At 71.4% G+C, this 84,954-nt stretch carries 72 protein-coding genes, 1 tRNA gene and 2 pseudogenes; 27 read left to right on the forward strand and 48 right to left on the reverse strand.

All coding sequences use genetic code 11. The annotated features are described in order from the left end of the window. Positions 1-326 precede the first annotated feature (326 nt). The 4 genes from R8Z57_RS16830 to R8Z57_RS16845 form a co-directional block, all read right to left on the reverse strand. Positions 327-1,067 carry a glucose 1-dehydrogenase gene (locus tag R8Z57_RS16830; RefSeq protein WP_318354940.1) on the reverse strand — a complete coding sequence of 247 codons (741 nt, stop codon included), beginning with the start codon at positions 1,065-1,067 and terminating at the stop codon, positions 327-329. Positions 1,068-1,173: 106 nt separating this feature from the next. Then, positions 1,174-2,226: an NADPH:quinone oxidoreductase family protein gene (locus R8Z57_RS16835; RefSeq protein ID WP_318354941.1), complete on the reverse strand. Its 1,053-nt coding sequence runs from the start codon at positions 2,224-2,226 to the stop codon at positions 1,174-1,176. Next, positions 2,213-2,803 carry a TetR/AcrR family transcriptional regulator gene (locus R8Z57_RS16840; RefSeq protein ID WP_318354942.1) on the reverse strand — a complete coding sequence of 197 codons (591 nt, stop codon included), beginning with the start codon at positions 2,801-2,803 and terminating at the stop codon, positions 2,213-2,215. The genes R8Z57_RS16835 and R8Z57_RS16840 overlap by 14 nt, the downstream gene beginning before the upstream one ends. A 36-nt stretch (positions 2,804-2,839) precedes the next feature. Beyond that, entirely contained in the window at positions 2,840-3,592 is a 753-nt protein-coding gene (locus R8Z57_RS16845; RefSeq protein ID WP_318354943.1) for an SDR family oxidoreductase, read from the reverse strand. Between the two features lie 320 nt (positions 3,593-3,912). Between R8Z57_RS16845 and R8Z57_RS16850 the strand changes: the two genes are divergently transcribed. From R8Z57_RS16850 to R8Z57_RS16860, 3 genes are all read left to right on the forward strand, one after another. Then, positions 3,913-5,151 carry an acyl-CoA dehydrogenase family protein gene (locus R8Z57_RS16850; RefSeq protein ID WP_318354944.1) on the forward strand — a complete coding sequence of 413 codons (1,239 nt, stop codon included), beginning with the start codon at positions 3,913-3,915 and terminating at the stop codon, positions 5,149-5,151. A gap of 86 nt (positions 5,152-5,237) precedes the next feature. Continuing rightward, positions 5,238-6,389: an AI-2E family transporter gene (locus tag R8Z57_RS16855; RefSeq protein WP_318354945.1), complete on the forward strand. Its 1,152-nt coding sequence runs from the start codon at positions 5,238-5,240 to the stop codon at positions 6,387-6,389. 97 nt (positions 6,390-6,486) lie between these two features. Next, positions 6,487-7,533 carry an ATP-dependent DNA ligase gene (locus R8Z57_RS16860; protein ID WP_318354946.1) on the forward strand — a complete coding sequence of 349 codons (1,047 nt, stop codon included), beginning with the start codon at positions 6,487-6,489 and terminating at the stop codon, positions 7,531-7,533. 34 nt (positions 7,534-7,567) lie between these two features. Here R8Z57_RS16860 and R8Z57_RS16865 read toward each other — a convergent pair whose 3' ends face one another. The 5 genes from R8Z57_RS16865 to R8Z57_RS16885 form a co-directional block, all read right to left on the reverse strand. Further along, complete coding sequence (locus tag R8Z57_RS16865; protein ID WP_318355008.1) at positions 7,568-10,336, reverse strand: BTAD domain-containing putative transcriptional regulator; 2,769 nt, start codon at positions 10,334-10,336, stop codon at positions 7,568-7,570. Positions 10,337-10,341: 5 nt separating this feature from the next. Next, positions 10,342-13,113 carry a BTAD domain-containing putative transcriptional regulator gene (locus R8Z57_RS16870; RefSeq protein ID WP_318354947.1) on the reverse strand — a complete coding sequence of 924 codons (2,772 nt, stop codon included), beginning with the start codon at positions 13,111-13,113 and terminating at the stop codon, positions 10,342-10,344. 112 nt (positions 13,114-13,225) lie between these two features. Next, positions 13,226-13,591 (reverse strand): hypothetical protein, encoded by a 366-nt coding sequence (locus R8Z57_RS16875; RefSeq protein WP_318354948.1) that lies wholly within the window; start codon positions 13,589-13,591, stop codon positions 13,226-13,228. A gap of 138 nt (positions 13,592-13,729) precedes the next feature. Next, positions 13,730-15,337, reverse strand: a complete 1,608-nt coding sequence (locus R8Z57_RS16880; RefSeq protein WP_318354949.1) for a S1C family serine protease — start codon at positions 15,335-15,337, stop codon at positions 13,730-13,732. Positions 15,338-15,672: 335 nt separating this feature from the next. Then, the gene (locus R8Z57_RS16885) at positions 15,673-16,242 is read right to left on the reverse strand and encodes a hypothetical protein (RefSeq protein ID WP_318354950.1); all 570 of its coding nucleotides are present in this window, start codon (positions 16,240-16,242) and stop codon (positions 15,673-15,675) included. 399 nt (positions 16,243-16,641) lie between these two features. Between R8Z57_RS16885 and R8Z57_RS16890 the strand changes: the two genes are divergently transcribed. Then, the gene (locus R8Z57_RS16890) at positions 16,642-17,805 is read left to right on the forward strand and encodes a serine hydrolase (protein WP_318354951.1); all 1,164 of its coding nucleotides are present in this window, start codon (positions 16,642-16,644) and stop codon (positions 17,803-17,805) included. Positions 17,806-17,863: 58 nt separating this feature from the next. Here the strand turns inward: R8Z57_RS16890 and R8Z57_RS16895 are convergent, their stop codons facing one another. From R8Z57_RS16895 to R8Z57_RS16930, 8 genes and pseudogenes are all read right to left on the reverse strand, one after another. Then, positions 17,864-18,337, reverse strand: a complete 474-nt coding sequence (locus R8Z57_RS16895) for a nitroreductase family deazaflavin-dependent oxidoreductase (protein WP_318354952.1) — start codon at positions 18,335-18,337, stop codon at positions 17,864-17,866. Further along, positions 18,330-19,373, reverse strand: coding sequence for a non-homologous end-joining DNA ligase (gene ligD, locus R8Z57_RS16900; RefSeq protein ID WP_318354953.1), 1,044 nt, complete (start codon positions 19,371-19,373; stop codon positions 18,330-18,332). The genes R8Z57_RS16895 and ligD overlap by 8 nt, the downstream gene beginning before the upstream one ends. Before the next feature lie 178 nt (positions 19,374-19,551). Then, positions 19,552-20,148, reverse strand: a complete 597-nt coding sequence (locus tag R8Z57_RS16905) for a dihydrofolate reductase family protein (protein ID WP_318354954.1) — start codon at positions 20,146-20,148, stop codon at positions 19,552-19,554. A gap of 3 nt (positions 20,149-20,151) precedes the next feature. Beyond that, complete coding sequence (locus tag R8Z57_RS16910; RefSeq protein ID WP_318354955.1) at positions 20,152-20,628, reverse strand: SRPBCC family protein; 477 nt, start codon at positions 20,626-20,628, stop codon at positions 20,152-20,154. A 269-nt stretch (positions 20,629-20,897) separates the two neighbouring features. Then, positions 20,898-21,218 (reverse strand): annotated as a pseudogene (locus tag R8Z57_RS16915) (ArsR/SmtB family transcription factor); the annotation flags it as partial. Between the two features lie 473 nt (positions 21,219-21,691). Then, positions 21,692-22,930, reverse strand: coding sequence for an SseB family protein (locus R8Z57_RS16920; RefSeq protein WP_318354956.1), 1,239 nt, complete (start codon positions 22,928-22,930; stop codon positions 21,692-21,694). Between the two features lie 201 nt (positions 22,931-23,131). Then, on the reverse strand, positions 23,132-25,624 hold the full coding sequence (locus tag R8Z57_RS16925) for an ATP-dependent helicase (protein WP_318354957.1): 2,493 nt from the start codon (positions 25,622-25,624) through the stop codon (positions 23,132-23,134). Between the two features lie 100 nt (positions 25,625-25,724). Next, positions 25,725-27,137: an Ig-like domain-containing protein gene (locus R8Z57_RS16930; RefSeq protein WP_318354958.1), complete on the reverse strand. Its 1,413-nt coding sequence runs from the start codon at positions 27,135-27,137 to the stop codon at positions 25,725-25,727. Positions 27,138-27,493: 356 nt separating this feature from the next. Between R8Z57_RS16930 and R8Z57_RS16935 the strand changes: the two genes are divergently transcribed. Beyond that, a complete protein-coding gene (locus tag R8Z57_RS16935) occupies positions 27,494-27,688 on the forward strand; it encodes a hypothetical protein (protein WP_318354959.1) in 195 nt (64 codons plus the stop codon). A 1,275-nt stretch (positions 27,689-28,963) separates the two neighbouring features. On the opposite strand, the gene R8Z57_RS16940 is transcribed toward R8Z57_RS16935, so the two are convergent. From R8Z57_RS16940 to R8Z57_RS16995, 12 genes are all read right to left on the reverse strand, one after another. Next, the gene (locus R8Z57_RS16940; RefSeq protein WP_318354960.1) at positions 28,964-29,452 is read right to left on the reverse strand and encodes a glutathione peroxidase; all 489 of its coding nucleotides are present in this window, start codon (positions 29,450-29,452) and stop codon (positions 28,964-28,966) included. Next, positions 29,449-30,042 (reverse strand): MarR family transcriptional regulator, encoded by a 594-nt coding sequence (locus tag R8Z57_RS16945; protein WP_318354961.1) that lies wholly within the window; start codon positions 30,040-30,042, stop codon positions 29,449-29,451. Before R8Z57_RS16945 ends, R8Z57_RS16940 begins: the two co-directional genes overlap by 4 nt. 84 nt (positions 30,043-30,126) lie before the next feature. Then, positions 30,127-31,008: a MurR/RpiR family transcriptional regulator gene (locus tag R8Z57_RS16950; protein ID WP_318354962.1), complete on the reverse strand. Its 882-nt coding sequence runs from the start codon at positions 31,006-31,008 to the stop codon at positions 30,127-30,129. Next, the gene (murQ, locus tag R8Z57_RS16955; RefSeq protein WP_318354963.1) at positions 31,008-31,940 is read right to left on the reverse strand and encodes an N-acetylmuramic acid 6-phosphate etherase; all 933 of its coding nucleotides are present in this window, start codon (positions 31,938-31,940) and stop codon (positions 31,008-31,010) included. Before murQ ends, R8Z57_RS16950 begins: the two co-directional genes overlap by 1 nt. After that, entirely contained in the window at positions 31,933-32,865 is a 933-nt protein-coding gene (locus tag R8Z57_RS16960; RefSeq protein WP_318354964.1) for an N-acetylglucosamine kinase, read from the reverse strand. Before R8Z57_RS16960 ends, murQ begins: the two co-directional genes overlap by 8 nt. Next, positions 32,862-34,082 (reverse strand): anhydro-N-acetylmuramic acid kinase, encoded by a 1,221-nt coding sequence (locus R8Z57_RS16965; protein WP_318354965.1) that lies wholly within the window; start codon positions 34,080-34,082, stop codon positions 32,862-32,864. The genes R8Z57_RS16960 and R8Z57_RS16965 overlap by 4 nt, the downstream gene beginning before the upstream one ends. Beyond that, entirely contained in the window at positions 34,079-35,494 is a 1,416-nt protein-coding gene (locus R8Z57_RS16970; protein WP_318354966.1) for a glycoside hydrolase family 3 N-terminal domain-containing protein, read from the reverse strand. The genes R8Z57_RS16965 and R8Z57_RS16970 overlap by 4 nt, the downstream gene beginning before the upstream one ends. 1 nt (position 35,495) lies before the next feature. After that, a complete protein-coding gene (locus R8Z57_RS16975; protein WP_318354967.1) occupies positions 35,496-36,323 on the reverse strand; it encodes a carbohydrate ABC transporter permease in 828 nt (275 codons plus the stop codon). Next, positions 36,320-37,294, reverse strand: a complete 975-nt coding sequence (locus R8Z57_RS16980) for a sugar ABC transporter permease (RefSeq protein ID WP_318354968.1) — start codon at positions 37,292-37,294, stop codon at positions 36,320-36,322. Before R8Z57_RS16980 ends, R8Z57_RS16975 begins: the two co-directional genes overlap by 4 nt. Positions 37,295-37,303: 9 nt before the next feature. Further along, positions 37,304-38,596: a sugar ABC transporter substrate-binding protein gene (locus R8Z57_RS16985; protein ID WP_318354969.1), complete on the reverse strand. Its 1,293-nt coding sequence runs from the start codon at positions 38,594-38,596 to the stop codon at positions 37,304-37,306. 206 nt (positions 38,597-38,802) lie between these two features. Continuing rightward, complete coding sequence (locus R8Z57_RS16990) at positions 38,803-41,877, reverse strand: hypothetical protein (RefSeq protein WP_318354970.1); 3,075 nt, start codon at positions 41,875-41,877, stop codon at positions 38,803-38,805. Between the two features lie 98 nt (positions 41,878-41,975). Continuing rightward, positions 41,976-42,722: an EAL domain-containing protein gene (locus R8Z57_RS16995; RefSeq protein WP_318354971.1), complete on the reverse strand. Its 747-nt coding sequence runs from the start codon at positions 42,720-42,722 to the stop codon at positions 41,976-41,978. Positions 42,723-42,905: 183 nt separating this feature from the next. Between R8Z57_RS16995 and R8Z57_RS17000 the strand changes: the two genes are divergently transcribed. Continuing rightward, a complete protein-coding gene (locus tag R8Z57_RS17000) occupies positions 42,906-43,250 on the forward strand; it encodes a hypothetical protein (RefSeq protein WP_318354972.1) in 345 nt (114 codons plus the stop codon). Between the two features lie 7 nt (positions 43,251-43,257). On the opposite strand, the gene R8Z57_RS17005 is transcribed toward R8Z57_RS17000, so the two are convergent. Next, positions 43,258-43,698: a helix-turn-helix domain-containing protein gene (locus R8Z57_RS17005; protein ID WP_318354973.1), complete on the reverse strand. Its 441-nt coding sequence runs from the start codon at positions 43,696-43,698 to the stop codon at positions 43,258-43,260. 230 nt (positions 43,699-43,928) lie between these two features. Here R8Z57_RS17005 and R8Z57_RS17010 point away from each other — a divergent pair, with 230 nt between their 5' ends. Continuing rightward, positions 43,929-45,275 carry a sensor domain-containing diguanylate cyclase gene (locus tag R8Z57_RS17010; protein WP_318354974.1) on the forward strand — a complete coding sequence of 449 codons (1,347 nt, stop codon included), beginning with the start codon at positions 43,929-43,931 and terminating at the stop codon, positions 45,273-45,275. Positions 45,276-45,436: 161 nt separating this feature from the next. Here the strand turns inward: R8Z57_RS17010 and R8Z57_RS17015 are convergent, their stop codons facing one another. Both R8Z57_RS17015 and R8Z57_RS17020 read right to left on the reverse strand, forming a co-directional pair. Beyond that, a complete protein-coding gene (locus tag R8Z57_RS17015) occupies positions 45,437-46,231 on the reverse strand; it encodes an ABC transporter permease (protein WP_318354975.1) in 795 nt (264 codons plus the stop codon). Then, positions 46,228-47,295, reverse strand: coding sequence for an ATP-binding cassette domain-containing protein (locus tag R8Z57_RS17020; RefSeq protein ID WP_318354976.1), 1,068 nt, complete (start codon positions 47,293-47,295; stop codon positions 46,228-46,230). The genes R8Z57_RS17015 and R8Z57_RS17020 overlap by 4 nt, the downstream gene beginning before the upstream one ends. Before the next feature lie 61 nt (positions 47,296-47,356). Between R8Z57_RS17020 and R8Z57_RS17025 the strand changes: the two genes are divergently transcribed. The 4 genes from R8Z57_RS17025 (at position 47,357) to R8Z57_RS17045 (ending at position 51,106) form a co-directional block, all read left to right on the forward strand. Beyond that, entirely contained in the window at positions 47,357-48,373 is a 1,017-nt protein-coding gene (locus R8Z57_RS17025) for a helix-turn-helix transcriptional regulator (RefSeq protein WP_318354977.1), read from the forward strand. 52 nt (positions 48,374-48,425) lie between these two features. After that, positions 48,426-48,920 carry a heme-degrading domain-containing protein gene (locus R8Z57_RS17030; RefSeq protein WP_318354978.1) on the forward strand — a complete coding sequence of 165 codons (495 nt, stop codon included), beginning with the start codon at positions 48,426-48,428 and terminating at the stop codon, positions 48,918-48,920. Positions 48,921-49,066: 146 nt separating this feature from the next. After that, positions 49,067-50,005 (forward strand): SDR family oxidoreductase, encoded by a 939-nt coding sequence (locus R8Z57_RS17035; RefSeq protein ID WP_318354979.1) that lies wholly within the window; start codon positions 49,067-49,069, stop codon positions 50,003-50,005. Between the two features lie 255 nt (positions 50,006-50,260). Continuing rightward, positions 50,261-51,106, forward strand: coding sequence for a helix-turn-helix transcriptional regulator (locus R8Z57_RS17045; protein ID WP_318354980.1), 846 nt, complete (start codon positions 50,261-50,263; stop codon positions 51,104-51,106). Positions 51,107-51,145: 39 nt separating this feature from the next. Here the strand turns inward: R8Z57_RS17045 and R8Z57_RS17050 are convergent. Then, positions 51,146-51,992: pseudogene (locus tag R8Z57_RS17050) on the reverse strand (aldo/keto reductase). Positions 51,993-52,166: 174 nt separating this feature from the next. Here R8Z57_RS17050 and R8Z57_RS17055 point away from each other — a divergent pair. Next, a complete protein-coding gene (locus R8Z57_RS17055) occupies positions 52,167-52,538 on the forward strand; it encodes a nuclear transport factor 2 family protein (protein ID WP_318354981.1) in 372 nt (123 codons plus the stop codon). A 37-nt stretch (positions 52,539-52,575) separates the two neighbouring features. Here the strand turns inward: R8Z57_RS17055 and R8Z57_RS17060 are convergent, their stop codons facing one another. Continuing rightward, positions 52,576-53,043: a hypothetical protein gene (locus tag R8Z57_RS17060; protein WP_318354982.1), complete on the reverse strand. Its 468-nt coding sequence runs from the start codon at positions 53,041-53,043 to the stop codon at positions 52,576-52,578. 207 nt (positions 53,044-53,250) lie between these two features. Between R8Z57_RS17060 and R8Z57_RS17065 the strand changes: the two genes are divergently transcribed. From R8Z57_RS17065 to R8Z57_RS17075, 3 genes are all read left to right on the forward strand, one after another. Next, positions 53,251-54,255 (forward strand): class I SAM-dependent methyltransferase, encoded by a 1,005-nt coding sequence (locus tag R8Z57_RS17065; RefSeq protein ID WP_318354983.1) that lies wholly within the window; start codon positions 53,251-53,253, stop codon positions 54,253-54,255. A 200-nt stretch (positions 54,256-54,455) separates the two neighbouring features. Continuing rightward, positions 54,456-55,235, forward strand: a complete 780-nt coding sequence (locus tag R8Z57_RS17070; protein ID WP_318354984.1) for a class I SAM-dependent methyltransferase — start codon at positions 54,456-54,458, stop codon at positions 55,233-55,235. Positions 55,236-55,329: 94 nt separating this feature from the next. Then, on the forward strand, positions 55,330-55,485 hold the full coding sequence (locus R8Z57_RS17075) for a hypothetical protein (RefSeq protein WP_318354985.1): 156 nt from the start codon (positions 55,330-55,332) through the stop codon (positions 55,483-55,485). A gap of 35 nt (positions 55,486-55,520) precedes the next feature. Here R8Z57_RS17075 and R8Z57_RS17080 read toward each other — a convergent pair whose 3' ends face one another. Further along, entirely contained in the window at positions 55,521-56,510 is a 990-nt protein-coding gene (locus tag R8Z57_RS17080; protein WP_318354986.1) for an NADP-dependent oxidoreductase, read from the reverse strand. Between the two features lie 202 nt (positions 56,511-56,712). After that, the gene (locus R8Z57_RS17085) at positions 56,713-57,090 is read right to left on the reverse strand and encodes a PH domain-containing protein (protein ID WP_318354987.1); all 378 of its coding nucleotides are present in this window, start codon (positions 57,088-57,090) and stop codon (positions 56,713-56,715) included. 124 nt (positions 57,091-57,214) lie between these two features. Between R8Z57_RS17085 and R8Z57_RS17090 the strand changes: the two genes are divergently transcribed. Beyond that, entirely contained in the window at positions 57,215-58,093 is an 879-nt protein-coding gene (locus tag R8Z57_RS17090) for a helix-turn-helix domain-containing protein (RefSeq protein WP_318354988.1), read from the forward strand. 23 nt (positions 58,094-58,116) lie between these two features. On the opposite strand, the gene R8Z57_RS17095 is transcribed toward R8Z57_RS17090, so the two are convergent. After that, complete coding sequence (locus R8Z57_RS17095; RefSeq protein WP_318354989.1) at positions 58,117-61,494, reverse strand: DEAD/DEAH box helicase; 3,378 nt, start codon at positions 61,492-61,494, stop codon at positions 58,117-58,119. A 193-nt stretch (positions 61,495-61,687) separates the two neighbouring features. Between R8Z57_RS17095 and R8Z57_RS17100 the strand changes: the two genes are divergently transcribed. The 6 genes from R8Z57_RS17100 (at position 61,688) to R8Z57_RS17120 (ending at position 64,022) form a co-directional block, all read left to right on the forward strand. Further along, the gene (locus tag R8Z57_RS17100; RefSeq protein ID WP_318354990.1) at positions 61,688-62,095 is read left to right on the forward strand and encodes a DUF4383 domain-containing protein; all 408 of its coding nucleotides are present in this window, start codon (positions 61,688-61,690) and stop codon (positions 62,093-62,095) included. Then, positions 62,092-62,628, forward strand: coding sequence for a hypothetical protein (locus R8Z57_RS17105; protein ID WP_318354991.1), 537 nt, complete (start codon positions 62,092-62,094; stop codon positions 62,626-62,628). Before R8Z57_RS17100 ends, R8Z57_RS17105 begins: the two co-directional genes overlap by 4 nt. A gap of 116 nt (positions 62,629-62,744) precedes the next feature. Beyond that, a tRNA-Met gene (locus R8Z57_RS17110) sits at positions 62,745-62,820 on the forward strand. Positions 62,821-63,044: 224 nt separating this feature from the next. Then, a complete protein-coding gene (locus R8Z57_RS17115; protein WP_318354992.1) occupies positions 63,045-63,593 on the forward strand; it encodes a DUF6578 domain-containing protein in 549 nt (182 codons plus the stop codon). Between the two features lie 31 nt (positions 63,594-63,624). Further along, positions 63,625-63,906 (forward strand): DUF4440 domain-containing protein, encoded by a 282-nt coding sequence (locus R8Z57_RS17455; protein WP_378722678.1) that lies wholly within the window; start codon positions 63,625-63,627, stop codon positions 63,904-63,906. Further along, entirely contained in the window at positions 63,867-64,022 is a 156-nt protein-coding gene (locus R8Z57_RS17120) for a hypothetical protein (RefSeq protein ID WP_318354993.1), read from the forward strand. The genes R8Z57_RS17455 and R8Z57_RS17120 overlap by 40 nt, the downstream gene beginning before the upstream one ends. 199 nt (positions 64,023-64,221) lie before the next feature. Here the strand turns inward: R8Z57_RS17120 and R8Z57_RS17125 are convergent, their stop codons facing one another. The 6 genes from R8Z57_RS17125 to R8Z57_RS17150 all read right to left on the reverse strand — a co-directional run bounded on the left by R8Z57_RS17125 (position 64,222) and on the right by R8Z57_RS17150 (position 71,408). Then, complete coding sequence (locus tag R8Z57_RS17125) at positions 64,222-65,193, reverse strand: IS481 family transposase (RefSeq protein WP_318354994.1); 972 nt, start codon at positions 65,191-65,193, stop codon at positions 64,222-64,224. A 133-nt stretch (positions 65,194-65,326) separates the two neighbouring features. Further along, complete coding sequence (locus tag R8Z57_RS17130; protein ID WP_318354995.1) at positions 65,327-66,178, reverse strand: CPBP family intramembrane glutamic endopeptidase; 852 nt, start codon at positions 66,176-66,178, stop codon at positions 65,327-65,329. 29 nt (positions 66,179-66,207) lie between these two features. Continuing rightward, on the reverse strand, positions 66,208-67,659 hold the full coding sequence (locus R8Z57_RS17135; protein ID WP_318354996.1) for an MFS transporter: 1,452 nt from the start codon (positions 67,657-67,659) through the stop codon (positions 66,208-66,210). Next, the gene (locus R8Z57_RS17140) at positions 67,652-70,168 is read right to left on the reverse strand and encodes an ABC transporter permease (protein WP_318354997.1); all 2,517 of its coding nucleotides are present in this window, start codon (positions 70,166-70,168) and stop codon (positions 67,652-67,654) included. The genes R8Z57_RS17135 and R8Z57_RS17140 overlap by 8 nt, the downstream gene beginning before the upstream one ends. Then, complete coding sequence (locus tag R8Z57_RS17145; RefSeq protein ID WP_318354998.1) at positions 70,165-70,917, reverse strand: ABC transporter ATP-binding protein; 753 nt, start codon at positions 70,915-70,917, stop codon at positions 70,165-70,167. The genes R8Z57_RS17140 and R8Z57_RS17145 overlap by 4 nt, the downstream gene beginning before the upstream one ends. Before the next feature lie 20 nt (positions 70,918-70,937). After that, positions 70,938-71,408: a GNAT family N-acetyltransferase gene (locus R8Z57_RS17150; RefSeq protein WP_318354999.1), complete on the reverse strand. Its 471-nt coding sequence runs from the start codon at positions 71,406-71,408 to the stop codon at positions 70,938-70,940. Between the two features lie 96 nt (positions 71,409-71,504). Here R8Z57_RS17150 and R8Z57_RS17155 point away from each other — a divergent pair, with 96 nt between their 5' ends. After that, positions 71,505-72,158 (forward strand): TetR/AcrR family transcriptional regulator, encoded by a 654-nt coding sequence (locus R8Z57_RS17155; RefSeq protein ID WP_318355000.1) that lies wholly within the window; start codon positions 71,505-71,507, stop codon positions 72,156-72,158. Between the two features lie 195 nt (positions 72,159-72,353). Here R8Z57_RS17155 and R8Z57_RS17160 read toward each other — a convergent pair whose 3' ends face one another. The 5 genes from R8Z57_RS17160 to R8Z57_RS17180 form a co-directional block, all read right to left on the reverse strand. Next, positions 72,354-72,659, reverse strand: coding sequence for an NIPSNAP family protein (locus tag R8Z57_RS17160; RefSeq protein ID WP_318355001.1), 306 nt, complete (start codon positions 72,657-72,659; stop codon positions 72,354-72,356). Between the two features lie 272 nt (positions 72,660-72,931). Beyond that, complete coding sequence (locus R8Z57_RS17165; protein ID WP_318355002.1) at positions 72,932-74,512, reverse strand: hypothetical protein; 1,581 nt, start codon at positions 74,510-74,512, stop codon at positions 72,932-72,934. A 107-nt stretch (positions 74,513-74,619) separates the two neighbouring features. Continuing rightward, positions 74,620-76,662, reverse strand: a complete 2,043-nt coding sequence (locus R8Z57_RS17170; RefSeq protein ID WP_318355003.1) for a VWA domain-containing protein — start codon at positions 76,660-76,662, stop codon at positions 74,620-74,622. A gap of 145 nt (positions 76,663-76,807) precedes the next feature. Next, positions 76,808-78,196: an AAA family ATPase gene (locus R8Z57_RS17175; protein ID WP_318355004.1), complete on the reverse strand. Its 1,389-nt coding sequence runs from the start codon at positions 78,194-78,196 to the stop codon at positions 76,808-76,810. Between the two features lie 52 nt (positions 78,197-78,248). Then, the gene (locus R8Z57_RS17180) at positions 78,249-79,457 is read right to left on the reverse strand and encodes an ROK family protein (RefSeq protein WP_318355005.1); all 1,209 of its coding nucleotides are present in this window, start codon (positions 79,455-79,457) and stop codon (positions 78,249-78,251) included. Positions 79,458-79,575: 118 nt separating this feature from the next. On the opposite strand from R8Z57_RS17180, the gene R8Z57_RS17185 reads away from it, so the two are divergent. The 4 genes from R8Z57_RS17185 (at position 79,576) to R8Z57_RS17200 (ending at position 84,465) form a co-directional block, all read left to right on the forward strand. Continuing rightward, entirely contained in the window at positions 79,576-80,844 is a 1,269-nt protein-coding gene (locus R8Z57_RS17185; RefSeq protein WP_318355006.1) for an ABC transporter substrate-binding protein, read from the forward strand. A 23-nt stretch (positions 80,845-80,867) separates the two neighbouring features. Continuing rightward, positions 80,868-81,800 (forward strand): carbohydrate ABC transporter permease, encoded by a 933-nt coding sequence (locus R8Z57_RS17190; RefSeq protein WP_378723815.1) that lies wholly within the window; start codon positions 80,868-80,870, stop codon positions 81,798-81,800. Positions 81,801-81,895: 95 nt separating this feature from the next. Further along, entirely contained in the window at positions 81,896-82,717 is an 822-nt protein-coding gene (locus tag R8Z57_RS17195; RefSeq protein WP_318355010.1) for a carbohydrate ABC transporter permease, read from the forward strand. 26 nt (positions 82,718-82,743) lie between these two features. Further along, a complete protein-coding gene (locus R8Z57_RS17200) occupies positions 82,744-84,465 on the forward strand; it encodes a glycoside hydrolase family 13 protein (protein WP_378723812.1) in 1,722 nt (573 codons plus the stop codon). Positions 84,466-84,954 lie beyond the last annotated feature (489 nt).

Consider the following 84,954-nt stretch of genomic DNA (forward strand, 5'->3'; position numbering starts at 1 on the left):
TCCCACCGAGCTCGCGCAAATCTCCGACGTTGCGGCGACGCACACGTGCGCGCCACCAGGTCGGAGATCTCCACCACGTCGGAGCCCGCGTGGTGCATTCCGCCGAGCTCGCGCAGATCTCCGACGTTGCGGCGACGCACGCGCGCGCGCCACGAGATCGGAGATCTCCACTACGTCGGAGCCCGCGTGGTGCCTTCCGCCGAGCTCGCGCAGATCTCCGACGTTGTGGTGAGACGGAGCCCTGCCCAGAGCGCCGAACCAAGCCGCGGCCCCCGGGTCGCGGAGGGAGCCGTACGACGAGCCACCGCGGCGCGAGGCCGCCCGGGCTACTTGTGGGGAATGCCGGCGATCATGCCGCCGTCGACGACGAACTCGGCGCCGCTCGTGAACGCCGAGGCGTCGGAGGCGAGGAAGACGATCGTGCCCGCGAGGTCCGAGGGCTCGCCGGGGCGGCCGAGCGGGATGTCGAGGTGCGCGGGGTCGATGCGGGTCGTCATCTGAGTGCGGATGAAGCCCGGGTGCACCGAGTTCACCCGGATCCCGGACGGCCCGAGCTCCACCGCGAGCGACTGCGAGAGTCCGCGCACGCCGAACTTCGCTGCCGTGTAGCCGTGCAGGCCCGGGCTGCCGCGCATGCCCTCGACCGACGAGATGTTGATGATCGACCCGCTCCGCTGCGCCTTCATCACGGGCACGACCGCTCGGCAGCCGAAGAAGACGCCTGTGAGGTTCACGGCGATCACGGCGTTCCACTTCTCGGTGGTGAGGTGCTCGATGGGTGCGGCATTCGCGATGCCCGCGTTGTTCACGAGCACGTCGAGCGAGCCGAAGGCGTCGACGGATGTCTGGACCGCGGCATCCCATCGCCCCTCGTCCGTGACGTCGAGGTGCACGAATCGCGCGCCCTCGCCGAGGCCTGCGGCGAGCGCCGCGCCGTCGGCGTCGAGGATGTCGGCGATCACCACGCGCGCGCCCGCGGCGTGGAGCGCCCGCACGTACGCCTCGCCGATGCCGCGCGCGCCGCCCGTGACGAGGCACACACGTCCGCCCAGGTCGAACCCGCTCACGCGCTCACCACCCTCGAGCCCGTCGAGAGCGCATGCTCTCGCCGAGCGCACACGCGCTGCGCGCGTCGATCGTGTCGCCTCGGCGAGAGCCGTCGACGGGCAGCCCTCACGAGGCCACCTCGATGACGACGCGACCCACGGTCGAGCCGGACGCCAGCGCCTCCAGCGCCTCGGGCGCGCGCTCGAAGGGCACCGCGTGGTCGACGACCGGCCTCACCGCCCCCTCGTCGGCCAGACGGGTGAGCTCGGTACGCGCGACGTCGATGAGATCGGGCCGAGCCCCCGGGTAGAGACCCCAGTGCAGCCCCAGCACGGAGTAGTTCTTCACCAGCACGTGCCCGGCGGGCAGCGCCTGGATCGCGCCCCCGGCGAAGCCGACCACGACGATCCGCCCCTCGAACGCGATGCACTTCGTCGAGGCCTCGAACGCCGCACCGCCGACCGGGTCGAACACGACGTCCGCGCCGTGACCGCTCGTTGCGGCCTTCACCCCGGCCACGAGGTCGTCGACGCCCCGCACCAGCACCACGTCGGCACCGGCCTCGCGCGCCACGGCCGCCTTCGCGTCCGAGCCGACGACGCCGATCACGCGGGCGCCGGCGGCGATGCCGAGCTGCACGGCTGCGAGGCCGACCCCACCGGCGGCGGCGTGCACGAGCAGCCACTCCCCCGGCTGCAGAGCGGCCCGCCGGTGGAGTCCGAACCACGCCGTCTGGTACGCGACCGTGAGGCCCGCGGCCTGGGCATCGGTCAGCGACCCCGGGGCGGCCCACACATCGGATGCCGGAAGCACCGCGTACTCGGCCAGCACTCCGATCTTCGACCCGACCACGCGCTCGCCCACCGCGATGCCCGAGGCACCCGGCCCCAGTGCCGCGACGACACCGACGAGCTCGATGCCCGGAGAGAACGGCAGCTCGGGCTTGACCTGGTACTGACCGCGGCACAGCAGCACATCGGGGAAGTTCGCCGCGACGGCTCGCACCCGGACGAGCACCTCGCCCGGGCCGGGCACCGGCACCGGCACCACGTCGAGCGACAGCGCCTCGGCGGGCTCGCCGAGCGTCGTCACCCGCCACGCGCGCATCGACTCGGGCAGGGGCAGGGCGGCATCGGTCATGGCGACGTCGGCGTCGACGGTCGCGTCAGGGTGCGGCATCCGTTCTCCTCAAGCTGGTCAGGAACAGGTCGGTCAGCTGCTCGGCGACGAGCGTCTTGTCTTCGGGCCCCTCGGGCGAGTACCAGTGCGACAGGTAGTGCACGTCGCTGAAGAAGTGCGCGACGAGCATCGCGACGGGGATGTCGGTGCGGTAGATCCCCTCGGCCTGCCCCCGCGAGACGAGCTCGGCGAACTCGTCGTGGTACGCCCGGCGGCGGCGGGTGACCTCCTGCTGGCGCGGAGCCGAGAGCATGTTGAGGCTGCGGAAGAACACCGCCCCCTCCTCCATCGAGTCGATCGAGGTCTCGAGCACGTCGACGCACACCGCTCGCAGCACCTCGTCGGTCGTGCCGCCGCGCGCGATGATCTCGTCGAGATGCGCCTTCTGCAGGTTGAGCAGCCGCTCGTAGATGCCGAAGAGCAGATCGTCCTTCGACTCGAAGTAGTGGTACATCGCGCCTTTGGTGACGCCGGCGGCCTCGACGATCTGCTGCACGCTCGTGTTGGCGTACCCCTGGCGGGCGAACAGCTCGACGGCGGCGCGGGTGACGTCGTCGGCGACGTGGGAATCCTTCATGCCTTCATCCTTCACCCGAACCGCTCGCGACTCGCGTCATGTCAGGGGACGGATGCCGGAGCCGCCGTCGATCGGCAGCGTCTGGCCCGTGATCCACGCGGCGTCGTCCGAGAGCAGAAAGGCCACTGGGCCCGCCACGTCGGCCACCTCGCCGAGACGCCCGAGCGGATACGCGGCGGATGCCTCGGCCTCATGCCCCTCGTAGAGAGCGCGCGCGAACGCGGTCTTCACGACAGCGGGCGCGACGGCATTGACTCGGATCGCCGGCGCCAGCTCGAACGCGAGCTGCGCGGTGAGGTTGATGAGCGCGGCCTTGGAGATGCCGTAGAACGCGATGCCGGGGCTCGCGCCGAGACCGGCGACCGAGGCGATGTTGACGACCGAGCGCGAGAGGCCCGCGCCGAGCGCCGCGCGCGTCCAGTCGAGCGTCGCGACGACGTTGACTTCGAGGATCTTGCGCGCCGCCTCGGCCTCGATGTCGACGATCGGCCCGTACACCGGGTTGATGCCGGTGTTGTTGACGAGGTGGTCGAGCCGGCCATGACGCTCGGCGATGTGCGCGAAGACCGCCGCGCGGTGGCCGGGGTCGTCGGCGCGGCCGGCGACGGCGGTCGCGGCGTCGCCGAGCTCGGCCACGGCCGCGTCGAGGGAGTCCTGCTTGCGGCCCGTGAGCACGACCGAGGCGCCCTCGTCGACGAGGCGCCGCGCGATCGCGAAGCCGATGCCCCGACTCGAGCCGGTGACGAGCGACACGGTGCCCTCGAAGCGGCGGGCGGGGTCGTGGGTCATGGCGCCTCCTTGCGACATACCGGCTGGTCGGTTTTGCCCACCGTAGCAGATGACCGCAGGCGTTTCGTCTCGCTCCGCTCGCTCAACGACCGGGGACCGGGGTTCACCGCGGGGGCGTGCAGCGACACGGCGCAGTCATTTCGTCTCGCTCTCTCCCTCAACGACCGGGGCCGATGCACGCGGCGACCGGGGGACACCCCGGTCGTTGAGCGAGGGAGCGCAGTCACCGAGACGAAACGCGAATGGGACTGAGTACTATGGTGCGTGGCATTGAGTCCCACACCCGCCACCACCGCTTCACCCGCACCAGGAGTCCGATCGTGACCGACTTCCAGCCCCGTCCCGGCCAGAGCGTCGCGGGCTACGACGTGACCTCCCGCCGCGGCACCGACTACTACGCCGTGTTCGCCGACATCCCGGAGGCCGATCGCGAGGCGTGGGAGCGCGCGCAGGCGTACATCGACGAGGTGGGCACGCGCATGCTCGACGCGTGGGACACCGGCGCGTACCCGCTCGACATCGCGATGCGCGCGGGCGAGCTCGACCTCTTCAACGATGGCATCGTCCACCCCGGCCTCACCCGCTTCTCGCCGCTGGCGGCCGGGCTCGTCAACATGGAGATCTCGCGCGGTGACGGCTCCCTGGGCACGGTGCTCGCGGTCCAGGGCGGCCTGGCCCTGCGCACCCTGGCGCTGTTCGGCAGCGACGAGCAGCAGGCCCGCTGGCTGGTGCCGGTCGCACGCGGCGAGGTCGCGGCATCCTTCGCCCTCACCGAACCCGACCACGGCTCGGACTCGGTGTCTCTCGAGACCGTCGCCCGCTGGGACGCCGACGCCGGCGACTGGGTCATCGACGGCGCCAAGAAGTGGATCGGCAACGGCGCGTCGGGCGGCATCACGTTCGTGTGGGCGCGCATCGATGCTCCCGAAGACGAGCACCACGGCGCCGTGCGCTGCTTCCTCGTCGAGCAGGACACCCCCGGCTACACCGGCACCGTGATCGCCGGGAAGGCGTCGCTCCGCGGCATCCACCAGGCGCACATCGCGCTCGACGGGGTGCGGGTGCCCGCCGACGCGGTGCTTCCGGGAACGAAGACCTTCAAGGATGCCTCGACCGTCCTGTACTCGACCCGCTCCGGCGTCGCGTGGTCGGCGCTCGGTCACGCCACCGCCTGCTACGAGGCGGCGCTGGCGTACGCGCAGCAGCGGGTGCAGTTCGGCAAGCCGCTCGCGCGGTTCCAGATGGTGCAGGAGCGTCTCGCGCAGATGCTCGAGGAGCTCACCGCCATGCAGCTCTACTGCCGCTGGATGGCCGACCTCGAGGAGCGCGGCGAGCTCCGCCCCACGCAGGCCTCGCTCGCGAAGTACCACAACACGCGCGCCGCGCGCCGCATCGCGTCGGTCGCGCGCGACCTGCTCGGCGGCAACGGCATTCTCCTCGAGTACGGCGTCATGCAGCACATGGCCGACATCGAGGCGATCCACACCTACGAGGGCACCGAGAGCATCCAGGCGCTCCTCATCGGCCGCGACATCACCGGCATGAGCGCCTTCGCCTGACCATCCCCGCTTGCACGGCCGTTGCACGCGATCGCGGGGCCTGGCAAGTCCCTTCGCGAGCGCGGTGGAGCCCCTAGCCTCGAGCCATGGGACTGTTCCGGAATGACCCGCAGCGCGTCGTCCTCGAGTCGCACGACGTCGATCCGAGGGCGACTCGTCCCCCGTGGAGCCTCTGGGCCGACGGGTTCGGCAAGCTCGGCATCCGCTCGGTCCAGATCATCGTGGTCGGCATCGTGGTCGCCGCCATCATCTTCGGCCTGCAGTTCCTCACGCTCGTCACCATCCCCCTGACGATCGCGCTCATCCTCGCGTGCGCCTTCGCGCCGGTCATGGGATGGATGCGGCGTCGCGGGGTGCCCGCCGTGCTCGCGACCGTGCTGACGCTGCTGGCCATCGTGCTGCTGCTCAGCGGCGTCGGCTGGCTGATTGTCTGGGCCGTCCGCAATCAGTGGGACGAGCTCTACGACCAGGCGGTGGACGGCATCCAGACCGTGATCGCGTGGGTGCAGACGCTGCCGTTCGCGCCCACGCAGGAGCAGCTCGACGGCTGGGTCGACGGCATCCTCGATTTCGTCACCAGCGCGCAGTTCGGGTCCGGCGCGCTCGCGGGCGTGAGCGCGATCGCGAACTTCGTGACGGGCTTCGTGCTGATGGTGACGATCCTCTTCTTCTTCCTCAAGGACGGCCCGCAGATGTGGGAGTTCGTGCTGCGCCCCTTCCGCGGCGAGAGCTACCTGCGGGCGCGCCGCATCGGCGACAAGACGGTCGGCGTGCTCGGCTCGTACGTGCGCGGCACGGCGACCGTCGCGCTCGTCGACGCCGTCGGCATCCTCATCGGCCTGCTGATCCTCGGCGTGCCGCTGGCCATCCCGCTCTCGGTGCTCGTGTTCCTGCTGGCCTTCATCCCGATCGTGGGCGCCACGGTCGCCGGCATCATCGCGGCGCTGGTGGCGCTGGTCGCCAACGGCTGGGTCAATGCGCTGTTCGTCGTCGGCGTGGTCGTGCTGGTGAACCAGCTCGAGGGCAACTTCCTCCAGCCCGTGCTCATGGGACGCTCGATGAAGCTGCACGCCTTCGTGATCCTGGTCGCGCTGACCATCGGCACCGTGCTGGGCGGCATCGTCGGCGCGGTGCTCGCGGTGCCGATCGCCGCCGCCGCGTGGGGCGCGATCCAGGTGTGGGACGGCGCCGACCGGCCCGCGCGGTGGGCCCGCCCGAAGCGCGCAGTCGCCCACTGAGACGAGCGGGGAGCGGATGCCGCCACCCGGCGACGCCGGTGATCGCACGGGCGGGCGGGACTGTCGGGTGTCGGCGAGGACCGGCAGGATGGACCGCATGCCGTACGAGATCCCCGCGCCGATGCTCGCGAAGTCCGTGCCCGACGTGCCCGATCCGGCGAAGGTGCCGGGCGGCCTGACCTTCGAGCCGAAGTGGGACGGCTTCCGGGCGCTCATCTCGTGGGACGGCGAGAACGTCGAGATCGGCTCGCGCGGCGCCAAGCCGCTGACCCGCTACTTTCCCGAGCTCGTCGAGGCGTTCGCGCGGCTGATCCCCGAGCCGTGCCTGCTCGACGGCGAGATCGTGGTGCCGGTCGAGCGCGACGGGCGGCGGCGGCTCGACTGGGAATCGCTGTCGCAGCGCATCCACCCCGCCGCATCGCGCGTCAACATGCTCGCCGAGCAGACCCCGGCCATGTTCATCGCCTTCGACCTGCTCGCCGTCGGCGACCGCGACCTGCAGCACGAGCCGTTCGCGACGCGCCGCGCAGCGCTCGTCGAGCTGCTGCGCGACGTTCCCGACCCGGTGCACGTGACGCGCACGACCGACGACCCCGAGCTCGGCCGGCGCTGGCTCGCCGAGTTCGAGGGCGCCGGGCTCGACGGCGTCGTGGCCAAGCCGCTCGATCAGCCGTACGCACCGGGCAAGCGCACGATGTTCAAGATCAAGCACGCGCGCACCGCCGACGTCGTGGCGCTGGGCTACCGCATCCACAAGTCGGGCCAGGGCGTCGGCTCGCTGCTCGTCGGGCTGTACGGCGAAGACGGCACGCTGTACCCGGTCGGCGGCGTCGCGGCCTGGAGCAACGCCCGCCGCCTCGAGCTGATCGACGAGCTCGCACCGCTGGTGCAGCGCGACGCCGAGGGCGAGGCGCTGCGGGGCGCGGGCGAACCGTCGCGGTTCCAGTCGGGTCGCGCCGACTCGTCGTTCGTGAAGCTGCGGCCCGAGCGCGTACTCGAGGTGCGCTACGACCAGCTCGAGGGCTGGCGCTTCCGGCACACGGTGCAGTTCGAGCGCTGGCGCCCCGACCGCGACCCCCGCTCGTGCACGTACGAGCAGCTCGAGGTCGTCGCCGCCTACGATCTGGCCGACGTGCTGGTCTGAGCCCGCCGCGTCGCGGGGCGCCGACGCGGCGACCCTAGGCCAGCTGGGCGACGGCCCATCGCAGGTCGCGGTCACGGCCGCGGAGGAGGGCGGCATCCCATTCCTTCGGGCCGAGCTCGTCGGCGGCGCGGTCCCGGTACGGTGCGGCGTACGAGCCGTCCGATGCGACCGGGTGGAACCCGTAGCGAGGGCCGAGCGTGTCGACGGCGCCGAACAGCTCCGCGGCGCGGCGGTGCTCCCCGACCTCGACGAGGGCGATCGCGTAGGCGCTGACGGCGGCGACCGTGCTCGTGCCGTCCTCTCGCTCGGCCGACCGCAGCGCGCCGGTGCGCAGCATCCCCATCGCATCCCGTGGCCGGCCCACCTGCGTCAGCACCTTTCCGGTGATGTAGCAGGTCGACGCGAGCGCCCACGTGTGCCCGAGCTCGGTGGCGAGCCGATAGGCCTGCTCGAGCGAGTCGAGCGCCTGGGCGGGCCGGCCCATCACCCGCAGCGCGTCGCCCCGGATGTACAGGTGGTCGACGACGGCCCACACCCGGTCGTCGCCGAGGCGCTCGCGGTGCCGCTGCGCGGCGGCGAGCTGCGCCTCGGCGAGCTCGAGCGCCTCGCCGTGAGCGGCCACCGTCGCCTGCATCGTGCAGGCGATCATCGGCAGCGACGGGTCGTCGGCCTCTTCGGCGATGGTCGAGAAGCGCTCCATCGTGCGAAGGGCAGCCAGCACATCGCCCGACACCGACTGCATGAACGACGCGGCGTACAACGCCGTGGCCTCGGCGTCCGGCGCCGGCGCTCCGGGGAGGGCGAGCACCCGCTCGATGGTCGCGATGGCCTCCTGCCCGCTGCCGCGCTCGTACCAGTGCCAGGCGAGAGCGGCCACCAGGCGCACCGCGGTCGCCCGGTCGCCCCACGCGATGAGACGCAGGCAGGCGTCGTCGAGGTCCGCGCGATTGGCGGTCAGCGCGGCGCGTGCGCGGCGGTTCTCGGGCGTGCGCAGCAGCGGCGCCCGGCGCTCCGCGTCGTCGGTCATCCACGCGGCGTGCCGCCGGCGCCACGCCTCGGGGTCGTCGAGCGGATGCCGCGCCCTCATGTGCCGCTTGACGGTGTCGAGCACGCGGAACCGGCGTTCTCCCGGCGTCGGCGCGACCGCCGCGACCAGGGACTTGCGCGCCAGCGCGGCGGCGACCTCCCGCGGATCGGCGTCGCCGGCGTCGCACACCCCCGCCACCGCCTCGAGAGTGAACGAACCGGAGAACTCCGACAGCTGCGCGAGGAGCGCGCGCTCGGAGGCCGACGTCGTGCGCACGCTCCACGCGATCGCCTCGTCGATGGAGTCGTGACGGCCGCCGCGTGCGCCGGGCCCCCGCCTACCGTCCGGCGCCCCTCCGTCCGGCGCCCCGTCGTCGTGCGGCGATGCCGCGAGCGAGGAGGCGAGCTCCTCGAGGCTCAGCACGTCGAGCCGCGACGCGGCCAGCTCGATCGCGAGCGGCAGGCCGTCCAGCTGGACGCACAGGCGCTCGGCCGCGCCGAGCTCGGCCTCGCTCCATTCGCGGATGCCGCTGGACTCCCCCGCGCGCTGCAGGAACAGGGCGACGGCGTCACCGGCGCCGGGCCCGATGAGCGGGTCGACGGCGATGACGCGCTCTCCCGGCATGCGCATCGACTCGCGGCTGGTCACGAGCACGCTGAGGCCGGCGCAGCGCTCGAGCAGCCGTGCGCACAGCGACGCCGTCGACCCGAGCACATGCTCGGCGTTGTCGAGGATCATCAGCGTCCGGCGCCCGCCCACCGCGTCGGCGATCGCGTCGATGCCGTGGGCCGACGCGCCGACGGCGTCGGCGACGGCGCCCACGACGCGGTCGGGCGACGAGACGACCGCCAGGTCGATGAGCCGCTGCCGCTCGTCCTCATCGGCCCGCGCCCGGCGTGCGACCTCGATGGCCAGGCGCGTCTTGCCCACGCCGGCCGGGCCCGTCAGTGTCACCAGGCGCGACTCGGCGCGACCGCGCCGGATGGTCTCGAGCTCGGTCTCGCGCCCGACGAAGCGTGTGAGGGGCACCGGGATGCCGGCGCGGTCGACGGGCCGGTCCAGCACGTCGGGCTCGGCCTCGTCCTGGCGCGCGATCGCCAGGCGCAGCGCGTCGAGCGCCGCCGAGCGTCCCGCGCCCGCGTCGCGCAGCGCGGAGGCCCGCTGGTCGATCGTGGCGAGCGCATCGGCCGTGCGCCCGCTCCGGTCGAGGGCGCGGGCGTAGAGGGCACCGACCTCCTCGTCGTCGAGGTGGTGCGACAGCGGCGCGATGACAGCAGCGGCGGCTGCGGCATCCCCCGCCTCCAGGCGCAGCGTCGCGAGCTCGAGGAGGGCCGTTCGCCGGAGTGCCGACAGTTCGTCGGCCGCCGGCGGCGCGAACGGGAACTCGCCGAACCCGCTCAGGGGCGCCCCGCGCCACAGCCGTTCGGCGTCGTCGAGCTCGTCCGCTCGCGACGGGCCGCCCTCGCCCGCGACGAGCGCACGGTAGCGCACGACGTCGACCGCGTCGTGGGGCAGGTCGAGCCGGTACCCGGCCCGGCCGCCCATGAGAACGTCGCCCCAGCCGCGCGAGCGCAGGCGCGAGATGTGCGCCCGCAGACTGCTGACGACGGCGGCGGTGGGCTCGGCCCACAGCGCGTCCACGAGCTCGTCGGCAGTGAACACGCGCCCGGGCTCGAGCGCGAGGCGCGCGAGGATCGCCTGCGGGATCGCGCCGCGCACGGCTTCGGGGGCACCCTCGCCCGACACCTCGAAGGCGCCGAACAGCGCCACCCGCATCGCTGTCACGCGGTCGCCTCGACGGGCTGCGGCGCGGTCTGCGGCAGACGGTCGATGAGCGCCGACACCTCGTCCCAGCCGAGTCGGCGGCCGTTGCGGTACTCGTGCTCGAACTCGCCCGGAGTCAGGCCCTGGCCGACCGCCTCGCGCAGCCGACGCGCGTCGTCGCCCTCGGCGGCGGCGATGTCGTAGTCGTAGCGCTTGCCGAGCTCGTCGACGGCGCCCATGAGGCGGGCACCCACCTCGTGCCGCTCGACGAACGCGCACGCGCCGGCGGCGACGTGCACGACGGCGAGGGCGCCGGCGGCATCCTCGTTCGCGCGGGCGCCTGCGATCGCGCTGCGCGCGACGGCGATCGCCTCGCGCGCACGACGGGCATCGACGAGCGCCTTCGCCATGATGTACTGCGACGACGTGATCATCCAGGTGTAGCCGACCGACGACGCGATGCGATGCGATTCCGTCAGGGCCGCCAGGGCGTCGTCGGGCCGCCCTTGCGCGCGGCGCAGCTGCCCGAGCGACATGTACACCTCGGCGCGCGCCCACGCCTGCGCGTCGGGCAGCAGGTCCAGCGCCTGCGCCATGAGCTGCTCGCCGAGGTCGGCCTCGCCGAACATCGAGCGGCCGAACGCCTCGCGCGACAGCGCGACGGCGGTCACGGAGGCATCCGACCGGCGCTCGCCCTCGGCACGCGCCTGCGCGATCGCGACGAAGCCGGCCATCGCGTCGCCGGTCTGGTAGGCGAGATTCGCGAGCTCGGTGTAGGCGAGGCCGTCGCTGTCGGTCGGCTCGCCCGGCAGCGCCAGCGCCCGCTCGAGGCGCGCGCGGCCTTCGCGCAGCAGCCCCCGCAGGAACCAGTAGTGCGCCTGCCAGCCCGCGAGCCGCACCGCCGCTTCGCGGTCGCCGGCCTCGATGGCGCCCTCGTACGCGACGTTGAGGTCGGCGCGGAAGCCGTCGAGCACGGCCATGGTGTCGCGGGCCTCGAAGGTGCGGAGGGTGGGGCCCAGCCGGCTGGCGAGGTCGGCGAACCACCAGCGGTGCCGCAGGCGCCACGCCGCGGCGCGGGCGGGATCGTCGCGGTCGGCCAGGAACTCGCGCGTCGACTCGAGCACGCGGAACCGCCGTCGTCCCGTACCGCTGCGGTCGACCGCGACGAGCGACCGCCCCACGAGCTGCATCAGCAGCTCGGACGCGCGGCCGCTCTCGATGCCGCTGGTACCGGCCGCCGCCCCGACGGTGAAGGTTCCGGCGAAGCGGGCCACGTCGGTCAGCAGCGCCCGCTGGGCCTCGCCGAGCTCGTCGAAGGTCCAGCCGATCGCGGCGCGGACGCTGTCGTGGCGCCCTGTTCCGGTGTCACGGCCGCCGATGCCCTCGCGCACCTGCTCCACGTCGAGCACGTCCAGCCGCGCTGCGGCGAGCTCGAGGGCGAGCGGGATGCCGGCGAGCTGCGCGCACAGCTCGCGCGCCTCGGTGAGCTCCTCGTCGTGGAACGCACGGCCGCCGCGCGCGTCTGCCGCGCGCTCGCTGAACAGGCGCCACGCGTCCTCGGCGTCGTCGTCGACGAGCGGGCGCAGCACGACGACGTGCTCTTCGGCCAGGCGCAGCGACTCACGGCTGGTCACGACGATCCGCAGCTGGCCGGTCTGCCCGAGCAGTGCGTCGACGGCCGCGGCGAGCGCCCCGATGACGTGGTCGGCGTTGTCGAGCACGAGCAGCACGCGCCCGCGGCCGAGCCGGCGCACGATGCCGTCGATCGACAGCTCGCGTGCCCGCACGACGCTCGCGATCGTCGCGACGACGTCGTCGGGGTTGCGGATGTCGGCCAGGTCGACCATGTACTGGTCGTCGTCGAGCGCGGTCGTCGCCTCGCGGGCGAGCTCGACGGCGATCCTCGTCTTGCCGACGCCCGCGGGGCCCACGATCGTGACGAGCCGGTGCTCGCGCCGCGCTTCGCGCAGCGCGCGCAGGTCGTTCTCGCGACCGATGAACCGGGTCAGCGGAATGGCGATGCCGACGCGGCTGACGGTGCCGCCCGCGCCGATCGGCGCGACCACCGCCGGGTCCAGGCGCACGATCGAGGCGCGCAGCGCGTCCACCCGCGCCGAGGCGTCGAGCCCCTGCTCGCTCAGCCGCTCGCGGAAGGCGTCGAGCACGGCGAGCGCGTCGGTGAAGCGGGCCGAGCGCGCGAGCGCCAGCGCGAGCAGGCGTGCGGGGCGTTCGTGCAGCGGGTGGCGCTCGACGGTGCCCGACAGCACAGCCGTCGCGAGGCTGTCGTCGCCGAGCTCGATCGCCGCCTCGGCCAGGTCTTCGTCGAGCAGCCGACGGTCCTCGAGATGCTCGGCGCGCAGGCGGGCGACGAAGGGGTACCCGTCCAGGTCGGCGAGCGGCTCCTGCGCGGCGAGGCCCGCCAGTTCCACGAGCCGGGCGAGGTGCGCCTCGGCGGCGGTGACCTCGGCGGCGCGCGTGAGCTCGTCGCGGAACCGCGTCAGGTCGACGCGCTCCCGCGGCACGTCGATGAGGTAGCCGCCGCGCGCCCCGACGATCGCGGCGCCGAGGCCCGCTGCCCGCAGGCGGGAGAGGTGCGCGCGCAGCGTCGAGACGACGTTCTCGGGCGGGTCGGTCCAGACGTCCGCGATGAGCGTCTCGGACGGCACCAGCTCGCGCGGCGTGGCCGCCAGTCGTGCCAGCAGCGCGCGCGGCAGGTCGCCGCGCACCGGCACGGTCGCGCCGTCGATGTGCAGTCCGAACGCCCCGAGCAGTTCGATGTCGATCCCCATGCGCGTCGGTCTCCTCCGGCTCGTGTCTGTCAGCAGGCTAGGCGCGCTGCGGCCCACGCCGCCGGGCGCGGGCCACGGTGCAATCCTGGTGCAATCCTGTGCTCGGGCGCCATCACGACGCGACGCGGGCCGTCAGGTCGACGATCCAGCGCCCGGTGGTCGCCGCGTGCGCGCAGCGCAGGCGCACGTCGGCCCCGATGCGGTCGATCGACAGCACCGACAGCTGCGGGTGGTCGAGGATCCGTGCCAGCAGCCCCGCGGTCACGCGGGGCGTCGCGGGGCCCTCCATCGCGAAGGCGGCGTCGAGGTGCCGTTCGCGGCAGCCGAGCTCGGGCCAGCGGGGCACGTCGCGCACGCGGGCGGGGCCGACGCCGGCGGCGTGGCCCACGACGTCGAGCACGCGCAGCAGCCGCCGCCGGTCGCGCTCGGCCGGAGTGACCGTCTCCACCAGGACGGTCGCGAAGTCAGAAGTTCCCATGAGGTCAAGGTACGCAGCGGCGCCCGTGCATGCGGGCCGCCGGCGGCGTGCAACGCGCGTGCAATCCCGGCGACGACGGAGAGCGGATGCCGCGGCACACCCTGGTGCCGCGGCATCCGCTTCCTGTCGAACGCGGTGTCAGAACGCCGCCTGGAAGCTCCCCAGCGCACGGTCGATCGCGGTGATGTCGTCGTCGCTGAGCGCGGTGACCGACAGCACGATCAGGTACTCGCCGTCGTTGGAGTACGCCGCCAGCATGAGGTAGGACGCACCCGTCTCGCCGCAGCCGGTCCAGTACTGGAAGACGCCCGCGTGCAGGTCGTCGCTGTACTCGTCGATCGCCTCGGTGGTGCAGCCGGACTGCGTCAGGTAGTCGGCCGTCATCTGCAGCCACTCCTCGGGCTGGATGGTCGCGGTCGCCGCGGGCGCCGCCATCACCGACACCCCGGGCACCGACCATCCGCTGGCGAACGCGTCGATGTCGGTCGAGGCGTCGATGCGGGCCCACTCGCCGCCGCGCGGGTCGGTGTAGACGCTGGTGTCGAGGCTCGACCACGCTTCGGGCACGTCCACGGTCACGCTGCCGGTGTCGTCGACGACCGACACGAAGTCCGCCGCGGCGCCGGCGTTGCCCCCCGAGCCGCCCGAGCCGCCCGAGCCGCCCGAGCCGCCCGAGCTCGCGCCCGCTTCGCTCGCGACCGAGACGCCCTCGACGGGCTCGCCGTTGAACTGGCCGGTGTAGTAGATGCCGTCGGCCGGGCGGTACAGCTCGACGCCGAGCGTGGCGTCCTGTCCGTGCGTGCGGAGCACGTCGCAGTAGTCGGCCATGGTGCCGTCGGTGCCGACGCTCACGCCCTCCATCTTGGTGATGAGGTCGCCCGGCTCCACGCCCGCGGTGTCGGCCGCCGACCCCGAGGCGACCGAGTTGACCCAGATGCCCAGGCCCTCGCCCTCCTCTGTCATGAGGCCCGTGCCGTTGATGCCGAGGCTCAGCACGCTCTCGCCCTCGGCGAGCTGGTCGAGCACCTGCTGCACCTCGTCGCGGTGGATGGCGAGGTTCTGGTCGTGCAGGTCGTTGCCGGCGTAGTTGACGCCGATGAGCTTGCCCTCGGCGTCGACGAGCGGTCCGCCCGAGTTGCCGCCGCGGATGCGCGCGTCGTGCTCGATGACGTGGTCGAGCGATGCCCACGGGGTGTCGACCGACGTGTCGGCCTTCGAGACGATGCCGCGGGTCATGGTGAACTCCGGGTCGCCCAGCGGGAAGCCGGCCGCGTACACGTCGGTCGCCGTCGTGATGTCGCCCTTGTGCCAGTCGAAGTACGGGTAGTCGTCCTCCTGCAGCTGGATGACCGCGAGGTCGAGGCACTCCGACGAGCCCAGCACCTTGGCGTTGAGCGTCTCGGACGTGTCGCCGCCGCGCCACACCTTGAGGGTGCCCGCGCCGACGACGACGTGGTTGTTGGTGACGGCGAGGCCGTCGTCGCTGATGAGGAAGCCCGAGCCGCGGCCGGCCGCCTCGTAGCCGCCCATCTCGGGCGAGACGAAGGTGCCGACGGCCTCGATCTGGATCGTGGCGGACTGGATGTCGTCGAAGCCGACACCCCCTCCGGAGGCGGGGCCGGTGACCTCCCCGGCGTCGACGGTGAAGGACATGCAGCCGGTCAGCGCGAGTGCCGACGTGGCCGTGAGGGCGGCGCCGGCGAGAGCCAGGCGTCCGCGGCGTGAGCGGTGTGTGGTCGTGTTCATGGTTGAGCAAGCTATTGACGTGCAACCGCCCGCCGAGGGGTCGATGGCGGCGTGCAACCGGCGTGCAATCGAGAGGGACGGATGCCGCGTCCCGGCGCTTCGGCCGCGCGGCGCGCGCTGCGGCTCGCCCGGGCCCGGCGCTTCGTCCGCGCGGCGCTGCGGCTCGCACGGGCCCGGCGTCGCGGGCAGGGCGCCCGGGCCCGGTGCCCGAGTGCCCGGGCCCGGCGCCCGGGTGCCCGGCGCTGCGCACCTCGCCCGGGGGCCGGCGCCGGCGCGGCACGACGAAGAGCGGGCCGCGATCGCACAGATCGCGGCCCGCTCCCGGGTACGGCGGGTCAGCTCGCCGCGACCACCTCGGCGACGACGTCGCCGTACATCCTCATCGCGTCGGTGAGATCGTCCGCCTCGGCGACGCATTCGCTCGACATCGTCTCGCAGCTCGCCGCGACGAACGCGTCACCGGCGGACGCCGCCTCGGTCGCCGCTGTGCGCAGCTGCTCGCCGAGATCCCCCGCCGGCACGTCGGCGTCGATGCGCGCCGGCGCTTCCTGCGCGAGCGCGACGCCCTCCATCGCGATGCCGATGCAGTTCTCGTCGCCCATCGCGACCACGGCGCTGCTGCAGAAGTTGTCATACCACCGGTCCTGCCAGGCGAGGACGGCTTCGGACTCGGCGACCAGGACCGATTCCTCCTCACCGGCGGGCTGCGTGCCCGCGGCGCCTCCCTCTCCCGCGTCCGCGGACGGTTCGGCCGCCGTCGCGGGCTCGCCGGCGGGCTGCGCTGCCGGCGCGCAGGCGCTCAGCGCGAACGCGCCGGCGAGGACGGCGGCGGCCAGCCCGAGGGCGAACGGCGATCGCGGGCCGGTGAGGCGGGGAAGGGGAACGGCGGTGCCGTGAGTCGACATGGGTGCTCCGATGCTCTGGGGCCGGGCGATCCGGCTACCCAGCGAAGCTACGGAAGGGCTTCTCGGCGGCGCGGCCGTCACCGCCGCGTGCAACCGTCGTGCAATCGACCCGCTCGCCGGGCGCCGACTGTCGACCTCGTTGCCCGGTTGCGCGCGTTTCGTCTCCCGCGCTGACGCTCGGTCGCTCAACGACCGGAGCAAGCTCCTGGATCGGCGCGCCCGGCGCGCCGGCTGTCGAACCCGGGCCCGGCGCGTTTCGTCCCTCGTCGGCGCTCGGTTGCTCGACAACCGGATCGACGCTCCGTGGACGTCTCGCGGTTGACGGGCCGTCGCGCTGACCTCTGGTCGGCGGTGGCACGCGGGTGTACCGTGCCGCCAGAGACACACCCGGAGGCGCCCATGCCTCGCCTCTCCCACGACCCCGCATCCCGACGCGCGGGCACTCGGACGAGGCTCGCCTGCGCCCTTTTCGCGTGCCTCCTCCTCGGCACGGCGTGCACGCCCTCGTCGCCGGTTCCGCGCGACGAGACCCCGGCGCCGCCCAACGCCCAGGTGCTGCGCGATGAGATCGACACCGTCTTCGATGCGGTATGGGGCGAGGAGTCGATCCGCGCGATCATCGTGCAGCAGCACGGCGAGCCCGTGTTCACCCAGTACTGGGAGTCGACCCCCGACGACGCGTGGGACGTACGGGGCGTGGCGCGGGCGGTGACCTCGACGCTGGTGGGCATCGCCATCGACCGAGGCCTCATCCCCGGAGTCGACGCGACCCTCCGCGAGCTGCTGCCGACACGTGTCGCACAGCTCCCCCGCGCGGTCGGCGCCGTCGATCTCAAATCCGTCCTGACAAACACGGCAGGGTTCGCCCAGTCCATCGGGGAGCGACGATTGCGCAGCGCTCCGGACTGGATCGGCGCCGTGCTCGTGGATCGTGCCGCCCGCGGACCCGCCGACGGCAGCTTCCTGTCGTCCGAGGCGGGCGCGCATCTGCTCGCCGCCGTGCTGGCCGAGGCGACCGGCACGTCGCCGCTGCGCTTCGCGCAGGAGGTGCTGTTCGACCCGCTCGGCATCCCGTGCGCGCCGCTGTGGGAGGAGCGCCTCAGCCCCGCCGACGACCCCGGCGCGGTCCTCGCCGCCTTCGACGCGGCCGGGGTGGCGTGGCTGGCCGACCCGCAGGGCGTCAACCTCGGATACTCGCACCTGCGCCTGCGCCCGACCGATCTGGTGCGGCTCGGTCAGCTCTTCCTCGACGAGGGCGCCTGGGACGGCGAGCAGGTCGTATCGCCGACGTGGGCGGTCGAGGCGACCTCGCCCCTCGTCATCACGCGCGCGTACGGCGAGACCGGCTACGGCTACCAATGGTGGATCGACCGCGAGCACGGCGTGTTCTTCGCCCAGGGCGAGGGCGGCACCGCGCTGGTGGTCCATCCGGCGAAAGACGCCGTCGCGGTCATCGCGTCCGAGGTCGCGGCCGACGACGACTATCCGACCCGCGGCCTGGCCTCCTCGACGGCGGTCGGACTCGCGGTCGCGCTCCTCGCCGATCTGCCCGCCGGTCATTGAGATGACGGATGCCGCGGCCAGCGGCATCCGTCATCTCCTCCGCGGCGCGGGGGACGGACTAGGCACCCTCGATGGGCGGAGTGAACTCGACGAGCGGGATGTGCGCCTCGCCACCGGCGGCGTAGTCCATGGCGGCGCTCAGGTGCTGATACGCCTCGGGGTGTGCGGCGGCGTAGTCACGCAGGCGTCGGGCCGACTCCTCCGCGTCGAGCAGGCGCACCCTCGCCGGCACCCGCCGCGCGCGACCCGTGCTGAGGTAGGCGACGCCGTTCGCCCGGAGGTTGCGGTACCACTGGGCACGTGTGCCGAATCCCGAGGCCACGCGCACCACGTTGCGGCCGCGCTCGACGACCTCGACCACCACGTAGCGCGGTTCGTGCGACACCCGCCCGAGGTGCTCGATCATGACGAGACGCTCGCCGAAGAGCCACCCGAGGCCGACGCGGTACAGCGGGATCGGCAGCCGCATGAGCCAGCGCGTCTCGAGCAGCCGCGCGGCGAGCCGGTCGAGCGGTCGCGTGGGCTCAGGCATCGTCCTTGGGCCAGTTCGCCTCGTTCTTGCGGCTGGGCTGCACGCGGGGCGGCTCTCCGGGCATCTTCGGGAAGTCCGGCGGGAAGGGCAGCTCGCCGAGACCGTCGTCGAGGTCACGCTGCCACCACTCCAGGAGCGTGTCGATGCGGCCGGGCTTATCGAGAAGCCCCGCCCACGGGTCGCCGACGCGAGCGAGACGCTCCGGCACGGTCCGTACCGTGAAGGCCAGCGGGTCGACGCCTGCCTCGAGCTCGTCCCACGTGAGGGGCGTCGACACGGTCGCGGCCGGGAGGGCCCGAGGACTGTATGCGCCGGCCATCGTCCGGTCGCGGTTGGCCTGATTGAAGTCGATGAAGATCCGCTCGCCGCGCTCCTCCTTCCACCAGTTCATCGTCACCTTGTCGGGCAGGCGCCGCTCGAGCTCCCGCCCCGCCGCGATGACGGCATGCCGCACGTCGAGGAACTCCCACTCCGGCTCGATCGGGCAGAACACGTGGATCCCCCGGTTGCCGCTGGTCTTGAGGAACGCGGTCAGCCCCGCCTCGGCCAGCACGTCGCGCATCGCGGGGGCGACGGCTGCGGCATCCGCGAAATCCGTCCCCGGCTGCGGGTCGAGGTCGATCCGGAGCTCCACCGGGTTGTCGGTGTTCGCTGTCAGCGACGCCCACGGATGGAACACGATCGTGTTCATCTGCGCGGCCCACACCGCCGCGGCGATCTCGGTGAGGATGATCTGCGGGTGCCGGCGCCCGCTGTTGTACGTCACGGTCTGGGCTTCGACGAAGGCCGGCGCCCCCTTCGGGGGGTTCTTGGAGTAGAACCGCTCCCCTTCGACGCCGTCGGGGAACCGCTCGAGCGACACGGGCCGGTCGCCGTTGGCGGCGAGGAACGGCTCGCGCACCGCGATGAGGTATTCGGCGAGCTCGCGCTTCGTGATGCCGGCCTCGGGCCAGATCACGCGGTCGGGATTGGAGATGCCCACCTCGCGGTCGCCGTCGGGGCCGGGCACGGTGAGGGTGATCCGCGGGGACGCCATGGTCCGACGCTATCGGCCGGCCGCGACATCCGTCACCCGTTCCCTCGGAGCCCCGGCGCCTGGCGTCCGGCGCCTGGCATCTGCACAACTCCACGCTTTCGGCTGCCGCAGAGCCCGAAAGCCCGCGCGGCCCGGTTTCGGGAATCGGATCCGTGGAGTTCTGCGGAGCCGCCGGCCGTCACTTCTCGACGGGGAACACCATGTGCGTCACGCGAGTGCTCGGGATGATCGCCGTGGGATCGCCGAGCCGCACCGCGGCCGGGTCGACGTCGGCGAAGTAGCGGTGGCCGGTGCCGAGCACGACCGGCACGAGGTCGACGGCGACCTCGTCGACGAGACCCGCAGCGAGCGCCTGCCCGGCGATGGTCCCGGCGGCGAGCGCCACCGTCCGGTCGCCGGCGATCTCCTGCGCCCGGGCGACGGCGGCCTCGATCCCGTCGGTGACGAAGTGGGCGTTCCCGGTGCGGGCGTGGGCCCAGTCCGTCGGCGCCTCGTGCGTCAGCACGACGAACGGCACGCCGAGCGGATGCTCCCCCGACCACCCGTCGGTGATGTCGAACAGCAGGCGGCCGACCACGAGGCATCCGATCTGCCCCACCCATTCGCGCCAGTAGCCGGCACTCGCGGGAGTCAGGTGAAACGACGCCGGCTCGCTCGCGGTGACCACCTCGACGTCGCCGGCCTCGTACCAGTCGAAGAGGCGGCCAGGATCGTTGTTGTCGTGCGCGACGAAGCCGTCGAGCGACATCGACGCGGAGGCGACGACCTTGCCCATGGCTCAGCGCTCCCCCGCCAGCATGCGGTCGAGCTTCTCGTAGCCCTCGCGGATGCCGCGCTCCATGCCCTCGGCCTGCATGCTCTCGAGCACCTCGACCGTCGGGAACACACTGTGGTCGACCAGCCGCGAGCGCCCGCCGTCGAGCGCCTCGAAGCGGATGATGTCGACGCTCACCTGGTCGGGCCAGCCCTCGTACTCGAAGGTCTGGATGATCAGCTCGTTCTCGCGGATCGTGTGGAACACGCCGCGAAAGGCGTACTCGCCGTCGCCGTCGCGCTGCACGAAGCGGTAGCCGCCGCCGGTGCGGAAGTCCCAGTGCGTCACCTCGGTGCGCTCGTCGCCGGGCCCGATCCACCGCGCGAACAGCTCGGGATCGGCGTGCGCGCGGAACAGCGCCGCCACCGGCGCCTCGAACTCGCGCGTGATGTCGGCGTACGACGTGCCGGGAACGGCTTCGATGACCAGTGGGTTGCTCATGACTCCTTCTCCTTCGTGCCGGTTCTGCGAGGGGTACGTGGGGTGGTTCCGGATGCCGCGACCCCCGCGCTGCGCGAGCCCCGGGCGGCGGGGGCCGGGGTGTCTGCAGGCGCTGCGGCAGACGGGGTTGCGGGAGTGGGCGCGAGGGCAGCGGGCGTCGCGGCCGTCGGGGCAGCGGGCGTGGCGGCCGTCGGGACGGCGGGCGTGGCGGCGGTCGGGGCCGCGGGCGTCGCGGCCGTCGGGACGGCGGGCGTTGCGGCGGTCGGGGCTGCGGTGGTTGCGGCCAGCACCGCGTCGAGGCGGCGGTACGCCCGCTCGGCGTCGAGCCGGTAGCGGTCGATCCACGCCGTCAGCTGCTCCAGCACCGCAGCGTCGAGGTGCACCGGGCGCCGTTGCGCGTCGCGCGACCGGGTGACAAGGCCGGCCTCCTCGAGCACGCGGATGTGGCGCGACACCGCCTGCATGGTGATGGCGAACGGCCCGGCGAGCTCACCGACGGTCGCCGGGCCACGGCTGAGCCGCGCGACGATCGCGCGGCGCACCGGGTCGCCGAGTGCCACGAATGCCCGGTCCAGCCTCTCATCGTTCATACTCAACAGTTCCCTTTATCAACGCATGTGTTGAATATGCTACGCCCGCTCGTCTCCCTGTCAACCCTCGTCCGTTCCTGCACAGGCCAACCGGACCTCTTCAGGAGCCGCAGCACAGTTCCGTTCCTGTGGAACCCCCGTTCACCTGCGGAAGGCCCATACCCCGGACGGATGCCGCAACCCACCGCCGCCCGCACCCCACGCACCCCGCCGCACCACCCGACGGCGCCTGCACAGGTAAACCGGGCTCCCGCAGGAGCCCGAACGGCCTCAGCCTCCTGCTGAAGCCCTGTTCGCCTGCAGAAGACGCCCGCACCGCACCAGATGCCGCAACCCGCAGCGGGCACGACCGGATGCCGCGACCCACCGCAGCAGGGAGCGGGATGCCGCGACCCGCAGCAGGCATGACCGGATGCCGCACCGCACCGGATGCCGCAGCCACGCGCCCCGCAGCGCCCAAGGCCGACGGAGCTTTACTCGGCGAGCGCGAGCAGCGGGGCGAGGTCGTCGCGGCTCAGCCGGATCCAGGGCCCGGCAGGATCCACCACGATGCCGGTGAGCCCCTCGTCGGTGCGCAGTGCCCGTGCGAGCTGTGCACCCGTGATCGGCGCGGCGGAGTCGCGGCGGCCCATGACGGCGACCTCCAGCGGGTGCGAGTAGATCTCGAGGTAACGCGACCCATCCGGCGTACGGCCCTCGGCCAGGCCCTTGGCGCCGCCTTCCGCGGTGCCGACGGCCACCCACAGCGGGGCGTGCGTGAGGGCCTGCGCGACGTCGGCGGCCGTGGCGTCGGTGCGCTCCGCGGTGAGCAGCGTCTTGATCGTGAGCTGCGGATCGGCCTGCGCGACGGCCCGCTCCAGCAGCTCGGTCGGCAGCACCGCCCGCGAGGGCGCCGATGCGGGGTCGATGATGATGCCGTCGTACGAGCTGGCGAAGACGTGGCGCAGCACCGTCAGCACGGGCTGCCCCATCGCGGAGGTCTCGGCGTCGCCGTCGGCCTTGAGGCTCGCCTGCAGCGCCGCGCCGCTGGAGTACACGAGCGCGAAGGTGCGCTCCTTCACGTTCGCGACCGCGAGCGGCAGGCCCTTGCCCTCGGCGAGCAGCGTGCGCGCGTCGCCCTTGACCCGCAGGAACACGTGCCCCTGCATCAGCTGCCGCGCGACGTCGAGCAGCGCCTGCGACGGCGGCGCGTCGCCGACGCGTCCGAGCGCCGCGTGCAGCAGCGCGTTGTCGCGGAGCCCTGGCACCGTCTCGGTCTGCGCGGGCGCGGTCCGCATCCACTCGCGCGCACCCAGCCGCGGCTGCGCCTGCGGCGGCGCGGCCGTGCCGGCAGCACTCTGCGGACCGGCGGTCGCCGGCTTCGGCGCCTTGGGCGACACCCCGAGCCCGCCGAAGGACGACATCGAGATGGAGACGGATGCCGCGGCCTCCGTCTCCGCCTGCGCCGCTGTCGTGCCGGCCGGCGCTGCCTCCGACGCCGCGTGGGCCGCGGCATCCGCATCGCTCGACGATTCGGATGCCGCCGGCGCCGCACCGTCGGCAGGCACCGGCGCGTCGGCCGCTGCCTGCGCGCCGGTCACGGCAGGTGCGGTCTCGCCCGTCTCTGCGGCTGCCGTCGCACGGTGCTCCGCGTCACCGGCGGGTTCACCGGCGACGGACGCCTCCGGCGTCGGCTCGGCGGGCTTCTTCGGGCGGCGCGAGAACAAGGCCATTGGTCGAGCCTAACCCGCGACCGCCGTCCGGTCTGCGGGCCGTCCTGCGACGGTTGCGGAAACGCACGGGTCTGCCCGTGACCTGTTGCCGCAGCCCACGGCCCGGACGTCGAGCGAGCGACGAAGGCCGTCGTCGAGCGGGCTTGCGCGTCGGAACGCCGGGACGAAACGGACCGGCCCCGACGAACGCCGGCGGAACCGTCAGAGCTTGTCGATCGGGGCGATCTTGATCAACAGCTTCTTCGGCCCGGCGGTGTCGAAGCGGACGTGCGCGACGCGCTTCGCACCCTCGCCGGTGATGGCGTCGACCCGCCCCTCGCCGAAGTCGTCGTGGCGGATGCGGTCGCCCGGAGCGAGCTCCATGTCGCCGTTGTCGCGCACCTTCGCGGGGATCTTGTTCGCGAATCGCTCGAGGTTGCCCGACGGCTCGCGACGCGGGAGCGGCACGAGGTCGTCGCCGTAGCGCCGCCCGCCGCCCGAGCCGCCGAAGCCCGACCCCGAGCCGCGACGTGCGTTGAGCGCGCGGGACTGCGTACCGCCGCGCGAGTTGACGTCGCCGGGCGACTGACGCCAGTGCAGCAGCTCGACGGGGATCTCCTGCAGGAACCGGCTCGGCATCGCGACCGTCACTTCGCCGAACTGCGCGCGGGTCATCGCGAGCGACAGGTACAGCCGCTGGCGGGCGCGCGTGATGCCGACGTAGAAGAGGCGGCGCTCCTCCTGCGGGCCGCCCGGCTCCCCCGCCGAGATCCGGTGCGGGATGAGGTCCTCCTCGACGCCGGTGACGAACACGGCGTCGTACTCGAGGCCCTTGGCCGTGTGCATGGTCATGAGCGACACCGAGCCCGAGGCGTCCTCGAGGTCGTCGGCATCCGAGACGAGGGCCACCTCGGTGAGGAAGTCCAGCAGCGTGCCCTCGGGGTTGTTGCGCGCGAACTCGCGGGCCACGGCGACGAGCTCGTCGAGGTTCTCGATACGGGCTTCGTCCTGCGGGTCTTTGCTGGCGCGCAGCGCGTCGTAGTAGCCGCTCTTGTTGAGCAGCACCTGCAGCCCGTCGGCGACGGCAGTCGGGGGCGCGAGCTCGCCCGACGCGGGAAGCATGATCTCGGATGCCTCGGCCAGCACCGCGTCGAGATGCGCGACGGCCGCCTGGATCTTGGGGCCGACGCCCAGCGCCGACGAGTTGGCCAGCGCATCGCGGAACGTGATGCCCTCGTCGGCGGCGTAGCGCGAGATGGTCTCGATCGTGACGTCGCCGATGCCGCGCCGGGGCTTGTTGATGATGCGCCGCATCGCCATCTCGTCGGCCGGGTTGGCGACCGCGACGAGGTAGGCCAGTGCGTCCTTGATCTCGGCGCGCTCGTAGAACTTCGTGCCGCCCATGATCTTGTAGGGCAGGGCCGAGCGGATGAAGATCTCTTCCAGCGCACGCGACTGCGAGTTGGTGCGGTAGAACACGGCGATCTGCGAGTAGTCGATGCCCGCCCGACGGAGCGTCTCGATCTCGTCGGCGACGAACTGCGCCTCGTCGTGCTGCGAGTAGCCGGTGAAGCCGATGATCTTCTCGCCCTCGCCGACGTCGGTCCACAGCCGCTTGTCTTTGCGGTCGAAGTTGTGGCTGATGACGGCGTTGGCGGCCGAGAGGATGTTCTGCGTCGAGCGGTAGTTCTGCTCGAGCAGCACGACCTTCGCGCCCGGGTAGTCCTTCTCGAACTCGCTGATGTTGCGGATGTCGGCGCCGCGGAACGCGTAGATCGACTGGTCGGAGTCGCCGACGACGGTGAGCGACGCCCCGTCTTCGGCGGCCGGCTCGGGCTCGAAGATCATCATGCCGCCCGAGCCGGCGAGAGGCGCAGCATCCGATCCGGGCGGCCTCGTCAGCTCGTGGATCAGCGCGTACTGGGCGTGGTTGGTGTCCTGGTACTCGTCGACGAGCACGTGACGGAACCGGCGCCGGTACACGTCGGCGACCTGCGGGAACGCGCGGAAGAGGAACACCGTCTGGGCGATGAGGTCGTCGAAGTCGAACGCGTTCGCCCGCTGCAGCTCGCGCTGGTACGCGGCGAACAGCTCGACGAAGACCCGCTCGGCGGGATCGCTCATGTTGGCCGTGCGGGCGTAGGACTCGGCATCCGCCAGCTCGTTCTTCAGGCGCGAGATCTTGCCCTGCGTCGCCGCGGGGGTGAGCCCGAACGCGTCGGCCTCGTGCTCTTTGACGAGGCGCTTGATGAGCGCGCGGGAGTCGCCGGAGTCGTAGATCGTGAAGGACTTGGTGAAGCCGAACTGCTCGGCCTCGCGCCGCAGGATGCGCACGCACGCGGAGTGGAAGGTCGAGATCCACATGCCCCTCGCGGAGTCGCCGATCAGGTGCTCGACGCGCTCACGCATCTCGCCGGCCGCTTTGTTGGTGAAGGTGATGGCGAGGATCTGGCTGGGCCAGGCCTCGCGGCCGCGCAGCAGGCTGGCGATGCGACGGGTGAGCACGCTGGTCTTGCCCGAGCCGGCGCCGGCGACGATGAGGAGCGCCTGGCCGCGGTAGGTGACGGCTTCGCGCTGCTGGGGGTTGAGCCCCTCGAGGAGGTCTTCGTCGGGGCGCGCGCTGCTCTGTGGACCCGTGCTCTGGGGGCCGAAGCTGCCGTCGAGGATGATCGGACGGGATGCCGCGCCCGGCGCGGTGGGAATGGCGTCGGTCATGTCTCACCAAGTCTAGGTCGCCCCGCCGACACCGCGCCGGTCGCCGTGAGCGGCGACGGCGCCCCTCCCGCGTGGAAGGGGCGCCGCCGCAGACTCGGGGTCAGCGGAGCGTGAAGATCACCGTGGTGGCGTTGCCGGCGACGTCGTACACCACGAGGGTGTTCTCGCCCTGGACGGCGCCGAAGGTGCCCGGCTTCACGAAGTTGACGTCCGACCAGACGTTGTCGGTGAGGTCCTTGACCTTGCCGTTCAGCTCGACGCGGTCGATCTTGCCGGCATCCTGCAGCTTGAAGCTTATGAGGTCGTAGGCGTCGCCCTTGGCGAGCGTGAAGGCGCGGCCGTTCTTGATGGTGGCCTTCGGCGCGGTCGCGTCGATCGTGACATCGAACGTGCTGGTGCGCGAGATGTTGCCCGCGAGGTCCTGCGCGTTGTACTTCACCGTGTAGGCGCCGTCGGGCAGGTTCACCGTGGCGGTGTGGGTGGCGGACGTGGCGCCGCCGGCAGCGGTCTGCGTGCTCTTGACGAGCTTGCCGCCCTTGTAGATGTTGGCGACGATGCGCTGCAGGCCGCCGTCGTCGGTCGCGTCGATCTGCAGCGCGAGCGCCGGCACGGGGGCGGTCGGGACGGGCGAGACGACCGCGACCTCGGGGCGCGTGGTGTCGGGCAGCTTCTCCAGCGTCACCAGGAACGCGGCGTCGAAGAAGTACAGCGGCACGTCGGTCGACGAGACCCAGTACGCGCCGTCGCGCTCGGTGACCGTCATCGGGATGTCCGGGTAGCTGATCGGCGCGCTGCCGGTCGCGGCCGTGACCGAAGCCACGCGGTAGCCCTCGGGGGCGGTGAGACGCATGCCGAGGTCGCCCGGCAGGTGGCGGACGACGCGGTAGTCGCTCGTCTGGGCCTCGTAGCCGCCGGCCAGGCCCGCGTACTCGCTGCCGCTGAACCACTCGCCGCCCGAGGCGAACTCGATGGCCGGAACACCGCTCACCGGCGTGCCGTCGGCGAGCGAGACCTTCGCGACGACGCCCAGCGCCGTCATGCCGATGAGGCGCTCCTCGCCGTCCTCGTCGATGACGACGTCCGCCGTGCCCTGCGCCCCGAAGTACTCGGTGGTGGGGAGGCGCACGATGTCGGCCGCGCTCTGCGCGCCGGTCGCGTCGAAGAACACCTCGTTGGCCGGGTAGTTCGGGTGGCCGAGGTACAGCGTGGCCGGGCCCACGGGAACGTCGGTGAAGCGGTAGAGGCCGTCGGCGTCGGCACTCTTGTAGTGCCGCGTGCCGTTGACGTCGACCAGCTGCGCCGCCAGCGACGTGTTCAGTCGGTCGGCGTCGCCGTTCGCCGTGGTCTTCGAGGGGTCGAAGAGCCCGTCGGCGTAGCGGTCGTCGAAGCGCGTGACGGTCAGGGTGCCGGTCGCGGCGTCCGCAGTCTCTTCGGCCATCGCCGGCAGCGGCGCGGCCACGAGAACGGCTGCGGCTCCCGCCGCGGCCAGGGCGTAACGTCGTCCATTTCGCATGAGTGTCCCCAGGGTTCGAAGGTGTCGGGCGGGGCCGGATGAATGCCCCTGGATCGAATCTAGGAACCGCCCCGGCCGGGCCTCGGCGAAGTCGGCCGATGTTCACCCGACCGTCTCCCGGCGGTCACCGCGCGCGGTCGAGGCGCGCAGCGAAGGCACTGCGCCGGCACCGATGGACCCGCGCAGTGACCGGCCACCGATCGGCGGAAGTCGGACATCCGGCGAAGATCGGCCGGAAGACGCCGCGGACGTCCGACTCCTGCCGGATCTCCGACGTTCGCTCACGCCGGAGACGCTGCGCCGGCACATGCGCGCCGGCACCGGCGCGGTGCCCGGCCGCCGGCGCCCGGCCGCCGGTGCCCCGGCCGACCGGACCCAGCGGGCTCAGAGCAGGCGTCGCGCCGACGCCCAGGCGGTCAGCCGCGATCGCCGCGTACCTGCTGCTGGCCGCCGCCGCCATCGCCCTCGTCGGCGGCCTGGTCGGCATCGCCCGCCGCGTGCAGCGCAGCGCAGAGCGCCGGCGCGCGGCATCCGTCCCCTCCCCCCTCTGACCCCCTCGCGTCCGGCAGGTGAACCGGGCTTACGCAGGAGGGCCGGGCGCAATCCGGTCTTGCGCACGCCCCGTTCTCCTGCGGAACAGCCGTGCGCTCAGGCACGCCGGACCCCCAGAGGCATGCAGAGCCCCGAAGCGGCGCACACCGCCGCCGCGCGGCATCCGTCCCCTCCCCCCTCTGACCCCCTCGCGTCCGGCAGGTGAACCGGGCTTGCGCAGGAGGGCCGGGCGCAATCCGGTCCTGCGCACGCCCCGTTCTCCTGCGGAACAGCCGTGCGCTCAGGCACGCCGGACCCCCAGAGGCATGCAGAGCCCCGAAGCGGCGCACACCGCCGCCGCGCGGCATCCGTCCCCTCCCCCCTCTGACCCCCACGCGTCCGGCAGGTGAACCGGGCTTGCGCAGGAGCGCAGGACGCAATCCGGTCCTCCGCAGGCCCCGTTGTCCTGAGCAACCCCGGTCCGCTCCGGCAGGCCGGACCCCAGAGGCATGCGGAGCCCCGGAGCCGCGCACCGCGCCGCCGCGCGGCATCCGCCCCCCCAAGCCCTTGGCCGGCACGACTTCAACAGGTCAACCGGGCTTACGCAGGAGGGCCGCACGCACCCCGGTCCTGAACAAGCCCCGTTCTCCTGCAGAACACCGGTGCGTTCACGTAAGCCGGACGCCACAGGCACGCGAAGCCCCGACGCGGCGCACAGCGCCACCGCGCGGCATCCGTCCCCACACGCCCCTGGCCGGCAGGCCTTCAACAGGTCAACCGGGCTCACGCAGGAGGGCCGCACGCACCCCGGTCCTGAACAAGCCCCGTTCTCCTGCAGAACACCGGTGCGTTCACGTAAGCCGGACGCCACAGGCACGCGAAGCCCCGACGCGGCGCACAGCGCCACCGCGCGGCATCCGTCCCCACACGCCCCTGGCCGGCAGGCCTTCAACAGGTCAACCGGGCTAACGCAGGACGGCCGCACGCACCCCGGTCCTGAACAAGCCCGGTTCTCCTGCAGAACCCCGGTGCGCTTAGTACGCCGGCCCTCACCCGCACGACTTCAACAGGTCAATCGGGCTTACACAGGAGAGCCGGACGCACCCCGGTCCTGAACAAGCCCGGTTCTCCTGCAGAACACCGGTGCGCTTAGTACGCCGGCCCTCACCCGCACGACTTCAACAGGTCAATCGGGCTTACACAGGAGAGCCGGACGCACCCCGGTTCTGAACAAGCCCCGTTCTCCTGCAGAACCCGGGTGCGAACCCCGCAGCGAGCCCGACCCCGGCCCCGCGTCAGCCCTCGGGGAGCCAGGCCTCGATGGCGTCGACGACCTCGGGGGCGTCGGGCTTCGTCTGCGGCGAGAACCGCTTCACCTCGCCCGAGGGGCTCACGAGGAACTTCTCGAAGTTCCACGAGATGCGGCCCTTGTTGCCGTCGACGTCGGGGGTGCCGGTGAGCTCCTTGTACAGCGGGTGGGCGCTGCGGCCGTTCACGCGCACCTTCTCCGACATCGGGAACGTCACGCCCCACGTCGTCGAGCAGTACTCCTCGACCGCCGCCTCGCTCGACAGCTCCTGCAGGAACTGGTTGCTCGGAAAGCCGACGACCGTGAACCCGCGGTCGGCGTACGCCTTCTGCAGCGCCTCGAGCTGCTCGTACTGCGGCGAGAGCCCGCAGCGCGACGCGACGTTGACGACGAGCGCGAGCTTGCCGTCGACGAGCTCGCCGAACGTGGTCTCCTCGCCGCGGATGGTGGTCACGGGGATCTGTTCGAGGGTCATGCGTTGTCCTTCCTGGGGGAATCGGAGACGGATGCCGCGGCCGCCGTCCGCGCCTTTCCGCGCGCCTGCGGGCGCGGCGGCCGGGGTGCGGTGACAGCACGCCCGTCGTCGCGGGCGTAGGGGTGCGTGCGTCCTGCGGTCGTGGCCGCGCGCGCGTCGTACCCGAGCATCGAGCGGCGGAGCGAGCGCAGCGTCGCCACGACCGACTCGGCGTCGGCGGGGGTCACCTGCATCGCCTCGGCCACGCACCCCTCGATGTGGCCGAGCTCCCCGCGCACGGCGAGTGCGCGCTCGGTCGCCGTGACGCGCACCGAGCGGCGGTCGGAGGTGCGGTGCTCGCGCTCGAGGTATCCGAGGCGCTCAAGGCGGCCGACGAGCCCCGAGACGCTGCTCGCGTCGAGGCAGAGGCTCTCGGCGAGTTCGCCGGGCGAGACCTCGCCGCGCTCCCATACGACGGCGAGCACCATGAGCTGCTGGTAGGTGAGTCCCCACGGTTCGAGCAGCTCGCGGTAGAGCTGCAGCGTCGTTTGCATCGAGGTGTAGAGCGCGAAGCAGACCGACGACTCCAGCGTGGCGGCGGGTTCGCTCATGCCGACAGCTTCGCACACCAACATTTGGGATACAAGGTATCCGATGAGACGAACCGGAGCTGGGCCGGCGACCGGCGACGCGTTTCAGCCGGCGACGGCGGCGTCGTGGTCGGGGCGGCGGGACTGCACGGCGTCGTAGGTGCGACGCAGGCTCTCGGTCATGACGGGGAAGTCGTCGCGCAGCACGAGCACGAAGAGCATGTCGATGAGGGCGAGCTGGGCGATCCGGCTCGCCATCGCGCCGCTGCGGAAGCGGCTCTCGCGCACGCTCGTGCGCAGCACGACATCGCAGACGTCGTCGAGCGACGACTCGGCGGCGTTCGTGATGCCGATGGTCAGGGCGCCCGTGCGCCGGGCGACCGTCAGGAAGTCGAGGGTCTCGCGGGTCTCACCCCGGAACGACACCCCGATCGCGACCGACGCGTCGTCGAGCAGCGCGGCCTGCGCGAGCGCAAGGTGGATGTCGACCGAGACGGCGGCGGGCTTGCCGATGCGGCCGAGCTTCTGGAAGAGGTCCTGGGCGCTGAGCGACGACGCGCCCGCACCGTACAGCTCGATGCGACGGGCCGAGCGGATCGCCGCGACCGCCTGGGCGACGGCATCCGTATCCAGCATCTGCGCCGTGTTCTGGATCGCCTGCACCTCTTGGAAGGCGATCTTCGCGACGGTGTCGGCGATCGAGTCCTCGGGGCCGATCTCGCCCTCGGCGATGTCGAAGCTGACGCGCTGGGCTTGATCGCGGCTGAGCGCGCTGATGACGTCGAGCCGGAACTCGCGGTAGCCCGGGTACCCGAGGCTCTGGCAGAACCGCGCCACCGTCGACTGCGACGCCCCGCTGACGTCGGCCAGCCGCATGATCGTCGCGGTGCGGACGAGATCCGGATCGTCGAGCACGGCGTCGGCGACCCGGCGCTCCGAGGCGCTCAGCCGGTCGCGCGACTGGCGCACACGGAGCAGGACGTCCATCACGCCGCCCCCGACGTGCGATCGAGCGCGTCGCGCAGGCGGCCGTCGGCATCCGAGAGCGCGCGAGTCGCTGCATCCGCCGTCAATCCCCTCATGCACATCAGTATTGCGGGCTTCACCTCCCACTCCGTATCGGCGAGCGCCCGGCGCGCCAGCGGGGGGTCGACGTCGGCCACGCCCATCACGGTGCGCACGGCCCGCGCGCGCAGCTTCTCGTTGGTCGCGCGCACGTCGACCATGTGATTGCCGTAGGTCTTCCCGATCCGCACCATCGCCAGTGTCGAGATGGTGTTGAGCACGATCTTCTGCGCCGTGCCGGCCTTGAGCCGCGTCGAGCCGGCGACGAGCTCGGGCCCGACGATCACCTCGACCCCGACGTCGGCCGCGGCCGACAGCGCCGAGTCGGGGTTGCAGCTGACTCCGACGGTGGCGGCGCCGCGGTCTCGTGCCTCGGCGATCGCGCCCAGCACGTACGGCGTGCGTCCCGAGGCCGTGAGCCCGACCACGCAGTCGTCGGGCCCGATGCCCGCGCGCGCGATGTCGGCGCGGCCCTGGCCGGCGTCGTCCTCGGCGTTCTCGACCGCCGAGCGGATCGCGGTCTCGCCGCCGGCGATGATGCCGACGACCCGCTCGGCCGGCTCGCCGAACGTGGGCGGGATCTCGCTGGCGTCGAGGATGCCGAGCCGCCCCGGCGTGCCCGCCCCGATGTACACCAGGCGCCCGCCGCGCTGCATGCGCTCGGCGGCGAGGTCGACGGCGTCGGCGAGCGCGCCGGATGCGGCCCGCAGTGCGTCGGTGACCTGCCGGTTGTGGTCGACCATCGCGGCCACCAGGTCGTCGGTCGCCATCAGGTCGAGATCGCGGAAGTCGGGGTCGACCGCCTCGGTCGTGAGCTCGGCCAGCTGATGGCGCAGATCGTCGAGGTCAACCATTGCGGACCACGCTCCCCTCGTAGGCGCTCCCGGGCGTCCGGGCGATGTACTCGGCGCCCGCGAGCGCGTCGCCGCGGGGCTCGACCACGGAGAGACCGCGTTCGCGCAGCCGCTCGCGCAGCACGTCGCCGAACACGGCCGAGCGGGCGATGCCGCCGGCGAGGCAGAACGGCGCCATGCCCGCGCTGCCGCCGTCGGCGTCGGCCGGCGACCCGGCCGCGACGCAGGCCCGCACGACGGCGTCGACCGCGCGGTCGACGATGTCACGGGCGACGGGATCTCCGGATGCCGCCGCCTCGAGCACGTGCGGAGCGAAGCGCGCGAGCTGCCGGGCGGGTGCCGCCGTGTCGGCGACCCAGCGCGGCAGGGTGCTGAGCGGCGAATGGAGCTCCAGGGCGGCGGAGGCGAGCGCCGTCGCCGGACCCCGGCCGTCGTGCGCCGCGAGCACCGCCCGGAGCCCCTCCTGGCCGATCGCGCGGCCGCTGCCCTCGTCTCCGAGCCACGGACCCCAGCCGTCGACCTGCGACAGCGTGCCGGCCCCGTCGAGCGTCAGCAGCACCGTGCCGGTGCCGACGATGACGATCGTTCCCGCCGTGCCCTCGAAGGCGCCCGCGTGCGCCGTCACCGCGTCCGTGGTGACGGCGACCGGCGCCTCGACGTGCGCGGCGACCAGCTGCGCGAGCGAGCGCGCCGCGGCCGGGGCGGCCTCGGCGCCTGCCGCGCCCACGCCCATCGACGAGATCGACGAGCGCAGCTCGAGGGGCAGCTCGCTCAGCGTCGCGACGATCGCGGCGAAGGCCCGCGCATCGCCGTCGTTGTCGGCGAGGCCGGGCACCCCGGCGCCGTGCGCGGAGAACTCGGCTCCTTCGGCGGTGGCGCGGATGCGGCATCCGGTCTTTCCCAGGTCTACGGCGACGATGCTCACGATCGGTCCTCTCGGGTGCGCACGCGCAGGCGCGACGTGTGGGTCGGCGGGGGCGTGACGGTGGGGACGGGGGCGACGGACAGATCCCATTGACCGGCGACGGCGGCGCGGCCGGCCGGGGTGCCGGGCAGCTCCAGCGGGACGCGCGCCGCCGACAGGTACGCCAGCGTGGCGAACATCACCGCTTCGCGCGCGTCGGCCGGGATGCCCCACGCGTCGCTGAGGTCGACGGGGAGTCCGAGGCGCTCGCGCAGCCGCGCCAGCAGCACCGGGTTGCGCGCGCCGCCGCCCGACACGATGACGCGTGCGGCGCCCGGGGCGGCCGCGGCGAGCGCGTCCGCCACCGTCGACGCGGTCAGCTCGACGAGCGTCGCGCACACGTCGTCGAGCGACGGCACCGCCCCTGACGCAGCCTCGGCCGCGCCGCGGGCCTCGAGGGAGCCGAGCGCGTCGTCGACGGTGGCGAGGGTGAACGTCTCGCGGCCGGTGGTCTTGGGGGGTGCGAGCAAGAAGTACCGGTGCGCGCGCAGGCGCGCCAGCAGGTGCTCGTCGACGCGGCCGGACGCGGCGTGATGCCCGTCGCGGTCGAAGGTCTCGGCGCCGGCGGTCTCGCGGGCGACGTAGGCGTCGAGGAGGGCGTTGGCGGGGCCGGTGTCGAAGCCGGTCACGTCACCGTGCGGATGCACGACCTGCAGGTTCGCGATGCCGCCGAGATTCAGCGAGGCGACCGGCGCACCGGCGTCGGCCGCCACGGCCGCAAGCCAGCGGGCGTCGAACGCGGCGATGAGCGGTGCTCCCTGGCCTCCCCCCGCGACGTCGGCGACGCGCACGTTGAACAGCACCGGGCAGCCGGTGGCGCGCGCGATCCACGCCGGCTCGCCGACCTGCAGCGTGCCCCACACGGTGGCGCCGTCGACCCCGTGGAAGACCGTCTGCCCGTGCGCGCAGACGAGGTCGGGCCGAGCGTCGTCGCCGGCGAACCGCACCGCCGCGCGCGCGAACGCCTGCCCCACCGTCGTCTCGAGCCGGCACCACCCGGCGGGGTCGAGAGCCTCGCCGGCGACCGCCCGCATCACGAGGTCGCGCTCGGCCGGCAGCCACGGCTCGGTGCCCGTCGCGAGGATCTCGACCTCGAGCCCGTCGGCCGCGGCGATGTCGACGAGTGCCGCGTCGATGCCGTCGGCGCTCGTGCCGGACTGCAGCGCGAGGATCCTCATCGCCCGGCCTCCGCCCACGCTCGCACGATAGCGGCCGAGAACCGCGAGTCGGCGCCGAGCTGCACCACCGCGGCGTCGAAGCCGCCGGGGAGGGCGCCGACGTTGACGACGACGGACTCCCCCGCCGCCCGCACCTCGTCGATCACACCGCGCTGTGTCGTGCTCGGACGATCGGCCACGACGGCGGTCACGTCACCGCCGGGCGAGGCGAGCTCGCGCAGCGCGTCGGCGACCGGCACCGCACGGGTCGCGGCGGCCATCGTGGCACCGGCCCGCGCGTCGACGACGCGTCCGATGCGGGCGAGTGCCGCGACGGATTCGGTTGCGGATGCCTCGGCCAGCGCCGCCGCGATGGCCGCCGCGTCGCCGGGGTCGACGTCGACCCGGGCCCCCGCCGCAGCGTGGTCGGCGACCGCGTCGCGCTCGGCGGCGAGCCGTGCGGACAGGGCGCCCACACGGCGGTGCGCGTCACGCAGGCGGTCGAGCGGCAGCAGACCGTCGGCCACGGCAGCCTCGATCGCCGCCACCACCTGGGCGTACTGCTGCGCCGCGTCGATGCCGGCGAGCTCCGGGTTGCCGAGGCACACCAGGTCGGCTCCCGCGGCCAGAGCGCGCGCGGCGCCGCGTCCGATGCCGTAGGTGTCGGCGATCGCGGCCATGTCGACGGCATCCGTCACCACCACGCCGTCGAAGCCGGCGACGCGCAGCCGCGCGAGGGCGGCGGGATTGACGGTGACCGGCTCGTCGCCCCATTCGGGCACGACGATGTGCGCCGTCATGACGGCCGGCACCCCGGCCGCGATCGCCGCCTGGAACGGCAGCGCGTGCCGCTCGGCGGTGGCCTCGGGGATCGTCGGCAGCCCGCGATGCGAGTCGACGTCGGTGTCGCCGTGCCCCGGCCAGTGCTTGACGCACGCCGCGACGCTTCGGCGGGAACGGAAGCCGCGCACCGACGCGGCGACGCGATCCGCGACCATGCGGGGGTCGGCGCCGAACGAGCGCGCGCCGATCACCGGGTTCTGCGGGTTGTCGTTGACGTCGGCGCTCGGGGCGAGCACGAGGTCGATGCCCGCCCGCCGCACCCGCTCCGCGAGCACCGCGCCGACGCGCTCCGACACGTCGGCCGGCACCAGCCCGAGCTGCGCGGGCGACGGCAGCGTCGAGCCGTCACGGCCCTCGAGGCGCGTCACGACGCCGCCCTCCTCGTCGGCCGCGACGAGCGTCGCGGGCCGCGCCGCGCGGATCGCCGCCGCGAGGCGGGCGGTGCCGTCGGGGTCGGCGGCATCGACGTTGCCGGCGAACAGGCACACTCCCCCGAGGCCGCGGTCGAGTTCGGCACGCACCCACTCGGGCAGCTCCGTGCCCGCGAATCCGGGCAGCAGAACGCCCGGCACCAGCTCATCGGGGCGCATGTCAGCCCTTCACCGCCCCGGCGACGAGCCCGCTCGACAGGCGCCGCTGCACGATGATGAAGAACACCATGACGGGGATGGTGATGATCGTCGACGCGGCCATGACCGCACCCCAGTCGTTGGAGTGCACGCCGAAGAACTGCCGCAGGCCGATCGAGACGGTGTAGTTCTCGGTCGCGCCGCCCAGCAGCGTCATCGCGAAGATGAACTCGTTCCACGCGGTGATGAAGGCGAACACGCTCGTCGCGACGAGCCCGGGCGCCACCAGCGGCAGCAGCACCGAGCGGAACATGCGCCACCACGAGGCGCCGTCGATGTACGCGGCCTCCTCGAGCTCGACGGGGACGGCGGCGACGAAGCCGCGCAGCATCCAGATGCCGAAGGGCAGGGCGAGTGCGGTGTAGACCACCATGAGTCCCATCAGCGTGCCGAGCAGCTGCAGGTCGCGCACCTGGACGAACAGCGGGATCACCAGCGCCTCGAGCGGCACCATCTGCACCACGAGGATCATCATGACCAGCTGCGTGCGCAGCCGGAACCGGAACCGCGCCACCGCGACCGAGGCGAGGAGCCCCAGGAACCCGGCCGCCACCACCACGACGAGGGCGACGATCAGCGAGTTGCGCAGGTACGTGGCGAAGCCGCCGTCCGTCAGCACGTAGACGAAGTGATCGAGAGTGAAGTTGCGCGGCACGAGCTGCGCACCGCCGGAGGGGTTCTCGTCGACGGCGCTCACGAGCATCCAGTACGTCGGGAAGAGCGTGAAGACGAGCAGCAGGAAGACGAGGACGCCCTTGAGGATCCGTCGTCCGAGTGAGGGCCGGGTCACAGCTGGTCCTCCTTGAGCAGCCGTCGCACGTACACGACGGTGATGGCCAGCAGCAGCAGGGTGAGCAGCACCGCGATCGCCGAGCCGAAGCCGTACCGGTTCTGGCCGAACGACTCGACGTACGACCACACCCCGAGGTTGAGCACCTCGCGGTTCGATCCGGCGCCGCCGGGCATGAGGTAGACCTGCGCGAACACCTTGAAGTCCCAGATCGTCGACAGGATGATGACGACCGCGAACACCTGGTTCAGTTGCGGGAACGTGATGCTCCAGAAGCGGCGCCACGCGCCGGCACCGTCGAGGGATGCCGCCTCCAGCGACTCCTTCGGCACGCCGAGGAGGCCCGCGAGCACCGTGACGGCCACGAACGGGAAGCCGTGGTGGATGACGTTCAGCAGCACGATCGCGTAGAACGACCAGCGGTTGGTGAACCAGTTGACGGGCTCGTCCATGAGACCCATCGCCATGAGCACCTGGTTGAAGATGCCGCGGTCGGCGTCGAAGATCCAGATCCACACGTACGTGCCGGTGACGGCGGGCATCGCCCAGGCCGCCATGATGGCGCTCGCCACGACCGTGCGCCAGAAGGTTCCGAGCGACTGCAGCAGCAGCGCGACGAGGGTGCCGAAGGCGACCGTGCCGAACACCGCGAGGGCGGCGAAGCCGACCGTGTTGGGCAGCACCACCGTCCACAGCGTGGGGCTCGTCAGCACTTCGACGTAGTTGGCGCCGCCGATGAAGTTCGGCTCGCCGGAGACGATCTCGCGCAGGCCGTAGTCCTGCAGCGAGAACAGCACCACGCGGATGAGGGGCCACAGCAGCAGGCCCGCCAGCACGATCAGTGCCGGGGCGAGCAGCATCCAGGGCCGGAGGCGATCGATGGGCCGGCGGCGGGATCCGCCCGCGACCGCCGCGCCGGCGGCGGAGGAGCTGCGCTCCTCCGCCACCTGCGCCTGGGGCATGAAGGTCATGCGTCCGTCTTACTGGCCGTTGAGGGTCGCGGTCATCTCGGCGGCGGCATCCTTCGCCGCCGTCTCGACGTCCTTCTGACCCGACAGGATGGCCTGCATCATGGCGCTGGTCGTCTTCTTGGCCTGCACCGCGCCGAACGTCGGCGTCACCGGCACCGAGGCTCCGCCGTCGACCATCTGCGTCGCGAACGGCACGACCAGCGGGTCGGCGCTCTCGATCGACTGCTCGAGCAGCGACGTCTGGCCGGGGAAGTACCCGCTCTGCTCGCCCCACTTCTCGGCGAACTCACCCGTGGTCATCATCTTGACGAACTCGAACGCGAGGTCCTTGTCGTCGGCGGTCTCGAAGACGCTGAGGTGCGAGCCGCCCAGCACCGACGGGGCGATGCCGCCGTCCTCGCCCGGGATCGGGACGGCTGCGAACTTGCCTTCCATCTCCGGGTTCTTCTCGACGATGGCCGACGGCGTCCACGAGCCCATGACGCCCATGCCGATGGTGCCCGCCGCGAAGCCGTCGAGCACATCGGTCTCGCGCCACGTGGTGGCACCGGCCGACGACAGGTTGTCCTCGGTCGCGAGCCCGGTCCAGAACTCGAGCCCGGCGATCGACTCGTCGGAGTCGAGCTGGCTGGTCCACTCGCCGCCGTCCTCGGTGGCGACCTCGCCGCCGGCGCCCCACACCCACGGGTACACCGTGAACTCGGCGTCGCCCGGCACCGCGATGGCCGTCATGTCGGGGTGCGCAGCCTTGATCGCGAGGGCCGCGTCGCGCAGCTCCTCCCAGTTCGTCGGAGCATCGAGCCCGAGCTCCTCGAACAGGTCGGTGCGGTACACCAGCGACCGCACGCCGGCGTACCACGGCATGCCGTACATCTCGCCGTCGTACGTGCCCGACTCGACCAGGCCCTCGACGAGGTCGCCGTCGAGCCCCTCCTCCGAGACGTAGTCGCCGATGGGCGCGAGCGCGCCCGCGTCGGCGAACTCCGGCGTCCAGGTGGTGCCGGTCTCGGCGACGTCCGGCGTCGTGCCGCCCGCGATTGACGTCACGAAGCGGTCGTGGGCGTCGGCCCACTGCACGAACTCGACGTTGAGCGTCGCCCCGGTCTCCTCCTCGAACGCGGTGGCCACCTCGTCGAAGAACGGCTCGGCGTCGGGGTTGGTCCCCTCCATGATCCAGACATCGAGCGTCTTGCCTTCGCCCGAGGCCGAATCGTCTCCTTCTCCACCGCCGCCGCCGCTGCAGGCGGTGATGCCGAGTACTGCCACACCCAACACGGCGATGGGCAAGATGCGCTTCCTCATGTGAACTCCCTTGTGCGTCGGCCCTTCGGCCTCGACAAGCTTATGGAAGAAACATCCAGATGTCACGATGGGTTCGGAACTTTCTCCCAAACGTTATGAACGGATGCCGCGGCACGGCCGATCCTCGATGCGCCGAGCCCTGCCGGTTCATGCGTCCGCGCCCGGTCTGGCCGCCGGGCCTCAGGCCCGGAGCGCGAGAACCCGGCTCAGACCTCCGTGCCCGCCGAAGCCTCCGCGCGCGCCGCTGTGTCCGTCGACGCCCCGTCGCGCCGCCCCCACGGCAGCGCGAGCAGCACGCCGACCACGAGCAGCACGGCCCCGAACGCGGCGGCGGCCCAGGGCGTGGCATCCGGGATCTCGAGGTACGTCGTGATGCCGAGGATCCTCGAGAGGCCCCACGGCAAGAGGCCCATCTCGTCGTTCCAGAGGGTGAGGGCCGCTTCGAGGCCCGCGATCCCCACTGCGACCGCGGGAATCGTGAGCCCCGCACCCACGGCGGCGAGCACGAAGCCCGTCGCGCGTCGCGCGCGCACCTGCGCCGCCAGCGCCCAGCCGGCCGCGACGAAGACCCAGACGAACAGTGCGAAGGCGACCGAGATGTACACCGTGCGCAGCACCGGGTCGGTCCAGAACGCGAACCAGTAGCCGCCGGGGCCGGTGAACGACAGGGCGAAGAGGGTGAGGATGCAGCGGAGCATGACGACCCCGCCCACGGCGGCGATCACGGGCCACGGCGACCGCTTCCAGAGGAACAGCCGCAGCACCAGGGCGAACACCGCCCACGCGCCGATGATGACGGCGAGATGCGTCCACGACAGGAACGACGTCTGCACCGCGCGGGTGGCCACGAGCAGCGCCACCGGCACGATGAGCAGCAGCCACCGGTCGAGCTCGAGCATGCCGAGCGTCGACTCGCGTGCGCGCCACGGGCGCGTCGACGCGATCCACGTGGCACGCGCCGCGGCGGCGCCGGGCTTGGCGACCAGACGGGTGCGGGCGGCCAGCATGCCGATCACGACCCACGCCGCCGCGAGCACGAGGAGTCCGCGCGCGAGCCACGCCATCGTCAGGTCGCGCTCGGCCCGCTCGACGCCGAGCTGCGCGGCGGTGAGGTTGAACGCCGGATAGTCGAGGTCGCCCTCGTACCGTTCCAGGTGCGTCGCGGCGAGGTCTTCGTAGACGGCGCGGTCGGCGTCCCACGCGGCGTACGCGTCGGGCGACAGGGTGTCGTGCCACTCCCCCTGGTGCAGGATCATCGCCCGGTACGCGGCGAGCAGGCGCAGTGTGTCGAGCTCGTACTCCAGCGTGCCCACGAACGCGTCGCGCATGCCGGCGGAGTGCCAGGTCGCGGCATCCGTCTCCGTCACGAGCTCGCGCATCTTCTCGACCGCCGCGACCGCGTCCTCACCGCCGGCGATCGCCGCGTCGACGCCGTCCGAGGAGCTGTCGCGCACGATCGCGTAGAGCACGTCGAGCACGGCGGAGTCGCCGGTGAGGATGTCCCACTCGAAGATCCACATCATGGGCGGCGGCTCGAGGCCGATCGCGAACACCCGCTGGTCGGCGAACTGCTCGATGTACATGCCCTGCGCGATAGCCTCGCGCGACAGCGTCATCGCCTCGGCGATCGCCGTGACGGTCTCGGGGTCGTCCGAGAACCACTCCCGCGCCCAGCCGGCGGTGATCGCGGCGACGTCGGCGTCGGGGTCCTGCGCGAGGGCGGCGGCGACCTGCGTGTTCAGCTCGTACAGCTGCCAGAAGCCGCTCTTGAGGTAGAGCGACATGGGTCCCGCGCGCCAGGGCCCGCCGTCCTGCGTCCACACCCACACGCCCTCGATACGGTCGTTCGCGGCGAGCAGCTGCTGCAGCGCGCCCTGGTACTGCGGGCCGAGGTCGTTGGGGAAGGCGCCGAAGTTCTCGAACTCGCGCCGGCTCTGGAACTCCACGATGCGCCGCTGCTCGCCCTGCTCGAGCGTGTGGTTCAGCGGCAGCCACGTGTAGAAGTCGCCGAGCGTGTACTTCGTCGACACGATGAGCGCCGGCGAGTCGATGCCGTCGAGCACCGCTTCGTACGACGCGTCGTTGGTGTGCATGTCGCCGACGGCGCCGACGCCCACGCTCCAGGTGCGGAAGATGACCTCGCGATCGGATGCCTCGGCCTGCCCCGTGAACGCCCCGAGCATCGTCCGCACCGCGTCGACCGTGGTCACCTCGAGAGCCGAGTAGTAGTCCCAGCCGCCGACGTCGTACACGGGACCGGCCTCGCCGATGCGGATGAGGACGCCGTCGAGCGCGGGAACGGCCTCGTAGAGCTCGTCGAGGCCGGCGGTGTAGACGTCCCAGAACTCGGGATTCTCGGTGTCGAGCGAGCCGAAGCGGTCGGTGAGGTAGCGCTCCAGCGGCCCGGTGAGCGCGAGCATGTCGGTGCGCAGGAACACCTGCACGCCGAGCTCGTCGGCGCGCTCCCAGAACGGGGCGAAGGCCTCCCGCAGTGCGAGCGCCTTGTCGCGGTGGTCGTCGCCCTCGGGGTAGACCGCCGTCCCGCCGTCGACGCCGTCGAAGGTGACGAACTCCACGAACCCGGGCCACGCGACGGCGTTCACGCCGTTCGCGAGCGACTGCCGGAGGAACCCGTCGAAGTCCTCGTAGGCCGCGGCGAGCGCCGCCTCGTCGATGTACGGCGGGTCGGGCTGCACGACGGCGGCGAACGCCTTGGACGCGTGGGAGTAGTCGTCGCCGACCTCCCACTCCACCGGGTCGGGGATGACGCCGACGGCCCCGAGGTCGCTCATGCGCAGCGGCAGCCGCGACGGCTCGTGCGCCCCGAGCAGGTCGGTGACCGGCAGCGCCGCGCGCACGTGGTTCGCGAGGTCGTAGATCGCGCGGGTGGCGCCGGCCTCCGAGAGCGCCGAGATGCGCAGCGCGGTCGCGTCGCCCTCGAGCGTGTAGCCGTCCGCCGTCTCGGGGCGGAGCGTCGGAAGCAGGGTCACCGTGAGCGAGGCTTCGCCGGAGCGGGCGGATGCCGAGGCCACCGCGTCCGTCAGCGCCTCGACCGCGACCGTCAGCCGCTCGGTGTCGGGCACGTCGAGACGCGTGAAGTCCGGCGGCGCGACGGGGTCGGCGACCGAGGCCGCGACGGCTTCCGCCGGGCGCATCTGCTCGGCCGGCTCGGTGCGGATGCCGAGGGCGTCGCCCACCGCGACGGCCACGCCGAGCCCGAGCGCGAGGAGCACCACGACGGTGACCACGGCGAGGATGCCTCGCCGTGTCGCCCTCGTCATGCGACAACGGTACTCGGTGCCGGAGGCCGCTCCCGCCGCGGGTGCCTCAGAAGCACGGGGTGGCGGCATCCGTTCCCCAACCGTGACCTTCGCCGCGCCTACGGGAACGCGATCTCGGAGTCCGGCTCGCGGATGAGGAAGCCCTGCGCGTGGTCGCAGCCCAGCCGGACGGCGATGTCGAGGTGGGTGAGCGTCTCGATGCCCTCCGCCACCACGCGCAGGCCGTGCGCGTGCGCCGTGGCGACCTCTTCACGCAGGGACGCCTGCGCCTCGGCCTGGGTCGCCCGCACCAGCGACCCGGGGATCTTCACCTCGTCGAGCGGCAGCTGCCGGAGCCGGTCGGGCGGCAGGGAGGCCGTGCCGTATCCGGCGAGCGAGATCTCGACGCCCCGGTCGCGCAGCATCTGCAGGCGGGGCAGCAGCGCGGAGTCGGCGGAAGGCTGCGGGTCGGAGGTCAGCTCGAGGATGAGCGATCCCGGACGAAGCGCGCGGCGGGGGACCTCCGTCGCGACGTGCTGGGCGAAGGAGTCGTCGTCGAACTGCAGCGGCGAGACATTGACCGCCACGGCCCAGTCCCGTCCGCTCTTCCGCCACTCCTCGAGTGTGTCGAGACCGTCGTCGAGCATGCGGCGCCCGAGCGCGTGGATCACGCCGGTGCGTTCTGCGACGTCGATCATCCGCTGCGGGTCGATCTCGCCGAGGTGGGGATGCCGCCACCGGCAGAGCGCCTCCGCGGCGACGACCGAGCCGGTCTCGAGCGAGACCTGCGGCTGATAGACGGCGAAGATCTCGGTGGTGCGGACGGCGGAGGCCAGGTCGTCGGCGAGGTCTTCGGTGGAGCGCACCCGACAAGTCGACCGGTTCTGCGGCGCCATCGCAAGCCGAGGCCGGGCGCGCGACGATCGGCTACAGTGCACCTCCTCGGCCTCGAAGGGGGGAGGCCGCCGCACGGCCGAGCGGGCGCTCTTCGAGCGACATCCACCGGGTCCATATACTCTTCTCGTCGCCGATATAGCAGGAGGATCGCGATGGCGTTTCGCAATCTGGAGACGTTGGAGTCTTGGCTCGCCGAGTATCGCGCACTGGAGAAGCCGCTCGCCCGCGCCGCCCGCGTGATGGTGCAGGACGGCGACGGCGGCGCGAACACCGGACTGGTGGTCTTCAACCTCGATCACGCGCCGACGGGCGTGTTCATCCAGCCGGCGCCGGACGACTCCTCGCGATGGGTCGCCACGATGGAGCCGCGCGAGGAGAATCTCGTCCTCGACCCGGCCGGACTGCTGGAGCTCTCCGCCGAGCTGGCGGCCGTGGCGCACCTGTGCGCGTTCCTGGAGTCGAAGTCAGGAGCGTACGAGGGCGACGACGTCGCCTGAGCCGCAGCTAGTGGCGCGCGCCGATCGTGGCCTTGGTGAGCGCTTCGAGCAGCGCGGCCGAATCCCCCACCCGCGTCTGATCGGCCTCGCCGACGGCGATGTCGAAGTCGTCGTCGAACCGGTTGAGCGCCGACCAGGGGTCTGCGGCGATGTCGATCGTCGCCGTGATGCGGTTCACCCGCCGGTCGGTGGGATCCACGTCGCGGCGCACGAGGGAGCGCTCGACCAGCCGGTCGATCAGCGTCGTCACCCCGGCCGCCGTGATCCCGAGGTACTCGCGCAGCGCCGTCGGGCGCGTTCCGGGATTGCCGACGATGAACAGCAGCGCCCGCGCGTCGGTGTCGCTGATGCCGAGGGTCGCGCGCGCGGCCACCAGCGCCGCGTTGCGCGCGTCGAGGTACTGGCGCAGCGCTTGCCCGAGTGTCAGCGCCGGTGTGTCGTTCGCCATGCCGACATTCTTCCTCAGGTCGGACGGAAGCTGTACAACTCAGCTTCGAGATATTTAGAAAACTTATTTAAGAATTCAAACTATACGGTAGAGTGGACCCGCCCGCCGACGTGACGTCGCCTGCCGTCTCGCCACCCACTGCCGTGCAGAAGCCAGGAGACCCTCGTGATGAACAGCGAAGCGCTAGTCGGATGCCGCGCCCTGGCGATTCTCCCCGATACGAGCACCCCGTGCTAGGCCTCGCGACGTGCGGGCTGCTCATGGTCGATCGCGCGTCCACGATCCTCGACGCGAACGCGCAGCTGCTGGAGTGGCTCAACTGCGAGCGCGATGAGGTCGTCGGCAGGCAGCTCGAAACGCTCCTGACCCTGCGGATGCCGCTCACCGACGCCGACGGGCAGCGCCCCACCGATGCCACCCTGCACGGCATGTCGGGGGTCGTCCGCCCCGTGGTGGTGGGCTCGCTCGGTACGACCGAGTGCGGCGCAGAACGTATCGCGGTCTACGACGTGTCGACCCGGTCGGCGTTCAACCTCGGATTCCGCGGTGCCGAGGCCAAGACCGAGCGCGGCCGGCAGCGGCTGCAGATCCTGCTCAACGCCGCCGTCGGCTTCGGCAACGTGCGCACCGAGCTGGACGCGGCCGAGCTGCTGGTCGACGTCGCCCAGCGGGCGTTCGCCGCGAGCGCCGTCAGCGTGCACATCAGCGGATCGGACGGACTCTTCCACGCTGCGGGCGTGAATCCGCTCGCCGCCCACTGGCCGGCCGGCCTGCGGGCAGCGGGAACCGTCACCCTCACCGGCGGCAAGGTGCTGATCGTGCGCTCGCCCGAGGAGGCCGACACGTACGTCCCCGGTGCCGGCATGAGCGACATCTACCGCGCCGGCGGCGTGCACGCGGCGATCGCCTCGCCGATGCGCTCCCACGGCGATGCGGTCGGCTCGATGATCTGCTTCTTCGACCACCCGCGCGAGTTCGACGAAGAGGCCGTGCCTCTTGCCGAAGCGCTCTCGAACCAGGCCGCGCAGGCGATCGCGCGGATCCGGCTCGAAGACACGCTCCGTCGCGCCGCCATGCACGACGAGGTCACGGGCCTGCCGAACCGGCGGCTCATCGAGGAGGACGTGACGCGCACGCTGCTGCAGGGCTACTCGGCGCTGACCGTGATCTTCATCGACCTCGACGGCTTCAAGGCGGTCAACGACCTCCTCGGCCACGCCGCCGGCGACGCCCTCCTGCGCGAGATCGGACAGCGCCTGCGCGGCGTGATCCGCGAGTCGGACGTGCTCGGCCGATTCGGCGGCGACGAGTTCATCGCGGTCGCCACGGTCGACAACGTGGCCGATGCTGAGGCTCTCGCCGACCGCATCCGCGCCTCCATCGCAGAGCCGTACGCCGAGCTGCCGCCCGTGCTGTCGATCACCGCGAGCGTCGGCGTGGTGACCGTCGGCAACGACGGCGCCCCCGTCATGGACCAGCTCATCCGCGCCGCCGACCACGCGATGTACGAGGCGAAGATGGCCGGCGGCGACCGCGTCGCCGTCGCCCCCGTCGAGTCGGCTCCGATCTTCCAGTAGGGGCCCGGGTTCTGCGGCAGCCGGGGGCGTTTCGTCTCGGTCGCTGGCGCTCCCTCGCTCAACGACCGGGTCGGGTTTCCGGTCGTTGAGCGAGCGAGGAACGAGCGAGACGAAACGCCCCGGACCCGGCGCAGGCGCCGAGTCCGGGCATCCGTCCGCCGTCAGCTGCTCTTGCGCATCGCGCGGATGCCGACCGCGAGGCCGATCAGCGCCAGCACGATAGCGGCGATCCAGCCCCACAGCACCTCGATCGCGCCGAGGTCGCCGGCGAACAGCGCGCGCTCGGCCTGCACCACCCAGTTCACCGGGTTCACGGTCGCGACGGCGCGCATCCACGCGGGGCCTTCGTCGAGCGGCAGCAGCATGCCCGAGAGGATCAGCAGCGGGAAGATCAGGGTCTGCTGCACGCCCCAGAAGAGCCACTCGCGGTCCTTGGTCTTGAGCGCCAGCGTGTACGACAGCGACCCCAAGCCGATCCCGAACACCGCCAGCAGCGCGAGCCCGATCACGAGCCCCGGCACGTTGATCGTGAAGCCGAACGGCCACGCGATGAGCACGATGACGAGCGCCTGCACCACGATCGGCGCGATCTCCTTGAGCGCCCGGCCGACGAGCAGCGACGATCGCGCGAGCGGCGCGACGAGCGTCCGCTCGTGCGAGCCCGTCATCATCTCGTACTGCAGGTTCGATCCGGTGGCGCCGGTGCCGAACAGCACGATCATCACGAGCACGCCCGGGACGAACCACTGCAGCGTCTCCCCCACCGGCGCCCCCGAGGTTCCAACCAGCAGCGGCGCGAACAGCCCGAGGAACACGAGCGGCTGCACGAGGCTGAAGATCAGCGTGAACGGGTCGCGCACGACGGGCTTCAGCTCGCGCGTCAGTACGTTCCACGTGTCGCGCGCGGGGTTCGCCCGCACCGCGGTGTCGGGCCGGGTCTCGATCTGCGTGGTCATCGCTTCGCTCCTGTCGCCTGGACCGCCGGTTCGGCGGTGACGGATGCCTCGGCCGAGGCATCCGTCTTCTTCTCTTCGTCATCGGGCTCGCCCTCGCCCTCGCCCGCCTCGCGCAGCGTGCGTCCGGTCAGCGCCAGGAACACGTCGTCGAGGGTGGGCGGCACGCCCGTCGCCGTGCCGACGGTCAGCCCGGCCGCGTCCAGCGCGCGGACCGCCGCCGGCAGCAGGGCGTCGCCCTCCGGCACGGTGAGGACGACGGATGCCTCGTCCCGGCGCACCTCGCGATCGGTGAGTCGCTGCACCACGGCGACGGCGGCTGCGGCATCCGCCTGCGAAGCGAAGCCGAAGGTGAGCACGTCGCCCGCGAGCTCCGCCTTGAGCCGGGTCGCCGTGTCGTCGGCGATGACCCGGCCGCGGTCCATGACCATCACGCGCTCGGCGTAGCGGTCGGCCTCCTCGAGGTAGTGCGTGGTGAGGAAGACCGTCGTGCCGTGCTGCTGCCGCAGCTCGAGGATGTGCTGCCACAGGTTCGCCCGGCTCTGCGGATCCAGTCCGGTCGACGGCTCGTCGAGGAAGATGAGCGGCGGCGCGTGCATGAGTCCGAGCGCGATATCCAGCCGGCGCTTCTGGCCGCCCGACAGCTGCTGCACCGACCGGTTCGCGAAGCCGGCGAGGTCGAGCGACGCGATGAGCTCGTCGGCACGGGTGCGCGCCGCGGCCTTCGACATGCCGTAGAACGCCCCCTGGCTCAGCAGCTCGTCGCGGGCGCGCTGCGAGAAGCTGCCGCTCGTGAGCTGGCCGACGTAGCCGATGCGGGCGCGGACGTCCGCCGGGCGACGCAGGATGTCGAAGCCGACGACGCGGGCCGTGCCCGAGGTCGGCGGGATGAGGGTGGTGAGCATGCGCAGGCTCGTGGACTTGCCCGCGCCGTTGGGCCCCAGGAACGCGACGAGCTCGCCGCGCGTGACCTGGAACGTGAGATCGGTGACCGCCTCGACGGTCTTTCCCTTGACGGTGAAGCGCTTGGTCAGACCCTGCGCCTCGATGATCGGTTCGTTCGCCATGACGACAGGCTAGGAACGGATGCGGACAGATACTGTCCGCTTTCTGCGGCAATCTTGACTCATGTCCGACACCACGACTCGCGCCCTCTCGCTGCTGAACCTGCTGCAGACGCATCGGCATTGGCCCGGCTCCGAGCTGGCCGGACGCCTCGGCGTGACCGAGCGCACGGTCCGCCGCGACGTCGAGCGCCTGCGCGAGCTCGGGTATCGCATCGAGTCGACGCCGGGCGCCGCGGGCGGATACCGGCTCGAGGCCGGCAGCGCCGTACCGCCGCTGCTCCTCACCGACGAGGAGGCGGTGGCGATGGCGATCGGGCTGCGGGTGGCGGCATCCCAGCGTCTCGTCAGCGGTCCGGAGACGACGATCACGGCGCTCGCGAAGCTCGAGCAGGTGCTGCCCGCTCCGCTGCGCCGCCGGGTGGTCGCGCTCGCCGAGAGCGTCCAGCCGGCGGGCCTCAATGCCGGCGCCGCCGTCTCGGGCGAGGTGCTGGGCGAGCTCGCGCTGGCGTGCCGCGACCACGAGCGCGTGCGCTTCACCTACACCGCCGCCTCGGGCGAGGTCACGAGGCGTCGCGTCGAGCCGCACGCGCTCGCGCCGGCCGATCGGCACTGGTATCTGCTGTGCTGGGACCTCGAGAAGGACGATTGGCGCACCTTCCGCGTCGACCGGCTGGATGCGGTGGAGCACACGAGAGTGCTGTTCGAGCCGAAGCCCCTCACTGCGGAGCAGATCGAGGAGTTCATCTTCGTCGCGCGGTCGTGGGTGCGCCAGGCGGTCGAGGCCGACGCCGTGATGGACCTGCCCCTCGATCGGATGCGTGAGCTCTTCGGCCAGTGGGGACAGGGAGCCTCGGACGAGGGCGACGGCCGGACGCGGTGGCCGGTCGGCGGTGCGGACTTCCGCGAGACGATGTACGGCTTGTCGTGGATCCCGGCCGGGGTGGAGTACACGACCGACCTGGCTGCGCCCGCGCGGGACGAGCTGCGTGAGACCCTCCAGCGGATGCTGCGGGCGCTGGACGCCCCGCCGCCCGCCGTGCCCCCGCAGCGGCTGCGTGAGCGCGCCCCCGGTCGTTGAGCGAGGGAGCGCGGGCTGCGGCATCCGTCGCTCTCCGCGCTAGCGTGATCCCATGCCCGACGACATCGCCGCCCAGCTCGCCCGCGTCGAAGCCGACGAGGCGGAGGTGGTGCTCACCAGATTCGATGTGACGGATGCCTGGGCCCTCGGCCGGCGCATGCGCAAGGCCGCCGCGGCCCGGGGCCTGCCGATCGTCATCGGCATCACGCTCGGCGAGGCGCGGGTGTTCCACACCGCGCTGCCCGGGTCGAGCGCCGACAACGACGGCTGGCTCGAGCGGAAGACGCGCGTCGCGCGCCGGTACGGGCGCTCGTCCTTCGGCGTCGGCCTGTCGTTCCGGGCGGCCGGCAAGGACTTCGACACCGACGGCCGCCTCGACCCGGCGCAGTACGCCGCGCACGGCGGCGTCTTCCCCCTCACGATCGCGGGCGTCGGCATGGTCGGCACCGTCGGCGTCTCCGGCCTACCACAGGCCGACGACCACGCGTTCGTCGTCGAGCACCTGCGCGCGTGGCGCGACGAGGCCCAGCGCTCCGACGGCTCCTGACCGGCGGCAGCGCCTCCCGTCGCCGAGGCACCGCCGCGCCACGGCTCGGCCGCAGCCACGGATCCCCGGTCCCTGGATGACCGCGCCCTGAATCCGCGACGCGCCGCGCCGCAGCATGGAAGCACCGACCACGACAGGAGCCTCCCATGCCGAAGCCTCTCGACATCACCGTCCCCGACCTCACCGGCACGCTCGCCCTCGTCACCGGCGCGAGCGACGGCGTCGGCCTCGAGATCGCCGCGCGTCTCGCCCGCGCGGGCGCCGACATCGTCATGCCCGTCCGCGATCACGCGAAGGGCGAGGCCGCCGCAGCGCAGATCCGGGAGCGCACCCCGGCCGCCGGCATCCGTCTCCTCTCCCTCGACCTCGCGTCGCTCGACTCGGTCGCGACCCTCGCGTCGGAGCTGCGGGCCGACGGCCGCCCCATCGACCTGCTCATCGCGAACGCCGGCGTCATGAACCCGCCCACCCGCCGGCTCAGCGCTGACGGATTCGAACTTCAGCTCGCCACCAACCACCTCGGCCATTTCGCACTCGTCGCGCACCTGCTCCCCCTGCTCATCGAGGCGCGGGCGCACGTCGTCAGCCAGGTGAGCATCGCCGCCGACCGGGGCGCGGTGAACTGGGACGACCCGAACTGGGAGCGCGGCTACGACCCGATGAAGGCGTACAGCTCGTCGAAGATCGCCTTCGGCCTCTTCGCGAGCGAGCTGCAGCGGAGATCGGATGCCGCAGGCTGGGGCATCCGCAGCGCCCTGTCGCATCCGGGCATCACGCCGACGAACCTGCTCTCGGCCCAGCCGGGTATGGGCCGGCCCGACGACACGACGGCGGTGAAGGTGATCCGCGCGCTCTCGCGGCGCGGCGTCCTGGTCGGCACTCCGTCATCGGCGGCACTCCCGGCGGTGTACGCGGCGACGAGCCCGGACGCGCGCGGCGGTCACCTCTATGGGCCGAAGGGCTTCCGCCATCTGGGCGGACGGCCGGCGGAGCAGCCGGTGTACTCGCGGCTGCAGAGCGCGTCCGACGGCCGGCGCGTGTGGGAGCTCTCCGAGCAGCTCACCGGTGTGCGGGTCACGGCGTGACCGAGTCACCGAGTGCGCGAAGCGCCCGGACCCTAGTGCTGCACTTTCCTGCGAACGCTGCAGCGGTGGCGAAGCGACCGAAGCTCGCGGACGGGGGGGATCGCCGCTCCCTGGTTGAGGGATGACGGATGCCGCAGACTCGGGTGATGGACCGAGCACAGCTGGCCGACTTCCTGCGTCGTCGCCGCGAGGCGCTGCAACCCGAAGACGTCGGGCTGCGCCGCGGGTCGCGGCGCCGGACCGNAGACTCGGGTGATGGACCGAGCACAGCTGGCCGACTTCCTGCGTCGTCGCCGCGAGGCGCTGCAACCCGAAGACGTCGGGCTGCGCCGCGGGTCGCGGCGCCGGACCGCGGGCCTGCGTCGCGAGGAGGTCGCCGTGCTCTGCGACATGTCGACCGACTACTACAGCCGCCTCGAGCAGGCCCGTGGCCCGCAGCCGTCGGAGCAGATGCTCGCCGCGATGGCGCGGGGCCTGCGGCTGACGCTCGACGAGCGCGACCACCTGTTCCGGCTCGCGGGCCACACCGCACCGGTGCGCGCCCTGCGGAGCGAGCACGTCTCGCCCGGTCTCATGCGCATCCTCGACCGCCTCGCCGACACCCCCGCGCAGGTGATGACCGAGCTCGGCGAGACGCTGGCGCAGACGCCCGCCGCCCGTGCGCTCTTCGGCGACGAGACGCGCTTCGAGGGGCCGATGCGCAGCGTCGGCTACCGCTGGTTCGTCGACCCGTCGGCGCGGAACGTGTACCCGGCCGACGATCACCCGATGCACTCCCGCGCGTTCGCGGCCGACATCCGCACCGCCTATGCGAAGTTCGGCGCCCGCTCGCGCGCCGGCACGATGGTGGAAGCGCTGCTGCGGGAAAGTCCCGAGTTCGCGGAGCTGTGGGCCGAGCACGAGGTGCGGTCGACGCATGCGCGCGAGAAGCGGCTGCAGCACCCCGAGGTGGGCGTGATGGATGTGGAGTGCCAGTTCCTCATCGATCCCGAACAGGGGCAGACCCTCCTCGTGCTCACCGCGACGCCCGGCACCGTCAGCTACGAGCGGCTGCAGCTGCTCTCGGTGATCGGCACGCAGGAGATCGCCGCCGGCCGCTGACGCTGCGTACCGCCCGCGACGCCGACCCGCCCCAGCGGCTCAGTCGTCGAAGATGCCCACCGACTCCGACAGCCGGGTGACCTCGTCGGCGGAGAGCTCGAGGTCGGCCGCCCGAGCCGAGTCGGTGATGGATGCCGCGCGCCGCGCGCCGCGCGCCCGGAATCGGAATGACGTGCGGGCCCAGGGCCAGCTCCCACGCGAGCACCGCCTGCTGCGGGCTGACGCCGTGCGCCTCGCCGACCTCGCGGAACGCCGAGAACCGGTCTGCGACCTGGCGCGCTCCGCCGCCGGTGCCGCCGAGCGGGCTCCACGGCAGGAACGCGATGCCGTGCTCCCCGCAGAAGCGCAGCTCGTCGATGCTGCCCGGATGCTCGGGCGAGAACTCGTTCTGCACGCTGGCCAGGTTGCCCTCGCCGAGCACGTCCATGGCGATCTGGATCTCTTCGACGCTCGCGTTCGAGATGCCGATCGCGCGGACCAGTCCGTCGTCCTGCAGCGTCTTCAGCCCCCGCATGATGTCGGCGTAGACGCGCGTGCGGTCGGGGCGGTGGTACTGGTACAGCTCGATCTGGTCGACGCCGAAGATGGCGAGCGACTTCTCGGCCGCCGATCGCAGGTACTCCGCCGAGCCGTCGCGGCCCTTCGAGCCGTCCGGGCCCTGCGTGATGCCGCCCTTCGTCGCGACGAAGATGCTCGACCCGTCGCCGTCCCATGTGCGCAGCGCCTCCGCGACGATGCGCTCGTTGTGCCCCATCTCCTCGCCGTCGGGCGCGTAGATGTCGGCCGTGTCGATGAGGGTGACGCCGGCGTCGAGCGCCGCGTGGACGGTGGCGACGGCATCCGTCACAGAGGGGTATTGCTTGTCGTTGTTCATCGAAAGCGGCATGGCGCCGAGGCCGATCGCCGGCGTCCCGCCAGAGTGCGCGGCTTCATCGGTTCTCCTTCTCGCGTCGTCCCACCCTGGCAGTGCCGGACGACATCACACCTGGGCTGGACAACCGCAGGTCGGGCGTCTAAGCAACCCCTGGAAGACGTCGGACGCCCGGGGTAGAGAAGAGGCATGACCAAGGCGAGCGACTGGCTGAACGGCTACCTCAAGGCGTGGACCTCGAAGGATCCCGCCGACGTCCGCGCGATCTTCACCGACGACGCGCAGTACTGGTTCCGTCCCGACGACGACGAACCGGTGGTCGGCATCGACGACATCCTCGCGATGTGGGCCGAGCCCGAGGCACCCGATGTGGTGCCCGACCTGCGGGTGCTCATCGAGAACGACGAGCTCGGCATCATCACGGGCACGGTCGACTATCCCGGCCACGCGCACTACGCGAACATGTGGGAGGTCTGGTTCGCGCCCGACGGCCGCGCGCAGAAGTTCGTCGAGTGGTTCATGACGCCACGCTCCACCGGCGACGACGAAGACGCCGACTGAATCACGCGGAGCCGGGAGACGGATGCCGCCTCCCGCCTCACCCGAGTGCAGCCAGCGCGTCGCGCCACAGCTCGCGCAGCCGCAGGTTCGGCGCGGGCGCGATCCGGTTGCCCGAGCGGAACTGGAACCGCCACGCCACCTCGGGCACGACCACCTCGAGCACGTCGCGCGGCACGCGGTCGGCTTCGACCACGAGCTCGTCGAAGGCGACGTCGACGAAGCTCGCCGTGCGGCGCGGATCGGCGAAGTGCACGTCCTCGTACGGGTGAGTGAGCACGGTGCCGTGCCCGATGAGCCCGTACGCTCCGCCCTGCCGCAGCAGCCACGCGTCGGTACCGGGCTCGACCTCCTTGCGGGATCCGACCGACCATTGCGTCACGTACGGTGTGCCCGCCGCGACGCTCGCCACGACGCCCGCGAACGAGCCGGGCCATTCGTCCCACAGGCCCGGGTTCCAGCCCAGGATGATGCCGGCGTCGCGCCAGTGATCGGATGCCTCAGCCACGAGCCCGACCCTAACCCGCCCCCGCCGGGCCCTGGGCCGCGTTTCGTCTCGTCACTGCGCTCCTCGCTCGACGACCGGTGCCCCGGTCGTTGAGCGAGCGAAGCGAGACGAAACGTCCCCGGCCCACACAGCCGCCCGGGTCCCGGCATCCCTCTCGATCCCCAAGCATGGCGGGTCTATCCTGTGGCGCGGGACGGAGGATGCCGCATGGCGCAGGACGTCGAATTCTTCACCGCGATGAGGTCGGCGATGCTGCCGCTCGTCACCGCGAGCGCGCTGCTGCAGGTGATCGACCGGGCCGAGCGCGCCGGCCTGATGCGCGAGCTGCGCGACGGCGCCGACACCGCCCGGCTCACCGCCGCGACGGGTCTGACGCCCGAGACCGTCAGCGCGCTCTGCGCCGCACTCGTCGCGAACGGCGTGGCCGAGTCCGCTGCCGGGGGCTTCCGGCTGACGCCCGACTGGCGGGCGCTCACGGGCCCCGGGGCGTGGGTGCCCCTCGGCGACATCATCGCGCAGAGCCGCGTGATCGACGCCATGCTGTCCGGGCGCGAGTCCGCGTACGCGAGCCTCTCTCCCGAGGACCGTTCGACGTTCGCGCACGCCGTGTCGCCGAACCCGTACTCGCCGCAGCTCGTGGAGCGCATCCGCGCCGAGATCGCCGCGTCACCATGGTGGTCTGGGATGACCGAAGGCGGCCGGCACCTCGAGCTCGGCTGCGGCGTCGCGGGCCGCATGCTCACCGTGCTGCAAGCCATGCCGCGCCTGCGCGCCGTCGGCGTCGAGCTCGACCCCGACCTCGCCGACGAGGCACGACGGCGGGCCTCGGACCTCGGCATCCAGGATCGCATCGAGATCGTGACGGGCGACGCGACGACCTACCGATCCGAAGAGCCGTTCGACTTCGGCTTCTGGAGCCAGTGGTTCTTCCCGGCGCCGACGCGCGAGGCGGCGCTCGCGTCGCTGTTCGCGAACGTGCGCAGCGGCGGTGTCGTGCGCTCGCCCGTGTTCGGCGATCACGGCCGCATGGCCGCCGACCCGCACGGTGACGATGCCCGCCAGTACAGCCTGCACCGCGTCATGCACGACGGCTGGGGCGTACCCGAACGCACCCCCGAGCAGCTGAAGACCGAGTTCGAGGATGCCGGCTTCGTCGACGTGACGATCGTCTACCACGACGTGAACGACGGCATCTACGCCCGCCGTCCGTGATCGTCCCGCCCCCTGCCCCCCGGTCGTTGAGCGCCCCTCGATACGGTTCTTCGTCGCTGCTCAGGAACCGCTTCGCGAGACGAAACGCCCCGGCGAATGACGGATGCCCCGGCCGCCCGTTGTGCGGAGGCGCCTTCCGTCTCGTCGCTGCGCTCCTCGCTCGACGACCCGGGAACGATGCCCGGGGTAATGTCGCGCACATGGGCGAACTCCCCGAGCACGTGGCCGTCAATCGCGAGTACTGGGACGGCATGGCCCATGAGTGGGTCGAGGCCGGCGAGCGCTCGTGGAACCAGACCGAGCCCACGTGGGGCTCGTGGGGCATCCCCGAGGGCGAGCTGCACCTGCTGCCCGACGACATGTCGGGCCTGCGCGCGATCGAACTCGGCTGCGGCACGGGCTACGTCTCGGCGTGGATGGCCCGCCGCGGAGCGCAGGTCACGGGCATCGATAACTCCGCCGAGCAGTTGCGCACGGCTGAGCGGCTCGCGCAGCAGCACGGCGTCGCGCTCGAGCTGATCCACGGCAACGCCGAGGCGGTGCCGAAGCCCGACGAGTCGTTCGACTTCGCGATCAGCGAGTACGGCGCGGCGATCTGGGCCGACCCCTATCGGTGGATCCCCGAGGCCCACCGGCTGCTGCGACCGGGCGGCACCCTCGTCTTCCTCGGCAACCACCACCTCGTGGGCGTGTGCTCGCCGGTCGACGGGTCGTTCCCGATCACCCGCGGGTTTCAGCGGCCGTACTTCGGCGACCACCGCTTCGACTGGCGCGACGCCGCCGATGACCCGGGCGGCATCGAGTTCTCGCTGACCTACTCGGCGTGGATCCGGCTGTTCCGCACGACGGGCTTCGAGGTCGTCGACCTCGCCGAGATCCAGGCTCCGGCCGACGCCACCGGGGTGAGATCGGGCATCGAAGCGGACTGGGCGAGAGACTTCCCGAGCGAGCACGTGTGGACCGTGCGCAAGATCGGCTGAACCCGTCCGCTTCGTCGGCGCCGACGAAGCGGAGGCCTCTGCCGAGGCCGTCAACCCCTTTGCGTCGACCACTCCGATCGCGTGGGCTGGATGCATGACCGACGCCACACTGCCCCCGCAAGAGCCGGGCCCCGAACCCGACACCACCACAGCCGCCGAGTCCGACCACCCCGATGACGACCTCGAATCCGAGGCCGCTCCCGCGATGCTCGACCGCGACGACAACGACGTGGAACCGCTGGAGCCCTGACCACGGCCCCGGTCGTTGACATCCGCGGCCTCGGGTCACGGCATCCGCTCGAACACCTCTCGGGCGCGCAGCGTGCGGGCACGTGTCACGGGGTGGGTGGCGAGCACGATCTTGCCGCGCGCGTGCAGCTTCGCGAGGTCTTCGAAGGCGTCCACGATGTCGTCGATCGGATACAGACCCGACACCAGCAGCCGGAAGGCGCCCGCACCGGCCAGGTCGACCACCCGCTGGAGCACGGTCGTGGCGTGGGCGACGGATTCCGGGTCGTCGCGCAGTAGCCGCAGCTCGACCTCCCGCCGGTCGGCGCTGGAGCGGTATCGCTCAGGCCGCACCCCGAGCGCGCCGGCGATCTCGCTCCCGTCCTTGCCGTAGTTGTCGATGTAGGCGGTGACCGGTCCTCCGGCCGCCCGCTGGATGCGCTCGACGATGCCCTCCCCGTACTTCACCGGCGTGATGCCGAGCTGCCGCAGGTAGTCGAAGTTGCGCTCGCCGCACGTGCCGATCACCCGCGCGCCGCGGTACTTGGCCACCTGCGCCTCGATGCTGCCGACACCGCCTGCGGCGGCCGAGATGACGATGATGTCGGATGCCCCGACCCGCACCTCGTCGAGGGTCTCGAGCGCCGTGGCGCCCGCGAGGAAGAGCCCGCCGGCGACCTCCCACGCGACGGCGGGGTGCTTGAGCACGAGCTGGTCGGCCGGCACGACGATATGGCTGGCGTGCGCACCCGTGCGGGTGTGCCCGACGACGTTCGCTCCGACTCGCAGCCGGGTCACGCCCGCGCCGCAGCCGCGGACGATCCCCGCGAAGTCGCTGCCCGACGACCGCGGCCACGGGTCGTCGTGCCACGTGTCCTCCTTGCCGTTGCGCAGAAAGGCGTCCATGTGGTTGATCGACGTCGAGATCACCTCTACGAGCACCTCGCCCGGCCCCGGCGCCGGCAGCGGGAACTGATGACGCTTGAGCACGTCGGCCTCACCGTAGTGGGTGTACCGGTATGCGAATGCTTCCGTGGGTGCGCGCATGGCCATCCCTCCCGCCGTTTCCGCGAGGCTCGTCATCGGGCCTCGAAGATGTATTCCGGCGAATGGGCGCCTGCGGATGCAGTCAGGCGCTTCCGCATCGTTCCCCGGCCCCCGGTCGCTGAGCGACGACGAAGGAGCGAGACGAACGCACCGCCGCGAGCGCAGAGGCGAGCGAAGGGAAGCGGATGCCGCCACCCGGCGCTCAGTGACTGTGCAGCACCGCCCACGCCAGGAGGCTGTCGATCCGGCGGATGTCGGCGCCCTTCGTGAGCTTGACCTTGATGTGGCCGGCCTTCGTCCACAGCTCGACCTCGGCGTCGCGGTCGAGCATGCCACCGGCGTTCTCGGTCGACCACATGTGGATCGAGCTGTACGGCAGCGAGTAGATCTCGACCTTCTTGCCCGTGAAGCCCTGCGCGTCGCGCACGATCAGCCGCTTCATCGTGAACGTCGCCGAGTCGCGGAACGTCTTGAACGAGGCCACGGCCTGCTCGCCCTCGACCAGCAGCCCCTGCACGTCGGCGGGCGTCTGGATCTCCTGCTGCAGCGTCCAGGCGAGGATGTCGGCGGTCTCGGGCATCGGTACTCCTTCACGTCCGCGCGACCCCACGCCGCGCAAGATTTCCACAGTATCGGCGCGCACTCCCCGGGCGCCGAAGCAGCCCGATCGACGGCGCGCTAGGCTATATCACGGAGGTATAGCCATGGCTCCTCGGTTCGACACCACCCGCGCCGCCGCGCTCGTGACCGCAGCGCGCGCAGACAGACAGATGTCGCAGACGGAACTCGCGCGTGCAGCGGGCATGAGTCAGCCCAACGTCGCCGCCATCGAGGCCGGTCGGCGGTCGGTCGGTCCGGAGGTGCTGGAGCGGCTGCTGCGCGCGGCCGACTACCGTCCCAGCATCCCGCTGGAAGAATCCGCGGACGCGATCGTTGCGGCAGGCGAACGCTACGGCATCCACGACATCCGCGTCTTCGGTTCGATCGCGCACGGAAGCGACCATTTCACCTCCGACATCGATCTCCTCGCTCGCGTCGACAAGGGGCGGGGGTATTTCGACATCGCCATGTTCCAGAACGCCGTGGAATCGCTCACCGGATTCTCTGTGGACGTCGTCGTGGACGACCAGTCGCGGCCGGGCTTTCTCGACGACGCAGAGGTCTTGCCCCCTGTGAGCGATGACACTCCGCGGCGCGCGGGTCGGTTCGCACGAGTACCTCGCTCCGCCGAAGACGCGACGACGTCTGAGATCGCCCGCGCGAAGTTCACCGAGAGCCTGGATGCGATCGACACCTTTCTCGACCACGCCGTGAGCGGCGGCCGGGGGGCGTTCGAACGCAACTCTCCCGCATACGCGTCGGGATCGATGGCGATCATCCGCACCGCGGCACTTTTCGAGATGGACGAGTTCGCGGAGTACCTCGGGGATGTGCCCGATGAGGTCGTCCGTGGCATCACGACGACACGGAACATCGCGTCGCATGCGGGGTACCGCTCCATGAACGACGACCTGTTCTGGGACACGCTCACCGTTCACCTGCCGCCGTACCTCGACACGTGGCGGGCGGCCGCACGACGCTGAGGCATCGCGCTTCTCGGATAGGGTCAGAGCGCGAACTCCGCCATCCACCCGCACCGCGGCTCGGCCGCCGTCACCGCGACCGCAGCCGGCACCGCCACCGTCTCGATCTGCCGCGGCAGCACCGCCGGAATCAGCGGCTCGAGCCGCCCCGGCTGGGCGTGCAGCGGGCCGGCGAGCGCCCACCGCTCCCCGACCTGCACCACCGCGAGCGGGTGCCCGTCGGCCGTCGCCACGCCCGACTCCATCGACAGCGCCGCGAGCAGCGCGGCCAGCGTCACCTGCACCTCGGCCTCTGACGCCTCGCGAGAGCGCAGCACCGCGTGCGGTGAGCGGAGGTCGGTTCGGCTGGACTGCCGCAGCAGCGAGCGCAGGTTGGTCCGCAGCGCGACCACCGCCGCGTCGGGCTCGCTGTGCTGCTCCGACAGCGCGAGCGCGATCGGCCACAGTCGCGGGTCTGCGGCGATGAGAGGACGGATGTCGCCGAGCAGGCGTTTGCGCTCGCCCTGGAACAGCCGCCGCACCCCGCGCGCGTGGCTCAGCACCGCATGCACCTCGGGCAGATCATCCAGCAGCCGCGCCGCCTCGTCGACCGGCGAGCCCGGGCCCGCGTCCTCGGGGACGTCGGCCACGAGGTTCGCGTACGCGAAGTCCCCGTCTCGCGTGTAGAGGAACACGTCCGCGGCCACCTTGCCCGCCGACCGCGCCGGTAGCACCACGTCGATCGGCCCGACGGCCGGCCGCGTCGTCGCGATGGCCCGGCTCGCGCCGGTGTTGCTCAGCGCCGTGAGCCGCGCCTGCGCGTTCGCAGTCCGGTACGTCAGCTCGAGCCCCACCAGCGGCGACACCTCGAAGTCCGCCCGCGCCCCCACGATCTCCGCGAACCCTTCGGACGACACGTCCACGCCGCGCGGCCGCGCGTTGATCCCGTCGGGCGACGCGAACCCCGCCGCCCGTGCCCGGCGCCACAGCGGAGGCAGGTGTTCGCGATGGTGCTGAGGTTGCAGCATCCGTTCCAGCATCCAGAGCAGCCGGCCCGACCCGCGTTCCGGGTGCGGCGAGAGGTGCCACCACGTCAGCCGGCGCGCGAGGTCGCCGGCGACGGCGGGAGCCCAGGTGGCGGCATCCGCGTATCCGAGCGCCGCGACCCAGGCGAGGTAGCGGGGCATGTCCTCGGCCGCGCGGCGCAGCTCGGCCATCGATACGCCCACCGGCGGATTCTCGCGGGTGCGGGCCGGGGCGCGGAGCACGAGCTGCGCGGCCGCCATGCAGACGCGCGCGCCGAACCACTCGCCGGCGCGCGCAACGACCCGCGGCGACCAGCCCGTGAGCAGCTCGTCGACGTAGCCGGTGTACGTGCGCTCGTTGACGGGCCGCTCGCGCAGCGACGCGACGGCGGTCGCGACGGTCTGCAGCACCAGCTCCTCAGCTTCGTCGGCCCTGGCCGGCACCGGCAGCGATTTCAGCGCCACCAGCAGCGAACCGGCGGAGTTCGTGTCGATCATGAGGCGCGAGGTGAGCACGCCGATCTCGGTCGCCGCCAGCCGGCCGTCCACCTCGGTCGCGAAGCCGCGACCGAGCAGCTCGTCGACCACCGCGTCGAGGTCGACGACCGCCCGGTTCTGCGCGAACGCGAGCGTCTGCGCGAACCACGACCGCGCGGTCTCGCGGTCGGTCACCGACCCGAGCAGCAGCTCCGCGAGCACCGCGTCTCCCAGTGCCGCCGTGATGCGGCTGTTCGCCGCGTACCCGTCGCTGAGCCTCAGCTTCCAGGCGCCCTCTTCCGCGCGCGGCACGAGCATGAAGCCGAAGCCCTCGGGCTCCTGCCCCGCACGCCCCGCCCGCCCGAACATCTGCTGCGCCTGGCTCACCTCGAGCGGCGTCATCCCGAGTTCGAGGTCGCGGATGATCACGAACTTCGCGGGCGTGTTCACCCCGGTCGACAGCCCTGACGTGGCGACGAGCACGCGGAGCTGCCGTGATCGGAACGCCTCGAGCGCCCGGTTCGCGCGGGGTGCATCGCGGAAGTGGATGCCGACACCCCGGCGAAAGCACGCCTCCACGAGCGCGTCGAGGTCGACGCCGTGAAACGGCACGCCGGCCGCTCGCGCCGCAGTGCGCAGCACGCCGGCCTTGCTGCCGCAGAACACGACGACACTGGATCCCGCCCCGCCCTCGCCCGCCGCCGTGTCGAAGGCGCTGCCGACGAGGCTCCGCAGGAGCGGCACGACCACCTCGTCCTTCGCGGATTCGTACGCCTCGCGCTTCCCCTGCGTCGGCACGTCGTACGGCACCAGCTGCGTCGTGAGCACCGTCGGTCGCCACGCCGAGCGCACGAGGTCGGCGTGGAACCACGCCGCCAGCTCGTCGGCATTCGACACGGTCGCCGACAACGCGACGATCCGCGTCCGCCCCTCGGCGACGCGCAGCCGTGCGATGAGCGACTCGAGCGTCGCACCTCGGGTCGGGTCACCCACGAGGTGGACTTCGTCGATGATGAGGCATCCGATCCGTCCGATGACGTCTTTCAGCGACGCCCGCCGGTACAGCGCCTCGAACTTCTCGGTGGTCGCCACCCACAGCTGCGCCTGCCGCACCGCGTCGCTCGACATGTTCGTCTCGCCGGTCAGCTCGATCGTGCGGATGCCGTGCGCGTTCCACCGCCGGGCGATCTCGGCGACCTCCGCGGCGAGCGCCCGAGCGGGCAGCAGCCATACCGCCGGCTTGCCGTCCGACACGATGGACCGCAGCGCCGCGACCTCGCCGATCAGCGTCTTGCCCGAGCTCGTCGGCGCGACGACCATCACGTGCCCGCTCGTGGACAGCACCGCCGGCACCGCTTTCGACTGCAGCGGGTTGAGCCGGTCGAACCTGTCGAGGTACTTCTGCAGGGCGGGTGGAATGAGGGCGGATGCCGCGGTCCACGCCTCATCGCCGTGCGCGACCGCGTTCGCGTTGTCGATGAGCGAGGCGAAGCCCGCCTCGACGGCGTCGACCATCGCCGGGTCGGTGTGCCGGAAGCCGGAGTTCTGATTGCGCCCGATCTCGGCCGCCGTGAAGTCCATCGAGTGCGTGATCGCGACGTCGTCGGCGAGCACTTCCTTCTCGTGGATGTAGCGCACGGGGACGAGGGCCACGTCGGCGCTGCGGAGCTCGCGGATGACCGCGTCGTTCGACGACTCCGGCCGGAGGAGCACTTTGACGTCGGCGCCCCGGCGGTGCGCCGCGAGGACGGCATCGAGGAGGCGGCGGGCGACGGACGAGGCATCCCACCACGGCACCTTGACCCACACGCGCGTGCGCGCGCCGGCGATGGCCTCGGTCAGCGCGACGAGCAGGTCGGCACCCTCGCCGTAGTTCGACAGCCGCCGAGGCTCCCCCGCCGCCTTCACGCTCTCCCCCATGTCCGGGCCAGCGTACCCGTGCCGCCCGACACCACCGGTCGCCCGACACCACCGGTCGTTGAGCGAGCGAAGCGAGACGAAACGCCCCGAGCCGACGAGCAACCTCTCCCCCGGCGCCATCCCATCCGATTCCCGACCCGCCCCGAAGACCTTTCACAGCGCGGCAGATCGCCGCTGGAAAGAGAGGTCTCTCATGGGCTCGTCACCGAACCGCATCGTCGCCACGGTCTTCGGCGCCGTCTACCTCCTCGTCGGCCTTCTCGGGTTCGCGTTCACGGGAGGCGTCGGCTTCATCGCGACCGAGGGCGGTCTGCTCCTGGGCATCTTCGAGGTCAACCCGCTGCACAACGTCGCGCACCTGCTCATCGGTGCAGCGCTGCTGATCGCCGGCATCGCCGGTGCTCGACCGGCCAAGATCGTGAACATCACGGTCGGCGCCGCGTACCTGCTGCTGGGCCTGGTCGGCTTCTTCCTCGTCGGCACGCCGGCGAACATCCTCGCGCTCAACGCGCCCGACCACTTCCTGCACCTCGCCAGCGCCATCGTGCTGCTGGGCGTCGGCCTGGCCGCCGAGCGGTCGTCGCGGGTCGCGACGGCGTGACCACCGTGGCCGAGGCGCCCACGACGGAGCGCGCGATCACACGCGCTCCGTCGTGGGTGCCCGTCGCCGCGTGGGGCTTCGGCCTCGTCGCCGTCGCACTCGGCGCGGCTTCGATCGTCGCGGTGCAGGCCGACACGCTCTCCCGCGTGCTCGGCGTGGCCGCCACCGTCCTGGGGCTCGCGGCGCTCGCCTGGGGCGCCGCGAGCCTCTTGCTCGACCGCACGCCGACACCGCGGGGGGCGGTCGCCGGCGTGTTCGTCGGGATGGGGGTCGCCGTGGCGCTGCTGGCAACCGCGCCGGGACGCGCGAGCATCCTCGCGGTGGCGTTGCTGCTCGGCCTCGGCGTCACGGTCGCCTGCGGAATCGTCCGGGGAACGCGGCACCCGTCGCGACGCTCGAGCCTCTGGGGCCTGTTCGGCGCCGCCGCGGTGGTGACCGTCCTCGTGGTACCCGCACTCGGCGTCTGCCAGGGCGCCGCCCTGCTCGACGCCGACGGCACCGTGCTCCCCGTCATCACCCACGACGGACACTGACGGATGCCTCGGCCGTCGGCTGCCGGCGGGCTGGGGTCGCGTCACATCCCGTCATCACCCGACACGCTCCGACACCCACAGACGATCGCTGCCCGCGGCGTCTAGCGTGGGCTCATCGCGGCGATCCGGGCGGTCCCGGGCTCCGGTTCATACCCGGCAGCGTTGCGGGTTCGACTCCCGCCGTCGCGTCCAGTCCTCGGGTCTCGATCCCCGAAGCGAGCTCCGTGCCCGACTAGCTGGGCAGGTTGCCGCGCGGTTACCGTCCCGCATTCGTGCTTCTTGTCGGGCGGGGCACACGAGCACATGCGGCCTGCGGTGAGCCCGACGGCATGCGAGGGCACAGACCCTGCAATCACAGACCGGCCCTCGTTCCGTATGGGTGCCCGGCTTCGCATGCGCTCGCTAACGTGGGCGACATGGCGGGTGTGTGGCTGACGGAGTGGGAGTGGGCGTGTTGCGGTGAGGCATTCGCCGTGGGCGACGACGTCGACTTCGGCATCGCGACGCGCACCCCGGATCCGTCACTCGCCGAACTGCTCGGCCCAGGTCTGCTTGCAAGCGTGAACGCCGTGGAATCGCATCACGAGGAGGAATTCACCGATCGAGTGCGCGGTCGCGTTACCGCCGTGCACATGGTCACGCACGATGTATCGGAACGTCGCGTACTGCGTCGCCCCGGCCACGGTGCACCTCCGGACGCCGTAATGCCACCGGACGGCCAAGAGTGGCCGAGCGTCCGCATGGACCTCGGCGGCGTGATCGCGGGGTCGCGACCGTCTCGCTACATGATCGAGATCGTGCCCGTGCCTGGCACCGCCACGCTCGAGCCTGGCCATGGGGTAAGGCTGCCCGTGACTCTAGTGGGGGCCGCGGTGCGAGCAGCTGACATCGATATCAGCGACCCACCCGTCGAGCGCAAGCGGCGCTCCCTGGCCGGGTGGCTGGTCGACGTCGAAGACCGTTAGTCCGCGTGTGGCTGCACGCGAAACGACCCCTATGCGGGCAACGCACGTGGCCGCTACCCTCCCGTGCAATCCTGAGCGGGTGGATCCGGAAAGTACTCGCGCCGCGGAGGAGTCGCTTCTATCTTCACCAGTTCGGCGCGATCCGAACCGCGTGCGCGACCTCCTTCGTCCGGACTTCGTGGAGATCGGCCGGTCCGGCAGACGATGGTCGCGCGACGAAATCGTCGCAACGCTGTCGAGCGAGAGCGAACGCGCAGCTACCGAGACTCACGAGTGGCACTTCTCTCCGAACTGGGACCCGACCTCGCACTGATCACCTACCTCATTCGCGGCATCGATCGTGACAGCCGGCATTCATCCATCTGGTCGTCGACTGGCGGGCGACTGCAGATGCTCTTCCACCAAGGAACCTTCGTCGCCGACCAGTAACCACCCCGAGACAACACGCGAACGATCCACCAGTCATCTTCGGACAAACTCCTGCGGCTCACACGTATTCGTGGAGTCTGTGCTCCCGTGGAAGCAGCGGCGTTTGACAAGCTCGGAATTGTGCACCTCGTCGCCCGAAGCGCCAGTAGCGCCCCAGCCTCATTGCATCCGGGCGACAACGGGGTACACGGGGTTTGCTCTAGGTGTACTGACCTCGACCGTTGCTGATTCGGTCGATGGGAGTCTTGCCTCCGATGCCGAGGTGGGCTCTGTCTAGGTTGTAGTAATCGAGCCAGGCAGGCAAGGCGGCGCGGCGTTCAGCGTTCGAAGTGAAGGGTCGGGCATAGGCCCACTCGGTCGCGAGGGTGCGGTTCAGGCGCTCGACTTTGCCATTGGTCCAGGGGCAGTGCGGCTTGATGAACTTCTGCTTGATGCCGCGCGCGTTGATGACGCTGCGGAATGCGACGGACTTTCGGTAGGCGAATGCGTTGTCGCTGATGACCCGTTCCACGGTGACGCCGAGGCTGGCGTAGAACGCGATCGCCCGCTCGAGGAACCCGGCCGCGGTGACGCCCTTCTCGTCGTCGCGGGTCTCGGCGTAGGCGACGCGGGAGTGGTCATCGATCGCGGTGTGCACGTAGTCGTAGCCGATCCCGCGTCCTCGTACGTTCTCGCTGCGACCGTGAGCGCGCCATCCGCCGCCGTCGGGGATGCGACCGAGCTTTTTCACGTCGATGTGGATCAGCGAGCCAGGATGAGCGTGCTCGTAGCGGTTCGCCGACCTCCTCGTCGCCTTGATCACGACGCCGGTAACCGGGTCGAGATCCCGCAGCAGCGGAGCGTGATGGCGACGCAGCACCCGCCCGACCACGGACGCGTGCATCCCGAGCCGCGCGCCGATGAAGACCGGGCCACGACGGGTCAGCTCACGCATGATCCGCACCCGCGTCTCCTGGCAGGGCCCGGTCTGGTGCGGATGGGCGTGGGCGACACTTGAGCGATCCTGCAGGCCCACGGCGCCCGCCTCCCGGAATCGCCGCCACCACCGCCAGGCCGTCGTGCGCGAGATGCCCATCTCCGCCGCAACGTGCGCGACCGCACGCCCGGACTGGATGCGCTGAACCATGATCAACCGGCCGGCCGGAGTCAGCCGGGCATTAGCGTGGGACAAGAGAGACCTCCGTGCGTTCGAGCTGAAGAACTAGACAGCTCCAACTCGACCCCGGAGGTCTCTCCTACGTCAACAACGATCTGGGTCAGTACATCTAGTCCGTGAAGCCAGGCGCTGGTTGAGAGTGCCATGCTCAGCGGGGGTGGTCAGCGAGCACTTGGGCTGACTGGTTGGCTCTCATGGCGGCGCTTCTGAACGACTGAGCGTGTGTCGCAGTGCTCTTGAGGAACGCGGCACGCCGCAATGCGACAAGGGCGTAGATCAGCCAGCCAACCCCGTGGAGCATCTGAATGGCGCTGTGAAAGGGTGTGCCTGCTTCAATCGCCGTGACTCGGAAGGTGAGGTCGAACAGCGCGTGCAGCATGATGGGCGGCCAGAGTGAGCCGGTGCGCAGACGCATTGCGGCGTAGCCGGTGCCCGCCATGGCCGCGAACGTCAGTTGGAGCAGGACGGTCTGCCATGGGGCGCCGAGGAACAGGTTGGCGGCGTGCAGCGATCCGAAGAGGGCCGAGGAGAGCAGCACCGCTGTCCAGGGTCCGCGTGGCAGGAGCCGGGTGAGCAGGATCCCACGGAACGCTGTCTCCTCGACCACGCCTGCGAGCACCACTGACGCGAACGCGAGGATCAGTGTCGGAAGCTCCACGTGTCGGAAGCCGGCGGAGAAGCCGATCGTCACAGTAAGGGTCGGGAACAACAGCACGAGTCCGTCGCGCGGCGCCGGCAGTCGTCGAAGGCCGAGCGCATCCCATCCGACGCGGACGGCGAACGCGAGAATCATCAGCAGCATCCCGAGCTGCAGCGCGACCTGGACCAGGCCGACGCCGCCTGGGCCGGGTCGGAGGGTGGGTGTCAGCCACTTGGCGAGGATCCCCATCGCCGTGATTGCCAGCAGGAACAGCGTCCACAGCAGCACCGGGCGGGCGAGGAGCCTGTCGCGAACTGATGGTCGACTAGCCGGCACAAGCGTTTTGATTTCTGAGGGCATGCCATCCTCATCCTGAGCAGGACGGTGCATCAACTGGCCACTGTCGTTCGGCTCCGGCGGCCCGCGGAGTTGGACACCGCAGCGACTAGCCGGCGCGGCTGCACAGACGGGAAGGCGGCGATGGCGACGAGGGCCGCCACGGCGGCCGCGGTGGCTGCGGCGAGGTGAGCGGCGGAGAGGCCTGCTTCGGCTGCGGCCAGCTCGCTTCCCCCTTCGGCGAGGACGGCTGCACGGCGGTACGCATCGATGGCGCCGAATGCGGCGATGCCGAGGGCTCCGCCGATCTGGGCGGTGGAGGATGCGAGTCCTGACCCGACGCCTGCGTTGCTGGAGGTCATGCCGCTTGCGATGACGAGGGTGGTGGGGGTGAAGCTGAACGCGACGCCCACGGCCGCGAGGAGGAGGACGGGGAACACCCGTGCGAGGTACGGCATCCCGTGGTCGAGGGAGGCGAAAATCAGGTGTGCGACGGCGAGGAGGATGAGGCCCAGCACCGCGACCTTCTCCGGCCCGAAGCGTGCGAGCGCCCGAGGGAGGAGCAGCGTGCTGACGGCGAACCCAGCGAGGGAGGTCGGCAGCATGGCCATTCCAGCGGCCGCCGGGTCGTAGTCGAGTACCTGCTGAATGAGCAGGGCCACCAGCACGAAGCACGCGACTCGGGCAGCGCCACCGAGGATGTTGACGACGATGCCGCCTGCGACGCGCGGCTCCCGCAGTGCCGGAAGCGGCAGCACAGCGTCCCGGCTGCGCCCCTCGACGAGGACGAAGCCGGTCCCGGCGGTCACGGCGACGGCCGCCGCGGTGAGCACCTCGACCGAGGCCAGCCCCGCATGCGGGAGGCTCAGCATGGCGAAGACGACCGCGCCCGCGGTCGTGGTCGCAAGCGCCGCACCCGCGGCGTCGAAGGGTCGGCGGGTGGTGGGGTGGTCGCGCTGCAGCAGGGCCCAGCCGGCGATGCCGACGAGCACGGCTGCGGTGGCGGTGACGAACATGACGCTCTGCCAGCCGAGGCCGCTGGTGAGGACGCCTCCGACGCTCACGCCGAGCGCGCCGCCGACGGTGGACGCCGCACCCCACCAGGCCATCGTCCGGGTCCGGGCGGTGCCGGTGAATGTGGCGAGTATCACCGCCATGGCGGCGGGGCTGAGCATCGCAGCCCCGCCGCCCTGGATAAGGCGGGCGGTCACCAGCACGGCGCCGGTCGAGGCGAAGCCGCCCAGGAGTGAGCCGGCGACGAGGACCGTCGCGCCGGTGAGGAACATCCGGCGGCGGCCGAAGATGTCAGCGGCTCGGCCGGAGACCAGCAGCAGTCCGCCGAAGGTGAGGAAGTAGGCGTTGAGCACCCACGCTGTTCCGACTGCGGTGAGGTCGAGGTCTTCGGCGATGGACGGCAGCGCGACGTTGAGGATGCTGGAGTCGAGCATCACCACCAGTTGCGCGGCCACCAGTGTGAGCACCAGTGGCAGGGTCCGGTCACGCATGCGCAATCGCCTCCAGGACCGGCAGCTTCGCGGCGCGAGCGGCCGGCGCGATCCCGGCGAGGAGGCCCGCGATGGCGACGACTGCGGCGAGGACTCCCAGCTGGGCGACCGGCACCTTCATGCCCAGCGGGGCGATGGTGGACAGCGCGCCGATGGCGGCGACGCTGGCGGCGACACCGAGGAGCAGCCCGGTGACCACGGCGACGACCGACACGATGACCGCCTCGGCCTGCACCATCAGCGCCACCGACCGTCGTGACATGCCGACCGAGCGGAGGACGCCGATCTCGCGGGTGCGTTCGACGATGGACAGCGCGAGGGTGTTCGCGATGCCGAGCACGGCGATGACCATGGCGAACGCGAGGAGCACCGTGACCAGTCCGAAGATCTGGTCGACGGTCTGCGTGCGTCCCGCGATGACCGCCGCCTGGTCTCGCACCTGCACTGTCGGGTGGTCCTCGAGTGCGGTCTCGAGGGCGGTGGTGAGCTCCGCGGGAGAGGTGCCGTCCGCTGCCAGCACGAAGATGCTGGCATCCATGTCCTCGGTGAAGAGGTCACCGTAGGTGTCCAGGGAGACGAAGAAGTCGGTCTGCAGCGCCTGCGCGGGACCGTCGGCGATGATGCCGACGATGGGCAGGATGGTGTCACCCAGCCGCGCGAACGTCATCGGCAGCTCGTCGCCCACCGCCAGCTCACGCTCGGTGGCGACGCGCTCGGCGACGACGACGCCTCCGGTGCTCAGCGCGGCGATGTCCCCGTCCACCATCCGGATCTGCGCGACCTCGGTGATGAGCTCAGGGTCCAGACCGGTCAGCGCGCTGGTCGTCGTGCCGTCCTTCCAATGCCCGTACTTCAGCCGGGTGGCGACGCCGACGGCGGGCACCTCCCGGACCTCGTCGTAGACGGCCGCGTGCACCCCGCCGAGCATCTCCTGCCCGGCGCTTTCGATGACGACGTCCGCGGCGATGACCTCGCGGTACTGCTCACCGGTGGCCGCTTTCACCGAGCCGCCGACGATGGACACGAAGCTCATCAGCGCGAGCCCGAACGCCAGCGCCATCACCGTCGCGGAGGTGCGACGCGGTGCGCGAAGCGCGGCTTCCCGGGCCAGCTGCCCGGGCACGGTCCGCGCGGAGGCCGCGCCGACGAGCGAGACCAGCGGACGCAGCGCGGACGGCGCGACCAGCACGACTCCGACGAGGGCGAGCACCAGTCCCGCGCCGAGCAGCAGGATCGGTCCCGCGGCCAACCCCGGAAGGGCGGAGACGGCGGAGCCTGCCACCAGCAGAACCGTGCCGGTGACAAGGCGCCCTCGACCGAGACCGCGCGTCTCGGCGGCGCTGCTGCGCATCGCGGCAAGCGGAGAGACCGCCGCGGCACGGCGAGCCGGGCCCACCGCCGAGACAAGGGTGACCAGGACACCGACGGTGAGGGCGATGATGACGGTGCGGGTCTCGATGACGAGCTCACCGGAGGGGATGCTGACCCCGAAGACTCCGGCCAGCGTGCGCAGGCCGTAGGTGCTCACGATGCCCAGCAGCACACCGACGGTCGAGGCGAGGGCGCCCACGAGCAGCGCCTCGACGAGCACCGACACGAGAACCTGCTTCCCGGTCGCGCCGGTCGCCCTAATCACCGCCAGCTCACGGGTGCGCTGCGAGATCACGATCGCGAAGGTGTTGGCGATCAGGAACGCGCCGATGATGAGCGCCGCGACGCTCATCGCAATGAGCACGACCTGGAGCATCTCGAGGTTCGCGGCCGCCTGCTCGGCGCCGGCTGCGGCGAGGTCTTGCGCGGTGGCGACCTGCACGTCGGCAGCGAGCACATCGGTGAGGAGCGGCTGCAGTTCACCGGCGGTCAGTTCCGAGGTGACGAGAATCTCGGAGAGGCCGTCGCCGAGGCCGAGGACGCTCTGCGCGGTGGTGAGGGTCGAAAGCGCGACCGCCCCCACCGGCGGACCGTCGCCGTCGCCGAACCCGACGAGCCCGACGACACGAGCCTCAACCCGGGTGTCGCCGACCACGGTGACAGCGTCGCCGATGCGCACGCCGAGCGCGTCGGCAGTGTTCTTGTCGATGACGATCTCGCCGTCGCTGGTAGGTGCCGCACCGCCGCGGAGCGGGTACGCGCCGACGGGCTCGTCGACCCAGGTGCTCAGCTGGACGCTGCCGAGATCGGTGGTGCCCTGCTCGAGGCGGGCGGCGCCCTTGGCGACCGCGACCGCATCTATGACAGCGTCTACGCCGCGGACGGTGTCCAGCGTTCCGGCGGGAAGCGGGTCCCGTTCGACCTCGACGCCCATCCCGGAGTCGAATGCGGTGGCGGTGCGGACGGTCACGTCAGCGCCGGCGGAGGCGGTGGCGAACTGGTCGTCGAACAGCTTCTGGGCCGTGTCGTTGAGGACGAGACTGCCGGTGACGAAGGCGACGCCGAGCATGACGGCGACGACCGTGAGAGCCAATCGTAGGCGATGGGCGAGGACCTGGGCGAACGCGAACCGGATCATGCTGCCACCCCCTGACGCTCGGCGTCGAAGCGCGCCATCCGCTCGAGGACGGTTGCCGCGGTCGGGTTGTCGTGACCGTCGATCACCTGGCCGTCGGAGAGGAACTCGACCCGGTCCGCGTACGCCGCGGCCGACGGGTCGTGGGTGACCATCACGATGGTCTGCCACAGCTCGCTGGCAGCGCGACGCAGGAAGGCCAGCAGCGCCTGGCTGGAGCGGGAGTCCAGTGCTCCGGTGGGCTCGTCGGCGAAGACGACCTCAGGACGGGAGATGAGGGCGCGGGCGACCGCGACGCGCTGCTGCTGGCCACCGGAAAGCTCGGAGGGGCGGTGGTTGAGCCGGTCGGCGATGCCGAGCGTCCCGGCCAGCTCCAGCATCCAGTCCTTGTCGACTTTCTGACCTGCCAGCCGCAGCGGGAGGGCGATGTTCTCCTCCGCGGTGAGGGCGGGCACGAGGTTGTACTGCTGGAAGATGAAGCCGACGTGGGTGCGGCGAAGCAGGGTGCGCTGCTTCTCGCTCATGCCGACGAGCTCGGTTTCTCCGAGGCGGATGCTGCCGGAGTCGACGGTGTCCAGCCCCGCCATGGCGTGCATCATCGTGGACTTGCCGGACCCGGACGGGCCCATGATGGCGGTGAACCGGCCACGGAGGATGCTGAGGCTGGCGTGATCGAGGGCCCGGACCGCGGTGTCGCCGGTGCCGTACGTCTTCACGAGGTCGGTGGCCTCGATGGCGAATGTGGTGCTCATTGTGTGTGTCCTTCGGCAGTTCAGCGGGCGGCGGCGAGGTGTCGGCGGTACTGCGCCGGCGTCCACGACGCGGTCATCTTGGTGTTGAGGGTGGCGCCCAGGCGCGCATAGAAGCGCTGCCCGGCGTGGTTGTTCAGGCGGACGCCCCACTGCACGAGCAGGTCGTCTTCGGCGGCGAGGCTGGCCACGGCGGTCATCAGCTGGCTGCCGATGCCCTTGTCGCGGTGGCCGGGTCGGACGTAGAGGTCGTCCAGGGCGAGAAGGTCGCCACCGGTCCAGAGATGGATGCGGCGCACGGTGCTGGTGAAGCCGACCACGCCGGCGTCATCCTCGGCGATCAGGACGCGCACGTCGGGGCGCGCGAGCAGCTGCCGCCACGCCTCCGCGTCCACGAGAACGTGCTCCAGGTCGCCCTCGTGCGCGGCGAGCTCTCGCACCATCTCGTCCAGAGCCACGGCATCCCCGGGGCCGGCCTGTCGGATGTGGATCATGATGCTCCTTACGGTGTCAATTGTATCCTTTACGGTGTACGGATACGACGTACAGATTGCACCGTACGGTGTAAGCTGTCAAGCAGGGAGGCCGCAATGGCAGAAAAACTTACACAGATGGGCATCGCGCAGGCAGCGCTGGCCGCGATCGACGCGGACGGTATCGAGGGGCTCAGCATGCGCAAGCTCGCGCAGAACCTCGGCTCGTCGCCGATGGCGGTTTACACGTACTTCCCGGATAAGGACGCGTTGCTCGACGGCGTCGCTCAACTCCTGCTCGCCGAGGTCGATACGCCGCCGGAGGACATCCACTGGCGCGACGCCATGCGTTTCATCATGCGGTCCGTTCGACACGTCGCCATGCGCCACCCGAACGCCTCGCGACTCATCAACCAGTTCCCACCGCACACACCCGACGCTCTGGCCTTCGTGGAAGCGGGGTTCCGGAGCTTCCGCCGGGCCGGCTTCGACGAGCTCAGCACCGCACGCTGCTACCGCGCTCTGGCTGCGTATTCGCTGGGCACACTCGACATCGAGCTGGGTGGATACTTCTCGCCCGAAACGCGCACGATCACATCGGAGACGCGCGACAGCATGGACACGCCCACGGCAGCCAAGCTCCTCCCGCTTGTGACGGAGATCACGCCAACACTTCTGGCTCAGGATGACGCGGCAGAGTTCGAGTACGGCCTCGAGCTCCTGCTGGACGGGTTCGCCGACGCTATGTCAAGATCCGACCGCACCGCCTAAAGTTTTGCGGCCTGTTCACGCCGCACTGACGGAGCCTCGCCGCAGCTCGTGAACACGTCGCGCGCCAACCGTCCTCCTGGCGCCGAAGTCGAGCCTGCTCACGAAACCCGCCGGTCCTGCGCCGGGTGCACGTTGGGGTCCCGCTTTCGCGCGCCGCCCGCAAAGGGATCGCGATCGTTCAGATTGGAGCGACCGCTAGGCGAACACCGGCGAGAGGAACCGGCGCTCGTAGCGGCGGATACACCCGGTCCGTCGGGCCAGCTCGAATGCCTCCTGACATCGCGGGTCCGTCTTCGAAGCGTTCCGGTAGACCTCATACGCGGCCAGCGACGGAAAGGTGAACAACGCGAATGCTTCATCGTTGTCGCCCTCGCTGGGCATGAAGTAGCCGTGGTGGGTTCCGCCGAACGTGTTGACGAGGTGGATCCACGCCCGGCCGTATTTGGTGAAGTCGTCGAGCTTGTCGGGATCGATCTCATAGCGAAGATGAACAGTGATCATCGAGGGTCCTTTGCGATCAGGCGCTTCCGCGAGTCTTGCCGATGAGGAAGCTGCGCGACGACGATCGCGGGTCCGTGTGTAAGAGGTGGCAGACAGAGCTCGGAAAGTTGGCAGAGCGAAGCGCGCTGAGCGACCGGTTTGCGATCAGGTCAGCGAAATCGCCACGTGTGAAATCAGCAGACCAACGACAGTGACTGATCCTCAGGGCCCCGTGTCGACTCCCGCCGTCGCCTCTGCGCAGGCCTCGCGGCCACGGCATCCGCTCCCCGTCCCTACGGGTACTGCGGCTTCCCGTCCGTCCAGCCGCTCGGGTACCGCACGCACGGACCGCTCGTCGCGTCCGTGACGCCGGCGGCGTAGTTGCCGGGAGTGGAGTACACGCCGTACGGGTCGAAGAAGTACAACTGCCCGTCGGTGTCGCGGCGCGCCCAGAAGATGTGCAGGTGCGTGTTGGGGCCGCCGCTTCCCCGCTTGCCGCCCGGACCGGTGTTGCCGGCCCACGCGATCTGCTGTCCGCGCGAGACCTGCTGGCCCACCGACACCGGGATCGTCTGGGCGTTCGTGCCCCAGTGCGCGGCATCGAGGTCGCGGTCGGCAGGGTCCTCCGTCGCTCCCGTCTCGAGCAGATGCGTCTTGTACTCCGCGAGGTCGGATGCCTTGATGCCCGTGGATGCCATCGTCTCGTTCCACGCGGCATCCGCGTCATGATCGGCACCGTCGCGCAGGTGCATGTAGATCGTGCGATACGCGTCGGCCCGACCGTTCACGTCGTGGCTGAGGATGACGGTGTTGCCCGACCACAGGTCCCAGCCCACGTGCACGACCTCGCCGGCCGCGGACGCCCTCACCTCGAACGTGGCGTCGCCCTGCGAGTAGTCGCCGGCGTGATGCCAGCCGCCGTCGCCGTAGCGCCAGATGCCGTTGCGCTTCACGTCGGTGTCGGAGAACGGCAGCGTCAGGAACGGCTCGACCGCCGTGAGGTGCCCCAGCCGCGCGAAGCGCGTCGCGCCCGTGGTGTCTTGCACCGGCCAGTGGTAGACGTCGGCGTGCCCGGTGACGGCGTAGTTGTATTCGCCGGTGGGCATGACGACCTGGTTGAGCGCATCGGCGGTGCATGGATGCCGCGACCCCGCCGTGTCGACCAGCCGCAGGCCCTGCTGAGACCACTCGTGCCACCGTGCCGTGAAGCTCTCCCAGTCCTGCCCGGCCCACAGGCCGTGACCGCCCTGGCCGGGAAGGTACGCGCCGACCCACATCTGCGTGCGGCCGTGCGCGAACGTGTCGACGCTCACCAGTCGCAGCCCCTGGCCCGAGAGCTCCTTCCACTTCGCCTCGAAGCTCGGCCACGGCGCCGCCCACAGCGCGTGGCCCCCGCTGCCCGCGCGGAACACGCCCGCGTACTGCGGCGCACCGCCGACGACGGCGGCCGAGACGCTCACGAGGCGCAGTCCGTTCCGCGAGAGCTCCTTCCACTTCGCCTCGAAGCTCTCCCAGCCCGCGACCCACAGCGCGTGGCCGTCGTTGCCGGGCAGGAAGGCGCCGGCGTACATGGCGGTTCCGCGGACCTCGTACACCGCGATGCTAACCAGGCGCAGGCCCTGCCGCGACAGCTCCTTCCACTTCGCCTCGAAGCTCGCCCAGTTCGCCACCCACAGCGCGTGGCCGCCCGAGCCGGCGCGGTAGGTGCCGATGAACTGCGGCACGTCGTTCTCGACCGACACCGAGATGCTGTGGAGGCGCAGCCCGTTCCTCGAGAGCTCCTTCCACTTCGCCTCGAAGCTTTCCCAGCCGGCGGCCCAGAGCGCGTGTCCGTCATTGCCGGGGCGGAAGACCCCCGTGTATGCGCGAGCCATCTCGCACCTCCGTTCGCGCGGCTTCCCGCGAGCCCCGCTGACAGCGAGGAGCGCCGGCCGACGTGGCGTGATACGCGTGGCCGATCAGAGCGGACGAGAAGTGAGGGCTACCACCACCACGACCTGCCGCGCAGCATGTCGCCGAAGTCCTCGGGCGTGCCGCGGCCGGTGTGCCGGGCGCCGAGGTAGCTGTCGACCACGGCACGGCCGAGGTCGTCCAGCTCCGGCGCCACCACGTGCCCCTCCGCGCGTCGAGCGAGCGCGTCGATGAACCGCGCGAGCCCGGGATCCTCACCGAGGCGGAAGAAGGTCGTCTGCGCGCCGAGCCGCTGCACGTTGTCGAGCTCGCGCACCGTCGCCGCCACCGTCCGGGGGTCGGGCGGATACGCGAAGTGCACGCTTCCGTCCGGGCGCAGGTGCGAGGTCGGCTCGCCGTCGGTCACGATCAGCAGCACCGGCTGCGCCGTCGGGTTCTTGCGGAAGTGCCGCTGCGCCAGCAGCAACGCGTGCTGCAGGTTCGTGCCCTTGTCCCACACGGCGTCCTTGGCGGTGAGCTGCTCGATGTCGATCACCTCGGCATGACGGGCGAACGCGATCAGCTGCAGCTTGTCACCGCGGAAACGCGTCGAGATCAGATGGTGCAGCGCCAACGCGGTGCGCTTCATCGGCACCCAGCGGCCGTCCATCGCCATCGAGAACGACGTGTCCACCAGCAGCGCGACGGCGGCTTGCGTGCGCTCCTCGGTCTCCACCACCTCGACATCGCGCGTGTCGAGCCGCACTCCGGCCGACACCTCTCCCCCGTCGAGCACCGTCCGCAGCACCGCGTTCGACACCGTGCGCGGGATGTCCCACGGCTCGGTGTCGCCGAACGCCCACTCCCGCGTCGATCCGGTGCGATCGCCGGCGGCACCCACGTTGCGCGTCTCGCGACGGCCGGTCCGGCCCGACTGCCGCGTCGCGATGTCGCGCAGCAGCGCGCGCCCCAGCTGCCGCATCGCGCGCGGGGTCAGCCGGAGCTGCCCGTCGGAGGCCCGCTGCAGCATCCCGGTATCCCTCAGCTCCTGCTCCAGCTCGCGCAGCGTGCGGGCGCTGACCGCGGCATCCTTCCCGATGAGCCGCTCCAGCGCGTCGATGTCGATGTCGTCCATGCGCGCGCCCGGATACATCTGCCCGAGCTGATCGGTCAGCGAGTCCAGATCGGAGAGATCCTGCATGAGACGGGTCGCCTCACCGAGACCCGTGGGCTGATCACCGGAGAAGGATGCCGAACCCGACCAATCCTCGCCGGGCCGCAGCGAGCGGAGGTTGTCGTCGAGGCGCGACAGCGACTGCATGAGGTCGGCTCCCCCGAACGCCTGCTCGGCGAGGCTCATCAGTTCGTCGCGCTGCTCGGGCGTCATCGAGTTGAGCATGCGCTGCGCGGCCGCGGAACGCTCGGCGAGCGTGTCGAGCAGCTCGTCGAGGTTCTGCGGATTCTCGGGGAACTGGTCCCCGTGCTTGCGTATGAACTCGTCGAAGTCCTCCTGCGTGTCGTCGCCCATGCGGCGCTTCTCGAGCAGGTCGTTGAGGTCGTTGAGCATGTCGCGGATGGCCTGGCGATCGGCGTCGGTCGCGTTTTCGAGCGCGCTCTTCATGCCGGCGAAGCGCTGGTCGAGCAGCTCACGCCCGAGCAGCTCGCGGATGCGGTCGTAGTCGGCGCGCGCGCTCGGGCTCTGCCAGTCGTAGTCGGCGAGGTCGTTGACCGCCGCGGCGGTGCTCGTGGGCAGGTTCTCGAGCCGCATCTCCGCGAACGCGCGCGTGGTGTCGTCGAGGTCGACGTCGCGGACGAGGTGCTTGCGCTCCTCGAGCACGGCGTGGTCGAGGAGTCGCTTGACCTCTTGCAGCGTCCCGTCGAGGCGGTGGCGCTGCGTGAGCTGCGCGCGGCGCTCGCGGACCCGGCGGGCGAGGTCGTCGAGACCCGGAAGATCGCGGTTGCCGCGGCGGAGATACTCGCGCAGGGCCCGGTCGGCGGAGGTGCCCTCCATGACGTCGCGGCCGATCGCCTCGAACGCGGACTGGATCGCGACCGGAGGCGCGAGCGGATCGCCGCCGGTGTAGCGGCCGTAGCGCGCGGTGTGCGCGGGAGTGCGGTGGAAGGAGCGGGGCATTCAGCGGATGCCTCCTCCCGAGGTCCCGGTGGTCGAGCGAGCGGGGCGAGACGAAACGCCAGGGGGCCGGGGTGTCCGCCGGGTCCGGAGGGTCTCGATACGCGGGCTCGTTCCTCGCCCGCTACTCGACCGGCGGTACCTCATCTCAGCCATAGACCGTCTCACCGCCCGCGGCGTCCTTGCCGATCTTCTTCTCCAGGTACAGCGACTCCAGCAGCAGCTCCAGAGCCCCCGCCCGCTCGCCGGGCGTCACCGCCTCCAGGCGCGCGGCCACCTGGTCGTACAGGTCCGACTCGCCCAGCACCGGCATCGCGGCCAGCACTTCGGTCGCCGGCACCTGCTCCCCCGTCATCACCGTCGCGCCGTCGCGCAGCGCGTCGGCCAGGGCCCGGGTGTCCAGACCGCGAAGGTGCGCGCGCGCCGTATCCGCCACCGCGGTACGCAGCAGGTGCTCGAGGATCGCGCGCTCACGGCCCTCCTCGCCCGTCTCGAACTCGATCTTGCCGCCCAGCACGTCGACCGCCGTCTCGAGGTCGACCGGACGCGCGACCGCGACCTCCTCGTGCTGGCGGGTCGCGCGGTGCAGGGCCGCGGCAGCGATCGTCTCGGCGCCGGCGATCGCGAACCTCGCGGAGACGCCCGCGCGCTGGTCCACGGCATCCGACTCCCGAAGGTTCCGCGTGAAGCGCGCGAGGATCTCGAGCAGGTGCGCGGGCACCTCGGCGACGAGGTCGGCCTCCTGGCGGATGACCGCGATCTCCTCCTCGATCGTCTGGGGGTAGTGGGTGCGGATCTCGGCGCCGAAGCGGTCTTGCAGCGGCGTGATGATGCGGCCGCGGTTGGTGTAGTCCTCGGGGTTCGCGGTGGCGACGACGAGCACGTCGAGGTCGAGGCGCAGCACGTAGCCGCGGATCTGGATGTCACGCTCCTCCATGACGTTCAGCAGCGACACCTGGATGCGCTCGGCGAGGTCGGGCAGCTCGTTGATCGCGACGATGCCGCCGTTGCTGCGCGGCACGAGCCCGTAGTGGATCGTCTCGGGGTCGCCGAGTGACCGGCCCTCGGCGACCTTGATCGGGTCGACGTCGCCGATGAGGTCGGCCACCGACGTGTCGGGTGTCGCGAGCTTCTCGGCGTACCGCTCGCTGCGGTGGCGCCAAGTCACGGGGAGGTCGTCGCCGAGCTCGCCGGCGCGGCGGACGGATGCCGGGGCGACCGGGTGGAACGGATGCTCGCCCAGTTCGGAGCCCTCGATCACCGGGCTCCACTCGTCGAGCAGTCCGTTGAGGCTGCGGAGGAGCCGCGTCTTCCCCTGGCCGCGCTCGCCGAGGAGGACGATGTCGTGGCCGGCGAGGATCGCGCGCTCGAGCTGCGGGATGACGGTGGTGTCGAAGCCGTGGATGCCGGGCCATGGCTCTTCGCCCTGCGCGAGAGCGGCGAGGAGGTTCTCGCGCAGCTCGACGCGGATCGGGCGGTAGGTGTGGCCCGATGCGCGCAGCTGCCCGACGGTCGTGATCGCGGGTGAAGGCGTCATGACCGCACGCTACGCCTGGTGCGCGGGGGTCGGGCGGGTTCGGGGCAAATTCCTACTCGGCGAACATCGCCAGGTCGAGCGCGCCCGCCCGCGCCGCCTCGAGCGCGGCACGCACAGCGCCGACCGAGACGATCTCGGCGCCGAGCGTCGACGCCACGATCTCGGGCGCCGGCAGATCGAGCTCGCGGGGAAGCGCGTCGCGCGCCGCCGCGATCACCGGATCCGCACCCGCGGCCACCGCGCCCGACACCACGATGAGGCGGGAGTCGAACAGGCTGCCGAGCACCCCGGCGACGATCGCCAGGGTCTCACCCACCTGCGCGGCGATCTCTCGCGCGCCGTCGTCACCGGCCGCGGCGAGCGCGAGCACGGTCTTGCCGTCGATCTGTCCGTCGCCGAGCCCGGCCAGCGCGCTGGCTTCCGGCAGAGTGCCCTCGGCGACCGCGCGCCGCGCCAGTTCGGCCGCCCGGTAGCCGAGGCCCCAGGCCCCGTCGACGCCGCGCACGTGGTCGAACGCCACCGTCTCGGCGGCACCGCCGTGCGCACCGCGCAGCAGCCGCCCGTCGACCCACACCCCGGCGCCGAGGCGGTCGCCGGCCAGCAGCGCCACGAAGTCGTCGCAGCCCACCGCGGCGCCCACCGCGCGTTCGGCCACGGCCGCCAGCGATGCGTCGTTCTCGACGCGGACGATCGGCGCCCACTCCGCGAACACCGACGCGAAGTCGGGGTTCATCCGCCGCCAGAAGTCGTCGCGGTGCGGCGGCGAGGCGCCGTGCCGGTCGACCGGCGCGGGCACGCCGACGCACAGGGCCGCGACATCCGCTCGCCCGATCCCCGCGTCGGCGAGCGCCTCGTCGACCAGCTCGGTCGCCGCGCGGCGGCGCACCTCGGGTGCCTCCCCCGCAGGCTCGAGCGAGAGATGCCGCACCGCCCGCCGCTCACCGCGCAGGTCCGCCACGGTCGCGGTCAGCCGGGATGCCCCCGCATCCACCCCCACCACGAAGGCGGCATCCGGCTGGAAGGCGAACCGGCGTGCCGGACGCCCCTTGCGGTAATCCCCCGCCGCACGCGCGTTCGGCAGCTCGGCCAGAAGACCTCGCGCCACGAGCTCGTCGATGACGTCGATGGTGGTCGAGCGCGTCAGCCCGACGCGCTCGAGCACGTCCGACGCGGTGAAGGCGTCGGCATCCCATGCGAATCCCAAAACGGCGTCCAGGCTCGCCCGGCGCAACGCTGTCGGACTCAGCAGTGGCTGTGACATCAATCCCCTTGCCTGTCGCGGCTTCCTCCTGCATTATGGACGACAACAATTTGATTCGATGTGTAAATCTACTCTTCGAACCAAAGCGCGCCCCACATCCACGGAAAAGGACAACGTCGTGCCTGCAGCATCCGTCACCGTCCGCCGCGTCTGCGCAGCGGCAGCCGCCCTCGCGATCGCCGGTTCCACGCTCGCCGCGTGCGCCGGTGCCTCATCGGGCCCCGCCGAGGTGCGCTTCCACCTCAGCAAGCCAGAAGCGATCCCCTACTTCCGCGATCTCATCAAGGAGTACAACGCCAGCCAGGACGACGTGGAGGTCGTCTTCGACACCTCGTCGAACCTGCAGGCCGGCTTCCTCCGCGGAAACCCGCCCGACCTCGGGCTGCTCAACTACAACATGGAGATGGCGCGCTTCATGGAGCGCGGCGCCCTCAGCGACCTGAGCGACATGCCCGAGGCCGACCGCATCCTCCCCGAGGTGCAGGACCTCGTCGACCAGTACGCCACATATCCCGGACGCACCAGCGTGCTGCCGTATTCGGTGATGGCGGCAGCCGTCATCTACAACAAGCGCATCTTCGAAGAGCAGGGTCTCGAGGTGCCGACCACCTGGGACGAGCTCATCGCGGTGTGCGACGCGCTGAAGTCGGCGGGCATCACACCGTTCTACGCCACGTTCAAAGACCCGTGGACCGTCGGGCAGGGCTGGTTCGACTACACCGTCGGCGGCGAGATCGACGTCGCCGACTTCTACGAGCAGATGAACGAGCTCGGCACCGAGGTCGGCCCCGATTCCCCGGTGTCGTTCGAGAAGACGATGGCAGAGCCCGTCGACCGCATGGTCGAGCTCACCAGCAATTACACGAACGAGGATGCCGCGAGCCGAGGCTATGGCGACGGCAACCTCGCGTTCGCCAAAGAAGAGGCGGCGATGTATCTGCAGGGGCCGTGGGCGTTCGGCGAGATCGACAAGACGAACCCCGACCTCGACCTCGGCACGTTCCCGCTGCCGATGACCGACGACCCCGCCGACAACAAGGTGCGCGTCAACATCGACCTCGCGGCGTGGATCCCCGAGGCATCCGATCAGAAGGAGGGGGCGCGCGACTTCCTGAGCTTCCTCTTCCAGAAGGACGTGATGGACGAGTACAACGCCTCGTTCCTCGGCTACGGCACCACCACCGACTCGGCCCCGGTGACCGACGAGCGCATCCTCGGCATGAAGGAGTACTACGACTCCGCGAAGTTCTACCAGGGCGCCTCGAAGGCCATCCCGCTGACCATCCCGACCGACAACTACATGCAGGGCATCGTCACCGGCGACGACCCCGAGCGCACGCTTGCTCGACTCGACGCCGACTGGGCCCGCCTGGCGCTGCGCCAATAGCGCGACACGAGAGGAACGCACTCATGGCAACCACCACGGCCGCCGTCACGGCGCCGAAGACGAGCCGGCGCACCGGCGCGGCGACGATGCCGCGCACGCGCCGCAAGGTCGAGGGGGTCTACTACCTCTACCTGCTGCCCGCACTCATCCTGTTCACGCTGGCGATCACGATCCCCGCGGTCATCGGCATCTTCTTCAGCTTCACCAACTCGATCGGTTTCGGCGACTGGGAGTTCGTCGGCATCATCAACTACATCGCCGTCTTCACCGACCCGGCGATCCTGCAGAGCTACCTGTTCACCTTCTGGCTCGCCTTCGTCGTGGTGATCGTGGTGAACGTCATCGCGTTCCTGCTGGCGGTGGGTCTCGTGTCGCGCGTGCGGCTGAAGACCGGACTGCGGACGATCTTCGTGATCCCGATGGTGATCTCGGGCATCATCATCGCCTACGTCTTCAACTTCCTGTTCTCCAACTCGGTGCCGGCGCTCGGGCAGCTGTGGGGCATCGGCTGGCTGAGCGAGAGCATCCTGGCCAATCCCGACCTCGCGTGGGTCGCGATCGCGATCGTCACCGCGTGGCAGGCGATCCCGGGCACCCTCCTCATCTACATCGCAGGGCTCCTGTCGATCCCCGGCGAGGTCTACGAGGCGGCATCCATCGACGGCGCCGGCAAGCTGCAGCAGCTCTCGCGCATCACGCTGCCGCTCGTCGCGGGCTACGTCGTGATCAACGTGATCATCGGCTTCAAGGACTACCTCAACGCCTACGACATCATCGTGGGCCTCACCAACGGCGGCCCCGGCACTGCCACCCGCTCCATCGCCATGACGATCTTCACCGGCTTCTCGGGCGGCGACTACGCCTACCAGATGGCCAACGCGACCATCTTCTTCGTGATCGCGCTCACGCTCGCCCTCCTCCAACTCCGTCTCACTCGCGGAAGGAACGTGTTCTGATGACCACGCAGCCCGCCCTCGCTGTCGAGGACCTGACCGCCGAGCGCGTGCTCGCCGGCGACGAATCCCGCAAACCAGCCCGCTCGCGCTTCGCCATGGAGCGCGTCAACTGGCCGGGCACGATCCTGCTGGCGCTCTGCGCGGTCACGGTGCTGATCCCGCTGTACGTCACCGTCATGATGGCGTTCAAGACGCAGGGCCAGGCGGTCGACGGCAACGCGTTCACGTGGCCCGCACCGTGGAGCATCGAAGGGTTCGTCACGGCCTGGGATCTGACGAACTTCCCCCGGGCGTTCATCATCTCGCTGCTCGTCACGGTGTTCACGGTGGCCGGGACGATCATCCTCGCCGCCCTCGCGTCGTTCGCCATCACGCGCAACTGGGACCACAAGCTGTTCCGCTACTCGTTCTACTACCTGCTCGCGGCGATGTTCCTGCCGTTCCCGGTGGTGGCGCTGCCGCAGATCCAGCTGACAGGACTCACCGGGCTCGACAACCCGGCCGGCGTGATCATCCTCAAGATCATGTTCCAGCTGAGCTTCAGCATCCTGCTGTTCACGGCGTTCCTGCGCTCGATCCCCGCCGAGCTGGAGGAGAGCGCGCGCATCGACGGCGCGAGCACCAACCAGACGTTCTGGCGGCTCATCTTCCCGCTCGTCGCGCCGATGAGCGCCACGGTCGGCATCTTCGCGTTCCTCGCCTCGTGGAACGACTTCATGATGCCGTCGCTGATCATCTCCGACCCGGCGCTGCAGACCCTTCCGGTGGTGCAGAACATCTTCCAGACTCAGTTCAGCAACAACTACAACGTGTCGTTCGCCTCGTACCTCATGGCCATGGCGCCGGCGATCATCGTCTACCTCTTCACCCAGCGCTGGGTCGTGGAGGGCGTCACCCAGGGTGCCGTGAAGGGCTGAGGCCGCGGCATCCATCCCCCTCCCGAATGGAAAACCTCGAAAGGAAACGCGTCCCCGTGACGACTGTGCACTCCGCACCCCTGACCAACAAGCTCAACGACCTCGAACTGCCGGCCTGGTGGCGGCAGGCGGTGGTCTACCAGGTGTATCCGCGCAGCTTCGCCGATGAGAACGGCGACGGCATCGGCGACATCAAGGGCATCACCTCGCGCGTGCCGTATCTCAAGGAGCTGGGGGTCGACGCGGTCTGGCTGAGCCCGTTCTACCCGTCGGCGCTCGCGGACGGCGGCTACGACGTGGCCGACTACCGCGACGTCGACCCGCGGCTCGGCACCCTCGGCGACTTCGACGAGATGCTCGCGGCCCTGCATCGCGAGGGCATCAAGGTGGTCGTCGACATCGTGCCGAACCACACGTCGGATCAGCACGCCTGGTTCCAGGAGGCGCTGGCCGCCGGCCGCGGCTCGGCGGCCCGCGCGCGCTACATCTTCCGCGACGGCACCGGGCCCGACGGCTCGGAGCCGCCCGCGGACTGGGTGTCGGTGTTCGGCGGATCGGCGTGGGAGCGGGTGGCCGACGGGCAGTGGTACTTCCACAACTTCGCCGTCGAGCAGCCCGACCTCGACTGGTCGAACCCCGAGGTGCGCGCCGACTTCGTGAAGACCCTGCGCTTCTGGTCGGACCGCGGCGTCGACGGCTTCCGCATCGACGTGGCGCACATGCTCACGAAGGACTTCGTCGACCCGCTCCCCTCGCAGGCCGAGCTCGACGCCATGCCCCGTGACGGCAACCACCCAATGATCGACCGCGACGACGTGCACGAGGTGTACGCCGAGTGGCGCGAGGTCTTCGACTCGTACGACCCGCCGCGCACCGCGGTGGCCGAGGCGTGGGTCGAGCCGTCGCGCATCCCGCTCTACGCGCGCGCCGAGAGCCTGGGCCAGGCGTTCAACTTCGACCTGCTCGAGGCCGACTTCGATGCGGCGCAGTTCCGCCGCATCGTCGGCGACAACCTCGCACTCGCGGCGAAGTCGGGCTCGTCGACGACGTGGGTGCTGTCGAACCACGACGTCGTGCGCCACGCGACGCGGTACGGCCTGCCCGACGCCGAGCGCACCGAGCAGGGCCGGCCGGTGCGCAAGCACGGCAACGAGTGGCTGCTGTCGGGCGGGGCCTCGCCCGAGCTCGATCGCGAGCAGGGACTGCGCCGGGCGCGCGCCGCGTCGCTCTTCGTGCTGGGCCTGCCGGGCTCGGCATACGTCTACCAGGGGGAGGAGCTCGGCCTGCACGAGGTCGCGGCCATTCCCGACTCGGAGCGCCAGGACCCGACGTTCTTCCGCAGCCCCGGGGAAGACATCGGGCGGGACGGATGCCGCGTCCCCCTGCCGTGGTCGGCCACGGGGTCTTCGTACGGTTTCGGCGACGGTGGCGCGCACCTGCCGCAGCCGGCGTGGTTCGCCGAGCTGGCGGTGTCGGTGCAGGACGACGACCCCCGCTCGACCCTCTCGCTGTACCGCGAGGCACTGGCGCTCCGCCGCCTGCTGCAGACGGGCGAGTCGCTCGAGTGGATCAAGACGGGCCGCGACGACGTGCTCGGCTTCCGCCGCCCGAACGGGTGGACGGTCTTCACCAATTTCGGCACCGAGCCGTTCGAGCTCCCGGAAGGCGGCGCGCGATCGATCTCGAGTCAGCACTTCGAGGACGGCGTGCTCCCCGGCGAGACGACCGTCTGGATCACCGGCGCCTGACCCCGAGCCCGCAGGACAGCGGATGCCGCGACCCACGAGGGTCGCGGCATCCGTCGTCCTGCGGGGTAGATGTGCGGGGGTCGGGGTGTGATGCGCGGTGCGGCGTGTGCGGGGTGCGGCGGGTGCGGGGTGGGGCTGCGGGGTGGGGGTGCGGGGTGCGGCGGGTGCGGCGGGTGCGGGGTGCGACTGCGGCCGGAGTTCTGCAGGTGAACAGCGGTTCTGCAGGCCCGGAATACGCACGACTCTCCTGCGCAAGCCCCGTTCCCCTACAGAGCCGCCGCGCCACCCACGAACGCGGCGTGGTGCGTGTGCCGCACGAGTTCCGCAGGTGAACAGTGGTTCTGCAGGCCCGGAATACGCACGACTCTCCTGCGCAAGCCCCGTTCCCCTGCAGAGCCGCCGCGCCACCCACGAACGCGGCGCGGTGCGTGTGCCGCACGAGTTCCGCAGGTGAACAGGGGTTCTGCAGGCCCGGAATGCGCACGACTC

It is taken from the genome of Microbacterium sp. M3 (genome assembly GCF_033548675.1).
GTDB classification, from domain to species: domain Bacteria; phylum Actinomycetota; class Actinomycetes; order Actinomycetales; family Microbacteriaceae; genus Microbacterium; species Microbacterium arthrosphaerae.

Coding starts and splice junctions, on each gene's coding strand:
- R8Z57_RS16990 (WP_318354970.1), bottom strand. CDS start 41,877: ATGACGAGGGCGACACGGCGAGGCATCCTCGCCGTGGTCACCGTCGTG.
- R8Z57_RS16985 (WP_318354969.1), bottom strand. CDS start 38,596: ATGAGGAAGCGCATCTTGCCCATCGCCGTGTTGGGTGTGGCAGTACTC.
- R8Z57_RS16910 (WP_318354955.1), bottom strand. CDS start 20,628: ATGAGCAACCCACTGGTCATCGAAGCCGTTCCCGGCACGTCGTACGCC.
- R8Z57_RS16940 (WP_318354960.1), bottom strand. CDS start 29,452: ATGACCCTCGAACAGATCCCCGTGACCACCATCCGCGGCGAGGAGACC.
- R8Z57_RS17170 (WP_318355003.1), bottom strand. CDS start 76,662: ATGCCCCGCTCCTTCCACCGCACTCCCGCGCACACCGCGCGCTACGGC.
- R8Z57_RS16885 (WP_318354950.1), bottom strand. CDS start 16,242: ATGTCGACTCACGGCACCGCCGTTCCCCTTCCCCGCCTCACCGGCCCG.
- R8Z57_RS17015 (WP_318354975.1), bottom strand. CDS start 46,231: ATGACCACGCAGATCGAGACCCGGCCCGACACCGCGGTGCGGGCGAAC.
- R8Z57_RS17455 (WP_378722678.1), top strand. CDS start 63,625: ATGCGGGCAACGCACGTGGCCGCTACCCTCCCGTGCAATCCTGAGCGG.
- R8Z57_RS16950 (WP_318354962.1), bottom strand. CDS start 31,008: ATGGACGTCCTGCTCCGTGTGCGCCAGTCGCGCGACCGGCTGAGCGCC.
- R8Z57_RS17195 (WP_318355010.1), top strand. CDS start 81,896: ATGGAGCGCGTCAACTGGCCGGGCACGATCCTGCTGGCGCTCTGCGCG.
- R8Z57_RS16970 (WP_318354966.1), bottom strand. CDS start 35,494: ATGCGCCCCGATGAGCTGGTGCCGGGCGTTCTGCTGCCCGGATTCGCG.
- R8Z57_RS17055 (WP_318354981.1), top strand. CDS start 52,167: ATGACCAAGGCGAGCGACTGGCTGAACGGCTACCTCAAGGCGTGGACC.
- R8Z57_RS17080 (WP_318354986.1), bottom strand. CDS start 56,510: ATGCGCGCACCCACGGAAGCATTCGCATACCGGTACACCCACTACGGT.
- R8Z57_RS16930 (WP_318354958.1), bottom strand. CDS start 27,137: ATGCGAAATGGACGACGTTACGCCCTGGCCGCGGCGGGAGCCGCAGCC.
- R8Z57_RS16855 (WP_318354945.1), top strand. CDS start 5,238: ATGGGACTGTTCCGGAATGACCCGCAGCGCGTCGTCCTCGAGTCGCAC.
- R8Z57_RS17090 (WP_318354988.1), top strand. CDS start 57,215: ATGGCTCCTCGGTTCGACACCACCCGCGCCGCCGCGCTCGTGACCGCA.
- R8Z57_RS17115 (WP_318354992.1), top strand. CDS start 63,045: ATGGCGGGTGTGTGGCTGACGGAGTGGGAGTGGGCGTGTTGCGGTGAG.
- R8Z57_RS17025 (WP_318354977.1), top strand. CDS start 47,357: ATGTCCGACACCACGACTCGCGCCCTCTCGCTGCTGAACCTGCTGCAG.
- R8Z57_RS17100 (WP_318354990.1), top strand. CDS start 61,688: ATGGGCTCGTCACCGAACCGCATCGTCGCCACGGTCTTCGGCGCCGTC.
- R8Z57_RS17155 (WP_318355000.1), top strand. CDS start 71,505: ATGGCAGAAAAACTTACACAGATGGGCATCGCGCAGGCAGCGCTGGCC.
- R8Z57_RS16895 (WP_318354952.1), bottom strand. CDS start 18,337: ATGCCTGAGCCCACGCGACCGCTCGACCGGCTCGCCGCGCGGCTGCTC.
- R8Z57_RS16840 (WP_318354942.1), bottom strand. CDS start 2,803: ATGAAGGATTCCCACGTCGCCGACGACGTCACCCGCGCCGCCGTCGAG.
- R8Z57_RS17035 (WP_318354979.1), top strand. CDS start 49,067: ATGCCGAAGCCTCTCGACATCACCGTCCCCGACCTCACCGGCACGCTC.
- R8Z57_RS16865 (WP_318355008.1), bottom strand. CDS start 10,336: ATGCGGGTGGCGCTGTTCGGCGCCTTCGAGGTGTCGGGCGAGGGTGCC.
- ligD (WP_318354953.1), bottom strand. CDS start 19,373: ATGGCGTCCCCGCGGATCACCCTCACCGTGCCCGGCCCCGACGGCGAC.
- R8Z57_RS17175 (WP_318355004.1), bottom strand. CDS start 78,196: ATGACGCCTTCACCCGCGATCACGACCGTCGGGCAGCTGCGCGCATCG.
- R8Z57_RS17095 (WP_318354989.1), bottom strand. CDS start 61,494: ATGGGGGAGAGCGTGAAGGCGGCGGGGGAGCCTCGGCGGCTGTCGAAC.
- R8Z57_RS17190 (WP_378723815.1), top strand. CDS start 80,868: ATGGCAACCACCACGGCCGCCGTCACGGCGCCGAAGACGAGCCGGCGC.
- R8Z57_RS16870 (WP_318354947.1), bottom strand. CDS start 13,113: ATGGGGATCGACATCGAACTGCTCGGGGCGTTCGGACTGCACATCGAC.
- R8Z57_RS17180 (WP_318355005.1), bottom strand. CDS start 79,457: ATGTCACAGCCACTGCTGAGTCCGACAGCGTTGCGCCGGGCGAGCCTG.
- R8Z57_RS16875 (WP_318354948.1), bottom strand. CDS start 13,591: ATGGGAACTTCTGACTTCGCGACCGTCCTGGTGGAGACGGTCACTCCG.
- R8Z57_RS17075 (WP_318354985.1), top strand. CDS start 55,330: ATGACCGACGCCACACTGCCCCCGCAAGAGCCGGGCCCCGAACCCGAC.
- R8Z57_RS17085 (WP_318354987.1), bottom strand. CDS start 57,090: ATGCCCGAGACCGCCGACATCCTCGCCTGGACGCTGCAGCAGGAGATC.
- R8Z57_RS17020 (WP_318354976.1), bottom strand. CDS start 47,295: ATGGCGAACGAACCGATCATCGAGGCGCAGGGTCTGACCAAGCGCTTC.
- R8Z57_RS16920 (WP_318354956.1), bottom strand. CDS start 22,930: ATGGCCTTGTTCTCGCGCCGCCCGAAGAAGCCCGCCGAGCCGACGCCG.
- R8Z57_RS16980 (WP_318354968.1), bottom strand. CDS start 37,294: ATGACCTTCATGCCCCAGGCGCAGGTGGCGGAGGAGCGCAGCTCCTCC.
- R8Z57_RS16835 (WP_318354941.1), bottom strand. CDS start 2,226: ATGCCGCACCCTGACGCGACCGTCGACGCCGACGTCGCCATGACCGAT.
- R8Z57_RS17200 (WP_378723812.1), top strand. CDS start 82,744: ATGGAAAACCTCGAAAGGAAACGCGTCCCCGTGACGACTGTGCACTCC.
- R8Z57_RS16905 (WP_318354954.1), bottom strand. CDS start 20,148: ATGGGCAAGGTCGTCGCCTCCGCGTCGATGTCGCTCGACGGCTTCGTC.
- R8Z57_RS17065 (WP_318354983.1), top strand. CDS start 53,251: ATGGCGCAGGACGTCGAATTCTTCACCGCGATGAGGTCGGCGATGCTG.
- R8Z57_RS16860 (WP_318354946.1), top strand. CDS start 6,487: ATGCCGTACGAGATCCCCGCGCCGATGCTCGCGAAGTCCGTGCCCGAC.
- R8Z57_RS17140 (WP_318354997.1), bottom strand. CDS start 70,168: ATGATCCGGTTCGCGTTCGCCCAGGTCCTCGCCCATCGCCTACGATTG.
- R8Z57_RS17160 (WP_318355001.1), bottom strand. CDS start 72,659: ATGATCACTGTTCATCTTCGCTATGAGATCGATCCCGACAAGCTCGAC.
- R8Z57_RS17045 (WP_318354980.1), top strand. CDS start 50,261: ATGGACCGAGCACAGCTGGCCGACTTCCTGCGTCGTCGCCGCGAGGCG.
- R8Z57_RS17030 (WP_318354978.1), top strand. CDS start 48,426: ATGCCCGACGACATCGCCGCCCAGCTCGCCCGCGTCGAAGCCGACGAG.
- R8Z57_RS16945 (WP_318354961.1), bottom strand. CDS start 30,042: ATGAGCGAACCCGCCGCCACGCTGGAGTCGTCGGTCTGCTTCGCGCTC.
- R8Z57_RS17165 (WP_318355002.1), bottom strand. CDS start 74,512: ATGGCTCGCGCATACACGGGGGTCTTCCGCCCCGGCAATGACGGACAC.
- R8Z57_RS16890 (WP_318354951.1), top strand. CDS start 16,642: ATGCCTCGCCTCTCCCACGACCCCGCATCCCGACGCGCGGGCACTCGG.
- R8Z57_RS16880 (WP_318354949.1), bottom strand. CDS start 15,337: ATGAACACGACCACACACCGCTCACGCCGCGGACGCCTGGCTCTCGCC.
- R8Z57_RS16925 (WP_318354957.1), bottom strand. CDS start 25,624: ATGACCGACGCCATTCCCACCGCGCCGGGCGCGGCATCCCGTCCGATC.
- R8Z57_RS17145 (WP_318354998.1), bottom strand. CDS start 70,917: ATGAGCACCACATTCGCCATCGAGGCCACCGACCTCGTGAAGACGTAC.
- R8Z57_RS17150 (WP_318354999.1), bottom strand. CDS start 71,408: ATGATCCACATCCGACAGGCCGGCCCCGGGGATGCCGTGGCTCTGGAC.
- R8Z57_RS16845 (WP_318354943.1), bottom strand. CDS start 3,592: ATGACCCACGACCCCGCCCGCCGCTTCGAGGGCACCGTGTCGCTCGTC.
- R8Z57_RS16965 (WP_318354965.1), bottom strand. CDS start 34,082: ATGAGGATCCTCGCGCTGCAGTCCGGCACGAGCGCCGACGGCATCGAC.
- R8Z57_RS17000 (WP_318354972.1), top strand. CDS start 42,906: ATGGCGTTTCGCAATCTGGAGACGTTGGAGTCTTGGCTCGCCGAGTAT.
- murQ (WP_318354963.1), bottom strand. CDS start 31,940: ATGGTTGACCTCGACGATCTGCGCCATCAGCTGGCCGAGCTCACGACC.
- R8Z57_RS17135 (WP_318354996.1), bottom strand. CDS start 67,659: ATGCGTGACCGGACCCTGCCACTGGTGCTCACACTGGTGGCCGCGCAA.
- R8Z57_RS17130 (WP_318354995.1), bottom strand. CDS start 66,178: ATGCCCTCAGAAATCAAAACGCTTGTGCCGGCTAGTCGACCATCAGTT.
- R8Z57_RS17070 (WP_318354984.1), top strand. CDS start 54,456: ATGGGCGAACTCCCCGAGCACGTGGCCGTCAATCGCGAGTACTGGGAC.
- R8Z57_RS17005 (WP_318354973.1), bottom strand. CDS start 43,698: ATGGCGAACGACACACCGGCGCTGACACTCGGGCAAGCGCTGCGCCAG.